Raw genomic sequence first — 109,695 nt, forward strand, 5'->3', positions numbered from 1 at the left:
TGCCGACGGTTCCATCACCGTCGAAGACGACGGCCGTGGTATTCCGGTCGGCTTGCATCCTGAAGAAAACGTGCCGACGGTGGAAATCGTCTTTACCCGCCTGCACGCGGGCGGCAAGTTCGACAAGGGATCGGGCGGCGCTTACGCCTTCTCGGGTGGCTTGCACGGTGTCGGCGTATCCGTCACCAACGCGCTATCCAAGCGCCTGGAAATTGCAGTGTGGCGTAAAGACGACGCCGGCAACGGTTTCCACCAGATCGCCTTCGAACACGGCGACCTGGTCGAGCCATTGAGCTCCCAGCCGGCGCCGAAGGATGGCAAGAAGTCCGGTACCCGCGTGACCGCCTGGCCGGATGCGAAGTATTTCGATTCGCCGCTGATCTCGCAGGTCGAGCTGCAACGCCTGCTGCGCTCCAAGGCCGTGCTGCTGCCCGGCGTATCGGTCACGCTGAAGAATGCCAAGACCGGCGACGAACAGACCTGGATGTACAAGGACGGCCTGCGCGGCTACCTGAACGAGCAACTGGCGCAAACCACCTCCGGCGGCGAAACCCTGATCCCCCTGTTCGAGGGCGAGCAGTTCGCCACCCCTGATGCGGAAGGCTTTGCCGAAGGCGAAGGCGCGTCCTGGGTGGTGGCATGGACCGAGGAAGGCGCCGTGGTGCGCGAATCCTACGTCAACCTGATTCCGACCCCGAACGGCGGCACCCACGAATCGGGCCTGCGCGAAGGCCTGTTCGGCGCAATGAAGAACTTCGTCGAGCTGCACTCGCTGCTGCCGAAGGGCGTGAAGCTGCTGCCGGAAGACGTGTTTGCCCGCGCTTCCTTCGTGCTGTCGGCCAAGGTGCTGGACCCGCAATTCCAGGGCCAGATCAAGGAGCGCCTGAACTCGCGCGATGCGGTACGCCTGGTATCGACCTTCTCCAAGCCCGCGCTGGAACTGTGGCTGAACCAGCACATCGACTACGGCAAGAAGCTGGCGGAGCTGGTGATCAAGCAAGCCCAATCGCGCCTGCGCTCCGCGCAGAAGGTCGAGAAAAAGAAGTCGTCCGGCGTGGCTGTATTGCCGGGCAAGCTGACCGATTGCGAATCGGACGAAATGACCCGCACCGAATTGTTCCTGGTCGAGGGCGACTCGGCGGGCGGTTCGGCCAAGATGGGCCGCGACAAGGAATTCCAGGCCATCCTGCCGCTGCGGGGCAAGGTGTTGAACTCCTGGGAGACTGACCGCGACCGCCTGTACGCCAACAACGAAATCCACGACATCGCGGTGGCGATCGGCGTCGATCCGCACAATCATGGCGATTCGCCTGACCTGTCTGGCCTGCGTTACGGCAAAATCTGCATTCTCTCCGATGCGGACGTCGACGGCTCCCACATCCAGGTGCTGCTGCTTACCCTGTTCTTCCGCCACTTCCCTGCCCTGATCGACAAGGGCCACATCTGCGTGGCGCGTCCGCCGCTGTACCGCGTTGACGCACCGGCGCGCGGCAAGAAGCCGATCCAGAAGCTGTATGCGCTGGACGACGGCGAACTGGTGGCGATCGAAGACAAGCTGCGCAAGGACGGCCTGAAGGAAGGCTCCTGGACCATCTCCCGCTTCAAGGGCCTGGGCGAGATGAACGCCGAGCAGCTGTGGGAAACCACCATGAACCCGGACACCCGCCGCCTGCTGCCGGTGTCGCTGGGCGATTTCGACCACAGCTACTCCTCCTCGCGCTTCAATATGCTGATGGGCAAAGGCGAAGCCGCCGCCCGCCGCGCGTGGATTGAAGAACACGGCAACGAAGTGGAAGCGGATATCTAAAACCGGTAAAGCAGTGTCTGACCCGCGGGGTCAGACACTGGTACGCGACCGGTGCGGGCCTGGTGTCTGACTCCGCGGGTCAGACGGGACGGCCACCCGGCCGAATTACCAGTTAGAAAGTAAAAACTATGACTCAAGCAAATCTCTTTGACGAACCAACCCCGGAACTGCCGCCAAATGGCGGCAGCGGCGGTGATGACGGCGGCGAATCGCTGACCCTTTCGACCTTCGCCGAGCGCGCCTACCTGGATTACGCCATTTCCGTGGTCAAGGGCCGCGCTCTGCCGGACGTGTGCGACGGCCAGAAGCCGGTGCAGCGCCGCATCCTGTACTCGATGAATGAACTGGGCCTGGGCCCGACCGCCAAGCCGCGCAAGTCCGCCACCGTGGTCGGCGACGTGCTGGGTAAATTGCACCCGCACGGCGACCAGTCGGTGTACGACGCGCTGGTGCGCATGGCGCAGGATTTCTCGCTGCGCTATCCGCTGATCGACGGCCAGGGTAACTTCGGCTCGCGCGACGGCGACGGCGCAGCGGCAATGCGATACACCGAAGCCCGCTTGACCCCGATCTCGCGACTGCTGCTGGACGAAATCGACCAGGGCACCGTGGACTTCATCCCGAACTACGACGGCTCGTACGAAGAACCGGCCCTGCTGCCGGCGCGCCTGCCGATGGTGCTGCTGAACGGCGCCTCCGGTATCGCTGTGGGCCTGGCGACCGAAATCCCTTCGCACAACCTGACCGAGGTGGCGAAAGCTGCCGTGGCGATGATCCGCAATCCGAAGATCAGCCACGCGGAACTGATGGAACTGATCCCGGGCCCGGACTTCCCTGGCGGCGGCCAGTTGATCACTCCGCGCGCGCAACTGGACGACATGTACGCGTCCGGCCGCGGCTCGATGAAGGTACGCGCTCGCTGGAAGATCGAAGAACTGGCGCGCGGCCAGTGGCAGGCAGTTGTATACGAACTTCCCCCAGGTACTTCATCGCAGAAGGTGCTGGAAGAAATCGAAGAGCTGACCAATCCAAAGGTCAAACTGGGCAAGAAAGCCCTGTCGCCGGAACAGGTTGCGCTGAAGGGCCTGCTGCTTGGCCAGCTGGACAAGGTGCGCGACGAATCCGGCCGCGAGGCCGCTGTGCGCCTGGTGTTCGAGCCTAAATCGAAGAACCAGAACCAGACCGAGTTCATGCACATGCTGCTGGCGCACACCTCGCTGGAGACTTCAGCGTCGATGAACCTGGTGATGATCGGCGGCGATGGCCGCCCGCGCCAGAAAGGCATCAGCGAAATCCTGGGCGAGTGGATTGAATTCCGCTTCGCCACCGTGACCCGCCGCACCCAGTTCCGCCTGAACAAGGTCGATGAGCGCATCCACATCCTGGAAGGCCGCCAGATCGTCCTGCTGAACATCAATGAGGTCATCGCCATCATCCGCAATTCGGACGAGCCGAAGGCGGCGCTGATCGAACGCTTCAAGCTGTCGGACCGCCAGGCTGAAGACATCCTGGAAATCCGTTTGCGCCAACTGGCACGCCTGGAAGCGATCAAGATCGAACAGGAACTGGCCGAGCTGCGCAAGGAGCGCGAAGGCCTGCAGGACGTGCTGGACAATCCGTCCACTCTGCGCCGCCTGGTTATCAAGGAAATCGACGGCGACGCCAAGACTTACGGCGACGCACGCCGCACCCTGATCGAGGAAGCGCAGAAGGCTGTCGTTGAACAGAAGGTGGCCGACGAACCGGTCACCGTAATCATTTCCGAAAAAGGCTGGGTGCGCGCACGGTCCGGCGTCGGCCACGATCCTGCGCAGTTCACCTTCAAGGCCGGCGATTCGCTGTATGGCGCATTCGAGTGCCGTACGGTCGATACCCTGCTGGGCTTCGGCGACAACGGCAAGGTGTATTCCGTGCCCGTGGCCGCCCTGCCTAATGCGCGCGGCGACGGCGTACCGATTACCACGCTGGTCGACCTGTCGGGCGGCGCCCGCCTGCTGCACTACTTCGCGGGCAATGGCGACAAGCAGCTACTGCTGGCGTCCGATGCGGGCTATGGCTTTATCGCCAAGGCCGGCGATATGGTGTCGCGACTGAAGGGCGGCAAGTCGTTCATTACGCTGGATGAGGGCGCGAAGCCGCTGCCACCGACCGTGGTGGCCGATGGCGCGAGCGCGGTGGCGGTCATTTCCGAGAAATCGAACCTGCTGGTGTTCGGCATGGACGAGATGAAGGTGCTGTCCAACGGCGGCCGCGGCGTGATCCTGATGGATCTGGCCGACAAGGAGAAGCTGGTTGCTGCTTGCGCGATCACCGACAAGGGCGTGACCGTGCAGGGGATTGGCAATGCTGCGAAGGCGAAGGAAGACCGCATGGGGCCGACGGCACTGGCGCCGCACTTCGGCAAGCGCGCGCGCAAGGGCAAGCCGATGCCGGTGCGGATCAAGCCGACTGGGTTGGCGCCGAACACCTGAACCGGCAACCTAGTGTCTGACCCGCAGGGTCAGACACTGTAACGCGGCGGCCGCAGGCCAAGTGTCAGACCCTATGGGTCTGACACTGGTTTACCGGTTTAGCGCGGGGCGTACAAGTCAATTGTCTCCTGCACCGCATCGCTGCACACCGCGCAAAACTCCTCGCTGCGGTCAAACATCAGGCACTGTTGCTGCGAACGATAGTAGCCCGTCGCTTCGTAGTTCGCTCCTTCGAACGCTCCCACGGCCTTGCGGTTCGGCGCTTTCGAGAACAGCGCATTGGTCCAGGCCAGATCCTCCTTGAACAACTTGCTCATCTCCGCTTCCGGACGATTATCCTTGCGCAGTTGCGCTCGAATCTTCTGGTACTCGCGTGAATGCGCCTCGTACTCCGCCTTCGGCCAGGCAGTCGGCAACGCAGTCCCCGGCGTCACAAACTTCTTCCACTTCACATTGGCCGGATCCAGCAAGGCCGTCACGTTCGGCTCCCATGGCTCCATGCGCACTCCGCCCGTGGCATAAGCCACCGGCGAGGTGTAATACTCATCCGCCAAGCCCGCGAAGTGGTGGCCGAATTCGTGCACGAACAGATAGTTCGCCCAATCGTTATCCGCGGCGGCCGTGCTGAATTGCCCGTAGATGCCGCCACCGCCGTAAGTATCGTTGTTGACCAGGATCTCGATGAACTCATACGGCGCGTGCTGCGCAATCTCGCGCAGCGCGCGGTTGTCGATGGTCAGCACATAACGTTCGCTGCCGAAGATGTCGTAGCGCGTGCCCAGCTTCGATGCATGGTGGCTGTTGGTGGAAGGACGCGACACGCCGCTCTCCTGCGTCGGCACCGCCATCGCCCATACGTTGAAGTCCTTGGCCCGCTCCTTGAACGGCGATACCGTGAACAGGTATTCGGACAGCTTGCGTGCCCGGGCTTCGAATTTGGCCATGTCGGCTTTGGTGTAGCCGTCGCCCAGGATCAGCAAGTCGACCTTCTTCTCGCTCGGCCCGTTGACACGGATCGGGATCGGCTTGGCGGGCGCCGCATCCTGCTTGCGCACCACATCCATCGCATCGGTATCGACGTCCACGCTCCACACCACGGAGAATTCATTACGCTCATCACGCTTCAGGATGCGCACCTTGACCGGGCGGTCAGGCTTGGGGAAGCGCACCGACTCATGGAAGCCGCGCGTCAGCTTGGCCGCCTCCTCGGTCGACTTCCACTCAACAAAGATGGTGGAGAAGGTGCGGGTGTACAGCACCTGGCCGGTCTTGGCGTCCGCCACTTCAACCTTGTTCACGCCGCGGTTAGTGGTATCGATTGTCTTGGACATATCGCCGGGCCATGGCAACGGCTCAATCACAACTTGTTCGATCGCATAACTTTCGTTTAGCGCGTTACCGGTGTGCATATAGTCAAGGCGCACGGTCGCAGGTTGCGCCGCCAGCGCAAGGCCGGCCGCGGTGCTCAGCGCCGCTCCCGCCAGCAGTCGGTTCAGGTACGACATGAAGTCTCCAGTGTGGTTTTGGTGGCGGTTATTGTAGCTTTGCTTTGCGGAATACAGTAGACCGCCCCGTAAGCCCGGCATAAGATGGCCCCATGCCCATCGAACCCGAACAGCTAAGAACATGGCTGGCAGCGGCCGGCCGCCAGGATGCCGTGGCGTTTCGCGCGCTGTACGATGCAGCCGCGCCGAAACTGTTTGGCTTTGCCCTGCGTATATTGCAGAAGCGGGAACTGGCCGAGGAAGCGCTGCAGGAAGGCTTCGTGTCGATCTGGCACGCGGCGCCGCACTACCAGGCCGGCCTGGCAGCGCCGCTGACGTGGATGGCTGCCATAGTCCGCAACAAGGCACTGGATATCCTGCGCCGCACGGACGATACGGTGGAATTGGACCATGAAGCATTTCGCGACGAGTACACAAGCTCACCCGCCGAGGCGAGTGAAATGAGCAGCGACGCCCGTGCGCTCATTGCTTGCATGGCGCGGCTGGAAGGCTTGCACCGGCTGGCGATCGGCCTCGCCTTCTTCCATGACCTGTCGCACACCGAAGTGGCGCAGCGCCTGTCGCTGCCGGTCGGCACGATCAAGACATGGATCCGGCGCGGCATGGAAAAGCTCAAGCATTGCCTGTCGCAAGGAGAAGCCCCATGAAGATCCGCGGCAACGATGCCTTGCGCGACAAGCTGGCCGCCGAATACGTGCTTGGCACCTTGCGCGGCGGTGCACGCCGCCGCTTCGAAGGCTGGATGTACACTGATGCCGCCCTGCGCATGCTGGTCAAGGAATGGGAGCGCCGCCTGCTGCCGATGCATGAATTCGTGCACACGGCCGAGCCATCGCCCCAGCTCTGGCGCAATATCGAAATGCGCCTGCACCTGAAGCCGGAACGCAGCAGCTGGCATTTCTGGCGCGGCTTCGGGCTCGGAACGGCATCAGCCGCAGTGGCGGCGGGGCTGGTGGTGGCGATCAGCTTGCAGCAGTTACGCGGGCCTAGCTACGACCTGATCGCGACATTGACCGACCAGCAAGCGCAGCCTGCCCTGCTGGTGAAGGCCGACACCAGCAAGCGCCTGCTGCAGGCCCATATCGTCGGCGGCGCACCGGTGCCGGTCGACCGGTCATTGCAATTGTGGGCGATTCCGAAGAAAGGATCTCCACGTTCGCTGGGCGTACTGGGAAGCGATGGGCGTGCAACGTTCTCGCTCGCGTCGGGCGCTGTCGGCGACGACGTCGTGATGCTGGCGATCTCGCTGGAGCCGCGCGGCGGATCACCCGATCCGAACGGGCCGACCGGGCCTGTGCTGTACAAAGGCCCGTGGGTACGGGCCATGTAATTACACAGTAGCCCGTTCGACGATCCACAACATGGCCAGCACGGCGATGCCGGCCGAGCCGGCCTTCACCATCAACTGTTTGTAGATCCAGCTGCGGCGCATGGCGAATGCGAGCGGCAGGAAGGCCGCCACAATTGCCAGCTGTCCCAGTTCGACGCCCGCGTTGAACGCTGCCAGCGCGAGTACCGTCGCGCCTTTCGGCAGGCCAAGGTCGCCAAGCACTCCCGCAAAACCGAAGCCGTGCAGCAGCCCGAATGCAAAAGCGGCCAGCCAGCGCCTGCCTTGCACCAGAGGCCAGATGTTGTTCAGTGCCGCGACCGCGACCGAGGCCGCGATGGCGGTTTCGATCAGCCGGCTTGGCAGCGCGACCACTTGCAGCGCGGCGAGCGAAAGCGTGATGGAGTGTGCGAGCGTGAAGGCCGTGACGACGCGCAGCACATCCACGCCCGCCGGCCGCCAGCCTTTTGCCAGCATCGCCGGCAGCAACAGGGAAAGCAGGAACAGGATGTGGTCGTAGCCGGTCCAGATGTGCCAGATGCCGTGGTGCAGGTAGCTGCCGGCCTGTTGCCACGCGTTGCCACCGCCATCTCCCCCGCCTGCGGCGAGCCCCGTGCGCTCACCGCCCAGCACGGCCGATTGCGTGCGGCCGTCGACCGTAATGCTGGCCATGCCGCGATGCTGCGCATCCAGGTCGGCGAACAGCTGGTAGTCGATGGCGAAGGCGGCGCCGCTTTCGCAATCGCCTTGCAGCAACAGGACGGAGTAAGCGCCGTCAGTATGGCGGTCGATTTGCTGGCCTGTCACGCGCAGCCGGCAGCCCGGCGCCAGGCCGAGGCGCGGCATGGCATAGGCGGCGATGTCAGCATGGCGGGACCGGACTTCATCCCACGTCAGCTTGCCGTCACCATCAGCATCCAGCCCAAGGGCGAAATCGAGGTCGCGCAAGGCAATGTCCCAACGGCCGTCGAGGCGCAGGTGGCGCGCCGCCGGCACGGCAGTCGCCAGGCGCAGCGCCAGGTAGCTGTCGCTTGGCTTGTGGGCGTGCGCCGTGCCGGCGGCCAGCAGCAGGCACAGGAAGATCAGTGCGGCCAGCCTGTATGCGTGAAATTGTCGGGAGATCATAATGCGCCGCCTTCCAGCTGCCGCGCCAGCGAAGCGACCTGGCTGTCCTCAAGGCCATGCCGGCGACGCCATGCCAGCGCCGGGCGGGCTGCCGCTGGATCGCGCGCCGCGAGTGCCGCTTCCAGCAGTATGCGCAGGTCTGCAGGCTCTTTCTGCACTTGCCAGTTGGCCAGCGCCAGCTCCAGCGCAGCGCGCGCGTCATGGCGCAAATGCAGCTCGAAACGGGCCTGTTCACGCTGGTGGATCGCGTCGCCACGCCGGGTAGCCGCATCGAAGCGCGCCTGCAAATCTGCGACGGCGCTTGTCACGGCCTGCGAGGCCGGCGCGGAACGCGACGCGGCGATCGTGTGCCGCAGCAGCAGGCCATCGATGCGAAGGTGCTTGCGCAGCAGCGCCTGCACTTCCTCACCGCGTCCCTGGTCCAGCAAAAGGTCGGCATAAGCGCCAAGCAAGTAGCTATCGCCCGGCGCCAGGCCGAGCCCCAGGCGAAAACGCTCTTCTGCGCGCACGGCATCGGCGCGCCGATATGCCAGTTCGCCGAAAAGCGTCAATGCCCAGAGCCGCAAGCCGGCGTCCGATGCGGACGATGCGCCCTGGCCCCTGCCCGAGCGTTCGATGGCCAGCGCCAGCAGGTGTTCGCTGGCTGCAAGCTGGCCGCTGGCGGCGCGGGCGTTGGCAAGGCAGGCCATGCCGGCCAGTTGGCTGGCCAGCGACGAGAGCCGTCCGCAGCTGCGAACGGCCGCGTCGTACTCGCCCCGCACCACCTGCACTGTCGCCAGCGTCAGCCAGGCCTGGGGGTTGGCCGGGTCTGCGCGCGTGACGGCGCCCAGGTCGCGGATCGACTCGGCGAAGCGATGGCTGGATTGCAGCAGCGTCGCGCGCAGCAGCAATACCTGGACCGGCGGCGCAGCAGACTTCCACCAGGGAGCCAGCACCGCTTGCGCGTAGCCGAAATAGCGTGGATCGCCCGACGCGCGGCCACGCTCGATGTACTGCCGCGCGGCTTCTGCGGCAAGGACAGGATCGTGCGGCGCAGCGGCTATCTGCGCACGCTGGCGGCGCAATGCCGCATCCGGGGCATCGCCCCAGCGCGGCAGCGTCTCCAGCACCTGGGCGCCGGATTGCGGCACAAACGGCGCGGCCAGGCCGGGCAGCGGGAGCGCCGTGGCTGCAACTGCGGCGAGGGCCGAAGCGGCAGCGCGGATGATGCAGGTATCGGACTTCATGCCGGCCTCACTCCAGCGCGACCGGCTCACCGCCGTCAGGCTGGCCCAGCGCCGTGCCATCGACATCGGCAGGCTCGGTGGTTTCAGGCGCGCTGCGGACCAGCGCAACGAGGGCGGAGGTGAAGGTGTCGCCGGGCGGCGGCGGGGCCGGCACCGGATCGGATATCGACATCGTCGAAGCGGCATCGCCACCACCGCCGCCGCAGCCGGCCAGCAGCACGGCCGCCATGGCAAGACAAAGGCGTTTCATGATCGCGCCCCCTATTGCTGCGGCGAGCCGGGAATCGGCGTCTTCAGGTAGGGGAAGCCAGCGCTGAAGAAGCTGTCGTCAAGGAAAGCGCCATCGGTAAAGCGGATAGCCCCCGCCGGCGCGTCGCCGGGCGCGCAGCCGATGTTCAGCGTGCACAGCTTGCCCATGACCACGCGCAAGGCGATATCGACCACGTCGTCGCCCGGCCGGCGTCCGTTGGGGAAGCCGGCGTTATCGCCATCGATCACGCCCAGCCGTTTCTGCGCGCCCTTTGCAACCGGAGCGATCGAAGTATTCAGGCGCAGCATCTCCGATGCCTTCACGCGCGCAGGCTGGTTAAGCCCGGGCACGCCGGTAAGGAACACCGTTACCAGGTCATTGCGCGGGAAATTGACAGGCGCCTTGGCGCCCGCGCTGCCGAACAGCACTTCAACCAGTGCCGGCAGGGTTGGATTGGTGACGTAGTCCGCAAACTGCCCATCCTGCACGGGCTTGCTGTGGTTGAAGCGGTCCTTGTCCTTCAAGCCGATCACCACTTCGTTCACCAGCGGCATGCCGAGCCGCGACACCTGCGTCCACGCCCCGCCCTCCTTCGAGCCGCCGTTCGGATTGATCAAACGTCCCTGGCGCAGGCTGGCCGTGGTCCAGCCGCCAATCACCGCCTCCGTGCCGGAAGTCAGGCAACGGGCCGCCACTTCCATCTCGATGGATGTCACGTTCTTGTCGTCCAGGTCGTCGCGCGCATTCTTCTCCGCATTGGCCAGGAATTCCACCGCAGGCGCCTTGATGTTGATCAGGTCAAAGGTTTCGCCCAGGTTGACCACGAACGAATCCTTGCGCTGCCCGACAAACAAGCGCGCCGGCACCTCGCAGCCGGGAATACTCACGGTGTAGACATGCTTGCCCGCATACCCCGCATAATCGGGAATCGACTTGTTGCCGATATTATCGATTGGCTTGTCGAACACCGTGGCGCCGTTGCCCGCCATGCGCACCGCCTGGCGCACGCCGCGCCGGTCGCCGCGCACCACGTCCACCGTATAGGTCTCGCGCACGTTCAGCCCGGCCGCATTCACCTCGTTAATCGGCCCGCCATTGATCACCAGCGGAATCGGCACTTTCTTGCCGCCCACCGTGAACGCCGCATTCTTGAAAGTATTGGTGAAGCGGAACTGGAAAGTCAGGTCTTCCCGCGCATCGCCATTGTTATCGATGTGGATCTCGTACAGCGCATCCGGATCCATGGTGAAGAAATTCGGTCCGCCATACGCATCCTGCAAGGGCACGTAATTGGCGATCAGGGTCACGAACTGCTCGCGCCCCGGCTCGTAGCTGCGGAACATGTAGAAGTCTGTCCCGTCGACCTTGGGTTCGCGCGTAATGAATGGCGCTTCGCGGTGGCTCGATGCCTGCGCCGCCGGCGCCAGGGCCGACAGCAGGGCTAACTGAACAGCAGCTTGCTTGATGGGTGCCATGGTTTCCTCCTGTGTGGTTGGTTGCCATGGCATATACGCGGCTGCGCCGCCGCCGGATTCAGGAAATCGTCATTTATATTTGTATAGCGGCCGCGTGATTTCGATGGGCCGGATATCGAGGCGGATATTCAGCACCGAATATGCCTCAGCCACGCTGGAGACATAGCCCACCGTCTCAGGCGTCTTGGTGAAACGGAACTCGAAGCCGACCTCGGTCCCGCTGGCACGCGGGTTACCGCTGGCAATGCCGATCGCCTCTTCCTGGTTGCTGTCGATCAGCCGTTCCATCAGGTCGATCACGGCGCTATTGCCCAGCACGTCATTGCTGAACACGGCTCCGCGGCCCAGGGTGCGCGTCGGGTCGATGCGGCCGCCCGCCTTGTCGTTGGACGGCAAAAACATATGGGTGCCGATATTGAATTTGTCGCCCCGGTCGAGATAGCTGATCACGGCGTTGCGCACGCCGAAGTGCGGCGCTTCCTTGTCCCACTCGGCGCGCGACAGGTCGATCAGCAGCGCCCCCTTGTAGCCGATGATTTCCACCTCGCGCTGGGCATTCACCACCATCGCGCTGTCCTCATCGATGCCAAGGCCGATCTGGTAGCCCTTGGCCAGCATGGCCGGGATCATGCGCGCAAAGCGGCCGCGCACCAGCAAGTGCTGGTCCACGAACACGTCGTCGCCGATGAAGCCAAGGCCCGGGCCCAGCTCGCGCCCATCGGCAATGCCGGTCTGCAGCATCGACAGGACGGCTTTCGGATTGGCGAACATGGTGCTGCTCATGATGGCCGCACCGGCCGAGGAACCGGCAATCACGCCGCCACGGCGGTACACGTCCCACACCGCCTCCAGCACCGCGGTCTGGGTGCCGTCCTCCCGCAACAGCGCCTTGGTGATGCGCCCCTGGTCGCCGCCGGCAAAATAGACGCCGTCCGATTCTCGGATCCTCTTCGCCAATGCTGCGTCGTCGGCGTTCTTCCGGTAATCGCTGCCGGCCAGGCGCACCGCAACCGGCACCAGGAAGGCATCCGCCCCCCACTTGCGCAGGTAGCCGATGATGGTCTGGGCAGAACGTTCCGGATTGCCCGCGGCAGAAGGGAAGACGGCGATGCGCGAGCCCTTGCCGCCCGCCAGTTTCACTACGCGCTGCCACACGTCGGCATTGTCGCCGCGCAGGCCGCCGCCGATGATGACCAGCGAGCCCTGGTGCGCCGCCACGGGAGAAGGTGCGATGGCGGCCGATCCGCCGCTGACGGTAGCGCTGGCGCCGGCCACGATGCGCACCGGGGCGACCGTATCGGGCAATGGGGCGGGAGTCGAAGGCGGCGCCGCCGGAGGCCTGGATGGCGCGTCCGGCGGCGGCGTGGTGCTGGTGCGCCCGGCCGTTGCCGGGACGGGATTCTTGGGCGGCGCTTCGCGGGCGTGGATAGGAAGGCCGCAGGCGGCTAGCAAGGCCAGGCCCAATCGGACCAGGCCGGCGGGGGAGTACAGCTTCACGATGGCCTCCTGTTCTGCTTGCTCACTGGCATCGCTGCTAGACATCTGGGTAATACCTTTCCGACAGTGTAGCCGGACGCAACGGTGGAGTAAAACCCTATCGCACGCCGGCGCACACTTTATTTTTATTGCGGCTTCAGGTAGCGTTCCGGCAGCGGGGTCTTTTCGCCTTCCGGCTGCCACAGGAGTTGCGAAATCCACCAACGCTTGCCGTCATTGACGAGCTGAATCGAATTGATGCCGCGCACAAAAGGCTTTTCCGCCGGCGCGTGGCGCGCCTCATAGGTACTGAAGACCTGGGCAATCTGTCCATATTCCTCGCCCTTGCGCGCGAGTTCGGATTCGTAGAAGCCTTCCTTCGCAAACACCGGCGTGACGCGGGTAATGTAGTCTTCCAGCGACAGTACGCGGGTATTCAGCGCCCCATCCTTGCCGGTGCTGTGCACCACCATGCGGCCATCGTTGCGGAACAGGGAACGCAGGCGGTCCCAGTCGCGCGCCTTGCCGGCGGGGCCGGAAATGGTGTCGTACAGGGCGGCCACGATGCCGTCCACGGATGCCACGTCGGACGGACGCGCACCCTGCGCGAAGGCGCTACCGCTGGCCAGCACCAACAGTAGCAAACTTGCTAACTTCTTCATTGACTCTCCTACTAATTTATAATCGTTTGAATTTCTCGTGCAAATCTCACCGCAAAGCCACTATGACAGATCAATTCTCCAAGAAGGCGGAAGCCTGGTCCGCTCGCTTCTCCGAACCTGTTTCCGACCTCGTGAAACGTTACACCGCCTCGGTGTTTTTTGACAAGCGCATGGCCAAGGCCGACATCCAGGGTTCCCTGGCGCACGCCGACATGCTGGCTGCCCAAGGCATCATCCCGGCCGCCGACCTGGCTGCGATCCAGAAAGGCCTGGCCCAGGTCAGCGCCGAGATCGACGGCGGCCAGTTCGAATGGCAGCTCGACCTGGAAGACGTGCACCTGAATATCGAAAAACGCCTGACCGAGCTGGTTGGCGACGCTGGCAAGCGCCTGCACACCGGCCGCTCCCGCAACGACCAGGTGGCCACCGACATCCGCCTGTACGTGCGCTCTGCGATCGACGACATCACCGGCCTGCTGCAGCAGTTGCGCGGCGCCCTGGTCGACCTGGCCGAGAAGAATGCGGACGTGATTCTGCCCGGCTTCACCCATATGCAGGTGGCGCAGCCGATCACCTTCGGCCACCACATGCTGGCCTACGTTGAAATGTTCGGCCGCGACGTCGAGCGCATGCAGGATTGCCGCAAGCGCGTGAACCGCCTGCCGCTGGGCGCCGCCGCACTGGCCGGCACCACCTTCCCGATCGACCGCCTGCGCGTGGCCAGGACCCTTGGCTTCGACGATGTGTGCCACAACTCGCTGGATGCCGTGTCGGACCGCGACTTCGCGATCGAGTTCACCGCCGCCGCCTCGCTGCTCATGATGCACGTGTCGCGCATGTCGGAAGAACTGATTATCTGGATGAGCCCGCGCGTCGGCTTTATCGACATCGCCGACCGCTTCTGCACCGGCTCCTCGATCATGCCGCAGAAGAAAAACCCGGACGTGCCGGAACTGGCGCGCGGCAAGACCGGCCGCGTGTACGGCCACCTGATGGGCCTCCTGACCCTGATGAAAGGCCAGCCGCTGGCTTACAACAAGGACAACCAGGAAGACAAGGAGCCGCTGTTCGACACCGTCGACACCGTGGTCGACACCCTGCGCATCTTCGCCGACATGGCGGGCGGCATCTCCGTCAAGCCGGAGGCGATGCGTTCGGCCGCGCTGCAGGGCTACGCCACTGCGACCGACCTGGCCGACTACCTGGTGAAGAAGGGCTTGCCGTTCCGCGATGCGCACGAAGCAGTGGCGCATGCGGTGCGCGCCTGCGACGACCTGAAGATCGACCTAGCACAGATGTCGCTGGAGCAGCTGCGTGCCTTCTCGCCGCTGGTGGGCGAGGATGTATTTGCGGTGCTGACGCTGGAAGGCTCGGTGGCGGCGCGCGACCACGTTGGCGGCACGGCGCCGAACCAGGTGCGCGCGGCGATTTCCCGCGTGCGTCAGCAGTTGGCAGGTTGAGCCTTGCGGGCGTGGCGGATGCTGTCCGCCATGTCCCGCATGACGAAGCGGTGCATGGAGCGGATCACGAGGTCCACGAGCAGGCGCCGCAAAGCGCTTTCCGATCCTTTGGGCTCGTAGCTGGTGGCCATGCTCACCAGCGTCTGGCTGCCGGACAGGCGGGTCAAATGGATGCTGCCGCCCTTCAGCGCGAGATGGCGCTGGAACTGTTCGCTGGCTTCGGTCACGCTGAATTCAAGCGCAGCGTTATGCGTCGACTTCGTGATGCGCTTCATGATGTACTGCCCGTCCCCATACTCGCACCGGCACAGGGTGCCTACCGTTTTGTGGTCGCCGACTGTCCTCACGGGCAGGGGCAAGGTCCAGCGCAGGAACCAGTTCGGCCTGGCTTTCACTTCCTCGTAAAAGCAGACTTTATCCCATACTTCCGCGATGTCGGCGTCGATGATGCGTTCCGTTTGAGCGATGTTCATCTTGTAGCATCCTTATGGTTTTTGGCAGTGAAGAAAGCGTTACATCCGACCAGCCAGACTTCGACCTGGCTGAATCGTTGCGATAATTCGGCGTGCAGGGCGTCCAGCGAGTCCTCTCGGTTGTCCACCACTTTCAGCCAGTTCATGAAGCCCATCAGCGCCTTGGCGTACCAGGACATCGGCGCATCCTTGCCCAGCAGCGTGTAGCCGAACAGCGTCGTCCCGGGTGCGCACAGCGGCGCAATGGCGTCGAAAATGCGGCCCTTGTCCCGCATCGTCCCCGGCGCGCAGTGAATCAGGCCGCCGATACAGATTGAATCGACCGTGCCGCCGATGGCAATGGGTTCGAACGCGTTGCGCACATGACAATCGGGGACGTAGCGCTGCAGGCGCTGTACCGTGTGGCGCAGGCAGTTCGGATTCAGGTCGATCAGGGCAATCTGCTGCCTTCGCTCGTCAAGCCCGGCATGGTCCAGGAAGTATCCGGTGCCCACCCCGATGTCGGCATGGCGGCGCCCGGCATGCCGGCGGTAGATGTCGATATAACGCTGCCCCTCGCACTTCCAGAAATACCTGGTAAAGATGCCGATCACCAGCAGGTCGTAGCAGTGAAGGAAGAAAGGCGTGTAGGCCTTGACTCCGTTGCGGTATGCCCCAACGTCCATGCGTTGCCCCTTTAAGTCAAAAAAAGCGTGCAAGAAACCCTGGCCCATGAAAGGCCATCATTGCGGTCTGCGTGTACTGGCGATTTACGCTTCGCCGGCCTTTTTCCTGGCCTTGCTTTCGCGCTTGATTGGCCCGGCGACCGGGCACAGCGCAAAGGCAAACTGCGTCAGCGTATTGACGAGGTTGTCGGACATCAGCTTGTAATAGACATACTGGCCGCGACGCTCGCTGCTGACCAACCCTGCACCTTCGAGGACGGACAAATGACGGGAAACCGCAGGCGCACTCATTTCAAAGCGGGCAGCCACCTCCCCGGCCGTCATCTCCTGCTCAGAGAGATAGGCGAGGATCAGTCGACGTGGCGACGATGCCAATGCTTCAAATACTTTGTCCGACATGCTGGTTTTCTGTTGAGGGGCGCCGCAATGCGCGGCGAGGCCTCTAGTCTATACCCGACGGGCGCTCCAGCCAATGCCGGAGTACTACTTTTATTTAATTAAGCATTTAACGAATATCTTAAATGCTTAATTGTCACCTGTCCAGTTTTTTCGTGGCGAAACGTCAACCGTCCCCGGGGACCGATTCAATTCGGGGTGATTCTCGGCTAATATCCTTGCAATAAATAATCCAATCACCAGGAGACGCAATGCAGGAGTTTCTTCGCCTGTCGCATTGGCTTGACCGCCTTGGCTACCGCTGCGGGCAGCTGGCCAATGTGATGATCCTCGCCTCATGCTTCATCAGCGCCAGCAACGCCATGATCCGTTATGGCTTCGACTGGAGTTCCAACGCCCTGCTCGAAATGCAGTGGTACCTGTTTGGCGCCGCCGTCATGCTTGGCGCCAGCTACACCTTCCAGCGCAATGAGCACGTGCGCGTCGACCTGGTCTACGGCCACGTCCCCGAGCGCAAGCAACTCTGGATCGACGTCTTCGGCATCATCTTCTTCCTGTTCCCGGCCTGCATCCTGTTTGCCTGGCTGTCGTGGGAATCATTGTTCCTGCCTTCCTGGGCCATCATGGAACAATCGAGCAACGCCGGCGGCCTGGCGCGCTGGCCGATCAAATTCGTGGTGCCCGTCGGCTTTGCCCTGCTCACCCTGCAAGGCATTTCTGAACTGATCAAGCGCATCGCCCACCTCGCCGGCCAAGCCAACCTGGACAGCAAATACGAAAGGCCAGTGCAATGATTCCGTTGGAGATGATGCCGCCGCTGATGTTCGGTGGCCTGGTCGTATTCATGCTGGTCGGCTTCCCGGTAGCGTTCTCGCTGCTGGCGGTGGGCCTGTTCTTCGGCTTTATCGCGATTGCGCAGGGTTTCTTCGGCGTGCCCTTCCTGCAGGCAGTGCCGCAAAGGATTTTCGGCAGCGTGCTGGCCAACGACCTGCTGCTGGCGATCCCCTTCTTTACCTTCATGGGCGCGGTGCTGGAAAAGTGCCGCCTGGCGGAGGACATGCTCGACTCCATGGGCCGCCTGTTTGGCGGCGTGCGCGGAGGCCTGGGCTACTCGGTGATCATCGTCGGCTTCATCCTTGGCGCGATCACCGGCACCGTGGCGGCGCAGGTGATCGCCATGGCCATGATCTCGCTGCCGGTGATGATGCGCTACGGTTACCACATGCGCTACGCCACCGGCGTGCTGGCCGCTTCCGGCACCATCACCCAGCTGGTGCCGCCGTCGCTGGTGCTGGTGGTGCTGGCCGACCAGCTCAAGACCCCGACCGCTGCCGCCGACGTCGGCAGCATGTACCTTGGCGCCTGGGGCCCTTCGCTGGTGCAGATCGGCCTGTTCGCGCTGTACACCTTCATCCTGTCGCGCGTGAAGCCGCAATGGCTGCCGCCGGCGCCGCAGAACGAATTGGGCCCGCGCGGCTGGGCGCTGTGGAAGCAATGCCTGCAAGGCATCGTGCCGGCCGCTGTGCTGATCTTCATGGTGCTGGGCACCATGATGCTGGGCGTTGCGACGCCGACCGAATCGGGCGCCATGGGTGCGCTGGGCGCGGTGATCCTGGCAGCCCTGCGCCATCCGGAATTCAACGGCCGCGACAAGATCTTCTTCCGCATCGGCATGGCGGCCCTGGCGGCTGCGGCATTGCTGGGCGCCTTTGTGGAAGGCGCCAAGCCTGTCGTGCAGGGCGCGCTGGCCGTGCTGTACGTGTGCGTGGCCTGGATCGTGATCCGCGCCAGCCAGATCAAGCCGCTGCGCGACCTGATCGTCCTGAGCTACCAGTCCACCATGCGCCTGACGGCAATGGTGGTGTTCATCCTGATCGGCTCCACCTGCTTCTCCGTGGTGTTCCAGGGCGTGGACGGCGGGCTGTGGGTGGAGCACCTGTTCAACGGCATCCCGGGCGGCTGGATCGGCTTCCTGCTGGTGGTGAACCTGTTCGTGTTCTTCCTCGCCTTCTTCCTCGACTTCTTCGAGATCGCCTTCATCGTGGTGCCGATGCTGGCGCCGGTGGCGCAGAAGGTGCTGGCGCCGCAACTGGAGCCGCTGATGGGCAGTCCGGAGGCGGCGGCATCGGCCGCGCTGGTATGGTTCGGCGTGATGCTGTGCGTGAACATGCAGACCTCCTTCATGCACCCGCCTTTCGGCTTCGCGCTGTTCTACCTGCGCGGCGTGGCGCCGAAAGAAGTGAAGTCTTCGGATATCTACTGGGGCGCCCTGCCCTGGGTCGGCCTGCAAATGCTGATGGTGCTGCTGGTGGCTGCGCTGCCGCAAACCGTCACCGCCTTCCTCGACCGGGGCACGGGCGGCAAGGTGGAGTCGGGCGACCTGCATATCGAGCAGCCGGCGGCTCCGGAATCGCTACCTGCGCAAAAGCAGGACGACGAGCAGCAGCCGGAGCTGAACTTCTCGCAGCCTGAGGAAGAAAAGAAAAAGTAATCTGGGCAAACCTGATTATTTTATTGCAAGATTGCCATGAGGTAATTATCCTGTGGTGACCGGTCCGTTTCCGGGGTCAATACCACAGGATAATCATGTACAAGAAACTGCTATTCCCATTGGCCGCCAGCGCAATGCTCGGCGGCTGCGCCAACAACGCCCCGCTGATCGCACCGGACCAGCTGGCAACGCCGGCCAATATCACCTGCATCCAGCTGCCCGAGGCCATGACGGCCGTCGATGAAGCCGGTATCCTGAAGCTGGTGACCGAAACCCGCCTTGAGCGCGGCCCCTACGTTTCGGAAAAAGTGGATGCGGACGGCACCTACTACCGTGCCCCGCAGGGCGGCATCTCAATGTTCCAGCCCGGGAATCCCGGCGCCAAGCGCGGCTACAACGATGGCGGCTTCTACATCCCCAACGATCCGCAGAAGATGCCTTACATTTACATGTACACCTCAATGGATGGCGTGCCGCACGAAGCGCCAGCCGCAGGCGTCGGCTGCGCCGATGTCGGCTATGCCAAGGACCCGGTCACGAAAAAAATCAGCGTCGGCCTGATGGCAGCCGTTGGCGGCGCAGGTGGGGTGGCTGGCCGTGCCGCCGTCAAACATAGCAGCCTCAGCTACGGACAAGCGGCCGCCGGCGGCGCCATCGCTGGGGCACTGGTCGCTTACCTGGTCAATCAGGAGATGGGCAAGATCAGCCCTGTCACGCTGGTCAAGGACAAGGCCGTGCTGGGCAAGCTGCGTGAAATGTCGCTGCAGGCCGTTCCGGTCGCGCCGCAGCAGGGAGCCGCAACGTCCCCTGCCGGCGCCGCACCGCAATAAGACAGCGCGGCGCAGCGGCCCCTCAGTCGAGCGGGCCGCAGGAGGCCTTGGTGTATTGGGCCTCCAGCTTGTCGATGTCGTCCTGGGTCTTGGCCATGGCATCGAGCTGGGAATTGCGGCGGTTCTCATTGCGCCGGCCGTACAATTCTTCGCGGCGGGAACGCAGCGAATCGCAGCTGCTCTTTGCCACTGGCGCACTGGCGGCGGCCTCCTTCGACGCTTCCTCTTCCTCCTTGGCCTGTCTGGCACGCGCTTCGCGGTTGCGCACGACAAGTTCGTCCGCACGCTCGCGGTCTTCCTGCGCGCGCGCCTGGGCCGCCTTTACCTGGGCGGCCGTCGGCGGCGGCGGGTAATCGAGGGGGGCGCCGCCCTTGGCGCATGGCATGGACTGGTAGGTCACCTTGCCGTCTACCGTACACTTGAACAGCCCTTGCGCGCCGGCCTGCGACGCGGCGGCCATGCCAAGTACTGCGAACAACAGCGCTTTCTTCATTGCGCTTACTCCCAATGGGTCTGGGTCAAAAATTTGAGCCGGTTGTTATCTGGATCGAGAACGGACATCACGCGCAGGTCCGCTCCCAGGTCATTGTTCGGCGCTTGCTCGACGTTCACGCCGTACTCCAGGAAGTCGTCGTACAAGGCGTCGACGTCCGGAACATAAAAGTGTACCAGCCCGCCCGGTTGGCAGTCGCCCGAATGTTCTGATAGGAAAATTTCCATGCCATCGAGCATCATCGAGGCAAAGGTCGGCATGCCCGGCTCGAAGTGGTGGGTCCACTCCTCGCGAAAGCCAAGCGACTCATAGAAAGGCTTGCTGGCGGCGTAGCTCGCCACCCGCAATGCCGGCACTACCCGCTGCGTGTCTTTCAAGCCCATGCGAACTCCCCTGTAAGTTCTCCTTACAGGGAAGTGTACATCAGTGCTTGTGCGCGATCATGTTGGAGAGGACGCTGAAGGCGGCGCCCGTGTGTTCCTTCTCCAGCAGCAGGGTGAGCTCGGTGTGGGTCGAGATCAGGTTGATCAGGTTGACCTTGTCCCACGCCAGCTTCTTCAGGATGGCGTGATAGATGCCCGGCGTGCGCCAGGAATCGGCGGTCAGCTGCAGCGTGACGGCGTTCAGGTTCTCCAGCCGCGCCAGCAGGCGCTCGCCGGCGAAGATCTGTTCGACCAGGCCGATGAACGGGCGGCTGCAGATCACCACCACTTCCTCGCTGCCGCGGGTGACGGTCAGGTACAGGCCGTGGCCCGTGCCCGAACGCTCCAGCAGCTGGCGGTGGCATTCATCGATGCGGTCCGATCGGCGGAAAGTGAATTCGACGAGGTCGGTGCGTGCGGTCAGCTGGCCGGACTGCTGGGCCAGCACCAGTTCCTGTGCATCCTTGTCCGGCAGGCGCCCGGCCACGCGGCGCAAGGCCATGACCACGGCCGCCTGGCCGACGGGCTTCCACAGGTCGTTCTGGAGCTGCGGCTGCAGCTGGCGCGCCAGTTCCGACAGGTTGATCAGGCCACGGCGCAGACCTTCGCTCAGGAAGGGCGACTCCGTGACGATCCTTTCGACTTTGGTAGATATAGACAACATGAGTGATGCGCCCTCACTAAGTGGTACGTCAAACAAATGACGGGCTAGTGTAAAACGCAAAATTCAACTAGTGCAACATGAGTGTGACAATTTGATACATATTTGTGTTGCGTCAAACACGAAACTAGAAAAACACCTCTATTTCGTTGTAACTTCCCTACAAATCGCGCCAATCGTGCGCCATTTCGTCGCGAGGCAAGCTAGTTCAACAACCACGCAAATGTAATCAAATGTCTAAAACTGAACAAAAAGTGTAGAAACGACTTATTTCGCAACTTTTTTGACTTGCATAAAGAACAGGCATAACTTCCCGCTCTCCCTAAACCCCAACGCTCACAAGGAGAGCTGATGAAACTTCGCAAAAGCCTGCTGGCTGCAGCTGTAGCCGCCTCTTTCGCCCCCGCATTTGCAGGCGTCCTGCCAGAAACCATGATGGCCGCGCCGGCCCAGCCGATGAGCCTTGCAGCCAAGGCCAACCTGGCTGCGCGCCTGGACGAGCGCCGTTCCGCCGCAGGCCTGGACAGCGAGCACGGCTACAAGATGCGTGAACAGCACCCGGGCGCCAACGGCCAGCGCATCCTGCGCGCCGACCATACCTTCCAGGGCCTGCGCGTGTTCGGTTCCGAGTCCGTTGTCGTCACCGACGAAAACGGCGACATCGTCAGCGAGTCCGCATCCGACCGCCGCAACGGCCTGGACGCGCATCGCTCCGCGCGCGCGACCGGCAAGGGCGCTCCTGACACCACGCCAGCCTTCAGCGCCGACGAAGCGATCCGCGTCGCCGTTTCGCGCACCGCAGGCAAAACCCACCGCGTCAAGCCGGAAGCCGAACTGCTGATCTGGCCGGTGGTCAAGACCCAGCGCACCGCCGCCGCCGCCAACAAGGCAGAAAGCGCGCTGAACGCGATGGACGTGGAAGACGTGGTCGACCATTACGAGCTGGCCTACCTGGTCAAGACCCGCATGAACAAGGACGGCCGTCCTGTGTTCCGCGATACCGTGATCAACGCCGCCACCGGCGCCGTGATCAAGCAGTGGGATGCGCTGCAGACCGTGGTCGGCGTCGGCCACAGCCAGTACAACGGCGACGTGCCGATCAACACCACCCTGTCCGGCTCCACCTACAAGATGCTGGACTCCACCCGCGGCGTAGGCGGCACCTTCGGCGGCATGGCAATCACCAACGCCAACCACTCGCCAGAATCCAACCCGCAGGCCGGCTCGATCTACACCAACAGCACCAACACCTGGGGCGACGGCCAGCAGTACATCAGCGGCGGCAGCACCACCAACGCCAACGGCCAGACCGCCGCAGTGAATGCGCTGTGGGGCCTGATGAACACCTACGACACGCTGAAGAACGTGGTGGGCTGGTCCTCGCTGGACGGCAACAACACCGCCACCTACATCGCCGTCCACGTCGACAACAACTACGACAACGCCTTCTTCGATCCGAACTGCAAGTGCATGTACATCGGCGACGGCTCCAGCTTCTACAGCCTGGGTTCCATCGACGTGATCGGCCACGAAATGGGCCACGGCGTGACCGACGCCACGTCCAACCTGACCTACTCCGGCGAATCCGGCGGCCTGAACGAGTCCAACTCCGACATCACCGGCGAAATGGTGGAAGCGTATGCCCGCAACGGCGGCACCGGCAGCACCATCCCGTCCGGCAACGACTGGATGATGGGCAAGGAAATCGCCAGGAACGGCCAGCCGCTGCGCTGGATGTGGAAGCCTTCCAAGGATGGCTCGTCGAAGGATGCCTGGAGCAGCACCCTGGGCAACCTGAACGTGCACTACTCCTCGGGCCCGAACAACCGCATGTTCTACTTCCTGTCGCAAGGCTCGAACTCCTCGTCCTCGAGCGAGATGTACAGCCCGTACCTGACCAAGCAGCCGCTGGCCATGACCGGTATCGGCAACGACAAGGCGTTCCGCATCTGGTTCAAGGCCAACACCACCAAGTTCACCGCGTCGACCAACTATGCTGACGCGCGCAACAAGGTGATCCAGGCTGCGGAAGAACTGTACGGCGTGGGCAGCAAGGAATCGATCGCTGTAAAACGCGCATACGCTGCGATCAACGTCGGCACCGACGTCGACGAAGCAGGCGGCTCCGGCGTATCGATCTCCACCCAGCCGAACAACGTCACCGTGGCTGCAGGCGGCACCGCCAGCTTCACCGTAGGCGCAACCGGCGGCACTTCGCCGTACAGCTACAAGTGGTACCGCAACGGCACCCAGATCTCGGGCGCTACTTCGGCTACCTACTCGTTCACCGCGCAGGCGGCCGACAACGGCGCCGTGTTCAATGCCGTGGTCACCGACTCCTCGTCGCCGGTGAAGACCGCGACCTCGAACAACGCGACCCTGACCGTGGGCACCACCCAGCAATCCGAGCTGGTCGTGAACGGCGGTTTCGAATCCGGTACCACGCCATGGGCCGGCAGCACCGGCGTGATCGGCAACTACAGCGGCCAGTCGGCGTACGAAGGCACCCGCTTCGCATGGCTGGGCGGTAACGGCGCCACCGCGACCGAAACCCTGTACCAGACCGTGTCCATCCCATCGACCGCGACGTCGGCGAACTTCTCGTTCGCGCTGCATATCGACACCGCGGAATCGGGCAGCACCGCGTACGACAAGCTGGTCGTTACCGTGAAGAACAGCTCCGGCACCACCCTGGGCACCCTGGCGACCTACAGCAACGCCAACGCTGCCAGCGGCTACCAGGTCCGCAGCTTCAACCTGCTGCCGTACAAGGGCCAGTCCGTGCGCCTGCACTTCAACATGACCGAAGACTCGTCGCTGCAGACGTCCTTCGTGGTTGATAAGGTCAGCCTGCAAGTCAAGTAACAGGCGGTAACCGGCAGTCAGGCGGGGGCGGCTCACCAGGCCGCCCCCGTTTCTTTTGGTGACTATAAAACCGTAATCTATTGTCTAAAAATATACAAAATAAGTAAAAATGACTCATTTCGCAAGTTTGTTGACTTGCACAAAAAACAGGCATAACGTCATCTCTCCCCACCAACCCAAGTTCCCAAGGAGAGTCGATGAAACTTCGCAAAAGCCTGTTGGCCGCAGCCGTTGCCGCCTCGTTCGCCCCTGCATTCGCAGGCGTCCTGCCAGATACCCTGATGGCCTCTCCTGCTCAACCGCTGAGCGTTGAAGCCAAGGCGAACCTGGTGACGCGCCTGGATTCACTTCGCTCTGCAGCCGGCCTCGATAGCGAGCATGGCTACAAGCTGCGCGAACAGCACCCGGGTGTCAACGGCCAGCGCATCGTGCGCGCCGACCACACCTTCCAGGGCCTGCGCGTGTTCGGTTCCGAGTCCGTCGTTGTCACCGATGAAAACGGCAATATCGTCAGCGAGTCCGCATCCGACCGCCGCAATGGCCTGGACGCTTCGCGCGCCGCCAGGGCCTCGGGCAGGGGCGCACCGGAAACCACTGCTGCCTTTGGCGCCGACGAGGCGATCCGCATCGCCGTATCGCGTACACCGGGCACCCAGCACCGCATCAAGCCGGAAGCAGAATTGCTGATCTGGCCAGTAGTCAAGACCCAGCGCACCGCCGCCGCCGCCAACAAGGCCGAAAGCGCGCTGAACGCGATGGACGTGGAAGAAGTAGTCGACCACTACGAGCTGGCCTACCTGGTCAAGACTCGCATGAACAAGGACAACCGTCCGGTGTTCCGCGACACCGTGATCAGCGCCAAGACCGGCGCCGTGATCAAGCAGTGGAACGCCCTGCAGACCGTGGTCGGCGTCGGCCATAGCCAGTACAACGGCGACGTGCCGATCAACACGACCCTGTCCGGCTCCACCTACAAGATGCTGGACTCCTCGCGCGGCACCGGGGGCACCTATGGCGGCATGGCCATCACCAATGCCAACCACTCGTCGGCCAACAACCCAAGCCCAGGCTCCATCTACACCAACAGCACCAACACCTGGGGCGACGGCCAGCAATACAACGGCGGCAGCACCACCAACGCCAACGGCCAGACCGCCGCTGTGAATGCGCTGTGGGGCCTGATGAACACCTACGACACGCTGAAGAACGTGGTCGGCTGGTCTTCACTGGACGGCAACAACACCGCGACCTACATCGCCGTCCACGTCGACAACAACTACGACAACGCCTTCTTCGACCCAAGCTGCAAGTGCATGTACATCGGCGACGGCTCCAGCTTCTACAGCCTCGGTTCAATCGACGTGATCGGCCACGAAATGGGCCACGGCGTGACCGATGCCACTTCCAACCTGAACTACTCAGGCGAGTCCGGCGGCCTGAATGAATCGAACTCCGACATCACCGGCGATATGGTCGAGGCCTATGCCCGCGCTGGCGGCACCGGCAGCACCATCCCGTCCGGCAACGACTGGATGATGGGCAAGGAGATCAGCAAGTCCGGCCAGCCGCTGCGCTGGATGTGGAAGCCTTCCAAGGACGGCGCATCGCGCGATGCCTGGAGCAGCACCCTGGGCAATATCGACGTGCACTACTCCTCGGGTCCGAACAACCGCATGTTCTATTTCCTGTCCCAGGGCTCGAATTCCTCGTCCTCGAGCGAGATGTATAGCTCCTACCTGAACAAGCAGCCGCTGGCCATGACCGGTATCGGCAACGACAAGGCGTTCCGCATCTGGTTCAAGGCCAACACCACCAAGTTCACCTCGTCGACCAATTATGCCGACGCGCGCAACAAGACGGTGCAGGCCGCGGAAGAACTGTACGGCGTAGGCAGCCCGGAATCGATCGCGGTCAAGCGCGCATACGCTGCGATCAACGTCGGCAGCGACGTGGACGAAGCCAATCCGAATACGGTAACGATCACCACGCAGCCGAACAACGTGACGGTCGCCCCCGGCGGCACCGCCACCTTCACCGTGGGTGCAAGCGGCGGCACAACGCCTTACAGCTACGCGTGGTACCGCAACGGCACGCAGATCTCGGGCGCCACTTCGGCGACCTACTCGTTCACCGCGCAGGCAGCGGACAATGGCGCCGTGTTCAAGGCCATCGTCAGCGACTCCTCGTCGCCGGCAAAAACCGCCACCTCGAACAACGCCACCCTGACCGTGGGCACCACGCCGCCGCAGAGCGAACTGATCGTCAACGGCGGCTTCGAGTCCGGCACTTCGCCATGGGCTGGCAGCACCGGCGTGATCGGCAACTACAGCGGCCAGACGGCCTACGAAGGCAGCCGCTTCGCATGGCTGGGCGGTAACGGCACGACCGCTACCGAAACCCTGTACCAGACCGTGACCATCCCGGCCACCGCAACGTCGGCCACCCTGTCGTTCGCGCTGCATATCGACACCAACGAGTCGGGCAGCACCGTGTACGACAAGATGGTCGTGTCCGTGAAGAACAGCTCCGGCACCACCCTGGGCACCCTGGCAACCTACAACAACACCATGCCGGCCAGCGGTTACCAGATCCGCACTTTCAACCTGCTGCCGTACAAGGGCCAGACCGTGCGCATCCACTTCAACATGACGGAAGACTACTCGCTGCAGACTTCCTTCGTTGTTGACAAGGTAAGCGTGCAAGTCCAGTAAGATTCGTCATCCCGGCCGGTATGCGGCTATCGTCATCCCCCGATACGATAGCTGCATAGCCGGCTTTTTTCCGTCCTTGCGGTGCTATGATGTTTCCCTTGTTTTTAAGGAGGCAGCATGGGCATTGGTATCGGCGGCAAGACTATCGAAGAGGCATTGGCATCCCTGTCGGACATGACGGCGGGCGCCACGCCGATCGGCAAGGATGAACACCTGGCGCGCATCGACAAGGCGCAAGCCTACATGCGCCAGCAAGGCATTGCCGCCATCTATATCAATGCAGGCTCCAACCTGCTCTACTTCACCGGCACCAAGTGGTACCCGAGCGAACGCATGGTCGGCGCCATCCTGCCAGCCAGCGGCGCCGTCGAATACATCGCCCCCGCCTTCGAAGAAGATACGCTGAACGACTTCATGCTGGTGGAAGGCGCCGTCAACTGCTGGCATGAGCATGAAAGCCCATATGCGCTGTTCATCGCGGTCCTGAAGAAAATGGGCATTGTGCCGAATGCCGCACAGCCGCCGCGCGTCGGCATCGACGAAAGCGCCGCCTTCTTCATCTTCGACGGCATCCGCCCCCTGGCCGAAGGCTATGCGCTGGAAAACGCGCGCCCCGTCACTGCCCATTGCCGCACCCGCAAGTCGAAGGCGGAAATCGCCCTGATGCAGCGCGCCAAGGACATGACCTTGGCCGTGCACATTGCCGCTGCCAGCATCCTGCGCGAAGGCATCACCACCACCGAGGTGGCGGAATTCATCGACAAGGCGCACCGTAAGGTGGGCGCGCCTGCCGGCTCCTACTTCGTGATCGTGCTGTTCGGCGTAGCCAGCTCCTTCCCGCACGGCGTCTCTTACGTGCAGGCGCTGAAGCAAGGCGACACAGTGCTGATCGACACCGGCTGCAAGCTGCACAACTACATTTCCGACATCACCCGCACTTATGTGTACGGCGAAGCGAGTGAGCGCCAGCGCGCCGTATGGAATGCGGAGAAAGCGGCGCAACTGGCCGCGTTTGAAGCAGCCCAGCTGGGCGTGCCGTGCGAAGAGGTGGACATGGCCGCGCGCCGTTCACTGCAGGCGGCCGGCTTCGGCCCGGAATACAAGCTGCCAGGCCTGCCGCACCGCACCGGCCACGGCATCGGCCTGGACATCCACGAATGGCCATACCTGGTCGGCGGCGACAAGACGCCGCTGGACGTCGGCATGACCTTCTCGAACGAGCCGATGATCGTGGTGCCAGGCGCATTTGGCGTGCGCCACGAAGACCACTTCTACATGGCGGAGGACGGCCCGCGCTGGTTCACAAAGCCATCTCACTCCATCGACGATCCATTCGGATTGCAGGCTTGATCAGTTGGACTTTGGCGCGCCGGTGAAGTTCAGGGACGGCAGTTCCCTGCGGGCTTCTTCGGCGCTGACCAGTTCCGGCACCACGCGGCCGACCTTCTCCTCAAACTGCGCCTTGGTGCGCACATACCTGGTCTCCCCGGGTTCAAGAACGAAACTGAGCTTTCTGGTAACCCTGGTAGCGGCGGATACTTCGTGCTTGCCCGGCGCCGCATCGAGATAGAAGTAGCCGCCTGGAAGAGAGTCGCCTACCACGATCCCATCCAGCTTGACCGGGGCCGTCATGCCGCCGCCAGTGAGCGCGTCAACGCGATAGAAATACACACGGCCCTGGCCGGGCGACAGCTTGGGCATGCCAGCCTCCTGCTGCGCAAACCTGGTTCCGGATACCGAAGTGCAGCCCGTCAGCAGGGCCATGGCGGCAATTGCCGCCAGCGATATGAATTTCATGCTTACCTTAAGAAGTTAAGAGCGGCGCAGCCCGCAGTGTAGCGAATCCATGTCCGCTTGTGGCATTTCATAATCGCTTCATTCTGAGCGCATACAGGCCATCTAAAGTACCGCTCATGAACATCTCTATTTCGATGCAGCGCGTCATGTACGCCCACCTCCTTGCGGTTAGCTGCGCCGCGCTCACCTTCGTCTTCGGCAACGAGCTGTGGGACTTCGTCGTGAACGGCGATAAAACCTTCCGCTTTCCCCTCGCTACACTGGTACTGGCATGGATCATGGCTTTCGCCGCCTCGGTCCTGCCTTTTGCAGGTGCGATGACGCTGGCCGTGCGCCGCGGCATCCGCAGCCCATGCTTCTTCATCGGCGGTGCAGTCCTCACCGCCATGGCATTCCTGCCGCTGCTGGCATGCGCCTATTCCGCGCGTCATCTGGTGCGGCTGGCCCCGATGCTTTTCCTCGCCGGACTTGCAGCGGGCAGCGCTTGCTGGCTTATGCTAAAGTCGGCGCACAATGAAGATATTGTTCCTGCTATTTAGTGCGCTGCTGGTGGCGGCGCTAGTGACCGACCGGCTGCGGCAATGGCGCGGCGGAAGGCGTAATGAGCGCGGTACCTGCGCGCTCTGCGCTGCTGAAATCAACTGGAATACCTATGAAGAGCTCCCGCTGGCAAGCGGTGGCGGTGCGAAAATGCGGGTTTGCCAGCGCTGCCATGCACGTCATTACAAGTTGAAGTGGTCGGCCGTGGTGCTGATCATTCTGGCGTTTGCAGGCGTGATCTACATAATGATGATGTAGCTGCGTTTCACAGCGGGTTCATACTGGCCGCACATTCGCCCGCTACAGTGCGGGACATGAAAAACAATCCCCCTTCGCCACGCAAGCGCGGTGGCAAGCGGCGCCGCCGGCGGCACCGCTTGCTGGCATATGCTGGAAAGTCAGGCGCGCTTGGATACGAGAGTCAGGATGTCGTAGCTTGCAACCAGTTCGTCGTTCTGGTTGGTCACCTGCACGTCCCACGCCACCACGCCCTGGCCACGGCCTTTGTCGTCGGTACGGTTGCGGTCGACCTTGCGCTTGCAGGTCAGGCGGGCGCGGATGGTGTCGCCGATCGCTACCGGGGTGATGAAGCGCAGGTTGTCCAGGCCGTAATTGGCCAGCACCGGGCCGGGCGCAGGGGACACGAACAGGCCCGCCGCCGCCGACAGCACGAAGTAGCCGTGGGCGATGCGCTTGCCGAACTGGGTGTCCTTGGCGGCGATCTCGTCGAAGTGCATGTAGAAGTAGTCGCCCGAAATGCCGCCGAAGTTGACGATGTCGGCTTCGCTCACGGTGCGGCGATGGGTTAGCAGCGAATCGCCGATTGCCAGGTCTTCGAAGGTCTTGCGGAACGGATGGATGTCACCTTCCTTGACCGCGCCACCGCGCACGTACTCGCCGGTGATGGCAGTCAGCATCGTCGGCGAGCCTTGCACCGCGGCGCGCTGCAGGAAATGACGCACCGCGCGGATCCCGCCCAGTTCCTCTCCTCCGCCCGCGCGGCCAGGACCGCCGTGCTTCAGTTGCGGCAGCGGCGAGCCGTGACCGGTGGAATCCACCGAAGCTTCCCGATCCAGCACGTGCACGCGGCCATGCGAGGCAGCCGCGATCGGCACGGCGTAGGCAGCGGTTGCCGGGTCCTTGGTCACCAGGGTCGACACCAGCGAACCCTTGCCGCGCGCAGCCAGCTCCAGCGCCTCGTCGATGGAGTCGTAGGTCATCATGGTGCTGACCGGGCCGAAGGCTTCCACGTCGTGCACGGCATCGTTGGTCAGGGCGTTACGGCACAGCAGCAGGGTCGGCGAGAAGAAGGCGCCGTTCTCGACGCCTTCGCCCACCAGCTTCAGCGATCCGGCGCCACCGAACAGGATTTCATTGCCTTGCGCCAGCTGGGCTACTCGCTCGGCCACGTCGCGCTGCTGGTCTTTCGAGGCCAGTGCGCCCATGCGAACGCCTTCCACCGAAGGATCGCCCACCACGACTTTGCCCAGGCGTTCGCGCAGTTTTTCCGCCACCGCGTCCGCATGCAGGCGCGGGACGATGATGCGGCGCACGGCGGTACATTTCTGCCCCGCCTTGGTGGTCATCTCGCGCTGCACTTCTTTCACGAACAGGTCGAACTCGGGATCGTCAGGCGTGACGTCGGGCGCCAGGATCGCACAGTTCAGCGAGTCCGCTTCCGCCGTGAACGGCACGGAATTGGCGATCAGGTTGCGGTTGGAGCGCAGCTTGGCCGCGGTGTCGGCGGAACCGGTGAAGGTCACCACGTCTGCGCCGCCCAGGCGGTCCAGAAGGTCGCCGGTGCTGCCGATCACCAGCTGCAGCGAGCCTTCCGGCAGCAGGCCGGAATCGTTGATCATGCGGATCAGCGCCTCGGTCAAGTAGGAAGTCGCGCTGGCAGGCTTGCCGATGCACGGCATGGCGGCCAAGAAGGATGGCGCGAACTTTTCCAGCAAGCCCCAGATCGGGAAGTTGAAAGCGTTGATGTGCACCGCAATGCCGCCGCGCGGCACCAGGATGTGGGTGCCGGAGAAGCCGCCGCGCTTGCCCAGCGCCATGGCCGGGCCTTCATGCAGCACGTTCGACGATGGCAGTTCGCGGCTGCCCATGCTGGCGTAGGCGAACAGGGTGCCAATGCCGCCTTCCACGTCGACCCAGCTATCCGGGCGGGTGGCGCCGGTCAGGTGAGAGATCGAATACAGTTCTTCCTTGCGCTCCATCAGGTACATCGCCAGGGCTTTCAGGCGCTGGGCGCGGGTCTGGAAGTCCAGCTTCATCAGGGCCGGGATGCCGGTTTTGCGGCCGTAGTGCACGGCTTCGGCGAAGTCCAGCTTCTCGGCGTGGGTGTGGTAGATGACGCGGTTGTCCAGGGCGCTGTGCAGTGCGGTCGCGGCTTCCTTGCCTTGCCAGCGGCCGCCGATGAAGCTTTGCAGGGTGTGTACCATTTGTAGTCTCCGATTACTGTTTATTGTCGAATGCTTGCTTGTGCAGGTGCATAGGCAGCGAAGTGTCCCATTGCATGCGCTGGCGGCCAGGGGCAGCCTCGGTGTCTGGCTGGCACTCCACCATCGTCTGCATCGAGCGCACGGCCAGCTCGTGATACTGGCCGGTGCCCAGCGTCTTCCAGGCGATTTCGCTGTCGCTGACCTGGCGCAGGATCTTGGCCGGCGCGCCGACCACCATGCTGCGCGGCGGGATTTCCATGCCGGCTTTGACGAAGGCTGCTGCGCCGACGATGCTCTCTGCGCCCACCACCGCGTTATCCATCACCACCGCGTTCATGCCCACCAAGGCATTGCGGCCGATGCGGCAGCCGTGCAGCACTGCGCCGTGGCCGATATGGCCATCCTGCTCGACCACCGTGTCGCCGCCGGGGAAACCGTGCATCACGCAGGTGTCCTGCACGTTGGCGCCCTCTTCCAGGATCAGGCGCCCGAAATCGCCGCGCAGCGATGCCAGCGGCGCCACGTAGCAGCGCGGGCCGACAATCACGTCGCCGATTAGCACCGCGGTCGGGTGCACATAGGCCGTAGGATGGACCACAGGCCGCACGCCATTGATCTCGTAGCAAGGCATGGTCAGACTCGCTCGATCACCAGCGCGATGCCCTGGCCTACGCCGATGCACATGGTGCACAGCGCGTAGCGGCCGCCGGTGCGTTCGAGCTGGTTCAGCGCGGTGGTCACCAGGCGCGCACCCGAGGCGCCCAGCGGGTGGCCGATAGCAATCGCACCGCCGTTCGGGTTGACGCGGGCGTCGCCGTCCTTCAGTCCCAGGTCGCGGGTCACTGCCAGGCCCTGCGCGGCAAAGGCTTCGTTCAATTCGATCACGTCCATCTGTTCGATGGTCATGCCCAGTTGCGCCAGCAGCTTCTTGCTGGCCGGCGATGGACCGAAGCCCATGATGCGCGGCGCCAGGCCGGCGGTCGCCATGCCCAGCACCTTGGCGCGCGGCTTCAGACCGAATTTGTCGACTGCAGCGGCGGATGCCAGCAGCAATGCGCAGGCGCCGTCGTTCACGCCGGAGGCATTGCCGGCGGTGACCGTACCATCGGGCTTGACCACGCCTTTCAGCTTGGCCAGCGCCTCAATGGTGGTGTCCGGACGCGGGTGTTCGTCGGTGTCGATCACCTTGGGTTCGCCTTTTTTCTGCGCGATGGTGACAGGCACGATCTCGCCCTTGAAAAAGCCGGCGGCATGGGCGGCTGCCCAGCGCTGCTGGCTGCGGATGGCGAAGGCATCCTGGTCGGCGCGTGCGACGGACCATTGCTCGGCCACGTTCTCCGCGGTCTCCGGCATCGAGTCAATGCCGTACTGCGCCTTCATCAGCGGGTTCACGAAGCGCCAGCCGATGGTGGTGTCTTCGATCTTCGCGCTGCGGGAGAACGCGCTGTCGGCCTTGCCCATGACGAAAGGCGCGCGGGTCATGCTTTCCACGCCGCCCGCAATCACCAGTTGCGCCTCGCCCGACTTGATGGCGCGGGCCGCGATGCCGACTGCGTCCAGCGAAGAACCGCACAGGCGGTTGATGGTGTTGCCCGGCACCTCCACCGGCAGGCCGGCCAGCAAGCCGGCCATGCGGCCCACGTTGCGGTTGTCTTCGCCGGCGCCGTTGGCGCAGCCGTAATAGACATCGTCCACCTGTTTCCAGTCGACGGAAGGATTGCGCGCCATCAGCGCTGCGATCGGGATGGCAGCCAGGTCGTCGGCGCGCACGCCTGCCAGTGCGCCGCCGTAGCGGCCGAACGGTGTGCGAACGGCGTCGCAGATGAATGCTTCGGTCATTATTATTCCTTGGGTCGTTTATCGATTACTCTTTTGGCCTTGCCGGTCGCGGTGCGTTCGATGCCGCCCACGCCGACCAGCGTGACGGTGGTGCTCACGCCGACATTGGTCTTGATACGCTGTTCCAGTTCGCGCGCGACATCGCCTGCGTCGGCGCGCGCCAGTCCGGCGCGCTGCTCCACCAGCACTTCCAGCTTGTCGAGGTGGCCGTCGCGGGTTACCACCAGCTGGTATTGCGGTTCGAGCTTGGGCAGCTTGCAGATCTGCTCCTCGATCTGGGTCGGGAACACGTTCACCCCGCGGATGATCAGCATGTCGTCCGAGCGGCCGGTGATTTTGCCGATGCGGCGCATGGCGCGCGAAGTCGGCGGCAGCAGTCGCGTGAGGTCGCGCGTGCGGTAGCGGATCACCGGCATGGCTTCCTTGCTCAGGGAAGTGAACACCAGTTCGCCCTCTTCGCCATCGGGCAGCACTTCCCCTGTCTCCGGGTCGATGATCTCGGGGTAGAAATGGTCCTCCCAGATCACCGGGCCGTCTTTCGATTCGATGCACTCGCTGGCGACGCCTGGGCCGATCACTTCCGACAGGCCGTAGATGTCTACCGCGTCGATGCCGGCACGCCGTTCGATCTCTCCGCGCATGGCGTTGGTCCAAGGCTCGGCGCCGAAGATGCCCACCTGCAGCGAGGACTTGGCGCAGTCCAGTCCCTGGCGCTGGAATTCCTCGACGATGTTCAACATGTAGGACGGCGTGACCATGATGATCGATGGCTTGAAGTCCTGGATCAGCTGTACCTGCTTTTCGGTCTGTCCGCCGGACATCGGAATCACGGTGCAGCCCAGGCGTTCAGCGCCATAGTGCGCGCCCAGGCCGCCGGTGAACAGGCCGTAGCCGTAGGAGATGTGCACCATGTCGCCGGCGCGGCCGCCCGCTGCGCGGATGGAACGGGCCACCACGTCGGCCCACATGTCGATATCGCGCTGGGTGTAGCCCACCACGGTTGGCTTGCCTGTAGTGCCGCTGGAGGCATGCACGCGCACGACTTTTTCGCGCGGCACGGCAAACAGTCCGAAGGGATAGTTGTCGCGCAGGGTCTTCTTGTCCGTGAACGGGAACCTGGCCAGGTCGGACAGGGACTTCAGGTCGTTCGGATGCACACCCTTCTCGTCAAAGGCCTTGCGGTAGTGCGGCACGTTCTCGTAAGCGTGCATCAGCGACCATTTCAGGCGTTCCAGCTGGAGCGCCTGCAATTCGTCACGGCTGGCGCGCTCGATCGGCTCCAGGTCGGAAGGGGCGGGAATGCGTTGGACCACGGTGCTACCTCCATCAACTAGCTATGGGTTGGAACCACCTCTCCGGCGACGCGGTGCGATTTGCCGCGGAAAGTGGCGATCATCTTGCCCTCCTGGTTGCTGACGGTGACATCGTAGATGCCGGTCTTGCCGATCAGCGTTCGTTCAACCGCCTCCGCCGTCAGCAAGTCATCCATCCGCCCGGGGGCGAGGTAGTCGATCGTGCAGCCCGCGCCAACCGTCGTGTGGTTATGGCTGTTGCACGCGAATGCGAAAGCACTATCCGCCAACGCAAAGATAAAGCCGCCGTGGCAAGTCTGGTGCCCGTTCAGCATATCGCTCCGCACCGGCATGGTCATGCGCGCATAGCCGGGGCGGATTTCTACCAACTTCATGCCGAGGGCCTGGCTGGCGGCATCGCGCGCGAACATCGCCGCGCCTGCCGCTTCGGCCAGGGCCTGCGGGTGCATCTTTGGGTCATGCATGGATCCTGGCTCCGCTCTGTTCGCGGCGGCGCAGCAGCGGCGACACGCGGTAGCGGTCTTCGCCGTAGCTGCTTGCCAGGTTCTCCAGCACTGTCACGATGTGCCTGACGCCCACCATGTCCGCCCAGGCCAGCGGGCCGCGCGGATAGTTGACGCCCTTTTGCATCGCCAGGTCGGCCGCCTGCGCGCTGCATACCCCCTGGTTGACGGCGTCGGCCGCTTCGTTGGCCAGCATGGCGACCGTGCGCATCACGGCCAGGCCCGGCACGTCATCCAGTCGCGTCACGGTGAAGCCGGCAGCCTGGAACATGCCGATGGTCGATGCCATGGCGCGCGGGCTGCACTGGTCGCTGCACGCGATGGCAATGCGCGGCGAAGCATTGAAGTCGAATACCAGGTCGTACACCACCATGTCGTCATGCTTGTCGTCGCGTGCGCGCTGGGTGGCGGTGCGGCCGTCGGTCAGGTAGATGGCGGCGCCGTTGGTATGGAAGGCCGGCGCTTCGGAGGAGCGGTGTCCTTCGGCGGAATTGCGCTTGGTGACGGCAACGCCCCGCGCCTTCAGGCGCTCGATGATCGTGGTTGCGATGGCGGTGTGGTCGCCCGGCTCGAAGCTGTAGCCGATGTACTCCGGCAGCGGCTGCGGCGCTTCTGAGCGCGGCAGCGGTGCTGCCGCGCCTTCACTGTAATCGTAGAAGCCGCGACCGGACTTGCGGCCCAGGAAGCCCGCGTTCACCATTTCCTGCTGCAGCACGGACGGCGTGAAGCGCGGGTCGCTGTAGTAGGCACGGAATACGGATTCGGTGACGGAGTAGTTCACGTCGTGGCCGATCAGGTCCATCAGCTCGAAGGGGCCCATGCGGAAACCGCCTCCTTCGCGCATCACCGCATCGATGGTGGCGGCATCGGCGGCCTGCTCGTTCAGCAGGCGCCAGCCTTCGGCGTAGTACGGGCGCGCAACCCGGTTGACGATGAAGCCCGGCGTAGACTTGGCGTGCACCGGGTTCTTGCCCCAGGCGATCGAGGTGTCGTAAACGGTTTCGGCAACGGCGGCATCGGTGGCCAGGCCGCTGATCACTTCCACCAGCGCCATCAACGGCACCGGGTTAAAGAAGTGCATGCCGACCAGGCGCTGCGGTTTGCGAAGCTTGGCGGCAATGGCGGTCACAGAGATCGAAGAGGTGTTGGTGGCGAGGATGGCGTCATCGCCGACAATGCCTTCCAGGTCGGCGAACAGGCTGCGCTTGACGTCCAGGTTTTCGACAATGGCTTCCACTACCAGCTTTGCATCGGCGACGTCCGCCAGGCCGGCTACGCCGTGCAGGCGGCTACGCGCGGCGTCGGCATCGGCGCCGGACATCTTGCCCTTTTCAACCAGCTTGCCGTACACCTTGCCGATATCGGCAATCGCCTTATCCACCGCTTCCGCGCGGGTGTCGAACAGCTTGACCGTGTAGCCGGAAGCCGCTGCGACCTGCGCGATGCCGGAACCCATTGCCCCGCTGCCGATGACGGCAACGACACTGCCTTTCGCCAGAGCCGCCATGCTTATTCCCCCTTGAAGTTTGGAGTGCGCTTGTTGATGAAGGCGTCCACGCCTTCGCGGTAGTCGTGGCTGTAGCCAAGCTCGCGCATCATTTCGCCTTCCAGCTTTAGCTGGTCGGACAGGGTGTTGCCGTAGCTGGCTTGCAGCGCGTGCTTGGTGAAGGCCAGTCCCTTGGTCGGGGCGGTAGCGAAGTGCTTGGCCATGGCCATGGCTTCGCTCATCAGTTCTTCGTCGGGAACCGCTTTCCAGATCAGGCCCCATTGCTCGGCGCGTTCGGCGGAGAGCTTTTCGCCCAGCATGGCGAGTCCGGTGGCGCGGGCGTGGCCGATCAGGCGTGGCAGGTGCCAGGTGCCACCGGTGTCCGGGATCAGGCCCAGTTTGCAGAAGGCTTCGATGAAGCTGGCGGATTTGGCGGCCAGCACGATGTCGCAGGCCAGGGCCAGGTTGGCGCCGGCACCGGCAGCGACACCGTTCACGGCGCAGATGACGGGCATCGGCAGTTCGCGCAGCGCCAGCACCAGTGGGGCGTAGAATTTTTCGACGGATTCGCCGAGGTCCACGGCTGCGCCGCCTGGTGCGACTGCGCGGTCGCCCAGGTCCTGCCCGGCGCAGAAGCCGCGGCCGGCGCCGGTCAGCACCAGCACGCGCACGGATTTGTCGGCGCGCAGCTGGGACAGGGCTTCGCGTACTTCCAGGTGCATGGCCTGGGTGAAGCTGTTCAGCTTATCAGGGCGGTTCAGGGTCAGGGTGGCGACGCCTTCTGCGATTTCAAACTTGATGTTCTCGTAGCTCAATTCATGTCTCCTTTTTAAACCAGGTAAACCAGTGTCAGACCCGCAGGGTCAGACACTGATACGCGGCGGTCGCGGGCCGGGTGTCGGACCCTGCGGGTCTGACACCGGTTCTCCGGTTTTATTCAGCCTGATCGAAATCAATAATCACTTTATCAGTGACCGGAAACGCCTGGCAGCTCAATACAAAGCCACGTGCAATCTCGTAGTCTTCCAGCGCGTAGTTGACGTCCATGTCGACTTTGCCTTCCACCATCTTGCAGCGGCAGGTAGAGCATACGCCGCCTTTGCAGGAGTAACGCATATCGAGACCCGCACGCAAACCGGCATCCAGGATCGACTCCTTGTCCTTCTCCATGGTGAACGAAGCCGCATTCCCGTCCATGATCACGGTGACTTCCGTCAGGTGCGGTGCTGCATCGGCCTGCACGCGCGGCTTGTGCTGGTGCTTTGGAATGCTTGCAGCGAACAGCTCAATCTTGATGTTCGACTTTGGCATGCCAGCCTCCTGCAGGGCAGCGGAGACACCAAGCATCATGTCTTCCGGTCCGCAGATGAAGGCGGTGTCGTAGTCCTTGATGTCGATCCAGTGCTGCAGGAACTGCTCGGTTTTTTCCTTTGTGATGCGGCCGTTGAACAGCTCAATATCCTGCTGCTCGCGCGACATCACATAGACAATGTTCAGTCGTTCAAGATAGGCATCCTTCAGCTCCATCAGTTCCGTCTTGAAGATCACGGACGAGGAAGCGCGATTGCCGTAGAACAGGGTAAATCGGCTGGTCGGCTCGGTCATCAGGGTAGTTTTGATGATCGACAGGATAGGCGTAATGCCGCTGCCTGCCGCAAAAGCCAGGTAACTCCTGCTCTGCCCCGCATCCAGCGGCACGTTGAAGTGGCCCATGGGCGGCATCACTTCGATGGTCGCACCGGGCTTCAGCGCTTCGTTGGCCCAGGTCGAGAACATGCCGCCCGGCGTGCGCTTGATCGCCACGCGCAGCGCGCCGTCCTGCACGGCGGAGCAGATCGAATACGAGCGGCGCACGTCCTCGTTATTGATGTTCGTGCGCAGGGTCAGGTGCTGGCCTTGCTGGTATTTGAAGCTTTCCTGCAGTTCGGCAGGCACGGCGAAGGTGACGGCGATGCAGTCGCGGGTCTCCTGCTGCACCTTGGCGACGGACAGTGGATAGAATTTGCTCATGGTGTCAGTGGCACTTGAAGTAGTCAAAGGGCTCGCGGCAATCGAGGCACTTGTACAGCGCCTTGCAGGGCGTGGAGCCGAACTGGCTGGTGATTTCGGTGTGGCTGGAGCCGCAGTGCGGGCAAACGACTTTCGGCGCCGGCACAGCGCCGCGGGCAACTCCGGCCTTCAGCGGATCCAACGGCGCGGCGGAGGGGCGCGGGGCGCGCAGGCCGCTGATGTCGACCACGCGCTGTGCCGGCGGCGCGATGCCGTAGCCTTTCAGCTTGGCCTTGCCCGAATCGCTCATCCAGTCGGTCGTCCAGGCGGGCGACAGGCGGGTGATGATGTCGACCTGCCTGATGCCCGCATCGTGCAACGCGCCTTGCACCGCGTCGGCGATCACTTGCATGGCCGGGCAGCCCGAGTAAGTCGGCGTGATCGTGACCGCGCAGGACGATGCCCCGGTGACCTGCACATCACGCACGATGCCGAGGTCCACTACGGAGATCACAGGGATTTCCGGATCGGAGACCTGCTCCAGCAGCGTCCAGACACGCGCTGCGTCCATCACCACTCCGAACCCGGGTAAGCGCGCTGCAGGAACTGCATCTCCGCCAGCAGGTAGCCCAGGTGTTCGGTATGGCGGCCTTGCTTGCCGCCCTTCTGCATCCAGGCGTCGGCCGCTGGCATGGCCAGCGTCGCTTCTCCGAGGATATCCGACACGTGCGACAGCCACTGCTCGCGCAGCATGGCAGCCGGGGGCGCAACGCCTTCCGCAACCATGGCTTCATCCACCGCGTCGTAGTTGAACACCTCGCCGGTGTACATCCACAGTTCGTCAATCGCCGTCTGCGTGAACTGGTGCGACACGTCGGTGCCGTCGCCCAGGCGCACAATCAGGTCGCCGCTGCGGCGCAGGTGATAGGTCACTTCCTTCAGCGACTTCTCGGCGATCTCCGCGATGCGCGGGTCGCTGCTCTTGGTCAGCGCGCCGATCAGGAAGTAATGCCAGGTATCGAAGAAGAACTGGCGCACCAGGGTGTGTGCATAGTTGCCGTTCGGCTGCTCGACCAGCAGCACGTTCTTGTAGTCATGCGCGTCGCGCAGGTAAGCCAGCTTGTCCTCGTCGCGGCCCGCGCCTTCCAGTTCTGCGGCGTAGGTGTACCACATGCGGGTCTGGCCCAGCAGGTCCAGCGACACGTTCGACAGCGCCATGTCCTCTTCCAGCGCCGGGCCCTTGCCGCACAATTCGCACAGGCGCTGGCTCAGCACCATGGCGTTGTCGCCCAGGCGCAGCAGGTAATTGACCTTGTTATCCATAGCAGGAAGCCTTACAGGTTCTTCACTTCTTCCGGCATCGGGAAGAAGGTCGGGTGGCGGTACACCTTGCTGTTGGAAGGCTCGAACAGCGGGCCCTTGTCGGCCGGTGCGCTGGCAACGATATCGGAAGCGCGCACCACCCAGATGCTCACGCCTTCGTTGCGGCGCGTGTAGACGTCGCGCGCGTTGTTGATTGCCATCTCCGCATCGGGAGCATGCAGGCTGCCCACATGCTTGTGCGCCAGGCCGTGCTGGCTGCGAATGAAGACTTCCCACAGTGGCCATTCTTTGCTCATCTTGTCTCCTCTCAGGCCGCAGCCTGCTCCTTATTGTGTTTGTCGGCGTACGCCACCAGCGCGTCGCGGAACCATGCGCCGTCTTCATAAGCCTTGACGCGGGTGCGCAGGCGCTCGCGGTTGCAAGGGCCGTTGCCCTTCAGGACCTGGTGGAATTCTTCCCAATCGATTTCGCCGAAGTCGTAGGAGCCGCGCTCCTCGTTCCATTTCAGGTCAGGGTCGGGGATGGTCAGGCCCAGGAATTCTGCTTGCGGCACGGTCTGGTCGACCATGCGCTGGCGCAGTTCGTCGTTGGAGAACAGCTTGATGCGCCAGGCGCTCGATTGCGCGCTGTTGACTGAGGCCGCGTCGGACGGGCCGAACATCATCAGCGACGGCCACCACCAGCGGTTCAATGCATCCTGCGCCATCGCCTTCTGCTCCGGCGTGCCTTTGGCCAGCGACATCATGATGTCGTAGCCCTGGCGGGCGTGGAAGGACTCTTCCTTGCAGACGCGGATCATGGCGCGCGAATACGGGCCATAAGAGCAGCGGCACAGCGGGATCTGGTTGATGATGGCCGAGCCGTCCACCAGCCAGCCGATGGCGCCCATGTCGGCCCAGCTCAGCGTCGGGTAATTGAAGATGGACGAGTACTTGGCTTTGCCGCTGTGCAGGGCCGCCAGCAATTCGTCGCGCGACACGCCCAGGGTTTCGGCGGCGCTGTACAGGTAAAGGCCATGACCGGCTTCGTCCTGGATCTTGGCCAGCAGGATGGATTTGCGTTTCAGGGTCGGGGCACGGGTCACCCAGTTACCCTCAGGTAACTGTCCAACAATTTCGGAGTGGGCATGCTGGGAAATCTGGCGGATCAGGGTCTTGCGGTAAGCCTCCGGCATCCAGTCCTTTGGCTCGATCTTGATGCCGGCGTCGATGCGCGCCTGGAATTCGCGCTCCTGCGCGTCCATATCTTCTGCGGTCTGGACCTTTTTCAGGCCAGTTTCCACCATTTGTGCGTACATAAGGAGGGCCTCCTTGTTCGGGATAGCTTCATAATACGATACAAAAACTGCTTTGCAAACGAATTTTGTGTGTCATTTAAAAATTCTGTATCTAGATCAATGACAGTGTATAAAATCGGTCTATGCAAAAAAACCAGAAAATCAATGGCTGGATCGAAGAATTCCTGGCCAGCGACCCGCCGCGCTCCAAATCGCTGGTGATGACCATCTTCGGCGACGCCATCGTCCCGCACGGGGGCATGGTGTGGACGGGCAGCTTGATCGAACTGCTGGCTCCCTTCGGCGTCAACGACCGCCTGCTGCGCACCTCCGTATTCCGCCTGGCGCAGGAAGGCTGGCTGGGCGCCCAGCGCGACGGCCGCCGCAGCAGCTATGCCATCACGCCCGACGCCATGCGCCGCTTCAGCCGCGCCTTTCGTCGCATCTACGCGCCGCTGAATGTGCACTGGAACGGCCAGTGGACCCTGGTGCTGGCCGCCGATGGCCTCGACGCCCCGGCGCGCAGCCAGTTGCGCAAGGAGCTGTTATGGGAAGGCTACAGCGTGATCGCGCCCGGCATCGCCGGCCATCCCGCCGGCGATGTGGAGGCGCTGGAAGCCCTGCTGTCGCGCCTTGGACTGCTGCAGAAGGTATATGTGGTACAGGCCAGCGAAGTGCCCGGCCTGCGCGCACGGCCGCTGGGCGAGATGGTGGCCGAAGGCTGGGACCTGAGCGAAGTGGCCGCCGGCTATGAGAAGTTCGTCGCCAACTTCAGCACCGTGCCCGGCCTGCTGGCCGAGGCAGGCGAAATCGATCCCGAGCAAGCCTTCGTGCTGCGCACTTTGCTGATCCACGCCTACCGGCGCGTACAGCTGCACGACCCGCAACTGCCAATCGAACTGCTGCCCGAGCCCTGGCCCGGCGCCCGCGCCTACGAACTGGCCAGCCAGCTCTATCGCCAGCTTTCCGGCCCTGCCGAAAGGCACATTCTCGCCGCCCTGCAACGCGAAGATCCAAGCGCCCCGCAACCCGAAACCAGCTTCCACCAGCGCTTCGGCGGCCTGCTATCATCAGCTTGATCACCGTGGAGGTAGGATGGTCCGGCCTATCGGGATTGCCAGCCTGCTGTTGTCCTTACCCCTGGTTTGCCGGGCAGGGCCCAATACGAGCAGCGCTGGGGAATGAAGCTGCCGGACGACCTGGCGGCTGGGGCCTGGCTGACAGGATGAAAGTCGGGGTCAGGTCTGGCAATCCGCCAAAATGGCGGATTGCCAGACCTGACCCCGACTTTCATTCGGTGTATCATGTCGGGCTTCGCGCGACGGCGCTTCATTTTTCCGACAGGACACACAATGTCTATCAAGATCAGCAGCCAGTTCGACGCTGGCGCCATCGATGTGGTCAGCGTTACCTCCGCTGGCGATATCGATGTCAATATCCGCAAGGACTCGCATGCGGACATCATCCAGTGGTTCTATTTCCGTGTGCAGGGCGCGCAGGCCGTGCCGCTGACCATCCGTTTCCTGAATGCCGGCAAGGCTGCCTATGCCGAGGGCTGGAAGGGCTATAACGCCGTTGCGTCCTACGACCGCGACAACTGGTTCCGCGTCCCGACTTCCTTCGATGGCGAAGTGATGACCATCGAGCACGCGCCGGAACACGATTCCATCTACTACGCTTACTTCGAGCCGTATTCGTGGGAGCGCCACCTGTCCCTGCTGGACTCCGCGCAACTGCACCCGCTGGCCGAACTGGTCGACCTGGGCAGCACCGTGGAAGGCCGCGACATGAACATGCTGGTGATCGGCGACCAGGCAGCCGAAAAGAAGGTGTGGGTCATCGCGCGCCAGCACCCTGGAGAGACCATGGCTGAATGGTTCGTGGAAGGCATGGTCGAAGCCCTGCTCGACGCCGCCAATCCATATGCCCGCCAATGCCTGCAGGATGCCTGCTTCTACATCGTGCCGAACATGAACCCGGACGGCTCCGTGCGCGGCAACCTGCGCACCAACGCCGCCGGCGCGAACCTGAACCGCGAGTGGAACGAGCCGACCATGGAGCGCTCGCCGGAAGTCTTCTTGGTCAAGGAGAAAATGAAGGAAATCGGCTGCGACTTGTTCCTGGACGTGCACGGCGACGAAGGCCTGCCTTACGTCTTCGTGGCCGGCAGCGATGCCCTGCCGAACTTCACCAGGGAGCAGAAGGCCGCCCAGGACAAGTTCATCGCCGACTTCAAGCTGGCGTCGCCGGACTTCCAGTCCGAGCATGGCTATCCTGATTCGCCATACACCCCGGAAGTGTTGACCATGGGTTCGCCGCACATCACCCACCTGTTCGGCTGCCTGTCGCTGACCCTGGAACTGCCGTTCAAGGACAACGCCAACGATCCGGACGAACTGGTTGGCTGGAACGGCGCCCGTTCCGCCAAGCTGGGTGCGGACGTGCTGCAGCCTGTCCTGCGCTCCCTGCGCCGTTTCTAAACTATCGCAGCAGCGCCCGGAATGCCTTCGGTATCCACGGGCGCGCTGCCAGCATGATGGTCACCGCGCGGCGCTGTTCCCACGGCAGCCGCGCATCATCCTGGTGCTGCAGCGAGAACTCGTCCGCCACCTGCTTCAAGCGATCCAGCAAGGCACGTGTCGATTGCTGCGACAACATCACGCTCACCAGCCGCTGCACCTCATGATGGCCGTCGAAGCGGCTATCGAAATAATCGCTGTACGCTTCGTCGCGGAAGAAGCCCTGGATCGGGCCATTCGGCAGCCAGCTGAAAGTGCGCGCCACCAGCAGCTTCACCTTGTTGTTCGGCTTGAGCATCAGGAAGCCGATCTTGTCGAGCCTTAGCAGGCAGGCCGTCGCTTCGGCGGCGCTGATCTTGTAGTTCTTCACCACTTCTTCGATTGGCACCTGGTTCAGCGCCAGCACGGCCACCACCAGCAGCTTGGTGTCGCTGATGATTTCTTTCTCCTGCGCGTAGGTGAGTTGCGAGATCAAATGCGGCGTATCGGCGCTGGCTTGCGCCAGTTCGGCAAAGTCCATCTCCAGCACAGCCAATACCTGCTCCAGCCGGTCGAGCGTGAAATTGCGGGCTGCGAACATGCGCTTGATGCTGGGTTCGGAAAGACCGATCTTCTGCCCCAGGGCGGCGTAAGTGATGCCGCGCGCCTTGAGCTGGCGTTTGAGCGCGTCGACCAGGCGGATGACGTTGGACATGCTTGAATTTCCTGCAATAAAGTATCGCAATATGATACCACCAGCATGGCGCGGCGCTACAGTGCGCAAAGCAATTGCCCTGCCCCTGGCAACGCAGCAAGATGGCCGCTCCTTTAACCTGTGGAGCAAAAAATGAAACGCACCCTGATCGCTGCCTTGCTTGCTGTCGCTTGCGCCAGCAGCCAGGCGGTGAATGGTTCGCAAGCCCTGAGCCTCGGCGGCCTGTCCGCCGTGGTTGTCGTGGCGGGATCCGTGGTGACAATGATGACCGGCAACTCGCCGGTAGTCGATTCCGTCGAGACGGTCGGCGAAAGCGTGTTGGTCGTGGTCAAAGCGGTAGGCGACGGCAGCAAGGCTACCTTGCAGTTCAGCGGCAAGGCGCTGGAAGGCGTCTCGATGGTTGCCGGCACCGCGATCAGCGTTGTGGCCATGTCGGCCGGCCATGCGCTGGTAGTATCGGGCAAGGTGATCGCCTTCATCCCGAACGAGGCGGGCAAGGCACTGCTGCATCACAGCCAGGTGAGCTAAGCCATGCGACGCCTGATCCTTGCAGTGTCGTTGGCCGGTGCAATGGCCGGCGCGGCCCACGCGGGCCAGAGCTGCGAACACAAGCCCATGTCGGTGGAAGAGGTGAAACGCGGCCTGGACCTGGCCCAGCGCAGCATGCAGGCGCTTGACGCCAGCGGCGCACAAGTGGCCGTGATTGCACGCGCCGGGCAGGACCTGTCCAAATATGGCTTGCATTATTCCCACGTCGGCCTGGCATGGCGAGATCATCCGGCAGGCCGCTGGGTGGTGGTGCAGTTGCTGAACGAATGCGGCACGGCCGATTCAGCCCTGTTCAACGATGGCCTGGGGAACTTCTTCCTGTCCGGGGTGCACGAGTACAAGGCGCAGCTGATGCTGCCTGCGCCGGAAGTGCAGCAACGGCTGGCGCAGGTGCTGGCTTCGCGCACGCCGCTACGCCTGCACCAGCCGCACTACAACATGCTGTCCTACGCCTGGTCGACGCGCTACCAGAACTCCAACCAGTGGGCGCTGGAGACGCTGGCGGCAGCCAGTGCGGATGCCGGCCGCGTCGAAACACGCGCTGAAGCGCAGCAGTGGCTCGGCCAGGCCGGCTTCCGCCCGCAGCCGGTGGAAATCGGCGCCCTGACGCGGCTTGGCGGCCGCATGTTCCGCGCCAACGTCGCCTTCGACGACCATCCGATGGGCCAGCGCATGCAAGGCCATATTACGACCGTGACGGTGGACGGCATTGAGCAGTTCATGCACAGCCGCGGCGCGCAGGTGATTGAGCTGTGACTATTTTCGGCTGAGTTTCCGCACGCGCGTCACGTGCTTGCGGCGCAGCCGTTCAAGCTCACGCGCCTGCGGGTAGCCCGGCTGGCCGGGCGCGCGCAGGTGCGGCGGGATGAGGGACGGCGCCTCCGGCTCAAAATACAGCGCGGGAAGGCGCTCGCTTTGTCGTTTGCTGGTCATGCTTCATGTTAGGCCCAGCCCCCGGAAGTTGCCAGTTTTGCGCCGGCGCAAAGGCCGTGCCGCGATCTGCGCCGATCATGGGCCTTTATGGAGGCGAACATGAAGCTATTTATTCCCTTGCTGGCTTGCGCCTTGCTCGCCGGCTGCACCTCGATGCCCTATCGCCCGGCACAGGCGGATGGCGCCTTTCCCGGCCTGGCGGACTTTGCCGCCACGGCGCCGGGGCATAGCGTCGACGTGCTGCTGGTGCATGGCATGTGCACTCATGACGCGCGCTGGGCAGATGAAACGGTGGCGCAATTGGGCAGCGCGCTCAAAGCCAGGGCGCCAGGCCCGTCCAGCGCGGTGCGCGCCATCGCAGGCGCGGATGGCATAGAAATAGTCGAGCGCACCATCACCTTGCGGCAAGGCGAATTGCGCATCAAGGCCCTGGTGTGGTCGTCCCTGACCACGGCCCTCAAGCGCCAGCTTGACTATGACCTCAGCACGCGCCTGCCGGCCACGCGCGCGAAGCTGAATGCACAGGCCAAGGACAAGCTGCTGGACGATTGCATCCCGGACGCCCTGATCTACCAGGGTGTCGCGCGCGACACCATCCAGCAGCGCATGGCGCAAGCAATCCTGCACGCGACCAGGGATGCCGCGCCGGACGCGCCCTTGCTGGTGCTGTCGTCCAGCCTTGGCAGCAAGATCCTGTTCGATACCCTGCTGCGCATGGAGGCCGCAGCCCAGAGCACCATCGACCACATGGCCTACCTGGTGATGGCTGCCAACCAGATTCCCCTGCTTGCGCTGGCCGACCAGCAGCTGCCAGGCGCCACGCCAGGCTTGGCGGCAACCGTGGTGCAGCCGCCCGACAGCCTGCGAGCCGTCCTGCTGAAGCGCCGCGCGGGTCCAGCGCCGCGCAGCAGCAGCACGGGCAGACTGAACCTGGTGGCGTTCAGCGATCCCAACGACCTGCTGTCCTATACGCTGGAGCGCGAACGCTATGCCGGGCTGGGAGTGGACGTGGTGAATGTGCTGGTATCAAATGCGCCGACATGGCTTGGCCTGCTGGAGCGCCCCGACCACGCTCACACCAATTACCTGCTCAACCCAGACGTTGCCCGAATGGTCGCGTGTGGTGAGCCGCGGAGTGCGCGCTGCGAATGATTTCGTAGACCTTGCGCGCTTCGGCGATCGTGTCGAAGCGCGGCAGCTCTTCAACCCCAGGCCAGGAAGCCAGCCCGCTGAACATATTTCCCGCAGCTGATATGCCGAAGGCAATGGTGCCCTCGCCATTTCGGTTTTCGGTCAGCGAGAACTCGCCCATTGCGCGCAAGTTCAGGCTTTTCATCCTGCGCTTGAAAATGCCGGAGCGGATGATGATGCGTTCATCGGTAACCGCGTACTCGGTATACGCGCGTTGCCACGCTTCGACCACAAAGCGGCCGGCAATCATGTAAAGCCCGACCAGCACGAAGGGGATGCCCCACAGGCGAAACAACAGGGGCGCAGCTGAATTGAAGACGGAGTATTCCCAGAACAGGGCAAAGCCGCCCCACATCAGGCTGAATGGAATCATCAGCAAATCGGAAGCGCGCAGCATCAACCCCTGTCGCGGGGCGCCGCTCCATAAGACGCGTTCATTGATCGACAAGTTATCCATGCCGCCATCTTACCCGGCAGGAGTGCCTATAAATCTGGCAGATTGTCACTTCCAGAAAATCAGTAGGCGCTTCCACCAGCTTCGGCCCGTTGGCGCTGCGTCATGCACGTTGGGAAGCACCGCGAAGTCGGTCACCAGGCTGGCCACGCGGCCATCCGCGCCATAACCGAAGTAGGAGGCGTACGGGCCGGCGCCTGCGCCGGCTGGAAAAGAGACGACGCAATCCGGGCCGGCCTGCGGGTCCATGAAACAGGCGCTGCCCGATTCCACGCTGTAGCCGAAGATCTCACCCGGCTTGAGCGTGCGGGCGTCCTGCGTCGCGACCAGCGCTGGGTACCAGTGGGCGACCGGCGTGTCGGCAAGCTGCACACGGGCATAGGCGATGCGCTCCTCGCCGTTGTCGCACCCCGCCATCGCCAGCGTGACGGGATATTCGCCGTTCGGCACGCATTGCGTAAACGGCTGCAGCCCGGCTTCGGCCTGCGGGTCGCCAGCGGCGATCTTGCCGGAGATGACTGCCAGCCGGCCAGCTTCGGCCAGCGTGAACTGAATGGTGGTCTCTTCAAACGTAAAGCGCTCCGCGGCAAAGGCGGAGCGCAGTCCTTCGGGATTGGGCGCATAGCTCATGCGCCCATCATATTACTTTTGAAGGCGTGCCAGCAATTCCTTGCCCACCAGCGGTGCCGACGCAGGATTCTGGCCGGTGATCAGTTCGCGGTCGGTCACCATATTGCCCTGCCAGTTGGCAGCCTTGGAAAACTGCAGGCCAGCCTTCTGCAGCGCGGTTTGCGGGTAGAACTTCATTTCGCCGCCGCCCAGTTGGGACTTGGACGCCTCCTCTTCATCGTTGGTGAAGACAGTGACCTTGTAGCCGGAGTAGATCCATTTCGGCTGGGCGGGCGTGGCGCCTTGCGCCAGCTTCATGGCGAAGCCCTTGGCATCAGGCATGGCCGACAGCAGTGCGATCGGACCGTGGCATACCAGCGCGGTCGGCTTGCCGTCCTGGTGGAAAGCAGCCAGCACCTTGCCCAGCGCGGGACTGGCCAGCAGATCCTGCATCGGTGCGTGGCCGCCAGGAACGTAGACCGCATCGAACTTGCCGTAGCCCTGCTGCTCCACGCGCGCCAGGCTGACCACTGGCGAATTGGCGCTGTCGGTCAGGCGCAGCTGTTCCAGCAGCTTGCGGTGCGCGTCCAGTGCCGCCTGGTCGCCGCCGAAGAACATGGCGTTGACCGAACCCTGGTCCAGCGTCGGCGCCTTGCCGTTCGGGGTGGCGAAGGTCACCGTGTGGCCTGCGTCCAGCAGCATCTTCACCGGCTGCATCAGCTCATTGAGGTAAAAGCCGGTCTGGAAGGTCTTGCCGGCTTTGAGGTCCAGCGTGGCCTCGTCGGACAGGACGACCAGCACGTTGCCGGCATTGGCGTGCATTGCCGCAGCGGCGAGCGCGATCGCAGTCAGTTTCTTCATCATGGTTTGCTCCTTGTGGAAGTTGATGGCGCTACTTTATTCGAACCTCCAACAACGATAAACTACCTTAAAACCAAACCATTTTTCCCTTAAAGGCAATAATGAGCCGAAAATACGACCACCTGGGCGACGTCGAAACCTTCGTCACCGTCGTGGAGCGCGGTTCGCTGACGGCGGCCGCCGTCGCCATGTCCACCACACCCTCGGTCGTCAGCCGCGCACTGGCCCGGCTGGAGGCGCGCCTCGGCACCCAGCTCCTGCGCCGCACCACGCGCAGCCTCGGGCTGACGGACGCCGGCCGCCTGTACCTGGAGCAGACGCGCGCCGCGCTGTCCCTGATCGACGACGCCGAACGCGCGGTGCAGGCCGAAGGGCGCGAAGTCACCGGCCGCATCCGCATCAGCGCCCCGACCACGTTCGGCCATTACCGCCTGCCCGCCCTGCTGCAGCAATTCTCCGAGCGCTATCCATCGGTACGCGTGGAGCTGAACATCACCAACCGCAACGTCGACCTGGCGGCGGAAAATTTCGATTTCGCCATCCGCCAGGGCACGCTGAAGGACAGCAGCATGATCGCCCGCAAGCTGGAGGATGCCCAGCTGGTGCTGGTCTGTTCGCCCGCATATGCGAAGCGGCGAGGCATGCCGCGCGACCTTGATGCGCTGGCAGGGCATGCGTGCCTGACATTCCAGCTGCCAAGCACGGGGCGCTCCTTCCCCTGGCAATTCCTGCGCGATGGCGAAGAGCTGGACTGGCCGCCGGCATCGGCGCTTGAAGTGACGGATGATGCGTTGGGAACGGTATCGCTGGCGGAGGCAGGCCTGGGCATATGCCAGACCTTCCGCTTCATTGCACAGGACCGGCTTGAACGCGGGGTGCTGGTGGAAGTACTGCCGGAACTGAAGGGCCGCAGCCGGCCCTTCTCACTGATCTACACGCCGCAGCGCCGGATGACCGCTGCGGCGCGCGCCTTCAGTACATGCCTCCTTGGACAGGCGTAATGGCTGATAAGCAATTTTGTTTGTTACAAAGAAAGTAACGTATAATTCCCGCCTTTACAAACCTGTCGTTCTGTCAACAATTCCGGATGGCAAGCGACCATCATCATGGAGCTCATATGGCTGCATTCCCTACCCGCACGCTGCTGATCGGCGCATGCCTCACCTCGGCCCTGTTTGGCTGCGCAACCGAAAATTCGCGCAGCCTCGAAGTCGCAACCGTGGCAAGCGCCAGCCGCCCATATGCCGGCCCGCGCAGCCTGATCGCAGTGGGTCGCTTCGACAACCGCTCCAGTTTCCAGCGCGGCATCTTTTCCGATGGCGTTGACCGCCTCGGCAGCCAGGCCAAGACTATCCTGATCTCCCACCTGCAGGAGACCAACCGCTTCAACGTGCTGGACCGCGATAACCTGGAGCAGTTGAAGCAGGAAGCAGACTTCAAACGGGAAGGCCAGTCCATCAAGGGCGCCGACTTCGTCGTGACCGGCGATGTGACGGAGTTCGGCCGCAAGGAAGTGGGCGACAAGCAGTTGTTCGGCCTGGCCGGGCGCGGCAAGACCCAGGTAGCGTACGCCAAGGTGACGCTGAATGTTGTCAACATCAAAACCTCCGAAGTCGTTTATACGGCGCGCGGCGCCGGCGAATTCAGCCTGTCGAACCGCGAAGTGCTCGGCTTTGGCGGCACCGCCAGCTATGACGCCACGCTGAACGGCAAGGTGCTCGACCTGGCCATGCGCGAGGCGGTGGAACGCTTGGTGGCCGGCGTCGAAAGCGGCGCACTGACGCTCGCCAAATAAGGACAGGCTGGGCATGAAACATATCTTCGTCAAAGCATCGATCATGATGCTCGCAGCCGGCGTGCTCGCCGGCTGCCGCACCAGTAATCCTGATCTTTACCAGTGGGGCTCGTACCAGCCGCAGGTGTACCAGCATTTGAAGGGTGAGAGCCCGAACGATCAAATCGCGGCGCTGGAGAAGGACTTGCAGCGCATGAATGCCGCCGGCAGGAAGGCGCCGCCGGGCTTCCACGCCCATCTTGGCATGCTGTATTCGATGGTCGGCCGAAGCGATCTGGTTGCGGCTGAATTCCAGGAGGAAAAAAGGCTGTTCCCGGAATCGACAACCTACATGGATCGCCTGCTTGGAACCATGAGCAAGGGTAGCAATTAAGATGTTGAAAAAAGTTTTCAAACTGGCCGCGGTATTTGCGCCGGCCGTCCTGATGGTCGGTTGTGCGACCCACACCGTGAAGCCTTACGACTACAAGGCATTCGAAGCGAGCAATCCGCGTTCGATCCTGGTGCTGCCGCCACTGAATAATTCGCCGGAAGTCGGGGCTACCGAGAGCGTGTATTCGAGCGTGAGCTACCCGTTGGCCGAAGCTGGCTATTACGTCTTGCCCGTTTCCCTGGTCAGCGAGACCTTCAGGCAAAACGGCTTGACCACCCCGGCTGACATCCACAACGTCGACACGGAAAAATTGCGGGAGATTTTCGGCGCCGATGCTGCCTTGTACATGACGGTGGAAAAATACGGCAGCACCTACAATGTTCTCAGCAGCGTTACCACGGTCTCTGCCAGTGCCAAACTGGTGGACTTGAAAACCAGGGCGCTGCTGTGGGACGGCAAGGCGACCGTCGTCGACGATGGCAACCGTGGCGGCAACAACGGGGGCGGCCTTGCCGGCTTATTGATCAAGGCCGTTGTCACGCAAATCATGAACTCCTCGACCAATCGCAGCCATGAGGTTGCCGCCCAGACCAATGCGCTCTTGCTGGCGGGAGGCAATTCGCAGGGCATTCTCTACGGCCCTCGCTCCCCGAAATACACGGGCCGCAATGGCGTCGCTCCGGGCGTCGAGGCAAATGCCGCGCGCGCCCAGCCGACCGCAGCGGCCCCGGCACCGGTTGCGCGGACGTCCCCCGCCCCAAGCGCCGATGCAGTTCAGCCAGTTGCCGCTGTGAAGCCCGTTGCAGCCATCAAGCCGGCAGCTGCCCCAGTCCAGCCAGTAGCGGCCACGGCGCCAGTTGTCGCGCAGCCTCAGCCGGCGGCGACAACGCCTGCGCCGGTGCCCGCGGTGCAGCGTAGTGCCGCGGAGCAGGGCTATGCGGATGCGCTGTCTCGCGCACAGTCCAGGTATCAGTCCCTCGATCCTGGCTCGCCATGGTATCGACAGGAGCTGTACGATTGGGTCATGGCGCGTAAAGATGAATTCGTCCGCGCTGGCAAGGCGCCTGAAGCCGCACTGAAGCTGGCACTGGCCTCCATGGAAGGCCGCTAATCGCGGCGCACGCAAGAAAAAATGCCGTTCAGCCTGCGCTGACCGGCATTTTTTTTGAACTACTTGCCTCCTCGGCCTGCCTTGATCAGGAAGTTCTGCATGGTCGATTCCGCCACCGAGGCCCACTGGTTCTGGTCGTTGCGGAAGCGCTTCCACGGTTCGTAGATCTTGGCGAACTTGGCGTTCTTCGAAGCTTCCTCCGCCATCAGCTCATTGGAGGCCTTGTAGGCCGCTTCCATGATGTCGTTGGAGTAGTTGCGCAGCTTGACGCCGCTCTTCATCAGGCGGCCCAGCGCGGTCGGGTTCTTGAAGTCGTACTCGGCCTGCATCACCACGTGGGCCTCATAGGCGGAAGCTTCAATCGCGGCCTGATACTCCTTCGGCAGCTTTTCCCATTCCTTGATGTTCACGTATAGGGTGAAGGAAGCGCCCGGCTCCCACCAGCCCGGGTAGTAGTAATACGGCGCCACCTTGTGGAAGCCCAGCTTTTCGTCGTCATATGGACCGACCCATTCCGCCGCATCGATGGTGCCCTTTTCCAGCGCCGGATAAATGTCGCCGCCGGCCAGCTGCTGCGGCACGGCGCCCAGGCGCTCCATCACCTTGCCGGCCAGGCCGGCGATGCGCATCTTGGTGCCCTTCAGGTCGGCCACGGATTTGACTTCCTTGCGGAACCAGCCGCCCATCTGGGTGCCCGAGTTACCGGCGATGAAGTTCATCACCCCGTAGTCCTTATAGAAGGCGCGCAGCAATTCCTTGCCGCCGCCCTGGTCGTACCAGGCGGTCTGCTGGCGCGAGGTCAGGCCGAACGGCACCGCGCAGTCGAAGGAGAACGTCGCGTCCTTGCCGTAGTAGTAGTACGAGGCGCTATGGCCGCATTCCACCGTGCCTGCCTGGACCGCGTCCAGCACCTGCAGGCCTGGCACCACTTCGCCGGCCGCAAACACGCGGATATTGAATTTGCCGCCGGTGAGCTGCGCCACGCGCTTGGTGAAGGTGTCGGCAGCGCCGTAAATGGTGTCGAGGGATTTGGGGAAGCTGGATGCCAGGCGCCAGGTGATGGCGGGCAGTTCGGCGGCGATAGCCGGTGCGGCGATAATTCCTGCGCCCGCACCTGCTGCGGCCTTCTTGATAAAGGAACGACGTTCCATACGTACTGTCTCCTTATGAGGGTTTTATCTCGGGACAGTGTATGGAAATATTTAGTTCCCGGCAACCACCATCTTTTCGATCAGGATCGAGCCTGTTTGCTTGGTGCCACGCACCAGGACATCGGTGCCGATGCCGACGATGTCCTGGAACATGTCCTTCATATTGCCGGCGATGGTGATCTCTTCCACCGGGTACTGGATCACGCCGTTCTCCACCCAGTAACCGGAAGCGCCGCGGCTGTAGTCGCCGGTCACATAGTTGGTGCCCTGCCCCATGAGCTCGGTGACCAGCAGGCCGGTGCCCATCTTGCGCAGCATGCCTTCGAAGTCGTCGTCCTTTTTCGTCTGCGAGGACGTGATGGACAGGTTGTGCGAGCCGCCGGCATTGCCGGTGGTTTTCATGCCCAGCTTGCGGGCCGAATAGGTCGACAGGAAATAGCCCTGCAGCACGCCGTTCTTTACCACGTCGCGCTTGTGGGTGCGCACGCCTTCCTCATCGAACGGCGCGGAACCGATGGCGCCCACCACGTGCGGGTCTTCCTTGACCTGGATGTGGGACGGGAAGATGTCCTTGCCCAGCGAGTCGACCAGGAAGGAGGACTTGCGATACAGGGCGCCGCCCGAAGTGGCCTGGACGAAGGCGCCCAGCAGGCCGGCGGCCAGCGGCGCCTCGAACAGCACCGGGCAGGTGCGGGTAGCCAGCTTGCGCGCATTCAGGCGCGCCAGCGAACGTTCTGCGGCATAGCGGCCGACGGCTTCGGCGCTGGCCATTTTCTTCGGATCGCGCACCGAGGTGTACCAGTCGTCGCGCTGCATCTTGGCGCCCTTGCCGGCGATCGGGGTCACCGACAGCGTGTGGCGCGAGTAAGGATAGCCGCCGATGAAGCCGCGCGAGTTGGCCGACACGAAGTGCGACTGCTGCACGTGCACGCCGGCGCCTTCGCTATTGGTCACGCGCGGATCGACCGCGAAGGCCGCCGCTTCGGCGCGCTGCGCCAGCTCCACTGCTTCTTCCGTGGAGATGGCCCATGGATAGAACAGCTTCAGGTCCTGCGGATTCTTCTCCAGCAGTTCTTCTTCCGCCAGGCCGGCGCAATCGTCTTCCGCCGTGAAGCGGGCGATGTTGTAGGCCGCCTCCACGGTCGCCTTCAGCGAAGCCGGGGAGAAATCGGAGGTGCTGGCATTGCCACGTTTCTGGCCGATGAAGACCGTGACGCCGATGCCCTTGTCACGATTCTGCTCGATGGTTTCGATCTTGCTCTTGCGGACCGAGACCGAAAGACCGCTGCCTTCGCTGATTTCGACGGCAGCATCGGTGCCGCCCTGCTCGCGCGCGTACTTCAACACGTCGCGGGCAAGCTGTTTCAACTGGTCCTGGGAATAGGAGAAGGCGGATTCGCTCATGGGGTCTTTTTGGGGGGCTGGGCGTTAAAACAGTTATCATAGCAGCCGTTTACCGTTTTTACAGGTAGGGTGTGACAGCCCCTGCCCCTCCTATCATGCCTAATCCAAACCGTGGCTCGTGCGGCTTCCAGTCCAGCGAGTTCGAACAAGAATACGAACGCCCATCCAAAACCGAAATGAAACGCCAGTCCGACGCCCTGCAAGACCTGGGCCGGGAACTGGTGGAGGCCCCGCGCGACCGCGTCAAGCGGGTGCCGATGCCGGAAGACGTGCGCGATGTCATTCTGGAATGCCAAAACATCAAGAATCACGAAGGCCGCCGCCGCCAGATGCAATTCATCGGCAAGAAGATGCGCACCCTGTCCGAAGAAGAAGTGGCGATCATCAAGCGCACCATCGAAGGCTGGAAAGGTGCCTCCAAGGCCGATACCGCCGCGCTGCACGCGCTGGAACGCCGCCGCGACAAGCTGCTGGCCGACGACAAGGCCCTGACCGTCCTGCTGGAAGAAGCGCCGCACCTGGACGTGCAGCACCTGCGCACCCTGATCCGCAACGCCCGCAAGGAACAGGCCGAGAACAAGCCTCCCAAGGCCTACCGTGAAATCTTCCAGATCCTGAAGGACCTGGACAAGAAGTCCGCCGCCTCCGAGCCATCGCCTGGTCCGGACGTTGACGTCGATGCGCCCGAAGGCGACGAAGATGAGTGACGAAACCCTGCTCGTTGGCCTGGTGTCGATCTCCGACCGCGCCAGCGGCGGCGTCTACCAGGACCAGGGCATCCCGGCGCTGGAAGATTGGCTGCGCAGCGCCATCGCCACGCCGCTGCGCTTCGAAACCCGCCTGATTCCCGATGAGCGTGCGCAGATCGAAGCCACCCTGGTGGAGCTGGTCGACCAGGTGCGCTGCCACCTGGTGCTGACCACCGGCGGCACCGGCCCCGCGCGCCGCGACGTGACGCCGGAAGCCACGCTGGCGATTGGCACCAAGGAAATGCCGGGCTTCGGTGAACAGATGCGCCAGGTCAGCCTGGCCTTCGTGCCGACCGCCATCCTGTCGCGCCAGGTTGCCGTGATCCGCGAAACCGCCGACCACGCTGCCCTGGTCATCAACCTGCCGGGCCAGCCGAAAGCCATCAAGGAAACGCTGGAAGGCCTGAAGGATGCCGACGGCAAGCAGCTGGTAGGCGGCGTGTTCGCAGCCGTCCCTTACTGCATCGACCTGATCGGCGGCCCTTACGCTGAAACCAACGATGCGGTGTGCAAGGCATTCCGTCCCAAATCCGCCATTCGCAAGAAGGACAACGCATGACCCACCTGCTGGATTCCATCGTCATCGACACCAAGCCCAATCCTGAAGTCTCCGTGATCTGGATGCACGGCCTGGGTGACAGCGGCGAAGGCTGGGCGCCTATCGTCAATGAGCTGAATCTGGCCGGCCTGCCGGGCATCCGCTTCATCTTCCCGCATGCGAACACCATGCCGGTGACGATCAACGGCGGCTACGTCATGCGCTCGTGGTACGACATCGTGCATACCGACCTGGGTCGCCAGGAAGATGAAAAAGGCTTGCGCGAGTCGCAGATCCTGGTCGACGCGCTGATCGAACGCGAAATCGCACGCGGCGTTGCGGCCAACCGCATCGTGCTGGGCGGCTTCTCGCAAGGCTGCGCAATGACCTTGCAGGCAGGCCTGCGCTATCCGAAAAAGCTGGCGGGCCTGATGTGCCTCTCCGGCTACGTGCCGCTGGCCGACAAGGTGGCCGCCGAGCGCCACGCCGCCAACCAGGAGACGCCGGTCTTCATGGTGCACGGCCGCATGGACCCGGTGATCCCGATCGAGCGCGCAGTGGCATCGCGCGAGCTGCTGGTAAAGCTGGGCTACCAGGTCGAATGGCATGACTATCCGATGCAGCACTCGGCCTGCGCCGAAGAACTCGTGCATATCGCGGCATGGCTGAAGAAAGTGCTCGCATAAAGCAAGCCGCATGGCAAGCGCGCCGGGCCGGCCGCTTGCCCTAAGGGGTCATGACCCGGAGCGACGGCCAGCGCGCACGATACGATGCCGCCTTTTGCTCGAACAGGTCGCGATAGGGCGTCAACGGATTAGGGGCCAGCAGGCCAGCGTAGAGTATTTCGAGGCCGTTCGGCGCGTAAATCGCATCCGGGCGAAGGCCGACACAGGTTGCCGGCATCAGGAAGCGGTCGATCCCGTCCCTGGCGCTGTGCAGCGCGGGATACGGATGTCCAAAGTAAGCTTCGTACCAGGTGTGGACCCGGGCCTGGTTTGCCACTTCAATCGGAACGCCCAGGTCGGCGAATAAGCCGTCGACATGCGCCTGCGCGTCCCGCTCGCCCTTCTCGCTCAGATCAGCGGGATCAAAATAGAACAGGTCGTAGGACGCCCAACGTTCGAGGATGACGCGATTGTTGCGGTTGGCCAGTACATCGGCGCGAAAGCGGGCTTGCACTCAGCCAGCGCCCCTGGCGCCCAGGTTGCCGCTCAATTTGTCGAGTCCCGCCGCCAGCCGTTCCACGTCGCCCGCCGTGATGGCGCAGGCTTGTGCAATCTGCTCGCTCGCCTTCAAGCCTTCTGCGCGCAGCTTGCGGCCTTTCGCGGTCAGCGTCAACACGCGATTGCGCTCATCTTCAGGATCGCGGTCGCGCACCAGATAGCCTTCCGCCTCCAGCCGCTTGACCAGCGGCGTGATCGAGCCCGGGTCCTGTTGCAAGCGCTCGGCCAGCCCCTTGATGCCCAAGCCCTCCTGCTCCCACAGCACGACCATCACCAGGTATTGGGGATAGGTCAGGTTGAGCGGCGCGAGGATGGGCTTGTAAAGCTGGGTCATCTTCAGTGAAGTCGAATACAGCTTGAAGCAGAGGTGCTGGTCCAGCGTAGGGGGCATGCGGTTTTCCATGGCGCGTACTGTAGCACAGCCCCCCCTGTCGGGATTAACGTTTGACCGCGGCCAGGATCACCTTGGCCACAGCTTCCGGCTGCGACGCCATCGGCACGTGGCTGCTTGGCAGCGTGGTGGTGGTCGCGTTGATCTTGGCAGCGAAGGACTTCTGCAGGCCCGGATCGATCATGCGGTCCTTGGAAGCGACGATGTAGTAGCTGGGCTTGGTCTTCCACGCAGCCACGTCCACCTTGTCGCCAAAAGCGCTGGCCTTGATCGGGCCCTGGGTCGCGGTCATCAGGCGATGCTCGGCAGGAGTCAGGTCCTGGGCGAAATTAACCGCCATCGATTCGGCCGACAGGTAGATAAAGCCGTTGTTGTCGGGCTTCAGGGATGCGATGCCAGGTGGCAGCGGGAAATCCTTGCCCAGTTCACCCACCACTTCGCCCTCCGACGGCGCGAAAGCAGCTACGTAGACCAGGGATTTCACTTTGTCGCTGGCGCCGGCCTGGGTGATCACCGCGCCGCCCCAGGAATGGCCCACCAGCACCACCTTGCCACTCTGCGCATCGATCACGCGCTGGGCAAAGGCCACGTCGTCCGCCAGCGAGGTCAGAGGGTTCTGCACCGACACCACTTTCACGCCCTGCTTCTGCAGGATCGGGATCACCTTGTTCCAGGCTGAGCCGTCGGCGAAGGCGCCGTGTACCAGCACGACGGTGGTGTCTTCGGCAGCGTGGGCAGGAACCAGGGCAGCGCCGGCAACCAGGGAAGCAGCAAACAGGGCGGATTTGATGGACGATTTCATGGCAAAACTCCTATAAGTAGTGTGTTAATGATTAGTGCGCTCAGCGCATGAGTGGAACTATAGCGCACAAATAATTAGTGCGCAAACTATTTTTTCAGCACGGTCCACGGCCTTGATAGTTCCTGACGGCGCACTACCGTAATGCGCAAGTTTTCTTATTTGGCGCCAAAATATTATTATAATTATCACTATGACAAATATGAGAAAGCCTCGTCATGCCATTGTCGAGCATTACTGCGAGCGATCCCCCAGGAGCTGTCCTCGCTGGACACTATGAGTTGCGCACGCGTCTTGGAGAGGGCGGATATGGCGAAGTATTTGAAGCGTGGGACAGCAAGCTGCAGCGCCATGTAGCGATCAAACGTATCAAGCACACCACTGGCTCCAAGGGGGACCCGGTGCGCGAAGCGCGGATGGGCGCGGCGCTGCGGCATGCGGCTTTCATCAAGATCCACGCGATTGAGGAAGACGGCACCGGCCAGGCAATCGTCATGGAGCTTGTTCCCGGTACGACGATCAAGCATGCCATAGAACTCTCCGGCGTGGGCCTGCACGACGCCATCAATTGGGTGTGCCAGATTGCGGAGGCCATGCACGACGCGCATGCGTCGGGCCTGGCGCATGGTGATCTGAAACCATCCAATCTGATGGTCGAGCCCGACGGACGGGTGCGCATCCTCGATTTCGGCCTTGTGTTACGTTACGATGCGCTGGCCACCCGCTCCTTGCAAACGGACCAGCCGGCCGGCACGATTGCGTATATGGCTCCCGAACGGCTGCAAGGCGGCCGGCCCGACGCCAGTAGCGACATCTATGCGCTCGGCGTTATTCTCTACGAGCTGGTGACCGGCAAGCATCCCTTCGCCGGAATGCATGGGCTGGCCCTGGCCGCGGCCCAAATACACTCGAACTCTGCCAGCTGGAGCTACCCTGACAGTGCCAGCACATCGTTGGTGTCGCTGATAGGCGCAATGACGAAGGGCGTACCGCAGCAGCGAATTGGCAGTATGGCCGAGGTTCGGCGCAGCTTGCTGGAACTGGACAGTCCGGAACGCCATTTTGCCGGCTTCTCTAAGAGCGGGCGCAAAATGCTGGCCGCCGTTGCGGCAGCGGCGGCCTTTGCCATGGGCATTTGGCAGGCTATACCTGCTGTGGCACCCGCCCTGGGGGATTTATCGCCCTATTCGCAAGCGTTGGAAACACAACAAGGGTTGGCGGCGCTGAAGGCTCACGACCATCCAGGCAACCTTCACCAGGCGGAACAGCACTTCTTGCGCATATTGGACCATACGCCCGGGAGCGCCGCCGCCGCCGCCGGCATGTCTTTGCTGTACGTATTTCGCTATGAAGGTGACGACAAGGACGAGGCTTGGTTGAGCAAGGCCAATGCCAGCGCCCAACATGCATTGATGCTGGATGATCAATTGGCCTTGGCCCATGTTGCCAAGGGGTGGGTGCTCAACAGCCAAGGGCGGCCCGAGCAGGCACTGCAGGCATTTGCGCAAGCGTTACAACTCGATCCCGGTGAATTCTTCGCTTGGTATGGCAAGACCTTTGTACTGCGCAATGCGCGGCGTTATGCGGACGCGAAGGCGACGTTGGCGCTGGCATTGACGCGCTTTCCGCGCGAACGTGCATTCCTGGACGAGCTGGGCACAGTTCAATTCGAGCAGGCGGATTACCGCGGCGCGGAGCAGACCTTCCGGCGCAGCATCGCGCTGCAGCCCGATACTGTGGCTGCCTATGCCAATTTGAACGCCGCCTTACTGCGTCAGAACAGGGTAGAGGAAGCGATGCGCGTGCTACAGCAGGGATTGCAGGTTAGGCCGAGTGCCCGGCTGTATGGCAATTTAGGAAATGCGCTGTTTGCCCGTGGCGACTATACAGGTGCCGCCGCCGCGTTCGAAAACGCGTTGTCGCCCACGCATGGCGCGCCGGGGGAATACCTTAACTGGGCGAATCTGGCCGATACGCTGCAGTGGATTCCAGGGCGCCAGGCCGAAGCCATTCGCGCCTATAACACTGCGCGTCGTCTGCTGGCGCCCCGCCTGGCACGCGCACCCAACGATGTACTTCTGGTGTCCCGCATGGGCTTGTACGCCGCGCGTGGCGGGGACGCAAACACGGCATCTGCATTGCTGGCACGCGCCACGGCGCTTGCCCCCGACAACGGCGAGGTACAGCGCCGTGCCGCGATTGCCTATGAACTGCTCGGCCAACGCGACCAAGCACTGGTGGCTATTTCCAACGCCAGGCGCCTCGGCATTCCGGCGATGGCGTTCGAAACAGAGCCAGACCTTATTGCCCTGCGGCGCGACCCGGCCTATCGGCGCGACTGAATTCCATTCCCCATAAAGGCTAACTGATGTCTTCTCCAACCCCGTATACCTTCGAAATCATCTATGGAGTAAATGCGCCGGACGCCACATGGTTGTTTGACGACCAGCTTGGTGTCGAAACGTGCAAAGTCAACCCGGGGGACCAGATCCTCTTTACCTTTTCGGGGCCCGGAATCGTGACGCAGGTGGCTGTGCTGACCGGCCAGCTGCAATTTGAGCCGGCGCTATGGCCATTCAAAGGCGCAGGCGGTGATATCAGCATCATGCCGAAAGCCGTGATGACCGTGGGCCCTTCCTTAGGCCTGTGGGGCATGTGCGTCGCGTTTGCCGTCCTGTTCCCTGATGGCGCGACCAAGTTCTACTTCGTGCCGGATCCCGAACTGCAAGTTGGCTCTATTCCTTAAGCATGGAGGGGCTATGTAGCCCTTCCACTCTTTGGCTCACACATGATCGACCACGATTCCACGTTTTCCTCTTCCTTGGCCGATTCCGGCCATGGTACCCGCGCCTTGCTGGCACTGACGCTGATCTGGCACCCTGACCCTGGACGCATAGGGGAACAGTATGTGGCCGATGCTGGCGGTGCGGGCCTGACGCTGAGCCGCTACGCCCCCGATTTTTGCCGTCCCGACGGCGCTGGGCTGCCCCTCGGTCATGGCGCCATCTCGCGTGATTGCCTGCGCTTCACGCGCGACGATGCTGATGGTATTACCTTGGCCGTGCCGGCCACTCGCATGGTGGTACAACTCGGCGGGCATGTTATCGAAGGCACAGTAAGATTGCATGCGGCGCAAATCGGCGCAGGCCAGATTTTGACGCTAGGCCGTGCAATCGTGCTGTGCCTTCACTGGATGCCGGTTTTACCTCGTCATAATCCCGTGGCAGGGTTTGTCGGCGTGGGGAAAAGTGCGATTACCGTGCGTGAACAGATTCGCATGGTTGCGCCAACCAATATGCCGGTGCTGCTGCTCGGCGAAACCGGGACCGGCAAGGAAGTGGTGGCGCGGGCTATCCATGCGCTTAGCGATCGGCGCCATGCCAAACTCGTTACAGTCAATATGGCGGCGCTCAATGAATCCCTGGCACTTGCCGAGCTGTTCGGCGCTGCCAAGGGGGCATACACCGGGGCGCAGGCCGAGCGTAAGGGATTGTTTGCAGAAGCGGATGATGCCACGCTCTTCCTCGACGAAATAGGCAATGCCCCCGCCACCGTCCAGCCTATGCTGTTGCGTGTATTAGAAGGCGGCGACTTTCGCCCCCTGGGCGCAACACACGACCGCCATTCGAGCGCGCGCTTGATCGCTGCGACGGATCAAAACCTGGATGCCGCAACGTTTAACCAGGCGCTGCTGCGGCGCCTGGACAGCTTTGCGATCCACCTTCCGCCCCTACGCACGCGCCGGGAAGACATCGGTGTCTTAATCGTCCATCTATTGCAGCCGCAAGGCGCGCTGCCCAAGTTTTCCTCCCAGTTCATCACTGAAATGGCCTGCCATGATTGGCCTGGCAATATCCGGCAGCTCGCGCATACGCTCAAGCGTGCAGCCTTACAGCTGGAACACGGTGGCGCTGTACAGCTTAACCTGTTGGTACGCACGCCGCCGCCGGACAGTCCTGTCGGGAATACTGATGCCGGGGCCACGCCGGTTCCCGGCGCATGGCAGCGCAAACGGCCGTCTGAGCTATCCGAACAAGAAGTGCTTGATGCCATGACCCGTTATGGGTGGACGATCAAGGCCGCTGCCAAGGCACTTGGGATCTCCCGCCCATCGTTTTATAAGCTGCTCAAAGAGAACCCCCGAATCCGGCGCCTCGAAGACATTACTGCCGATGAAATCGCGCAGTCGATAGCCAGCTGTGACGGCAATTTGACGCGTTGTGCGGCGTTGCTGGCTACGCCTGTAGAGCCGCTGCGCCGGCTGTTACACCGGCAGCGTTCGTCGCCTGGTCAAAACACCACTGAACCAAACTGCGAATAACGCGAGACAAGCCAGCGCACTGCCGCCGCTACGCCTGGTATCAGGGCCACGCGTCCACCTGGCGTTGGCAGCGCCAGTCATCATTCCCGAAAAATTGACACCGATTTGACACGCCTGTTCGCAGTATTGGCATGAACTTTACCGGGCATGCAGCAATCTTCCCCACAAAAATCGTGGCACGCCGTTTGCAATAGAGGATGTCAGGGAGTTTCTCACTGAAGTTCACGAGCTCCCTGTAACGATTCAGAAACGTCTGAATTAAATCCATCTACCAAGGAGATTGAAATGGCAACCACCCCAGGCGGCGCGTTTTATGCAACCAAATACCAGTTCGACACCCATCAGCACGAACTCAGCCCTACTTACGCAATGAACGGTAATACCGTTACTGACCGGACCTTTTCATGCTGGAGCATTTCCGAGCCGAACGGCAACGACATGTACGACTTTTATTTGATCCAGGACGATACCTCACTGCGCGCCGCCTTTAACCCAACGATCTATCTCGACGGTTACGAGTTTGGCTACTCATTGCAGGATGAGAATGGCAAGCCGCTGTCGTCAGACGCCGCAATGTTGCAAGATACCGCTCCAGTCAACACCGACCCTGGCGAAACGAAATCGTCGTCGTTAAGCAAAACCTTGTCGTCATCGGTGGGCTTTTTCGGCAATACCATGACTGGCTCGGTCGGCACCTCGGTGTCCATGGGTGAATCGACCTCGCGTTTCATCCCTGGCGTGGCGGTAGTTAACGAAAGCCTGGCCAGCACGGGCAACAACGGTTCGTTCCTCTATGCCGTGCAGGAATCGTCTGCCAGTCAGACCGGATTGACGCAGGTGTGCAATCAGATGCTGTTCCGGGTACGCCGTAGCCAGGCGCCCAATGGCGTCCGGCTGGCAACCACGTTGAAAGTGCTGGTAAGCGACCACGATGGTAGCCATGGCACGCATTATTTCGACGATTTCGCACGCGGCTTTGGCGGCGGTATCAGCGTGCAATATACGAACGACCGTATCGGCTACTACATGCTGCCGAATTTCACGACGGCTGTGATTTCTGTACCCACTGCAAAATAAGCCGCTGGCTGGCCGCCCTGCAATACGCGGGAGGCCACACTATCCCCCACGAGCAAACAAGACGGAGAAATTATCATGCCACCCAATATGGAATTCCTGCGCGAAGTCGTCGCCAGCCCTGCGATGAACAACGATCACTTGGGCGTCATCCTGTCGTTCCTGTCCCTGGACGACAAAGAATTCATACTCGAAAACCTCACACCTCAAGAAATTGCATCGCCACTGTGGACGCCTGTTACACAACTGATGCAAGAGGTAGTCGCCAACTGGGGCGCCCAGTTGGAAGCCATGGCTCAACAGCTGGACAATATAATGTTGGATATGCAGCCCAATTTCGCCAACTTTATCGACCAGGCCAATCAGCTCGAGCAGGCAGCGGCGCAGCAAGGTATCGATATCCTGCATCAGGATGCAGGCGGCGGACCGGGTGGTCCCGAGGGGTCCGGCGGGGCTGAAGGCTTTGGCGGGGCTGAGGGAGTTGGTGGAGCCGACCATGTTGCCGATGCTGGCCCCGGAGCGTTGCCTTAACAGGCGAATGTTGAGACGGGCCCCGGGGCTGCAAGGTGCAGCTCGGGCCTGTCAAAACGCGCAAGCCGGCGGCAGCCACGTACCCCAACTTTCATGCGAGAACATCATGTTCAGTTTATCCAAACGCAATGCCTTGCAGCGCTTTGCCTGCGGTCTAGCCGGGCTTGGTTTTCAGGCCGGCAGCGCGGCGTCCGGCCCTAAGCCGACGCAATCCGTAACCCAATGGGTGCACGGACACAGCGCTGTTATCGGGTTGCCCGATTTGATGGAATCGATGACCTCGGCAGGCGGGTCCGCACTATTGCGCGGAAAATCGTACAGCAGCAATTGTTTGCATTACGCCCTGCCTAGGCCGGCTGAAAACGCGGTGCGGCTTTGCGCCATCCTGCTGCGATTTCGCTGCGCTTCCGGCGCCTGTATTCGCTCACTGCGGCTATTTGATGGCGAATACGAGGCGGCCGTCATTGGGTATTTGCATCCCGGACAGGACTGCGCCGAGCAACGCCTGGTCCTGCCTGACAGCGTAATGATCCGCTATGGCCTCGGCGTGACACTCGAATTAGGATTTGAAGCCGTCGAGCGGGAACTCGCCATCAGCGCTGTCGGCGCCGAGTTCAGCTTCTAAGAGGAGGGTCTGATCATGGCGGACTTTCAAAAGTTCCTTCCGACGTTACTCAGCCTGGAAGGTGGTTTCAGCAACGATCCGCATGATCCTGGCGGCGTTACCAATATGGGTATTACCTTTCCGATTTATAAGCAGCATGCGTTGCGTCTGCTGGGAGTACAACCGACGCTGGACGGTCTGAAGTCCTTGACTGCGGAACAGGCGGGAAAAATCTATAAGGTCGAATACTGGGACCGCATGTTTGGAGACGAAATCAGTTTCGAGCCCTTGGCCAACATCATGTTCGACTTCTATGTCAACGCCGGGCATCACGCCTTCCAATTGCTCCAGCAGGTACTTAACGCCGCTGGCGGACAGTTCGACCTGCGTGCGCCTCTACGCAGCCAGACCGTCGAAGCGCTGCGCCATCACGATATTATTGAGGTCTACACGGCCTACAAGGATGGACGAAAAGCATACTATCGGGCCCTTGCGCATGAGCACCCTGTATTGCGCCGTTATCTGAAAGGTTGGTTGCACCGCGTCGACCGGTTTCCCGATTTCCAACCGCAGGGCAAAGGATGCGATCCAATGGGGAATACACAAGCTGGGGCCGGCAAAGCCAATTGAGCTCTGCCGTCAAGGCGGTTGCGGTAGAGGCTTTTGTTCGGGGCGTACAGGCAGCGCTTGCTGTTGAGCCTGGTTGAGCTAACCAGCTTAGAGGCTTCGGCAGTCGTGGTCTAGTCCTTGGGCTTGTTCTCGACTCCATTTAGTCGGAATAGCACTTGTACCGGGATTGCGGGTTGGGCGCACCACTCACGGTTCCCCGGAGCGCCGGTTCTTCCTGACGATCGCCACTAGGATCAAGCCGTACTCGACCAGGCGCAACAAATAGGATGGCGGCGCATCAGGGCCGTCGGCCGGCCAGGCTTGCAAAAGCCGATGCACGCCTTCGAGCACAAATGCGATTGCAAAGTAGATGAAGAGGCTATCGCGCGATTGCCGCCAGTAGCGGACAAAAAACAGGGCGATCACCATCGCCGCCATGAAGATTGCCCCATTCAGCCAGGCGTTGATTTGCATCACTCGCCCTCCCATACCAGGCCATACAGCAGCGGAAGCAAAGCGACCAGGCCGGCCACCAGGCGTACTGTGGATAAATCGGTGTCCGGGAGGATCAGGCGGTCAATGATCAGGAGCACGTTGGAAAGAAACATACCGCCAAAACACAGGCCGCTCCAGAAAAGCAGGCGATGCCGTGTCGTCCGATAGCTCCGCAGCACGAGGATGGCGCATGCCAGGGCGGTCGCCGCACACATCAGGTATATGACACTTGCCATCTACTTACCCTTTCGCCAGACAAACGCATCGGCCAGCATCTGTGCTTTGCCGCCTGGTTTGGTATGAATGAGCGTACTGACTTCGATCAAATGGTGCGCGTACACTACCGCCAGCCTGGTCCACAGTTCGTCCAGGTCCGCGGAGGCCGGGCTATAGCGCAGGCCGCCGGCATCGCCGGCAATGATGCCATCGGCCTGCATCCTGGCCAACAGGCGCTGCGTGTCATCCTCGCTGAGGTAAAGGCGGCGCGCAAGGGCATCCGGCTGCCACGCATGCCTGCCTTCACGCATCAGCAGTACCGCTTCGATATAGGGTACGGACGGCACGCACTGCACCAGGTAACGCCGGATGTCATCCGGAATCGGCGGAGAAACCATGGTCAGGCGACCGTCCTTGATCGGAGAGAACAGGATGTTATGCGCATGGAATTTATATTGCACCATCCATATTTCGCTTGCAAGAATACAGCCCCAACCGTGCGCGACGCGCGGCGCCCGACAGTCAGTGACAACAGGCGAACCCAGAAAATCACACCAGCTTGTCGAGAGTAATCGGCAGGTCGCGCACGCGCTTGCCGGTGGCGTGGTAGACCGCGTTCGCCACTGCGGCGGCCACGCCGACGATCCCGATCTCGCCGATGCCGCGCGCGCCCAGTTCATTGAAGCGGGTGTCATTGCCCGGCAGCGCCACCACGTCGATGTCGCCCACATCGGCGTTCACCGGCACGTGGTAGTCGGCCAGGTTGGCATTGGCAGCACGGCCGTAGCGCCAGTCCATCTCGGTCTTTTCCATCAGGGCCATGCCCAGGCCCCACACGATGCCGCCGATGAACTGGCTGCGCGCGGTCTTCGCATTCAGCACAGTGCCCACGTCGTAGCAGGCCACGATGCGCGGCACGCGCACTGTGCCAAGGTCAGGATCCACCTGTACTTCAACAAACACCGCGCCGAAGGAATGCATGGAATATTGCTTCTTTTCCTCGCCCGGCCCGGCTTCCGCGTCGCCGGTAACGGCCTGCCCGCCGTTGCGCGCGATCACTGCCGCCATCGGTTCGCCGCGCTCCGGCGTGGCGCGCAGCCGCAGCCAGCCGTCTGCAGTCTCCACTTCGGCCGCATTGAAGCCATGCATCGGCGATGCCTTGTCGGCCACCGCCATCGTCACCAGCTTGTCGCGTGCGGCCGTGCAGGCGCGGTGCACGGCCGGACCTATGCTGGCCGCCGTCATCGAGCCGCCCGATACCGGCGCCTCCGGCATCTCGGTGTCGCCCAGCTCGAAGCGCACTTTTTCCAGCGGCAGGCCAAGCGCATCTGCCGCCACCTGGGTCATGATGGTGTAGGTGCCGGTGCCTATATCCTGTGAGCCGCAGCGCACCAGCGCCGTACCGTCGGGCGCGATGCCGGCCCAGGCCTTGGCCGGCATGCGGTTGGCCGGATAGGTGGCCGTGGCCATGCCCCAGCCGACCAGCGTGCGGCCGGCTTTCATCGAACGCGGCGAGGAGGTTCGCCTGGCCCAGCCGAAACGTTCCGCTGCCACCTTGTAGCACTCGCGCAGCTGCTTGGCCGAGAAGGGAATGTTCTTCTCTGGATCTTGCTCGGCGTAGTTCTGCAGCCGCAGCGCGACCGGGTCCATGTTGAGCGCATAGGCCATTTCGTCGATGGCGCATTCAAGGGCAAAGCTGCCCGTCGCCTCGCCTGGCGCGCGCATATAGGTCGGCACGCCAACGTTCAGCGTCGCCAGTTGCTGCGTGGTTTGCAGGCTGTCGCTGGCGTACAGGATGCGGGTTGGCGAGCTGCATGGCTCCGTAAAGTCGTCCTGCACGGACGTGTGCGAGATCGTGTCGTGGACGACCGCGAGCAGGCGGCCATCGGGGCCGGCGCCAATGCGCAAGCGCTGTTCCGTCATCGGCCTCGCCCCGACCGGTGCGAACATCTGTATCCGCTCCAGCGCAAGCTTGACAGGGCGTCCCACCATGCGCGCGGCCATCGCGGCCAGCACCACGTGCGACCACATATTGCCTTTGCAGCCAAAGCCGCCGCCAACGTAGGGCGACACCACCCTCACCTTTTCCGGCGGGATGCCGAGCGCACGGGCGCAATTCTTTTTCACGCCCGAAACGTACTGCGTGGCGTCGTACAGCGTGAGGTGGTCTCCCTCCCAGGCAGCGATGGTGGCATGCGGTTCCATCGGGTTGTGGTTCTCGACCGGCGTCGTGTACAGCACGTCGATGCGCTGGGCGGCTTGCGCCAGGCTGGCCTGCACATTGCCCCGCTGCGTCTGCATCGGCCGGTCCGGCTGCTCCTTGGGCTTGCGCAGCTTGCGCTTGGCGGCCTGGAAGTCCAGCAGCGCCGGCTGAGGCGCATAGCGCACCTTGATCGCGCGTGCCGCATCCTGCGCCTGCTCCAGCGTTTCCGCTACCACCACCGCAATCGGCTGGCCGTTGTACCTGATCTCGTCGTCCTGCAGGAGGTTCAGCTTGGGCGGCGGTGGTTTCTGCTCCTCGCCGCCCGGCTTTTCGCGCGGCAGGCGCGGTGCATTCTTGTGCGACATGACGGCCAGCACGCCGCGCATGCCGCTTGCCCGTGCCGTATCGATCGCATTGACGCGGCCCTTGGCGATGGTGCTGAGCACCAGCACGGCGTGCGCCACGCGCGGCAGGGCATGCTCGGCAGAAAAGGGGGCGGCACCCGTGACTTTCAGGCGCCCGTCGGTGCGCGGGATGGCTTGTCCGACCTGTTTCATACGCCCTCCCCTGCGATGCGTAGCGCGCGCACGATGGCGCGCTGCGCGAGGTCAACCTTGAAGCGGTTGCCTTCCAGCGGTTGCGCCCCTTCGAGCAGGCGCTGGGCGGCGGCGCGGCACTGCGCCTCGTCGAGCGGGCGGTCCCGCAACAGGGCTTCCGCTTCAGGGCGGCGCCATGGCTTGTGTGCCACGCCGCCCAGTGCAATGCGCGCTTCACGCACCGTGCCGCCCTCCATCGCCAGCGCGACCGCCACCGACACCAGCGCAAAGGCATAACTGGCCCGGTCGCGCAGCTTGAGATAGTGGCTGTGGCGCGCCATGCGCGATGGCGGCAGGTCGATGGCGACGATCAACTCGCCGGGCTGCAATACCGTGTCCCGCTGCGGCGCATCGCCCGGCAAGCGGTGGAAGTCGCCCAGCGCGACTTCGCGATCGCCTTGCGGGCCGCGCAACAATACCACGGCATCCAGCGCCGCCAGCGCGACGCTCATGTCGGAAGGATTGACTGCCACGCAGGATGGGCTGGCGCCCAGGATCGCGTGCATGCGCTGGTAGCCTTCGCGGGCATCGCAGCCCGAGCCGGGCTGGCGTTTATTGCAATGGCTAAAGGCCGTATCGGTAAAGTATGGGCAGCGGGTGCGCTGCATCAGGTTGCCGCCCATGGTTGCCATGTTGCGCAACTGCGCCGAGGCGCCGGACAGCATGGCTTGCGCCAGCAAAGGATAGTGCTCGCGCACCACGGCATGGCGTGCCGCATCGGCATTGCGGACACTGGCGCCGATGCGCAGGCCGCCGCCGGGCAATTCTTCGATCCGGTCCAGGCCCGCGCGGCTGATGTCGACCAGCCGCAGCGGGTGCTCGACGTCGCCCTTCATCAGGTCCAGCAGGTTGGTTCCGCCGGCGATGAAGCGCGCACCGTCCTGCTGCGCCAGGCGCAAGGCGTCCGCCGCATCGCGGGCACGTTCATAGTAGATGGATTGCATGGCGCGCTCGCTCAGCTGCGCCGCAGCGCCACCTCGCGGATGGCGGCGACGATATTGGGATAGGCGCCGCAGCGGCAGATATTGCCGCTCATGCGCTCGCGGATTTCATCATCGGTGAAACCTGCCCCGTCGGCGCGCACCTCCTCCAGCAAGGCCGTGGCGGAGCAAATCTGGCCCGGCGTGCAGTAGCCGCACTGGAAGGCGTCGTGCTCGAGGAACGCTTGCTGCAGCGGCGACAGCGCGTCGCCCTGCGCCAGCCCTTCGATCGTGGTGATGCGCTGGCCTTCATGCATGACGGCCAGCGTCAGGCAGGCGTTGATGCGGCGGCCGTCGACCAGGACCGTGCAGGCGCCGCATTGGCCGCGGTCGCAGCCCTTCTTGGTGCCGCCCAGGCCGATATGCTCGCGCAACGCATCGAGCAGCGTCACGCGCGGCTCAAGCGAAAGGCTGTAATCTCGGCCATTGATGTTCAGGTGGACCGGCCGCGGTGGCGCAGCGGGTGCCGCCGCGGCGGTGGGCGGCGCTGCGCTCGTCGCGGCCGGCACTTGTGTGGCGCCGACGACGGCCAGCGCGGATTGCAGGAAACTTCGGCGGTCAGGCATCGTTCGCTCCCCGGAAAAAGCAGCGCTATCGATGGTGCCGCGCCAGGCGCCGGGTTTCCGTTAGCCCGCGCACACAAAGGCTATATTGCGAGGGGAGTTGCGGTCGACGGCGGCGCTGCCGAGCGCGCGCCATTCATCACCATGGCCAGCAAGGTATAGTAGCCGTTGATACCCATCAGGTCCGTCACGCCCTTTTCGCCGAATTGCAGCATGGCCGCCGCCCAGGTGGCGTCGCTGACTTGCCTGGTGCTGTGAAGTTCGTTGCAGAAATCATAGACCGCCTGCTCGTCCGGCTGCAAGCCGGCCGGCGCCTGGCGTGCTGCGATGGCGTCGATCACGGCTTGCGGAATCCCGGCCTGCGCCGCAATCGGCGCGTGGATCGCCCATTCCACCTGCTGGTCCCACTGGCGCGAAGTGACCAGGATGGCCAGTTCGGTCAGGCGGGTGCCGATCGCGCTGCGGTAGCGCAGGTACTCGCCGAGCCGCTGGGTGCAAGCCATCAGTTCGGGACTGTGCAGCAGCGGCACGAAGGGGCCATACAACGCGCCGCGCGGGCCATCGATGACTGCCTGCGCGGCGGCGCGCTGCTCGGCTGTCATCTCCGATGGGGGAATAGGTCCTAGTCGTTCACTCATAGCCACAAATGGTCGCACAGGACAGGAGAAAAATCAAAACACGGCCGCGGCACGCGCGCTAATGTCCTTGGACGACCAATCCTGCGAGGAGCCGCCATGACCCACCTGATCCACCGCGACCTGCGCCGCACGCCGCCCGTAGCCGTCTGCGCTTTCGGCATGCAAGTGCGCGACAGCGAGGGCAAGACCTATCTCGATGCCAGCGGCGGCGCCGCTGTCTCCTCGCTGGGGCATAGCCATCCGGACGTGCTGGCGGCCATGCAGTCGCAGCTCAAGGTGGCAGCCTATGCGCATACCTCTTTCTTCACTACCGAGGTGGCGGAAGAGCTGGGCGAACGGCTGGCGCAGGATGCGCCCGGCGACTTGAATTATGCCTATCTGGTATCGGGCGGATCGGAAGCCATCGAGGCAGCGCTGAAACTGGCGCGCCAGTATTTCGTCGAGCACGGCCAAACGGAGCGGCGCGTGTTCATCGCCCGCCGCCAGAGCTATCACGGCAACACGCTGGGCGCGCTGGCCCTGGGCGGCAACGAGTATCGCCGGCGCCATTTCGAACCGATGCTGATGGACGTGGCGCGCGTGTCGCCCTGCTTTGAATACCGCGAGCGCCGCGCCGGGCAGGATGTGCACGAGTACACGGCCAACCTGCTGCAGGAGCTGGAGGCCAAGATTCTCGACCTGGGGCCGCAACACGTAATCGGCTTCTGCGCGGAGACGGTGGTGGGCGCCACCAGCGGCGCAGTGCCGCCGACGCCGGGCTATTTCAAGGGCGTGCGCGCGCTGTGCGACAAGTACGGCATCCTGATGATCGCCGATGAGGTCATGTGCGGCATGGGGCGCACCGGGACCTTGTATGCCATCGAGCAGGAAGGCGTGGTGCCCGATATCGTGGCGCTGGGCAAGGGCCTGGGCGCGGGCTACCAGCCGATCGGTGCGGTGGTTGCGCGTGACCATATCGTGCAGCGGCTTCGCTCAGGCAGCGGCGTGTTCCAGCACGGGCATACTTATGTGGGGCATCCGGTGGCGGCAGCGGCGGCGCTGGCGGTGCAGAAGGTGATCCGGCGCGATTCGCTGCTGGGGGCGGTGACTGTGCGCGGAGCGTCGTTCAAGCGCATGTTGCGCGATGCGTTTTCGTTGCATCCGAACGTGGGGGACATCAGGGGGCGCGGCATGCTGCTGGCCCTGGAGCTGGTGCAGGACCGGGAGGGCAAGCGGCCGTTCGATCCGGACTTGCGGCTGCATGCCGCGGTGAAGGATGCCTGCATGGAGTGCGGGTTGATGGTGTATCCGATGGGGGGCACCATTGACGGCCGGCGGGGGGATCATGTGCTGCTGGCGCCGCCGTTCATTGCGACGGAAGCGGATTTGCAGCAGATTGTGGCGCGCTTGAGCGATGGGCTGGAGCGGGCCTTGCTTCGCGTGCGGCCGGCTTAAAACCGGCAAGACGGTGTCTGACCCGCAGGGTCAGGCACCGATTCGCGGCAGTCGCAGGCCAAGTCTTTAGAATTCCTGGTAACCGATGACGTCCTGCTGCTGCTCGCCAAGGCCTGCAATCCCAAGGCGCACGAAGTCGCCCTTCTTCAGGAAGCGCTTGCGCGCCAGGCCAACGCCGGGCGGGGTGCCGGTCGCGATGATGTCGCCCGGCTCCAGCGTCATGAAGCGCGAGATATAGGCCACCAGCTGCGGCACCTTGAAAATCATGGTCTCCGTGCAGCCGGTCTGCATGCGCTTGTCGTTCACCTCGAGATAGAGGTCCAGCTTGTCCAGGTCCCACACCTCATCGCGCGTCACCAGCCACGGGCCGACCGGGCCGAAAGTATCGCAGCCTTTGCCCTTGTCCCAGGTGCCGCCGCTCTCCAGCTGAAACTCGCGCTCGGACACGTCGTTCACCACGCAATAGCCGGCGATATGCTTCTCGGCGTCTTCCTCGCTGACATTGCGCGCACGGGTGCCGATCACCACGCCCAGTTCCACTTCCCAGTCGGCCTTCTTCGAACCTTTCGGCAGCATGATCGGATCGTCCGGGCCGGACAGGCAGGTAATCGCCTTCATGAAAATAATCGGTTCGCTCGGAATCGGCAGGCCGGCCTCCTTCGCGTGGTCGGCGTAGTTCAAACCAACGCCGATGAACTTGCCCACTTTGGCAACGGGCACGCCAAAGCGCGGATTGCCGCGCACAACCGGCAGCGTTTCGGGATCGATTCTGGCCAGCTTGCGCAGTACCTTGTCGGACAGGTTGGCGCCGGCGAAGTCACTGATCTCGCCGGACAGGTCTCGCAGTTTGCCGAATTCATCGATCAGGCCAGGTTTTTCTTTGCCTATACGGCCGTAACGAACCAGTTTCATAAATCTTCCTTCGTGTTGAAGGCGACATTCTACCGGAAGCGTCGGAGCAGGTAGCGGCACAGGCCCGGCAACTGGATCAGCACCAGCAAAGCGAAAGCGCATTGATACGCCACGGCCGGGTAATTCCCCAGCGGCGATGGCCGCCAGAAGCCGATCACCTGGCCGAAGCCGGCCTGCACGATGAAGGCGCCGATGAAGATCAACAGGTTGAGGCAGGTCGAGGCGCGCCCCGTCAATGCTGGCGGCATGGCTTGCGCCACGATGGAATATTCCATTCCGGTGACGCAGCCGACCAGCATGAACAACACTGGCAGCACCTGCTGCGCCGGGCGCCAGCCTGATGCGAAAGCACATTGCAGCAGCACGAAGACCAGTATTCCCGCAGCCGCAATATCGAGCGTGCGCCAGCCTCGCTTTACCGCCCATTCGGTCAGCATGCCGACCGCGATCGAGCCGAAGATCACCGCCGCCATCCCAAGGTAGAGCAGCCAGGCGATAGCTTGCTCGCCGTAGCGGGGCACATCGGCCAGCCAGCGCGCTATCCACAATCCCTGCACTCCAAAGAAGACCGTATGTGGCAGCAGGACCAGCATCGCGGTCTCGCGGAATACCGGGTGGGTGAAGGTTTCCACCAGTGCGCTGCGGGTGAGCGGACGCGGTGGCGCGGCCGGCGGGGTCGGAGCGAGAAACAGGATCAACAAAGCGACCGCGATGCAGGCGCCGGCCAGCGCGATCATCAGCCATTGCCAGCTCATATGGTGCAAGGCCAGGCGCACAGGCAGAGTGGCCGTTGCCGCGCCCAGTCCGCCGGCAGCAATCAGGTAGCCTTGCACAGAAGGCAGCTTGTTCGCCGGCAGCCAGGTGTTAAGCGCCTTGATGGCCGACATGAAGCAGGCCGCAAGTCCAAACCCCATCAGCGCGCGTGCAATCGCAAGGCCCGCGAAATCCCTGCCGCCCGCAAAAGCCAGCGTGCCGATGGCTGCGATCAGCATTAGCACGAACTGCACGCGGCGCGGTCCGTAGCGGTCCAGCGCTATGCCGATCGGAAGCTGTGCGAACGCGAACGCGAGGAAGTAGGTACTGGTCAACATGCCAAGCTGCGACGGCGTCAGGTTTGCCTGCGCCACGAGCTGCGGCGCCAGCATGGCGTTCACGCTGCGCAGCAGCCAAGAGATATAGTGGCCCAGCGCGAAGGGAATGAACACCAGGAACAGCGTGGCGGGACCGGACAAGGTGCCCGGCACCCGCTCGCGCCCGCACCACCAGCGCGCAGGCGCCCTCGCCCATCGCCTGCGCCAATCACCGGGAAGCGGCGCTGCCGCTTGCGCATCGCGAGTGGCGGCGGGCGCGCGCATCGCATGCTCCTATGCGACCAGTGGAATCACCCGGCGCGGCAGCACCGGCACCGTTGCCGCACCCGGTACATGCCCGGTCCCCTGCTCGCCCTCCTCGAAGAAGAACTTGTCGCGTCCGAACGCCGGCCGGAGCTGGTCGAACCAGGTCGCGGTCGGGTCGTACTTTGCGTAGAACGGCTTGCGCACCCAGTCCGCATTGCGCGCCTGCAGGAACTGCAGGGCAAACACCTTCTCGCCGCCGACCTGGGCCACGCCGTCGATCACCACCTTGCCCGGAAATGCACTCATGGAGGGACCGCGCACCGTGCGCGCCAGGCCGGACACCATCTGGTAAGCCTGCTGGAACACCTCGTGCGCACGCGCCAGCGGCAGCTGGAAATACTCGCGCGGCCCCGTATCGCGCTCGACGAACATGTAGTACGGGATCGCTCCCAGCCTCACGCCGGTGCGCCACAGCTCCGCCCAACTGGCCGGGTCTTCGTTGATATGCCTGATCAAGGGCCCTTGCATGCGCAAGGTGGCGCCGGTGCCGACAATCCTCTTGGCCGCCTGCTGCGCCACTTCCTGCCGCAACTCCACCGCGTGGTTGTAGTGCCCCATGATCGCCATGTTCTTGCCCGCTGCGACGACGCGCTCGAACAGGCGCAGCAGGTCGTCGGCATCGCGGTCGCTGACATAGCGCTGAGGCCAGTACGACACCGACTTGGTGCCGACGCGGATGTTCTGGATATGCTCCAGGCCGGGCGCGAGCAGGGGGGCGATGATCTCCTCCATCGAGCGCGTGTTCATGATCATCGGATCGCCGCCCGTGATCAGCACATCCGTCACGTCCTTGTGCATCTTCAGGTACTCCACCAGCTGCGTGGTTTCGCGCGCGTCGAACTTCATGTCGTCCATGCCGACGAACTGCGGCCAGCGGAAGCAGAAAGTGCAGTAGGCGTGGCAGGTCTGGCCCGCGCTGGGGAAGAACAGCACCGTCTCCTTGTACTTGTGCTGCAGGCCGCGCAAGGGGGCATCGTTCACGCGCGGCACGTTGTGCGTCATCTGCCCTGCCGGGTGCGGGTTCATGCGCAGGCGGATCTGCCGCACCAGCTGTTGCGCGGCTGCGTCATCCTGCTTCACCAGGACCAGGTCGCGCAGCTGCCAGTATTCGTGCGCGGGCAGCATGTCGCGGTGCGGGAACACCAGGCGGTAAATCGGATCGTCCGGGATATTGTCCCAGTCGATCAACTGGTCCAGCACGTACTGGTTGGTGCGAAACGGCAGCACATGCGAGATGACCTGCACCGCTTCCTGCTGCTCGGGCGTCAGCAGTTCCCACTGCGGCGCCTGGCGGATGGTTTGGCGGGTGTATGGCTTGAACTTGGGCAGGGCATCGGCGGTCATGGCGTACTCCTGGGTGGGTGGGCTAGGACTTCATGATGGTCCGATTAAGAAACGGCCTATTGCCGTAGCTCAATGCCTAGCCGGAAAAATCCTACGAGCTTGCGTTTGCGCAATTGCCGACCAGGTGTGCAGACGTACAGTTGGGCTTCCATCCCATCCAAGGAGACCGGCATGAAACACATCCTGCTCGCACCACTGCTCTTCCTCGTCATGGCGGCGCCCCAAGCCAGCGAGCCGACCGAAAAGGACGCCATCGCCATGGTTGAAAAAGGTGCGGCCTTCATCAAGCAGCATGGCAAGGACAAATTCATCGAAAAGATCTCCGCCAAGGATCCTGAATTCATCCAGGGCGCGCTGTACGTCGATATCCGCGACCTGCAGTCGGGCATCGTGCTGGCGCACCCGGTCAATCCCACCATCGTCGGCAAGGATCTGACCGACGTGCCCGATGCCAGCGGCAAGAAGTACCGGCGCGAGATCATCGAACTGGCTGCCCGCAAGGGCAAGGGCTGGGTCGACTACATGTACAAGAACCCCACCACCGGCAAGATCGAGCCGAAGACCACCTACATCCAGCGCGTCGGCGATGCGGTGCTGGAAGCAGGCATTTACAAAAAGTAGGAGGCGGCCATGCTGAACCGACTGCGGATTGGACCCAAGCTGTTGTTGGCGCCGGGCGTGGTACTGGCGCTGCTGCTGGCGACAGCGGCATGCACCTGGTTCGGCATGGTAAGGCAGAACGCATCGATGGAAAACCTGGTGCAGCTGCGCGCGGCGCGGCTGCAGGCGGTGGCCGACGTGGCGGGCGAGGCGCGCATGGCGCATGCCAATATCTACCAGCTCCTGGCCTGGATCAACGGCAGCTTTGCGCAGGCGCGGCTGGACGCACTGACGGCGCAGCTGCGCAACCGGCATGCTGCAGTCGGCACGCGGCTGGAGCAGCTGGGGCGCGAGGCGGCGCCCGATGAGCGCGGCTTGCTGGCAGGCTCGCAGCAGGCACTGGCGAGCTATCGCAAGGCGGTGCAGGAGACCATCGAACTGGCGCAGGTGGACCAGTCGATCGCGACCAATGCCATGGCCAAGGCGGAACGCCAGTTTGCGGCGCTGGACCTGCAGCTGTCGCAACTGGCTGCGCTGGAAAAAGCCCTCAGCGAGGCTGCCTATGTCGGCGCGCGCCAGGAGTTCCGCCTGCTGGGCATGGCGATGGCCGGCTTGCTGCTGCTGTCGGTGGCGCTATCGCTGGCGGTGTCGATGCTGGTGCGGCGCGCGCTGTTGCGGGACATCCATTCCATCGGCGATGGCGTGCGCAGCCTGGCGTCGGGCCGGCTGGCAGCGCGCCCGCCGGCGCGCGGTCGCGATGAAATTGCCGATACGGCGCGGGCGCTGGACGGAAGCATGGCGCAACTGAACGGCACCATCCGCGCCATCCGCGGCGCGGTGCAGCAGATCGACCTGGCGTCGCGCGAGATCGCGACCGGGAATATGGACCTGTCGGCACGCACCGAGCTGCAGGCCAGCTCATTGGAGGAAACGGCCAGCGCCGTCGACAGCCTGGCGGCGGCGGTGCGCAGCAATGCCGACCATGCGCGCGAGGCTTGCCAGGTGGCCGCCAATGCCAACGAACTGGCGGCGCGCGGCGGCGCGGCAGTGTCGGATGCGGTGCAGACCATGGAGGCGATTCGCTCTTCTTCCCGCAAGATTGTCGAGATCATCGGCGTGATCGACGGGATTGCGTTCCAGACCAACATCCTGGCGCTGAACGCTGCAGTGGAGGCGGCGCGGGCGGGCGAGCAGGGTCGCGGGTTTGCGGTCGTTGCGGCGGAGGTGCGCACGCTGGCGCAGCGCAGCGCCACGGCGGCGCACGAGATCAAGGCGCTGATCAACGCTTCGGTGGCGACCATCGACCGCGGCGCGGAATCGGTGGGCGTTGCCGGGGGCAGCATGGGGGATATCGTGGCCTCGGTACGGCAGGTTGGCAGCATTATCCAGCGCATCAGCGATGCCAGCGCGGAGCAGGCGCGCGGGATCACCGAGGTCAACCAGGCGGTGGGGCAGATTGATGACGTCACCCAGCAGAATGCGGCCCTGGTCGAACAGGCGGCTGCCGCCGCCGCCAGCCTGCAGGAACAGGCGGCCGGGCTGGCGCAGGCGGTCGCCGTGTTTGAACTGGGCGACGAGATGGCGCCCGGCTGGGGCGAAGCGCACGGCAGCGAAGGCGCCGCAGCGGGCAGTGGCGGCGGTGCGGAAGCGATCGGCTTGGACGACTGGCGCGACGTGGCGCATGGCGGCGAGCGCCGCGCGGCGGGCAGCCCGATGCGCGCGCGGCAGGGCTTAGCGGAATGGGCGGCTGACAAACGGCGAACCAGCCAGGCCGAAACGCCAGGGAACATCCACCGCCTTTGAAATGCCGATGCGCGGCCCGACCACGACCTGCACCCGCCCCTTGCGCGGCAGCAGTTCGAACGGCGCCGCGCCAAGCGACATGGCATTCAGTTCGCGCGTCACGCCCATCGCCTGCGCCAGCCGGCCCGGCCCGGAGCACAGCAGCCGCACGTCGTCCATGCCGCGCCGCGCCTGCATCTGCCGGATGCCCTGCAGCGGCTCGATGGCGCGGATCAGCACCCCGGCGCCGTGCCCCTCTTCCCGGCACACAAAATTCATGCACCAGTGGATGCCATGCGAGAGGTAGACATAAGCATGGGCAGGGGGACCGAACATGGCGAAATTGCGCGCCGTTTCGCCGACAAAGGCGTGTGACGCCGGATCTTCCCGGTCATACGCCTCCACCTCGACAATACGTCCCCCAACGCCATTGACGAGCACCGTCACGCCGATCAGGCGGCGCGCCACTTGCTGTGCGGGAGCGCTGAAATCAATACCAGCCAAAATGTGAGAAGACATGCTATCGATTGTAGCAATCCTGTTATTTATGCATGAAAAAAAACTCATTCGTGCCCCGGGTTGCAGGCAAAAAACAGGCGATAATGACGGGGCCCGCCAGCAGAACAACATTCGAAGCAAAATGACAACAGCAGCAGCCCGGCTCCCGGCCCACAATACGACCGCAGAAGACGCGCTGTTGCGCTCCATCCGCATCCCGCCGCGTCCCAGCCTGCTGGTCGACCTGCAGCGCGAACTGGCGCAGGACGACCCGTCGCCGCGCGCCATCGCCCGCATCATCGGCAACGACGTCGGCATGTCGGGCGCCCTGCTGAAACTGGCCAACTCGCCGTTCTATGGCGCCACGCGCAAGGCCAAGTCGGTCGAGCAAGCCATCAACTTCCTCGGCATCAACCAGTGCGCTGCCATGTTGACCGGCATCCTGGCGCGCGAAGCGGTCGGCGCCAACAACCCGGCCCTGAACCAGTTCTGGGAAGTGTCGTCCTGCCGCGCCCAGGCCCTGGTCTTCATTTCCCGCAAGCTGCGCCTGGCGCCGCCCGATATCGCCCATACCTTCGGCCTGTTCTGCGACATCGGCATCCCGATCCTGATGGCGCGCTTTGAAGACTACGGGCAGACGCTGGACATCTGCAACGGCGCCGCCAGCCGCAAGTTCACCGAGATCGAAGATGCCCGCCACACGACCAACCACGCCGCCATCGGCTGCCTGCTGGCGCGCAACTGGGGCCTGTCGCCGGACGTGTCCTGGGCCATCCTGCACCACCACGACTACGAAGTGCTGTGCGACGACGCCACCGACGACGCGATCCGCTCCCTGGTCGCCGGCGCGGTGCTGGCCGAACGCGCCATCCAGCGCTATCACGGCAACAGCGCGTCGCTGGAATGGGAAAAAGGCGGCGAGGCCGCCTGCCGCCACCTCGGCATGAACGAGGACGAAACAGCCGACCTGCTGGACGAATTGCACGAAACCTTCCACATTGAACACTGAGCCGCATGCAAAAGACAAAGAACAAGCGCCCAGCACCACGCAAGCCCAATACACCTCCAGCCGACAAAGATGAAACCCTGAGCCAGGAACTGTTCAGCCTCGCGCTGGCACAGGAAGATGACCTGCGCCACGCCGTGCGGCGCTACCTGCGCCAGGGCAAGGACGCCATCCTGTATGGTGCCATCGAACTGGCGCGTGGCGAGGATGTCGCTGCCTATCGCACGCTGAAGGAGGCGATCGAAGAAGACGCCGGCACCGTCCTGCTGCGCAAGGGCGATGGTCCGGAAATGGAAATCAACGCCTTTGCCATCCCCGTCTTCGTGCACAGCCAGGGTGGCTTGCGCGAAGCGGAAGGCTTCCTGGACGAAGCGGCGTATGCTGCCCTGCTGGACAGCTTTACCGGCGCCGGCCTGGAAAGCCCGAAAGCCAGGGTGGTGCTGGTGCAGCACGCCTACGACCTGGCCGAAATGGAACGCATCAGCGCCAGCCAGCTGAACGCCATGGTGCACGAAGCGGCAGCGGCCATGATGGACAAGAAAGTCGCCGAAGCCCCGGCCCTGCTGCGCAGCATCGCCGGCTGGCAGCCGGCCGCGTTCGGCGCCGACGACGAAGCTGTCGAGCTGCGCTTCCTGCTCGGCTTCGCCCTGAAGCGTGCCGACGACCCGTTCTACGCCATGCCGGCAGCCGGCAAAAAGCAGGACGCCTGGTTCGAAGCGCGCATGCAGCGCTACCAGGACTGGACCGTTTCCGCCGCGCCGCTGGTGCAGCGCTGCCTGGCCGGCGCCGGACGCGCCGGCGAACTGCGCCTGAACTTCCTCTACCAGGACCTGTTCCATGGCGCCCTGCAGCAAGGCAAATCCGAACACTGGATGCTGGCCATGATGGCCGAATTCGGCGCCGCGCTGGACGGCCAGGGCCCGGCCCGCGCCATCATCACGCTGGTGGAGACCGAGGACGATGCGGCCCTCGGCGTGCAACTGATCGGCGCGGCCGGCGAGCTGGCGCACGCAGACCGCCGCCTGGACGTGGGCGACGAGGTGGAAGCGGAGATCGACGACCTGCGCGACGCCCTGGCGACCCTCGGGATCGACGACATTACCGTCGAATTGACAGCCCCCTGAGACGCGCACATACTTGTTTCATAGAGGTGAGGAGACGCCACCATGAAACTACTGTCAACATTGATTTTCGCTGCATTGCTGGCCGGCTGCGCAAGCGGTCCGCCGGCAGTTTCAACGCCTGAACGCGCGCTCTTCACCGACGCAGCCTTCCGCAAGCCGGCCGACATGATCACGCCGGAGCAAGTCTTTGAACTGTCGCCGGAAATGAAGGCCTATGCGAACAGGCTGCGTTCATCGCTAAGCGGCAAGTCGAAGCACCAGGCTCTGTATGAAGCGCTGTACCAGCGCGACCAGCTTCGCCTCGAATACGACTCCGAAACAACGCGCACGGCCGCCGAGGCCTTTGCAGCGCGCGCCGGCAATTGCATGTCGCTGGTGATCATGACGGCCGCCTTCGCCCAGGAACTGGGGCTGGAGGTGCAATTCCAGCGCATCACCAGTGAAGACACCTGGAGCCGTTCCGGTTCGCTGTACTTCAGCAGCGGCCACGTCAACCTGGTATTGAGCAAGCCAAATCCTGTATCGGAGCGTACCTACGATACCATGCGCTCGATTGTCATCGACTTCCTGCCGCCGCCGGATGCCGAGCTGATGCCGACCGAAATCATTTCGCAGCGCACCGTGGTGGCCATGTACATGAACAACCGCGCCGCCGAGACGCTGGTACAGGGCAAGCTGGACGAGGCTTACTGGTGGGCCCGCGCCGCCATCGAATACGAGCCCAACTTCCTGATGGGGTACAACACCCTGTCCACCGTCTACCAGCGCCACGGCGACATGCAGATGGCCGAAACGACGCTGCGCTTCGCCCACCAGCATGATCCTCTGAATACGGTGATCCTGTTCAACCTGTCCGAAGTCGCCAAGGCGCTGGGCAAGAAGGACGAAGCGGCCAAATACAAGGCCGAGCTGGCACGGCTGGAACCCTACCCGCCCTTCTACTTCTTCCACATCGGACAGAAAGCAATGGCCGAAGGGGACTACCAGAAAGCGCGCTCGATGTTCGTGCGCGAAGTACAGCGTGCTCCGTATTACCACGAGTTCCACTTCTGGCTGGCCAAGGCATCTTTCGCACTGGGCAACCTGAAGGAAGCCGACAAGCATATGTCGCTGGCAGTAATGAACAGCACCACGCGCGGCGACACCGCCATCTACGCCGGCAAACTGGCCGCCCTGCGCCTGTACGAATCGCGAGCCCGTCTTCGACCGGGAGAAATCTAAGTAACCCCGGTGCCAGCGCCCGATACGCGTAGCGTGTTGGGCCCTGGCACTGGCATCTCAAGTCCCGGTGCCAGCTCCTGACACGTGCAGCGTGTTGGGCCCTGGCACCGGCATAATAAAGGAATCATGCTTTCCAAACTCAGCCCCCTCACCCTTTCCCTTGCACTGGCCTTCGCAGGCGCCGCCCACGCGGCGCCTGATGAAAAGCCGGACCTGCGTTCCTCCTACACCAAGTACGAATTCCGCATCCCCATGCGCGACGGGGTGCGCCTGTTCACAGCCGTCTACGTGCCGAAGGATGCCGGCAAGTCCTATCCCTTCCTGATCGAACGCACGCCCTACAGCGCGGGCGTGAATGTCGACGGCCAGCTCCAGTACGGACCTGACTTTTTCCCGCGCCGCCTCGGCCCTTCGGCCGATTTCAGCGACGCCGGCTACATCTTCGTCAAGCAGGACGTGCGCGGCCGCTACATGTCCGAAGGCAGGTGGCAGGAAATGACGCCGCATGCCAAGACCGCACTGGAGCCGGGCGAAGGCAATGAAAGCCGCGACATGCACGACACGGTCGACTGGCTGCTCAAGCATGTGGCCAACAACAACGGCAAGGTCGGCATCTACGGCATCAGCTATCCCGGCTTCTACACAGCAGCCAGCATCATCGATTCGCACCCGGCGATCCGGGCCGCCTCGCCGCAGGCGCCGGTCACCGACCTGTTCATGGGCGACGATTCCTACCATGGAGGCGCCTTCATGCTGGCGGCTAACTTCGACTTTTACGCCGCCTTCACGGAAGAAAAGAATCCGTCACCCCTGCCCAAGAGCTGGAGCGATTTCGATTACGGCACCACCAGCGGCTACGACTACTTCCTGCAGCGCCTGACCATGTCGAACATCCTGGCCGGCATGCAGCCCAAGCAGCTGGCCTACCTGAAGCCGACCATCGACCACGACACTTACGACGAATTCTGGAAGTCGCGCAACCTGGCGCCGCACATGAAGAACGTCAAGGCCGCCGTGATGACCGTCGGCGGCTGGTTCGATGCGGAAGACCCGGCAGGCCCGTTCTCGATCTACCGCGCCGTCGGCAAGAACAACCCGGGTATCTACAACGGCCTGGTAATCGGCCCGTGGTCGCACGGCGGCTGGGCCAGCGGCGAAGGCAAGCGCCTGGGCCACGTGAAATTCGACAGCAAGACCAGCGAGTATTTCAACAAGAAGCTCTTGTTCCCCTTCTTCGAAGAGCAGTTGAAGGGCGTCAAGCCGGCGCAGCCGATTGCCGCCGTCAACACCTTCGAAACCGGCACCAACGTCTGGCGCCAGTACAGCGCATGGCCGCCGGTGCAGGCCAAGGCGAAGATGTTGTACCTGGGCCCGAACGGTACCCTCGGCTGGACCCAGCCTGCTGCCGGCGGCGGCTTCGACGAATACGTCAGCGACCCGCGCAGGCCGGTGCCTTATATCGGCTATCCGGCGACCGGCGTGCCACGCGAGTACATGGTTTCCGACCAGCGCTTTGCTTCGACGCGCCCGGACGTGCTGGTGTACCAGAGCGAAGTGCTGGAAGAAGACGTGACCATCGCCGGCCCGGTGACGCCCCGGCTGTTCGTCTCCACCACCGGCACCGACAGCGATTTCGTGGTCAAGCTGATCGACGTCTACCCGAACGACTACCCGCAGGACAAGGAAGAAGAAAAGCACAAGGACGTGGCGCCGCCCTCAGTGAAGATGGGCGGCTACCAGCAACTGGTGCGTGGCAATCCGCTGCGCGGCAAGTTCCGCAACAGCTTCGAAAAGCCCGAGCCTTTCGTGCCTGGCAAGGTGGAGCCGCTCAGCTACCAGCTGGGCGACGTGCAGCACACTTTCCGCCGCGGCCACCGCATCATGGTGCATGTGCAGAGCAGCTGGTTCCCGCTGGTCGACCTGAACCCGCAGACCTTCACCAACATCTCGAACGCGAAGCCGGAAGACTTCGTGAAGGCCACCCAGCGCGTCTACCATGCGCCGGGCACGGCGTCGGGCCTGCAGCTGATGGTGATGCCTTGAGCGGTGCCTAGCAGTTCTCGTACTTCCAATGCCGCTTCTTGCCCTCGGCAATCCACTCGACCGCCTGGGCCATGCGCTTGTCGCGCGTGGCCTCGGTCTTTGCTTCGGTCAGCCAGTCGCAGTAATCGCGCTTGGCGCTGGTTGAAAACTCGTTAAAGACCTCATATGCAGCCGGGTTGGCTTCCAGCGCAGCGATGAAGTAATCCGGCACCACCAGTTCGCGCGGCGCTGCCTTCGGACGCGCGACCTTGGTCCCCTGTTCGTTGAGCTTCATGGCCTTCTTGATGTAGGCAGTGAGCTCTTTCTTCGGCGGCAAGTCCTTGATCGAGGTAATGCGGCCGAACTGGCCCATGGCTTCCTTGCCCTTGTCATTCTCGGCCGCAATCAGCAATTCAGCCTTCCAGAAGTTCAGGGCGCAATGCTGCTTGAAGGCGGCAAAGCTGCAGATGATTCCGTGGTAGTCGAAGTTCGGCATGCTCCACTTGATGGTTTCCTTCACCTCAGGACAAGCCGCGTGGATCACTTTCCGCAGGTGGGTCAGGATGGGCTGAGCGAATTCGGCCGACTTGGCGATGTACACGTCGACGCGCGGATCAATGGTGGGCATGGTCATCCTATCAAGTGTGTTGCCACAATCTGACATCGGTGCGTTGCTTAACGCAGTTTGCTCAGCATTAGGAGCATACTAAGACACATGAACAATTCACGCAAAGTGGCCGCCGCCGCTGGCGCCGTGGGTTTCGTCTGGGCTGGATTGACGGCCCTCCTCATGGCCGGCCAGCGCAAGCTGCTGTTCAATCCCACCGTCAAGCGCGAGGTACAAAGCCCGCGCAGCAGCGGCCACCGCACACGTGCAATCGTGTTGCGCGGCGACGACGGAACGCGTCTGGCGGGCTGGCTGATGACGCCGCGCGAACCGGGCGTGCGGCCTGCCGTGGTGTATTTCGGCGGGCGCTCGGAAGAAGTGTCCTGGCTGGTGCGCGATGCCGGGAACCTGTTCCCCGGCATGACGGTATTGACCCTGAATTACCGCGGCTATGGCGATTCGCACGGCGAGCCCGGCGAAGAAATGCTGGTTGCCGACGCCTGCATGCAGCTCGACTGGCTGTGCAAGCACCACAAGGTCGACCCGACCCGCATTGCGGTGGTGGGGCGCAGCCTCGGTTCCGGCGTGGCGGTGCAGCTGGCGATGCAGCGACGGGTGCAGGCCACGGTGCTGATCACGCCTTACGACTCCATCCTGGCGCTGGCGCAGCGTAAATTCCCTGCGCTGCCGGTGTCGATGCTGCTGCAGCATCGCTTCGAATCGGTCAAGCACGCGACGCAACTGGCGGCGCCGACCTACGTGCTGCGCGCGGCAAGCGACGATATCGTGCCGCATTCGCACACCAATGAGCTGGTCAGCAAGCTGGCCTGCCTGCACCACGACGAAATCATTCCCGATTCCGATCACCTGAACATCCCTTACCTGCCGACTACCCAGCAGAAGATCGCCTGCTTCCTGCAGGCGCAGTTCACGCAGCCGGCTTGAATACCGAGCGGAAGGCGCGCATCGCGCCCGGGTGGCCGATCGTCATATGCGTTTCTTCCAGCATTGGCGCCATTTGCCAGTGCAGGCCGTCGAGCTGCACGCTGCCCAGCGCCTGCTCCAGCTGTTTCGCCAATTCCGGCTGGCCTTTCTCGCCACTGGTGGCGATGAACAGGGTCTTGTCCAGGCGCTTGCGGGCGCGCAGCGCGCCGGCGGCGGTTTTCAGGATCTGGCGGTTGTTCCACCATAGCGTCGGGTCAATGGCGATAAAGGTGTCGAACATCTCCGGCGCCTGCAGGAAGGTTTCCAGCACGAACATGCCAGCCAGCGATTCGCCTATCAGCGCGGTCTCTCCAGTGGTGTTGTAGCGTGCTGTCACCTGCGGCATCAGTTCTTCGCGGATGAAGCGGCGGAACGCGGCAGAGCCGCCGACCACGGGGGCAATCTTCCTGTCTTCCGGGTTTTCGGTAGGAGCGGTCATGTCGCGGCGCCGCTGCGTATTCTCGATCCCCACCAGCATGAAGGAGCGCATCACCAGGCTGGCCACCGATACTTGCAGCAGGCCTGCCGTGTGCACGAAGTCTTCCGCCACGCCGCCGTCCAGCATGAACAGCACCGGCAGCGGCGCATCCGGCTTCACGTTCCAGGCCCGCGCCGAGTAGACGTTGATGCGGCGCATTTCGCCGAGGATTCTGGACTCCATCGTGAACGTTTCGCCAATCGCCAGCGGTGCAGCAGGCGCGGCGCCAGCCGCCCCAGCTTCCGCCGCCCCCGCCCGCGCCACCGCGGACGCCAGCACGCCCGCTGCCACGCCCAACACCTGCCTCCTGCTTGCCATGCTTTCTCCTCTCAAAACACCAGACAGCCCCGGTACGCGCGCGGCGCGACCACGGACAGATAACCATGCACCGCCTGCCGCACCAGGGCCCGCAGCGCAGCCGCATCGGGCCGCTCGCTGCGCGCCATCAAGGTCTGCGACACCAGGCTGTAAGCGATGGCATGCGCGGCAAAGGCGGCATCCTCCAACGTTGCGCCGGCCGGCCAGTCGGCGCCCGCGCCCAGGCCGCGCTCCCACGTGGCCACGAACTCCCGGTAAAGCTCGCGGAACGCCTGCGGCTTTGAAATCTGGCGCTCCAGATGAAACAAGGCCGCCCACTGTTCGGGTTCCGCCAGCGGCGCCTGCAATTGCGCTTCCAGCAGCGCATCGACCCGTTCCGGCAGCGGCAGGCCGGCCGTTGCCTGCGCCGCCTGCTGCAACGCATCGGCAATGGCCCGCACCCGCTGGCGGATGCTGACCGCGGCCAGCGCTTCCTTGCTGGCGAAGTATTCGTAAAAGCTGCCGGCGCCAACGCCAGCCAGCGCCAGCACCTGGCGGATGCTGACCTGCGCATAGCCTTTCTCGGCGAGCAGCTGCACGAAAGCCTGCTCGATGGCCTGCGCCGTGGCGCGGGCGCGCGACTGTGTCGGTTTTCGCCGCTTCGGCGCGACGGGAAGTGGTGCATGCATGGTCGGAATCCGAACACCCGGGAAAGCGCCGAGCATTACACTTTCTTGCACATTAATCAAGGAGCTGCGCCGCAATGGACAACCTGACCCACGAATTGCAAGGCTATAACCTGTACACCAGCGACCTCGCGCTGCAGGAAGGCATCCGCCGCGCCGGCGCCGGCGCCCATGAAGCCGAACTGGAAGCCTATGGCGCGCTGCTGGGCAGCGCGGCCACGATCCGCATGGCCGAAGACGCCAACCATTTCAAACCCGAACTGCATACCTTCGACCGGCAGGGCCGCCGCATCGACCGTATCGAATTCCATCCGGCCTGGCACGGCATGATGCGCATGGCGCGCGAGCAAGGCATGATCACCCAGCCCTTCTCGGACCCGCGGCCCGGCGCCTGGGCGGCTTACGCGGCCGCTTTCTCGATGCACCACCAGATCGAGTCCGGCAGCCAATGTCCGCACTCGATGACGCTGGCCTGCGTGCCCGTATTGCGCCAGGAGCCGGAGCTGTTCGAAGCGCTGGCGCCGAAACTGTTCTCGCGCACTTACGACCCGCGCGACATCCCGCTCGAGGAAAAGGATTCGATCCTGGTCGGCATGGGCATGACGGAGAAACAGGGCGGCTCGGACCTGCGCACCAATACCACGCGCGCCGAAGCCGTTGCCGGCGGCTACGAGCTGACCGGACACAAATGGTTCTTCTCCGCGCCCATGTGCGATGCGCACCTGGTGCTGGCCCGCACCGAAGGCGGACTGTCCTGCTTCTTCGTGCCGCGCTACCGGCCGGATGGCAGCAAGAATGCGGTGCAGGTGCAGCGCCTGAAGGAAAAGGTCGGCAACCGCTCGAATGCCAGCAGCGAAGTGGAATTCCATGGCGCCTGGGGCCGCATGGTGGGCAAGGAAGGACGCGGCATCCCGACCATCATCGAGATGGCCAATATCACGCGGCTGAACTGCGTGATGGGGGCAGCGAGCCTGATGCGCCAATGCGTGGTGCAGGCCATCCACCATTCGCGCCAGCGGTACGCCTTCGGCAAACGGCTGGTCGAACAGCCACTGATGCAGAACGTGCTGGCAGACATGGCGCTGGAAAGCGAGGCTGCCACGCAGCTGATGATGCGCATGGCCGAAGCCTTCGACCGCGACGACAGCCCGCTGGAGCGCGCTTACCAGCGCATCGTCACCCCGGCAGGCAAGCTGTGGACCACCAAGCGCTCGATCGAACTGTCGGCGGAAGCGATGGAAGTCTTCGGCGGCAACGGCTATATGGACGAAGGGCCGATGGGACGCCTGTACCGCGAAACACCGGTACTGTCGATCTGGGAAGGTTCCGGCAACGTGATGGCGCTCGACCTGCTGCGCGCCATCGGCCGCGAGCCGGAAGCCATAGCCGCACTGCTGGCCGACCTGCAGGATGGCTGCCACGCCGACGCCGTGCTGCGCCCCCACTTCGCCATGCTGGCCGGCCTGCTCGACGGCCGTACCTCGCAGGAGGCGTCGGCCCGCCGCAACGCGCAAGCGCTGGTCCTGCTGATCCAGGCCCGGCTGCTGCGCGAACGCGCCCCAGCCGCAATCGCCGACGCCTTCATCGTCAGCCGCTTCGACAGCGCGCACGGCCGCATCTACGGCACCCTGCCGGACGCCCGCGCCCTGCCCGCCATCATCGACCGCGCCTGGCCGGTGTAACGCGAATCGCGGTCCGGCTTCCGGTATAATCCTGCCCCATGAACGATACTACCCGCCCAGAACTCCCGGACCACCTGTCGATCGACCCGCGCAGCCCGCACCACGTAGCTGCCGTGTTCGAGCACGACATTGGCATCAAATTCAACGACAAAGAGCGCTTTGACGTTGAGGAATACTGCATCAGCGAAGGCTGGATCAAAGTCCAGCACGCCACGGCCAAGGACCGCCGCGGCCAGCCGATGCTGATCAAGCTGAAAGGCAAGGTAGACGCCTTCTACCGCTGATATTCCTCCCCGGGCCAGCTTTCGCTGGCCTTTTTTCCGGCCAGCGCAGTCGAATCAAGGCGTCGGCTGCGAAGTTCGATTTGCCGCACCGCTTCCGCGACGCCATTCTCCTGCCGCATTGCTTCGCCAATCCGGCGTGCCCGCTCGCCCATCTCAGGATTTTCGCGCACATGGCGAATCTGCGCGGCGATGCCGGCTGCTGTCGCATTGCGGCGTTTGACGGTCTTGCCTGCGACGCCGATGCGTTTCAGCTCACGGCCCCAATGCTCCTGCTCACTGAGATTGGCGACCACGATCGAAGGCTTGCCCGCCAGCGTAGCCGACTGCGTCGTCCCGGCGCCTCCGTGGTGAACAATCGCCATGCAATGGGGGAAAATCCGGTGGTGCGGCGCCGCCGCGACGTACAAGATACGGTCGTCAGAGCTGAAGCCGCATGCGTTCCAGTCGCTGCACTGGATGATCGCACGGCAGTTTGCCTCGCGCGCAGCATCGGTCAGCAAACGCAGGGCCGCCGTTTGCCCCTTGAGATCCTTGGGCATCCAGCTGCCAAAGGTCATGTACACCGGCGCCTCCCCAGCCGCAAGAAAGCCAGACAAGGAAGGCGGTAGTACTCCTTCCAGTTCACAGTTCGGCCGGTCAAGGAAACCGCAGACCTGGATCGAGTCGGGCCAGTCGGGTTGACGCGGACAGATTTGCGGGCTGACTGCCACCAGCGCCAGGTAGCGCGATACCCAGACGTCCGACACGATGTCGCGCATCGGCGCCATGCCCAATTGCTTGCGCAGCCGGTCCGGGTAGTGGCGCACAGTGCGATTCAGGAGAGTGCGGGTCAGCCGCCATAACAGGCGATTTCCGTGCCTGCCGACCATCGACAAGCCAAGAGGATTGACATGATCGCTTGGCACGCCGCCATGCGACAACAGGACGCTAACGTAGGGCAGCCCCGCATGTTCCGCCGCAACCTGCAACGGGTGCATGAAGTAATGCCCAACCAGCAGGTCCGACTCCGCGCACAGGCGCCGGGCCGCCTCGAACATGGCGTCCTCCGCCGGCGCAAACGCCAGGCGCAAGATCTCGGCCATCTGCTTCAGCGGATCACGGATGCGATAGGCAGCCTGGCCGACGGCTTCGGCCTGCTCGGCGTTGAAGGTGAGCGGTGTCAAGACGGTGATTTTCGCCCCGGCAGCGGAACGCACCTTGTCGTACGTTTCGGCTTCGAGGCTGGTAATCACCAGGTGGACTTCATGGCCGGCGGACTGCAAGCCATCGGCAAGCGCAAGAAAGGGACGGATATCACCGTGGCTGCCCCAAGTCAGCATTCCAATTTTCATCGTGCCTCCGGAATCTCCGTCAGGTCGTGGTACACCAGCTTGCCGAGTTTGCGCGCCGCAGCCACCATGGCATCCGCGCCGGCGGAGGCGCCGCCAATGCGCAAGATGGCGTTGCAGTGGGAAAGTAAGCGCTCACAATGTGGATGGAAAATCTCTTTATAGACAGTATCGCCGACGGATGTCGAGCCAGCGGCATGCAGCACAGGCAGCGCCAGCCACTCGCCCAATACCGGCGTGTGGCCCTTGCGACACAGCGGCAGAACATAGGCCTCCATGGCGGCCATGTTCGCTGCCATGCGCTCCGGATCGTCGCCCGTACCCGAACGGTATGGACCTGCGACCAGGATCATCATGCTACGCGGCGGCAGCAAGTGCAGGTGTAGGTACTGCAGCAGCATGACGGTCTTGGCGTCCTTGATCTCGCCGCTGGCCGTCATTGCCAGCGCCTGGTCGGCATCGAGTTCGAGGACCTCAATCTCTTCGCCCTCGTCCTCCAGCCCGCCGCCGCTGCCGATCTTCGACTGTGCGTCATATTCGCCGACGAAGAAGTGCAGGCGCTCGGTGACGGAGCCGGGGCTCATGAAGACATCGAACACCGGCCGCAGCTTGTCCACCTTGTAGCCGGTTTCCTCTTCCAGCTCGGCATGCATGCGCTGTTCCGGATGCGCTTCATCCAGCAGGCCGGCCGGGGCTTCGATCAGGTAGCCGTCATGCTGGTTGACGTAGGCGGGAAAGCGGAACTGGCGCGTCAACAGCACCGTGCGGCGCTCCAGGTTATACAGCAGGGCAACGGCGCCATTGCCGCGGTCGTAAGTTTCCCTGCTCATGGTCTGCCAGCGGCCGTCGCGGCGTTTCAGATCGAAGGTGGTGGTCTTGAGGACGTACCAGTTATCCGACAACAGCTGGACCGACTTGATGCGGACATACTCGTGCATGATTTTCTCCACCCGGTTTTCAATTCATGCATAATCATGCAAGATCAATTAAAAACATGCAAGCATGCTGACCTCCCAACGCAAACTCGTCCTGCTGGAGATGCTGAACCGCGAGGGCAAGATCGTCGCCACCGACGCCGCCCAAGCCCTTGCCGTTTCGGAAGACACCATCCGCCGCGACTTGCGCGAACTGGCGCGCGAAGGCCGCCTGCAGCGCGTGCACGGCGGCGCCTTGCCGGCGTCGCCTGCGATGGGTGACTTCGCCGCCCGCCAACAGATAGCACCCGACGACAAGAGCGCGATCGGCCGCGCCGCCGCCGCCATGGTGCAGCCGGGGCAAGTCGTGTTCATCGACGGCGGAACGACCTCGGCCCAACTGGTGCGCCAGCTTCCGCCTGGGCTGCAAGCTACCGTGGTCACGCACAGCCCATCCATCGCGCTGGAACTGGTGTCGCATCCGACGATCGAGGTGATCATGCTGGGCGGGCGCCTGTTCAGGCATTCGGTGGTGAACGTAGGCGCCACGACTGTCGACGCGATCCGGCAATTCCGGGCCGACCTGTATTTCATGGGCGTCTGCAGCGTGCACCCCGAGGCCGGCTTATCGACCGGGGATTTCGAGGAGGCTGGCGTCAAGCGAGCCCTGAGCGCAGCGGCCGCCGAAACCATCGTCCTCGCTTCGCCAGAGAAGCTGATGACAGCCTCACCATACCAGGTGATTCCGCTAAGCGAGCTATCTGCCCTGGTAACGGTTGCCAGCGTGCCGGAAGAAACGCTGTCGCCCTACCGCCAGCGCGGCATCACGGTCCACCTGGCGTAGCGCATCCCCAGTCACAGAACGCCTGCAACTGATGAATATCATCAGATGATATAGTGGTCTAATGAAGGCGGCGTCCTGCCATGGACACGCTGCTGGACCCGATGGACTGACGGTAAAAAATGATGAAACCAATTTTTATTGGCATCATGCTTCAAGAGCGAATTCGCGAACGCGTGCTGGCGATCGCTCGTGGCGACTACGCCTCCAAGTCAACTGAACCGAATATTTGGTTTGCGTCGATGAAATCGCTCGCATAGGTCCTGAGTGATGACAACCGCGCCCTTCTACATGTCATCATGGACATGAAGCCGGAATCTATTTCAGCGTTGGCAGAGGCTACCGGCCGCAAACCTAGCAAGCTATTCCGGACCTTAAAGACCATGTCCAACTATGGCATCGTGGAATTGAAGCGAGAGCGAAATTATGTGCGTCCGATTGCAAACGCTACAGAGTTCCATATTGTCGCGGGATAGCTTTGCGTCAAGGCGCTGACGCCTAATCCAAGCCAACAGCTTCATTGGCAACAGCCCGAGATTACAATTCTGCCAAGGGGCCATAAGGCCAGCCACTGCCTCACTTTATCTGCATACGACAAAATATAAGCGGGGTCTCGATGGCAGGGTCAAGACCTGGTACAAGTCCCCTCGCATGCCCAGCACTTTGTCGCCCAACTTACCCGTGCCACAGTTGAACACAATCGCCTTGATGTTTGGGAAGCGTTCAAGCAAGCCAAGCAGATCGTTGCCGTTACGGTTGCGGATGACTGTCGAGGCTTCCCTTGCGATGTGCCTCCGAAACGACGTCCCACAAGCCGATGCCAGGCTCGAGCAAGTTAGCCAGGTGGGCGTCGTAAGACATGGAGCGCAAGTCGGCCTCGATCACTGCGCCGAGCAACTCCGAGAATTTGTTGATGTTTTGGTCAATTTGACACCACATGAATCGCTTCAGACTCCGACATAGGTCAATTCCATGTTCAGGTACTCGTGCAATGCTTGTTTGCTCAGTTCCCTTGCGACGTTTCGCTTATAAGCTAAAATGTACACTATCCTTCATTATCTGGATGCTCGTGGCAAGGACTACTTCCAAGAATCGCTGGATGCCCTGGGTGATCGGAATGCAAAGTTAGCAATCATTCGGCGAGTGGCACGATTGGCCGCTGGCTTAGCAGGTGACCACCAGTCGCTCCGCGAGGGAGTTCAAGAGCTTCGAATCGATATCGGTCCCGGATACAGCGTGTACTTTGCATTTGTTGGCAAGGCGGTCGTCCTTTTGACGTGCGGCGGCAGCAAACGAACACAAGACCGAGATATTGCATCCGCAATAGAAATGCTACGAGATTGGAAGAACAGAAATGACAAAATCCCACCGCTCTCATGATGATACCACTGTCGAGATGTTTCGGAAGGATCCAACTCTGGCCGCGGACTATCTTAACGACGTTCTCGCAACCGGTGATGAAGTGGATCTGATGATGGCGCTTAGGTATTTGAGCACGGCCTTCGGCGGCGTGCAGGAAATTGCTCGCCGGGCGGACGCCAATCCAAACACGATGTACCGCACGCTGTCTGAACATGGCAACCCGTCGTTAAGGACTTTGCGAGCCATTCTGAGCTCCATGGGATTGCGCCTAGCAGTTCGGCCTATCTCTGCGGGAGAAGCATAGTCTTTCGCTAGGCTTTGCCTGCCGACTGCTTCCGCCCCGAAGCGGACCATCAGTTAGCAATCTCTACTTCAGCTTCAAGCCAGACAGTCGGCTTGGCATTCAACATCGAAACGGGGTTCGGATTCACATTGAACGTCAATGACTTTGGGATACCACTTACCTTAAATTCTGCAGTGGAGTCCGCTGAGGGTTGTGGCCCACAAATAGAGCAAAGTGGCATGGCATCAGGAGGCACTGCGCTCACGCTCGCGATCGCAAAGGTAATGGGGCCTTTGGAAATTGCAAGTGCGCCGCGCACAGAAACGCTTTGATTCTTTCCTTTCCAAGTCATATTGCAGCCGGATATCTCCCGAGTATTTGAGCGGGTGGCACCACCGGTATCAGAATAGACTGGAATTTTGCCGCTAACCTTGCAGAGTTTGGTTATCTTGGTCACTTGTCCATTATGAGCTTCGACCAGCTGGACCGTAGCGGTCATTTTGGCGTTGCGCAGTACGGGAGGTGCAAGCGATGGCGGCGGAATTGCATATACTGGCTGAGCACTCAATATCAGCAACATAGCGAGCAACTGCCTTCGGGATAATTTCACCAATTTCATAAGACTTTTTTTTGAGGCTGCTCATGGCCGTTTTCGTTCACATGGACGGCGAAGTTAACGAGGCTCATCAGTGGGCAAAATTCCCGCAATGGCGAGCGCCAGCTCATCGTCAAGAATTTCAGTTTCGTCCGTGAAGCTCGACGCAATCCGGCGTTGGGCCTCGGGCACTACTAACCCCAATGCGATTTGCTGACGAATGAAGGTAGCCAACACGTAATTCGAAATTTCACCAACTGGTACCAACCAATTGTCGCGGCAACGCTCTGTGAGACTTGAGTTGAAGTCCGGATCAACCCAAGGGCCAACGATATCTGCGACTGCTCTTTTTTCCATTTAATCTCATGTCATGTCAGCGGCAAGACGCCTCAGATGCCCGCTATTGGCCGGATTCTGCCTGCGGCATCAACGTTGGACGTAACCGGCCGCAGCAGCGCGAAGCGATGCGTAGGTCCGGTTGACGGAATTGTTGGGCCAGTTGCGCATTACCTGGAGTGCCATGAGGTATGACAGTTCAAACATTGCTGAGCGGCCCGAGTTGCGAGCTTCCCACCACAGTGAGGGCAGATACCAAAAACTTCTTCGCATTTCGGAAACATTCGATGATCCATGTACTCACGAACGACTTCAACAGCAACATCTTCAAAAGTAGCGATCTTCTTCTCGAGCGCGTCCCGGTTACCCACAAGATCATTTCCGATAGAAGAGAATGTTTCAACCGACGGACAAAATGTCGTCATTTCGGTTCCACACCGGGGACATTCGCGTTTTCCAAAAGTTCGCATTTAGGCCCAACGTGTTATAGATCGCAAAATACCGAGTTAACATGGGCATCTACGATATAACATCCCTTGTTTTTGACCAAAGAAGCCCTTCAACGGCGGGGCTTCTTTAATATTTACTGCATTTCCATACAGGTTTAACAAAATCGACAAAAGTCGCAGCGACCTGGTACGCACCGATCTTGACATATTTGCAACCAACTGGGGAGGGAAGCCGAGGGCGCAACGGCAGCTGTTGGCCGATTTCAGCTTAGCCCTGCCAAATTAGGTCTAAGTCGCCATCGATGAACCCGACAGCGACGGCCTTTCCTTCCTTTAGTTTTGCTGCAGCACCCGACGACTTGCGTAGCAGCTTGACCAGCAACTGCTTCGTATCGTGTAGGCACTCTTCCCAGCTCCCGTCGGCGAATTCTCGAGGAATTGAAATAGAACGAGGACTGGCCACCCACGCCTCATCACATGCCCAGTCCCAGTCATCTTCATCGAACTCTTCGGCGCCGATTAGTTCAATTCCGTATTTTGACTCTGCAGATGCTAGTTCGAAGAGGTTAAATGAGTACGCCACTACTGTTTGAGGGACTTCTACAGCGAGCGCGGACGCAAGCCAGTGCTCAACATTTTCAGAAAATTCCATATTCCATTTATTCATTCAATTTGCTGCGGTAGTCCGGTTCTGGCCGAGGACGGCCTTCTTGAGACGGCCTAATTTCGATAAGTGTCGATATCAATTTCCGCGCCGACGGCATGGATAAAGTTGATGACCGGCGATTCGAAACCTATCGCAGGCATCGAAGCCTCTTCATTTTGGTCAATCCAGAGTACAACCTGAAAGACGCATCGCAAATTGAACGTAGTTTTCGCATCAATGATCTTGGCTGAAAAAGGTGCCAGCTGAGCCACAAGCGCGCCCGACATCTCATACACGTCAATCACGTCACTTTCAACTCGGCCTGCGGAAACTTCCCAGGATGAGTTTCTGGGAAGCGGCACTTCAGGTCGACGTTCCCCTTTTCGCCGAATTGACGTCGCCGAGAGACCGACATGGACCGAGATCTCATCTGGATCGAAATCACCACCATACATCGCGAAGTAGACTTCGCCCCTACTTGTCATGTTTCTTCCTAAGCTCGCACTGTCTGGTAATGGCCGATTGCGGCCTGCGTCTAATAATCATCGAACCGTCTCATTATCGGCTGTAATGCTATCCACAGTTTAGCTTTATCTGCGTAAGGCAAAGTGTAGGCCGGGCTACTCGAGGGCAAAGTCAAGATTTGATACGCAACAGCTCGGGAACCAAGCGCTTTGATGCCTAATTTCGCTGCCGTGCCGCCGTTGAACGCGATCGTTTTGATCGTCGGGAAGCGTCCGAGCAATCCGAGAAGGTCATTCTCGTTGCGGTTGCGAATTGCGCTATCCAGGCTTCCTCGGCGATGTGCTTCGGCGACGACGTCCCACAAGCCGATACCGTGTTCGCGCAGCGTTGCGAGTCGTGCGTGGTAGGTCATAGCGCGCAGGTCGACGTTGATCACCTGCCCCACCAGCTCCCAGAACTTGTTCTGAGGATTGCCGTAATACTCCTGCACCGCCAGCGATTTATCGCCCGGCAGGCTGCCCAGCACCAGCAAGCGGGTGCGATGGTCAACCACCGGGTCAAAGCAGCGCTTGCGCGCATCCTGGCATGTGTCGAGGTTCGTCATGCCAGCCATTCTATCAAGCGGGCCGGGCCCGCTTCCAGGCTTCAGGCCTTGCGGCGGCGTACCAGGCCGAAAGCACCCAGGCCCAGGCCGAACAGTGCCAGCGAAGCCGGCTCAGGGACGTCGGCAGCGGCGTTACGGCCTTCCACGGTGAAGGACACGAAGTCGGCGCCGCCGACCGCGTACGAGTCCACCATCGAAGTGTTTTGCCAGCGCACATTCAGCACATTGTCGGCTGCAAACTGCGCCCACTGTGCTGCGGTCAGGGCGATGGTGCCGGTGATGGTGTAGTCGTAGTCAGCCACGTTGGTCACGACATTGGAAGGGCCGCCGTTGGTGCTGCTCCAGTGGGTCAGTTGCACATTATCGAGGAAGAAGTTCAGGTATTCGTCGAAACCGGCATAGTTGGTGCCGTAGTCGCCCTTGGCGGTGATCGACAGGATGACGTCGCTTTGTGCAGGGCCGCTCAGGTTGAATGCACTGGTATAGCTTTGGCCAGTCGTCGTAATTGCAGTGGTGTTGCTAGCGATTACACCGGCGAAAGCGCTGGTGCTGGATGCGGCGGCGATCAGGGCTGCAGCGATCAGTTTCTTCGACATCAGTCTTACTCCATAGTGGTAAATAATAAACAGAACTGCTCATTAAGCAATATTGATGCCAGAGTGCATGTTTTGTTTCCAATCAATAAGTTAGGTTGAAAGCGAAACAAGAGGTGTAAAAAAATCCGACACCAAATGCCGATTCCTCAGGTGTAGAATCGAACGGTAGTGCTAAACAAACAACCACACTGGAGACCGCAACCATGAGCGAGCAGCGCGCCATCGTCACCCTGCTGTTGAAGTACAGCGAGAGTCACCTGAACCCCACGAATGAAGCGATCCACTGCGTGTGCGTGCCGCTGATCGTCTTCAGCCTGCTGGGACTGATCTGGTCCATTCACCCCTTGCTGGCGGTGGCGCTGGCGGCGGCATCGATGGTGTATTACTTCAAGTTGTCGCGCAATTTCGCGCTCGGCATGCTGCTGATGGCGGGCTTCATGCTGGCGGTGCTGAGCGCGCTGCCGCCGGCTGCGGTCCTGCCACTGAGCGGCTTGATCTTCGTCCTGGCATGGATCGGCCAGTTCATCGGCCACAAGATCGAGGGCAAGAAACCGTCGTTCTTCGACGACTTGCGCTTCCTGCTGATCGGGCCCCTGTTCGTCCTGGGCGTGCTGTATCGCCGCCTGAATCTCGCCTACTAAACCAGGGCGGCGCTGCCATGGCCGGGACTTGCGCGTCGCCGGCCGGCGCACTGCGCCGCTTCGAAGAAACACTTATACTGGCGGGATGCCTTCATCGATACTCTTCATTCTCGCCTGCCTTATCTGGGGTTCCACCTTCTTCGCGATTACCCTGCAACTGGGCGACATCGCTCCCGCCGTTTCCATCGTCTACCGCTTTGCACTGGCCTCGAGCGTTCTGTTCGCCTGGTGCCTGCTGCGCGGCGACAAGCTGAAGCTGTCGTGGAAGGCGCAGCGCTGGACCATCCTGCAGGGTTGCTGCAGCTTTGGCTTGAGCTATATCGGCACCTATAACGCGGAACAGTACGTCGTTTCGGCGCTGGTGGCGGTGCTGTTTGCGCTGATGGTGTTCTGGAATCCGATCCTGAACCGCATTGCCTTTGGCACGCCGCTGACCTGGCGCACCTGGGCTGCCGGCAGCGCGGCAGTCGGGGGCGTGGTGCTGCTGTTCTATCATGCGATTTCCGAGTCGCTGCGCGACGTGATGGCGGGCGGCCAGGGGCATTTCATCCTGGGCCTGGCCCTGGCGCTGGGCGCGACCATTGCGAGCTCGGTCGGCAATACGCTGGTGGTCAAGGTGCGCCAGCATGAATCGAATGTGCTGCTGACCATGGCCTGGGGCATGTTGTGGGGCACCCTGCTGGTGGCCCTGTGGGCGCTGGTGCGCGGCGATGCCTTTGTCATGCCGGCCACGGCTTCATACTGGGGCGGCTTGCTGTACCTGTCGCTGCTGGGTTCCGTGATCGCGTTCGCCTGCTACTTCACGCTGATCGACCGCATCGGCACGCAGAAGGCGGTGTATATCGGCGTAGTGACGCCGGTGATTTCCGTCTTGCTGAGCATTCGCCTTGAACATTACCGGCCGGGTTGGATGGAAGTCCTGGGCATGGTGGTGTGTATCGCCAGCGTGGCCTGGGCGCTCAAGGCGCCGTCGATGCCGGCCAGCCGCATTCCTGTTGACCTTAAACCTTTGAAGAAAGCTTCATGAGCAATTTGACTATCCGCCCTGCCCGTCCGGAAGACGTGGCGTCCATCATGGCCATGATCCGCGAACTGGCTGTTTTCGAAAAACTGGAACACCTGGTGGTGGCTGACGAGGCCATGCTGCATGAGGAAATGTTCGGCGCCAAGCCAGGCGTGGAGGGCATCGTGGGCGAGGAGTCGGGTGAAGTGGTGACTTATGCCCTGTTCTTCCACAATTTCTCGACCTTCCTGTGCAAGAAGGGGCTGTACCTGGAAGACCTGTACGTGAAGCAGAACCGCCGCGGCGCGGGCTATGGCAAGCAGATGCTGGCGGCGCTGGCACGGATCGCGGTCGAGCGCCAGTGCGGACGCTTTGAATGGTCGGTACTGGACTGGAATGTCAATGCAATCAAGTTCTACGAACAGATGGGCGCCGACGTGCTGCCAGACTGGCGCGTTTGCCGCGTTACCGGGCCGGCGCTGCAATCGCTGGCCAAGGCCTGAGACAAAAAAAATCCCTCGCGGCTCGTGTGTGGTCGGGCGAGGGATACTAAACCCAGGTGTCAGTTGGGAGGGGAGATGAATCGACGGTTTCAATATAGTCGCCCTGCCCCGACCGTGCCTCGTCACTTACAAATTCTTACCTGGCTTACATTTGATCTAGCTCAATACATTCTTCGGAGAAACTCCCAGAATGGATAGTCCCGCCTCGGTGGAGACTGACGATGTTCAAAGCTGTTTATCGGGTTTATCTGCGCCTTTTGCTGGACCGCTACACGCGGGAATTGCAGGTGCTGGCGGCGCAGCGGGCCAATGATGCATTAGCAGAGCAAGTACTCACGCACGAAGCCGAGCAGGTGCGCGCGCGGCTGCTGATGCTTTGAATCCCCTTTCCATCCATTCGAACAGCCCCTGCGTGAGCAGGGCCAGGAGGGCTGCCGGCAGCGCGCCGGCCAGCATCAGGGTGTTGTCGTTCAGGGCCAGGCCGGTGGTGATGCGTTCGCCGTAGCCGCCCGCGCCGATGAAGGCGGCAATGGTGGCGGTGCCCACGCTCATCACGGCTGCGGTTTTCACGCCGGCCAGGATGACTGGCGCAGCCAGCGGGAGTTCAATTTCTTTCAGGCGCTGTGTGCTGCGCAGGCCTAGCGCTGCGGCGGCTTGCTTCAGGCCTTGCGGTACGCCGCTGATGCCGGTGCAGGTGTTGCGGATGATCGGCAGCAGCGCGTAGACGAACAGCGCACACAGGGCTGGCATGGTGCCGATGGTGCCCAGCAGCGGAATCAGCATGGCCAGCAGGGCCAGCGAAGGGATGGTTTGCAGGGTTCCTGCGACGGCCATCACTGGTTCGCGCAGCCTTGGGCGGTAGGCGGCGAGGATGCCAAGCGGGATGCCGATGGCGCTGGCCATTGCGACCGACAGTGCGACCAGGAGGATGTGCTGGCGGGTCAGGGGCCAGAAATCGTCAGCAAAAAGGCGTCGCCAGAGTGTCGGGACGCTGGCTGGCGCGCCCGGGGCCGGGGCCGCGGCGGCGTGCGATGCGCCGGCCGCGCTAATGGAGGCCGGGTGGCGCCCGAGCCAGTCGCTGGCGATGGCGGCGAACGGCTGGCCGTGCAGTTCGGCGGCGGCGTTCATGGCGATCATGTCGGTGGCGCTGATGCGGCCTTCGAGCGCGCGCAATGCCTTCCAGGCGGCCGGGAAGCGCTGGGCAGCGTCGAGGCGGTACAGCAGGACGGCGTCGTAGCGCGGGAAGTAGCCGCGGTCGTCCTCCAGCACGCGCAGGCCGTATTGGCTGATCTTGGCGTCGGTGGAGTAGATGTCGATGACGTCGACTTGCTTCTGCGCCAGCGCTTCATAGGCGATGCCGTGGTCAAGCCCGCGCGGCGCGGCGCCAATGCCGTACTGCCTGGCGAGACCCGGCCAGCCGTCTGCGCGGCCGATGAATTCATGCGACAGGCCGTAACGCAGGCCGCGCCGTGCCGCCAGTTCGCTCAATTTGCGCGGGCTGCCCGCGTCGCCGCGCACCGCCAGTGCGTATGTGTTGTTGAAGCCAAGCGGGATGGCCACGCCCAGGCCTTGCGCGGCCAGTTCGCGCTGCATCTGCTCCAGCGTGGCGGGCTGAGTGTGTTTCAGGATTTCCAGGCTGATCGTGCCGGTGTACTCGGGATAGACGTCGATGCTGCCGGACTTCAGCGCGGCCAGCACGATCGCTGTGTTGCCAAGGCCTTGCCTGTGCTCGACCCGCGCCTGCGCCGCGGCGGTTTGCGCCAGCAACTCGCCAAGGATGTAGGACTCGGTGAAGCGCTTGGAGCCGATGCGCAGCGTGGCGCCGGTGGCATCGGCGGCGCCGGTGTTCGCGGCGCCGGCTGCGCTGCAGGCAAGAAGGGCGGCGGTCGCCAGGGCCGGCAGGACTGTGGCGGCGCGGCGCAGCAAGGTCAGGCGCCTGCGGCGGCAGCGATGGCTGGAATGCCGACCACGGGGTCGCGCCAGACGCCTCGGTTGACCACGGCGACGCAGGGGTTGAAACCGAAGGCGTAGCACAAGTCGGCCGGGCGGGCGATCTGCCACAGCGCGAAGTCGGCGCGCTTGCCCACTTCCAGCGTGCCGACCTCGCCATCCAGGCCCAGCGCGCGGGCGGCATGGATGGTGCAGCCGGCCAGTGCTTCGAGCGGCGTCAGGCGCCACAGCGTGCACGCCATATTCATTGCCAGCAGCAGGGACGTCATCGGCGAGGTGCCTGGATTGTTGTCGGTCGCGACTGCCATCGGTACGCCGGCAGCACGCAAGGCGGCGACCGGCGGCGGCGTCGTGTCACGCAGGAAGTAGTAGGCGCCCGGCAGCAGCACGGCCACGGTGCCGGCGGCTTCCATGGCGGCGATGCCGGCGGCTGACAGGTGCTCCAGGTGGTCCGCCGACAGGCCGCCAAAGCGCGCCACCAGGGCCGCGCCGCCCTGGTCGGACAACTGTTCGGCATGCAGCTTGACCGGCAAGCCATGCTCGCGCGCGGCGGCGAAAATGCGCCCGGTCTGGGCGGCAGTGAAGCCGATGCGCTCGCAGAAGGCGTCCACCGCATCGGCCAGGCCTTCGTCCGCCAGCACCGGGATCATGCCGATCACTGCATCGACGTAGTCGTCGGGGCGGTCCTTGAATTCGGGCGGCAGCGCGTGCGCGCCGAGGAAGGTGGTGCGCACCGACACCGGCATGACCTGCTCCACGCGGCGCGCCACGCGCAGCATCTTGCTTTCGGAGGCGAGGTCCAGGCCGTAGCCGGACTTGATTTCCAGCGTGGTCACGCCTTCGGCCAGCAGCGCGGCGATGCGCGGCAGGGACTGGCGCAGCAATTCTTCATCGGCAGCGGCGCGGGTGGCGCGCACGGTGGACATGATGCCGCCGCCGGCACGGGCGATATCCTCGTAGCTGGCGCCGTTCAGGCGCGCCTCGAATTCGTCGCTGCGGGTGCCGGCGTGGACGATGTGGGTGTGGCAGTCGATCAGGCCCGGCGTCAGCCAGCAGCCGCCGGCATCGTGCTCCAGCTCCGCGCTGCCCGCCGCGGCCGCATCCTGGCGGCGGCCGATCCAGGCGATGCGGCCGTTATCGACCGCAATGGCGGCATCGCGGATTTCGCCATAGCCCTCGCCCGCCATGGTGGCCAGGTGCACGTTGGTGATCAACAGGTCCCACTCTACTGCCATGTGTTTTTACTCTTCGTTCGGGAAAATATCGACAATGAACACGGTGGCGTGGCCCGCCTCCAGCGTCCACACGTCATCCTTGTCCAGCACCACCGCATCATAGCGCACCAGCGAGATGCGCTCGCTGGTGCTGGCCAGGTTCAGGCTCTCTCCTTCGGCCAGGAACACCACGGTGGTCGGGCTGCGCCGCTCCAGCGTGGAGAAGTCGCGGATGGTGCGCCGTTCCAGCTGGTGGTTGCAGATCGAGCGCCGCGTCATGACGTTGAAATCGGTGGTCGGCGCGCCTTCCACGGTGGCAGTGACGGCGTTCTCGCCCGGGAAGGCGATCACCGGCTCGCGCTCGGACAGCGCCACGCGCCGCTCGTTGCCCACGTCCAGCACCACGCCGCCGCCCTCGACCAGGGTCAGGGTGCGGTCGATGCCGGGAAACATGGAGAACGGTCCGCTCTGCGCGATGGTGGCCAGCGACAGGCGCCATTCGAACTCGTCGAAGCCGGCGCCCGGCGGCATCACGCACAGTTCCGTGGTGCTGCCGCCGCCGTTTTTCCAGGGCGTGGCGTGCAGGCTTGCATACTGGATGATTTGAGTCATGCTCGTAGCTCGCGCAATTCGGCCAGCGTCTTTTTGAAGCGCGTGGTGATGGCCGGTTGCGCCACGTGCTCCCGGTTGCGCACCACCCAGTGGCCGCCAACCATCACATCCCTGACAAGATTATCATTTCCGCTGAAAACCAAGCATCCCAGAATGTCGGCGGCGTCGATTCCGTCAAGATTCGGGTGGTCGTCGTCCAACACTATCAGGTCGGCACGCTTGCCGGCCGAGAGCGCGCCCACCGGGCGGCCCGCCGCCTGGGCCCCGCCGCGCAAGGCAGCTTGCCACAGGAAGTCGCCGACGCGGCGCTCGCTTCCGGACACCGCGATATTGCGGCGCTGCTGCGCCAGGCGCTGGCCGTATTCGAGCCAGCGCAGTTCTTCCACCGCGCTTTGCGAGACGTGGCTGTCGCTGCCGACGCCGAAACGGCCACCCTGCGCCAGGAAGCTTTCAAGCGGGAACAGGCCGTCGCCCAGGTTGGCTTCCGTGGTCGGGCACAGGCCCGCCACGGCGCCGCTTTGCGCGATGGCCGTCACTTCGTCGTCGCTCAGGTGGGTGGCGTGCACCAGGCACCAGCGCGCGTCGACCGCCAGGTTGTCGACCAGGTACTGCACCGGGCGCTTGCCCGTGTAGTCCAGCGACTGCTGCACCTCGCCCTGCTGCTCGGCGATGTGGATGTGCACCGGGCGCGCCTTCGGCAGGTGGTCCAGCACTTCGCGGATCTGCGCCACCGAGGCGGCGCGCAGCGAATGCGGCGCCACGCCCACTTCCACCTGCGCGTCGCGCAGCGGCTCCAGCTCGCCGATGATCTTCAGCACGTCGCGCGCATCGGTGCGGAAGCGCGCCTGCTCCGGCTTCAGGGGCTGTTCGCCGAAGCCGGCATACGAATACAGCACCGGCAGCATGGTGATGCCGATGCCGGCCTGGCGCGCGGCGGCAATCACGCGCTGCGCCGTTTCCGACGCCTGCGGGTACAGGCTGCCGTCCGGCGCGCGCTGCACGTAGTGGAATTCGCACATCGAGGTATAGCCGTGGCGCAGGCATTCGGAGTACAGCTGGGCGGCGATGGCCTCCATCTGCTCCGGCGTGATGTTGCGCGCGAAGCGGTACATCAGGTCGCGCCAGGTCCAGAAGCTGTCCTGCGCATCGCCCGCGACTTCGGTCAGGCCGCCCAGCGCTCGCTGGAAGGCGTGCGAGTGCAGGTTGACCATGCCCGGCATGACCAGGCGCGCGCCCGGGATGCCGGGCGCCGCCACGGCGTCGGGCTGCACGGCGGTGAAATTGCCGCGCTCGTCCCACTGCAGCAGGACGTTCTTGCGCCAGCCGTCGGCCAGCAGCGCGTGGTGCGCGAACAGGGCTTTCATGGGCGCACCCCGCGCACCCAGTCCGCGGCGGTTTGCACCAGCCGGCGCAGCAGCGGCTCGATCTCGGCAGCACGGTCGGCGCGGTAGCCGAACGGCGCTGCTTCGTCCATATAGGTGGACTGGCACATCTCGAGCTGGATCGCGTGCACGCCCTGCTCCGGCTTGCCGTAAAAGCGCGTGATGTGGCCGCCCTTGAAGCGGCCGTTGACAGCCACGGTGTAGCGCTCGTCGCGGCGCGCCACGCCGGCGATGGCCTCGGTCAGGGCGGCATCGCAGCTGGCGCCGTCGGCGCTGCCGAAATTCAGGTCCGGCAGCTTGCCTTCGAAGAAGCGCGGCACCACGGAAGCGATCGAGTGGGCGTCCCACAGCACCACCTTGCCGTGCATCGCCAGCAGGCGCTCCAGCTCCGCGCGCAACTGGGTGTGGTAGGGCTGCCAGTAGGCGGCCAGGCGGCGCTCGACCTCGGCCTGCGAGGGCTGCTGGCCTTCCAGGTAGAGCGGCTCGCGGTGGAAGGTGTCGACCGGGCACAGGCCGGTGGTGTCCTGGCCGGGATACAGGTTGGTGTTTTCCGGCGGGCGGTTCAGGTCGATCACATAGCGCGACCAGCGCGCCGACAGGGTGGACGCGCCCAGCGCGCCCAGGAAGTCGTACAGCTGCACCAGGTGCCAGTCGGTGTCGGCCTTGCCGCTCGCCGCTGGCGTCATCGCCGCGGCGATATCGTCAGGGATGTCGGTGCCCACGTGGGGCATCGACACCAGCAAGGGAATACTGCCTGCTTGGAAGCGGTAATCCATGGAACCTCCTTACGGATGCAGGGCGCTGAACAGACTCTTGCAAGTTGCGCTCAGGTCGCCGTTCACCACCATCTGCTTGGCTGCCTCGATGTCCGGCGCGAAGAAGCGGTCGGCGTCGAAGAATGGTACCTTGGAACGCAGCTGGGCATGTACATGTTCCAGTTGCGCCGAGGTTTTCAGCGGACGGTGGAAGTCGATGCCCTGCGCCGCCGCCAGCAGCTCGATGCCGAGGATGGTCGCGGTATTGTGCGCCATATCGTGCAGGCGGCGCGCGCCGTAGGTGGCCATCGACACGTGGTCTTCCTGGTTGGCGGAAGTCGGGATGGTGTCGACCGAGGCCGGATGCGCGATCGACTTGTTTTCCGACGCCAGCGCGGCGGCGGTCACGTGGGCGATCATGAAGCCCGAGTTCACGCCCGGGTCGCGCACCAGGAACGGCGGCAGGCCGGACAGGGTGGCGTCGATCAGCAGCGAGACGCGGCGCTCGGAAATCGAGCCGATTTCGGCGATGGCCAGCGCCAGCGTGTCGGCGGCGAAGGCCACCGGTTCGGCGTGGAAGTTGCCGCCCGAGACCACTACCGGGCCGTCGTCGTTCTGGAAAATCAGCGGGTTGTCGGTGACGGCATTGGCTTCGATCAGGAGGGTGCGGCCGGCGTTGGCGATCAGGTCCCAGCAGGCGCCCATCACTTGCGGCTGGCAGCGCAGGCAGTACGGGTCCTGCACGCGCTCGTCGCCCACCAGGTGCGAGGCGCGGATGGCGCTGCCGGAGACCAGTTCGCGGTAGATGCCGGCGGCGGCGATCTGGCCCGGCTGGCCGCGCACTTCGTGGATGCGGGCGTCGAACGGGGAGTCGGAACCCTTGGCGGCGTCCAGCGACATGGAGCCGGTCACCATGCCCGCTTCGAGCAGGCGTTCGGCCATGAACAGGCCGTGCAGGCACAGGGCGGTGGAGGCCTGGGTGCCGTTGATCAGGGCCAGGCCTTCTTTCGCGGCCAAGACCACGGGGGCGATGCCGGCGGCTTTCAAGGCGTCGGCCGCCTGCACCAGCTCGCCCTTCACGCGCACTTCGCCCACGCCGAGGATGGCCAGGGTCATGTGCGACAGCGGGGCCAGGTCGCCGGAGGCGCCGACCGAACCCTTGGCCGGGATGGCGGGCATGATGCCCTTGTTGTACAGGGCGATCAGGGTGTCGATCACGATCGGGCGGATGCCGGAGAAGCCGCGCGACAGGCTGCTGATCTTGGTCAGCATCAAGAGGCGCACCACTTCGTCGGACATCAGCTCGCCGGTGCCGACCGAGTGCGACAGGATCAGGTTGCGCTGCAGCTGTTCCAGCTTGTCATCGGGAATGCGGGTTTTCGCCAGCAGGCCGAAGCCGGTGTTGATGCCGTAGGCGGCGTCGCCTTTCGCGACGATGTCCTGCACGGCTTTGCAGGAGGCGTCGATGGCGCTGTAGGCTTCTTTTGCCAGGGTGATCGGGGTGGGGGCGCTCCAGACGGTGCGCAGGTCGGACAGGGTCAGTTTGCCGGGATTCAGGGTCAGGTGGGTCATGGTTTTGTGTCTCGTGTTCGTTTGCTCTTCAACCGGTAAACCGGTGTCTGACCCGCAGGGTCAGACACCCGATACGCGGCGGTCGCGTGGCAAGGTGCCTTACCGGTCTTACTTGATCATCGGCAGGTTCAGTTTATTACGCTTGGCGCATGCGATGGCGGACTCGTAGCCGGCGTCGGCGTGGCGCATCACGCCCGAGCCGCAGTCGTTGACCAGCACGCGGCCCAGGCGCTTGGCGGCGGCTTCCGTGCCGTCGGCCACGATCACCACGCCGGAGTGCTGCGAGTAGCCCATGCCGACGCCGCCGCCGTGGTGCAGCGAGACCCAGGTGGCGCCGCCGGCGGTGTTGAGCATGGCGTTCAAGAGCGGCCAGTCGGACACGGCATCGGTGCCGTCGCGCATGCCTTCGGTTTCGCGGTTGGGCGAGGCGACCGAGCCGGTGTCGAGGTGGTCGCGGCCGATCACGATCGGCGCCTTCAGTTCGCCGTTCTTCACCATTTCATTGAAAGCCAGGCCGGCGATGTGGCGCTCGCCCAGGCCCAGCCAGCAGATGCGCGCCGGCAGGCCCTGGAAGGCGATGCGTTCGCGCGCCATGTCCAGCCAGCGGTGCACGTTGGCGTGGTGCGGGAACAGTTCCTTGATCTTGGCGTCGGTCTTGTAGATGTCTTCCGGATCGCCGGACAGGGCCACCCAGCGGAACGGGCCGCGCCCTTCGCAGAACTGCGGGCGGATGTAGGCCGGCACGAAGCCGGGGAAGTCGAAGGCGTTCCTGACGCCCTTGTCCAGCGCCACCTGGCGGATGTTGTTGCCGTAGTCGACCACCTTGGCGCCCAGCGCCTGGAAGTCCAGCATGGCCTGCACGTGCACGGCGCAGGAAGCGGCTGCCGCGTCGACCAGGCGCGCATGCTGCGCCGCGTCGGCCTGAGCCGCCTTCCACTGCGCGACGCTCCAGCCTTGCGGCAGGTAGCCGTTGACCAGGTCGTGGGCCGAAGTCTGGTCGGTCACCAGGTCCGGCACCAGGCCGCCGGCCTTGGCGCGGCGCACCAGTTCCGGCAGCACGTCGGCCGCGTTGCCCAAGAGGCCGATGGAAATGGCGTCGCCGTTGGCCTGGTGCTGCTTGATCATCTCGATCGCTGCATCGATGCTGGCGGCCTGCTTGTCCAGGTAGCGGGTGCGCAGGCGGAAATCGATGGAGGACTGCTGGCATTCGATGTTGAGCGAGACGGCGCCGGCAAAGGTGGCGGCCAGCGGCTGCGCGCCGCCCATGCCGCCCAGGCCGGCGGTCAGCACCCAGCGCCCTTTCAGGTCGCCGCCGAAGTGCTGGCGGCCCGCTTCGGCGAAGGTTTCGTAGGTGCCCTGCACGATGCCCTGGGTGCCGATATAGATCCAGGAACCGGCCGTCATCTGGCCGTACATGAACAGGCCCTGGCGGTCGAGCTCGTTGAAATGCTCCCAGTTGGCCCATTTCGGCACCAGGTTGGAATTGGCCAGCAGCACGCGCGGCGCGTCTTCGTGGGTCTGGAACACGCCGACCGGCTTGCCGGACTGGATCAAGAGGGTTTCATTGGCTTCCAGCTTTTTCAGGGAAGCGAGGATCTGGTCGAAGCACGCCCAGTTGCGGGCCGCGCGGCCGATGCCGCCGTACACCACCAGGTGTTGCGGGTTCTCCGCCACTTCCTTGTCCAGGTTGTTCTGCAGCATGCGGTAGGCCGCTTCCGCGCCCCAGGTTTTGCAAGTCATTTCCGGGCCGCGCGGGGCGCGGATGTCGCGGGTGGCGTCGTAGCGGGGATCGTTGGCAAGGCTGGTAGGCA

At 63.0% G+C, this 109,695-nt stretch carries 116 protein-coding genes and 1 pseudogene (2 of these 117 running past the window's edge); 51 read left to right on the top strand and 66 right to left on the bottom strand.

The genetic code is table 11. From position 1 onward, the window contains the following. A protein-coding gene (locus ACN9MW_RS27795; protein WP_426164986.1) for a DNA topoisomerase IV subunit B crosses the window boundary here: on the top strand, positions 1–1,807 show its 3' portion. 194 nt of this gene lie to the left of the window's left edge; the window shows 1,807 of its 2,001 coding nt (coding positions 195–2,001); the start codon falls outside the window, past its left edge; the stop codon is at positions 1,805–1,807. A gap of 128 nt (positions 1,808–1,935) precedes the next feature. Then, complete coding sequence (gene parC, locus ACN9MW_RS27800; RefSeq protein ID WP_426164988.1) at positions 1,936–4,278, top strand: DNA topoisomerase IV subunit A; 2,343 nt, start codon at positions 1,936–1,938, stop codon at positions 4,276–4,278. Positions 4,279–4,376: 98 nt separating this feature from the next. On the opposite strand, the gene ACN9MW_RS27805 is transcribed toward parC, so the two are convergent. Continuing rightward, positions 4,377–5,783, bottom strand: coding sequence for a M64 family metallopeptidase (locus tag ACN9MW_RS27805; RefSeq protein WP_426164990.1), 1,407 nt, complete (start codon positions 5,781–5,783; stop codon positions 4,377–4,379). Between the two features lie 92 nt (positions 5,784–5,875). Between ACN9MW_RS27805 and ACN9MW_RS27810 the strand changes: the two genes are divergently transcribed. Together ACN9MW_RS27810 and ACN9MW_RS27815 are read left to right on the top strand one after the other, a co-directional pair. Continuing rightward, complete coding sequence (locus tag ACN9MW_RS27810; protein ID WP_426164992.1) at positions 5,876–6,430, top strand: sigma-70 family RNA polymerase sigma factor; 555 nt, start codon at positions 5,876–5,878, stop codon at positions 6,428–6,430. Beyond that, positions 6,427–7,113 carry an anti-sigma factor gene (locus ACN9MW_RS27815; protein WP_426164994.1) on the top strand — a complete coding sequence of 229 codons (687 nt, stop codon included), beginning with the start codon at positions 6,427–6,429 and terminating at the stop codon, positions 7,111–7,113. Before ACN9MW_RS27810 ends, ACN9MW_RS27815 begins: the two co-directional genes overlap by 4 nt. Here the strand turns inward: ACN9MW_RS27815 and ACN9MW_RS27820 are convergent, their stop codons facing one another. The 6 genes from ACN9MW_RS27820 to ACN9MW_RS27845 all read right to left on the bottom strand — a co-directional run bounded on the left by ACN9MW_RS27820 (position 7,114) and on the right by ACN9MW_RS27845 (position 13,324). Beyond that, positions 7,114–8,235 (bottom strand): HupE/UreJ family protein, encoded by a 1,122-nt coding sequence (locus ACN9MW_RS27820; protein ID WP_426164996.1) that lies wholly within the window; start codon positions 8,233–8,235, stop codon positions 7,114–7,116. It lies immediately after the preceding gene. Next, on the bottom strand, positions 8,232–9,521 hold the full coding sequence (locus tag ACN9MW_RS27825) for a hypothetical protein (protein WP_426164998.1): 1,290 nt from the start codon (positions 9,519–9,521) through the stop codon (positions 8,232–8,234). Before ACN9MW_RS27825 ends, ACN9MW_RS27820 begins: the two co-directional genes overlap by 4 nt. Next, entirely contained in the window at positions 9,469–9,711 is a 243-nt protein-coding gene (locus ACN9MW_RS27830) for a hypothetical protein (protein WP_426165000.1), read from the bottom strand. The genes ACN9MW_RS27825 and ACN9MW_RS27830 overlap by 53 nt, the downstream gene beginning before the upstream one ends. Before the next feature lie 11 nt (positions 9,712–9,722). After that, the gene (locus tag ACN9MW_RS27835; protein ID WP_426165002.1) at positions 9,723–11,186 is read right to left on the bottom strand and encodes a DUF4331 domain-containing protein; all 1,464 of its coding nucleotides are present in this window, start codon (positions 11,184–11,186) and stop codon (positions 9,723–9,725) included. Between the two features lie 69 nt (positions 11,187–11,255). Then, the gene (locus ACN9MW_RS27840) at positions 11,256–12,683 is read right to left on the bottom strand and encodes a cyanophycinase (protein WP_426165004.1); all 1,428 of its coding nucleotides are present in this window, start codon (positions 12,681–12,683) and stop codon (positions 11,256–11,258) included. A 125-nt stretch (positions 12,684–12,808) separates the two neighbouring features. Beyond that, positions 12,809–13,324, bottom strand: a complete 516-nt coding sequence (locus ACN9MW_RS27845) for a hypothetical protein (RefSeq protein WP_426165006.1) — start codon at positions 13,322–13,324, stop codon at positions 12,809–12,811. 62 nt (positions 13,325–13,386) lie between these two features. Between ACN9MW_RS27845 and argH the strand changes: the two genes are divergently transcribed. Continuing rightward, complete coding sequence (gene argH, locus ACN9MW_RS27850) at positions 13,387–14,784, top strand: argininosuccinate lyase (RefSeq protein ID WP_426165008.1); 1,398 nt, start codon at positions 13,387–13,389, stop codon at positions 14,782–14,784. Here the strand turns inward: argH and ACN9MW_RS27855 are convergent. The 3 genes from ACN9MW_RS27855 to ACN9MW_RS27865 all read right to left on the bottom strand — a co-directional run bounded on the left by ACN9MW_RS27855 (position 14,766) and on the right by ACN9MW_RS27865 (position 16,321). Continuing rightward, on the bottom strand, positions 14,766–15,257 hold the full coding sequence (locus tag ACN9MW_RS27855; RefSeq protein WP_426165009.1) for a hypothetical protein: 492 nt from the start codon (positions 15,255–15,257) through the stop codon (positions 14,766–14,768). The genes argH and ACN9MW_RS27855 overlap by 19 nt on opposite strands. Then, positions 15,254–15,922, bottom strand: a complete 669-nt coding sequence (locus tag ACN9MW_RS27860; RefSeq protein WP_426165011.1) for a class I SAM-dependent methyltransferase — start codon at positions 15,920–15,922, stop codon at positions 15,254–15,256. The genes ACN9MW_RS27855 and ACN9MW_RS27860 overlap by 4 nt, the downstream gene beginning before the upstream one ends. An 84-nt stretch (positions 15,923–16,006) precedes the next feature. Then, on the bottom strand, positions 16,007–16,321 hold the full coding sequence (locus ACN9MW_RS27865) for a metalloregulator ArsR/SmtB family transcription factor (protein WP_426165013.1): 315 nt from the start codon (positions 16,319–16,321) through the stop codon (positions 16,007–16,009). A gap of 248 nt (positions 16,322–16,569) precedes the next feature. Here ACN9MW_RS27865 and ACN9MW_RS27870 point away from each other — a divergent pair, with 248 nt between their 5' ends. The 3 genes from ACN9MW_RS27870 to ACN9MW_RS27880 all read left to right on the top strand — a co-directional run bounded on the left by ACN9MW_RS27870 (position 16,570) and on the right by ACN9MW_RS27880 (position 19,639). Continuing rightward, positions 16,570–17,112 carry a TRAP transporter small permease subunit gene (locus ACN9MW_RS27870; protein ID WP_426165015.1) on the top strand — a complete coding sequence of 181 codons (543 nt, stop codon included), beginning with the start codon at positions 16,570–16,572 and terminating at the stop codon, positions 17,110–17,112. Continuing rightward, complete coding sequence (locus ACN9MW_RS27875; protein ID WP_426165017.1) at positions 17,109–18,809, top strand: TRAP transporter large permease; 1,701 nt, start codon at positions 17,109–17,111, stop codon at positions 18,807–18,809. Before ACN9MW_RS27870 ends, ACN9MW_RS27875 begins: the two co-directional genes overlap by 4 nt. A gap of 95 nt (positions 18,810–18,904) precedes the next feature. Next, complete coding sequence (locus ACN9MW_RS27880) at positions 18,905–19,639, top strand: hypothetical protein (protein ID WP_426165019.1); 735 nt, start codon at positions 18,905–18,907, stop codon at positions 19,637–19,639. Between the two features lie 22 nt (positions 19,640–19,661). On the opposite strand, the gene ACN9MW_RS27885 is transcribed toward ACN9MW_RS27880, so the two are convergent. Genes ACN9MW_RS27885 through ACN9MW_RS27895 form a run of 3 tightly spaced genes read right to left on the bottom strand, consistent with a single transcriptional unit; the run spans position 19,662 to position 21,218 of the window. Beyond that, positions 19,662–20,132, bottom strand: coding sequence for a hypothetical protein (locus ACN9MW_RS27885; RefSeq protein WP_426165021.1), 471 nt, complete (start codon positions 20,130–20,132; stop codon positions 19,662–19,664). Between the two features lie 5 nt (positions 20,133–20,137). Then, on the bottom strand, positions 20,138–20,515 hold the full coding sequence (locus tag ACN9MW_RS27890; protein WP_426165023.1) for a glyoxalase superfamily protein: 378 nt from the start codon (positions 20,513–20,515) through the stop codon (positions 20,138–20,140). 40 nt (positions 20,516–20,555) lie between these two features. Then, the gene (locus ACN9MW_RS27895; protein WP_057260906.1) at positions 20,556–21,218 is read right to left on the bottom strand and encodes a hypothetical protein; all 663 of its coding nucleotides are present in this window, start codon (positions 21,216–21,218) and stop codon (positions 20,556–20,558) included. A 348-nt stretch (positions 21,219–21,566) separates the two neighbouring features. Between ACN9MW_RS27895 and ACN9MW_RS27900 the strand changes: the two genes are divergently transcribed. The 3 genes from ACN9MW_RS27900 (at position 21,567) to ACN9MW_RS27910 (ending at position 28,141) form a co-directional block, all read left to right on the top strand. Beyond that, entirely contained in the window at positions 21,567–24,080 is a 2,514-nt protein-coding gene (locus ACN9MW_RS27900; RefSeq protein ID WP_426165025.1) for a M4 family metallopeptidase, read from the top strand. Positions 24,081–24,277: 197 nt separating this feature from the next. Then, positions 24,278–26,791 carry a M4 family metallopeptidase gene (locus ACN9MW_RS27905; RefSeq protein ID WP_426165027.1) on the top strand — a complete coding sequence of 838 codons (2,514 nt, stop codon included), beginning with the start codon at positions 24,278–24,280 and terminating at the stop codon, positions 26,789–26,791. 117 nt (positions 26,792–26,908) lie between these two features. After that, a complete protein-coding gene (locus ACN9MW_RS27910) occupies positions 26,909–28,141 on the top strand; it encodes a M24 family metallopeptidase (RefSeq protein ID WP_426165029.1) in 1,233 nt (410 codons plus the stop codon). Here the strand turns inward: ACN9MW_RS27910 and ACN9MW_RS27915 are convergent, their stop codons facing one another. Further along, positions 28,142–28,588 (bottom strand): DUF2846 domain-containing protein, encoded by a 447-nt coding sequence (locus ACN9MW_RS27915; RefSeq protein WP_426165031.1) that lies wholly within the window; start codon positions 28,586–28,588, stop codon positions 28,142–28,144. Between the two features lie 116 nt (positions 28,589–28,704). On the opposite strand from ACN9MW_RS27915, the gene ACN9MW_RS27920 reads away from it, so the two are divergent. Further along, complete coding sequence (locus tag ACN9MW_RS27920) at positions 28,705–29,127, top strand: hypothetical protein (protein WP_426165033.1); 423 nt, start codon at positions 28,705–28,707, stop codon at positions 29,125–29,127. Then, positions 29,102–29,386, top strand: a complete 285-nt coding sequence (locus ACN9MW_RS27925) for a hypothetical protein (RefSeq protein ID WP_426165035.1) — start codon at positions 29,102–29,104, stop codon at positions 29,384–29,386. Before ACN9MW_RS27920 ends, ACN9MW_RS27925 begins: the two co-directional genes overlap by 26 nt. A gap of 140 nt (positions 29,387–29,526) precedes the next feature. Here the strand turns inward: ACN9MW_RS27925 and paaZ are convergent, their stop codons facing one another. The 12 genes from paaZ to paaA all read right to left on the bottom strand — a co-directional run bounded on the left by paaZ (position 29,527) and on the right by paaA (position 41,322). After that, complete coding sequence (gene paaZ, locus ACN9MW_RS27930; RefSeq protein ID WP_426165037.1) at positions 29,527–31,572, bottom strand: phenylacetic acid degradation bifunctional protein PaaZ; 2,046 nt, start codon at positions 31,570–31,572, stop codon at positions 29,527–29,529. 13 nt (positions 31,573–31,585) lie between these two features. Next, positions 31,586–32,203: a phenylacetic acid degradation protein PaaY gene (gene paaY, locus ACN9MW_RS27935; protein WP_426165039.1), complete on the bottom strand. Its 618-nt coding sequence runs from the start codon at positions 32,201–32,203 to the stop codon at positions 31,586–31,588. 2 nt (positions 32,204–32,205) lie between these two features. Further along, complete coding sequence (pcaF, locus tag ACN9MW_RS27940; protein WP_426165041.1) at positions 32,206–33,411, bottom strand: 3-oxoadipyl-CoA thiolase; 1,206 nt, start codon at positions 33,409–33,411, stop codon at positions 32,206–32,208. Positions 33,412–33,413: 2 nt separating this feature from the next. After that, positions 33,414–34,724, bottom strand: a complete 1,311-nt coding sequence (gene paaK, locus ACN9MW_RS27945; protein ID WP_426165043.1) for a phenylacetate--CoA ligase PaaK — start codon at positions 34,722–34,724, stop codon at positions 33,414–33,416. A gap of 17 nt (positions 34,725–34,741) precedes the next feature. Next, a complete protein-coding gene (gene paaI, locus ACN9MW_RS27950; RefSeq protein WP_426165045.1) occupies positions 34,742–35,188 on the bottom strand; it encodes a hydroxyphenylacetyl-CoA thioesterase PaaI in 447 nt (148 codons plus the stop codon). Then, positions 35,181–36,734 carry a 3-hydroxyacyl-CoA dehydrogenase PaaH gene (gene paaH, locus ACN9MW_RS27955; RefSeq protein ID WP_426165047.1) on the bottom strand — a complete coding sequence of 518 codons (1,554 nt, stop codon included), beginning with the start codon at positions 36,732–36,734 and terminating at the stop codon, positions 35,181–35,183. Before paaH ends, paaI begins: the two co-directional genes overlap by 8 nt. A gap of 2 nt (positions 36,735–36,736) precedes the next feature. Continuing rightward, the gene (gene paaG / locus ACN9MW_RS27960) at positions 36,737–37,528 is read right to left on the bottom strand and encodes a 2-(1,2-epoxy-1,2-dihydrophenyl)acetyl-CoA isomerase PaaG (protein WP_426165049.1); all 792 of its coding nucleotides are present in this window, start codon (positions 37,526–37,528) and stop codon (positions 36,737–36,739) included. Between the two features lie 118 nt (positions 37,529–37,646). Continuing rightward, positions 37,647–38,723: a 1,2-phenylacetyl-CoA epoxidase subunit PaaE gene (paaE, locus tag ACN9MW_RS27965; RefSeq protein ID WP_426165051.1), complete on the bottom strand. Its 1,077-nt coding sequence runs from the start codon at positions 38,721–38,723 to the stop codon at positions 37,647–37,649. A gap of 4 nt (positions 38,724–38,727) precedes the next feature. Beyond that, entirely contained in the window at positions 38,728–39,273 is a 546-nt protein-coding gene (gene paaD / locus ACN9MW_RS27970; protein ID WP_426165053.1) for a 1,2-phenylacetyl-CoA epoxidase subunit PaaD, read from the bottom strand. Next, complete coding sequence (paaC, locus tag ACN9MW_RS27975) at positions 39,273–40,025, bottom strand: 1,2-phenylacetyl-CoA epoxidase subunit PaaC (RefSeq protein ID WP_426165055.1); 753 nt, start codon at positions 40,023–40,025, stop codon at positions 39,273–39,275. Before paaC ends, paaD begins: the two co-directional genes overlap by 1 nt. Positions 40,026–40,036: 11 nt before the next feature. Continuing rightward, the gene (paaB, locus tag ACN9MW_RS27980; protein ID WP_057260923.1) at positions 40,037–40,321 is read right to left on the bottom strand and encodes a 1,2-phenylacetyl-CoA epoxidase subunit PaaB; all 285 of its coding nucleotides are present in this window, start codon (positions 40,319–40,321) and stop codon (positions 40,037–40,039) included. Positions 40,322–40,332: 11 nt separating this feature from the next. Beyond that, positions 40,333–41,322 carry a 1,2-phenylacetyl-CoA epoxidase subunit PaaA gene (gene paaA, locus ACN9MW_RS27985; RefSeq protein WP_426165058.1) on the bottom strand — a complete coding sequence of 330 codons (990 nt, stop codon included), beginning with the start codon at positions 41,320–41,322 and terminating at the stop codon, positions 40,333–40,335. A 122-nt stretch (positions 41,323–41,444) separates the two neighbouring features. Here paaA and paaX point away from each other — a divergent pair, with 122 nt between their 5' ends. Together paaX and ACN9MW_RS27995 are read left to right on the top strand one after the other, a co-directional pair. Next, positions 41,445–42,380 (top strand): phenylacetic acid degradation operon negative regulatory protein PaaX, encoded by a 936-nt coding sequence (gene paaX, locus ACN9MW_RS27990; RefSeq protein ID WP_426165060.1) that lies wholly within the window; start codon positions 41,445–41,447, stop codon positions 42,378–42,380. Positions 42,381–42,653: 273 nt separating this feature from the next. Continuing rightward, positions 42,654–43,781, top strand: coding sequence for a M14 family metallopeptidase (locus ACN9MW_RS27995; protein ID WP_426165062.1), 1,128 nt, complete (start codon positions 42,654–42,656; stop codon positions 43,779–43,781). Between the two features lies 1 nt (position 43,782). Here the strand turns inward: ACN9MW_RS27995 and ACN9MW_RS28000 are convergent, their stop codons facing one another. Next, on the bottom strand, positions 43,783–44,514 hold the full coding sequence (locus ACN9MW_RS28000) for a helix-turn-helix domain-containing protein (RefSeq protein WP_426165064.1): 732 nt from the start codon (positions 44,512–44,514) through the stop codon (positions 43,783–43,785). 132 nt (positions 44,515–44,646) lie between these two features. Between ACN9MW_RS28000 and ACN9MW_RS28005 the strand changes: the two genes are divergently transcribed. Beyond that, complete coding sequence (locus ACN9MW_RS28005) at positions 44,647–45,042, top strand: hypothetical protein (RefSeq protein ID WP_426165066.1); 396 nt, start codon at positions 44,647–44,649, stop codon at positions 45,040–45,042. A gap of 3 nt (positions 45,043–45,045) precedes the next feature. Further along, positions 45,046–45,819, top strand: coding sequence for a DUF2145 domain-containing protein (locus ACN9MW_RS28010; RefSeq protein ID WP_426165068.1), 774 nt, complete (start codon positions 45,046–45,048; stop codon positions 45,817–45,819). On the opposite strand, the gene ACN9MW_RS28015 is transcribed toward ACN9MW_RS28010, so the two are convergent. Beyond that, positions 45,820–45,996, bottom strand: coding sequence for a hypothetical protein (locus tag ACN9MW_RS28015; protein WP_426165070.1), 177 nt, complete (start codon positions 45,994–45,996; stop codon positions 45,820–45,822). It lies immediately after the preceding gene. A 99-nt stretch (positions 45,997–46,095) separates the two neighbouring features. On the opposite strand from ACN9MW_RS28015, the gene ACN9MW_RS28020 reads away from it, so the two are divergent. Then, complete coding sequence (locus ACN9MW_RS28020; RefSeq protein WP_426165072.1) at positions 46,096–47,148, top strand: hypothetical protein; 1,053 nt, start codon at positions 46,096–46,098, stop codon at positions 47,146–47,148. Here ACN9MW_RS28020 and ACN9MW_RS28025 read toward each other — a convergent pair. The 3 genes from ACN9MW_RS28025 to ACN9MW_RS28035 are packed head-to-tail and all read right to left on the bottom strand — an operon-like array spanning position 47,087 to position 49,114. After that, a complete protein-coding gene (locus tag ACN9MW_RS28025) occupies positions 47,087–47,644 on the bottom strand; it encodes a PH domain-containing protein (RefSeq protein ID WP_426165074.1) in 558 nt (185 codons plus the stop codon). The genes ACN9MW_RS28020 and ACN9MW_RS28025 overlap by 62 nt on opposite strands. Before the next feature lie 45 nt (positions 47,645–47,689). Continuing rightward, entirely contained in the window at positions 47,690–48,271 is a 582-nt protein-coding gene (locus ACN9MW_RS28030) for a DUF4241 domain-containing protein (protein ID WP_426165076.1), read from the bottom strand. A gap of 12 nt (positions 48,272–48,283) precedes the next feature. Beyond that, positions 48,284–49,114, bottom strand: a complete 831-nt coding sequence (locus tag ACN9MW_RS28035; RefSeq protein WP_426165078.1) for a type 1 glutamine amidotransferase domain-containing protein — start codon at positions 49,112–49,114, stop codon at positions 48,284–48,286. A gap of 98 nt (positions 49,115–49,212) precedes the next feature. Between ACN9MW_RS28035 and ACN9MW_RS28040 the strand changes: the two genes are divergently transcribed. The 4 genes and pseudogenes from ACN9MW_RS28040 to ACN9MW_RS28055 all read left to right on the top strand — a co-directional run. Continuing rightward, positions 49,213–50,112, top strand: coding sequence for a LysR family transcriptional regulator (locus ACN9MW_RS28040; protein ID WP_426165080.1), 900 nt, complete (start codon positions 49,213–49,215; stop codon positions 50,110–50,112). 116 nt (positions 50,113–50,228) lie between these two features. Next, positions 50,229–50,906 carry a CsgG/HfaB family protein gene (locus ACN9MW_RS28045; RefSeq protein WP_426165082.1) on the top strand — a complete coding sequence of 226 codons (678 nt, stop codon included), beginning with the start codon at positions 50,229–50,231 and terminating at the stop codon, positions 50,904–50,906. Between the two features lie 13 nt (positions 50,907–50,919). Further along, entirely contained in the window at positions 50,920–51,279 is a 360-nt protein-coding gene (locus tag ACN9MW_RS28050; protein WP_426165084.1) for a DUF4810 domain-containing protein, read from the top strand. Position 51,280: 1 nt separating this feature from the next. Continuing rightward, positions 51,281–51,937: pseudogene (locus ACN9MW_RS28055) on the top strand (DUF799 domain-containing protein); the annotation flags it as partial. Positions 51,938–52,449: 512 nt separating this feature from the next. On the opposite strand, the gene ACN9MW_RS28060 reads toward ACN9MW_RS28055, so the two are convergent. Both ACN9MW_RS28060 and pmbA read right to left on the bottom strand, forming a co-directional pair. Next, on the bottom strand, positions 52,450–53,541 hold the full coding sequence (locus ACN9MW_RS28060) for a TRAP transporter substrate-binding protein (protein WP_426165086.1): 1,092 nt from the start codon (positions 53,539–53,541) through the stop codon (positions 52,450–52,452). Between the two features lie 51 nt (positions 53,542–53,592). After that, positions 53,593–54,945, bottom strand: a complete 1,353-nt coding sequence (gene pmbA / locus ACN9MW_RS28065) for a metalloprotease PmbA (protein ID WP_426165088.1) — start codon at positions 54,943–54,945, stop codon at positions 53,593–53,595. A 95-nt stretch (positions 54,946–55,040) separates the two neighbouring features. Between pmbA and yjgA the strand changes: the two genes are divergently transcribed. Genes yjgA through ACN9MW_RS28080 form a run of 3 tightly spaced genes read left to right on the top strand, consistent with a single transcriptional unit; the run spans position 55,041 to position 56,918 of the window. Next, positions 55,041–55,652, top strand: a complete 612-nt coding sequence (yjgA, locus tag ACN9MW_RS28070) for a ribosome biogenesis factor YjgA (protein ID WP_426165090.1) — start codon at positions 55,041–55,043, stop codon at positions 55,650–55,652. Further along, on the top strand, positions 55,645–56,253 hold the full coding sequence (gene mog / locus ACN9MW_RS28075) for a molybdopterin adenylyltransferase (protein WP_426165092.1): 609 nt from the start codon (positions 55,645–55,647) through the stop codon (positions 56,251–56,253). The genes yjgA and mog overlap by 8 nt, the downstream gene beginning before the upstream one ends. After that, positions 56,250–56,918 carry an alpha/beta hydrolase gene (locus ACN9MW_RS28080; protein ID WP_426165094.1) on the top strand — a complete coding sequence of 223 codons (669 nt, stop codon included), beginning with the start codon at positions 56,250–56,252 and terminating at the stop codon, positions 56,916–56,918. Before mog ends, ACN9MW_RS28080 begins: the two co-directional genes overlap by 4 nt. Positions 56,919–56,958: 40 nt before the next feature. Here the strand turns inward: ACN9MW_RS28080 and ACN9MW_RS28085 are convergent, their stop codons facing one another. From ACN9MW_RS28085 to ACN9MW_RS28095, 3 genes are read right to left on the bottom strand one after another with little or no spacing between them, the layout of a single operon-like run. Next, a complete protein-coding gene (locus ACN9MW_RS28085) occupies positions 56,959–57,411 on the bottom strand; it encodes a nucleotidyltransferase family protein (protein ID WP_426165096.1) in 453 nt (150 codons plus the stop codon). Then, positions 57,412–57,846 carry a MarR family winged helix-turn-helix transcriptional regulator gene (locus ACN9MW_RS28090; RefSeq protein ID WP_426165098.1) on the bottom strand — a complete coding sequence of 145 codons (435 nt, stop codon included), beginning with the start codon at positions 57,844–57,846 and terminating at the stop codon, positions 57,412–57,414. A 46-nt stretch (positions 57,847–57,892) separates the two neighbouring features. After that, positions 57,893–58,648 (bottom strand): alpha/beta fold hydrolase, encoded by a 756-nt coding sequence (locus tag ACN9MW_RS28095; protein ID WP_426165100.1) that lies wholly within the window; start codon positions 58,646–58,648, stop codon positions 57,893–57,895. A gap of 278 nt (positions 58,649–58,926) precedes the next feature. Between ACN9MW_RS28095 and ACN9MW_RS28100 the strand changes: the two genes are divergently transcribed. The 7 genes from ACN9MW_RS28100 (at position 58,927) to ACN9MW_RS28130 (ending at position 65,805) form a co-directional block, all read left to right on the top strand. Then, on the top strand, positions 58,927–60,987 hold the full coding sequence (locus ACN9MW_RS28100; protein ID WP_426165102.1) for a protein kinase domain-containing protein: 2,061 nt from the start codon (positions 58,927–58,929) through the stop codon (positions 60,985–60,987). Between the two features lie 26 nt (positions 60,988–61,013). Further along, positions 61,014–61,391, top strand: a complete 378-nt coding sequence (locus ACN9MW_RS28105; protein ID WP_426165104.1) for a hypothetical protein — start codon at positions 61,014–61,016, stop codon at positions 61,389–61,391. 42 nt (positions 61,392–61,433) lie between these two features. Beyond that, positions 61,434–62,966: a sigma 54-interacting transcriptional regulator gene (locus ACN9MW_RS28110; protein ID WP_426165106.1), complete on the top strand. Its 1,533-nt coding sequence runs from the start codon at positions 61,434–61,436 to the stop codon at positions 62,964–62,966. Positions 62,967–63,251: 285 nt separating this feature from the next. Further along, the gene (locus ACN9MW_RS28115) at positions 63,252–64,043 is read left to right on the top strand and encodes a hypothetical protein (protein ID WP_426165108.1); all 792 of its coding nucleotides are present in this window, start codon (positions 63,252–63,254) and stop codon (positions 64,041–64,043) included. A gap of 75 nt (positions 64,044–64,118) precedes the next feature. Beyond that, on the top strand, positions 64,119–64,571 hold the full coding sequence (locus tag ACN9MW_RS28120; protein ID WP_426165110.1) for a hypothetical protein: 453 nt from the start codon (positions 64,119–64,121) through the stop codon (positions 64,569–64,571). Between the two features lie 106 nt (positions 64,572–64,677). Next, positions 64,678–65,196, top strand: coding sequence for a DUF6623 family protein (locus ACN9MW_RS28125; protein WP_426165112.1), 519 nt, complete (start codon positions 64,678–64,680; stop codon positions 65,194–65,196). A gap of 15 nt (positions 65,197–65,211) precedes the next feature. Further along, complete coding sequence (locus tag ACN9MW_RS28130) at positions 65,212–65,805, top strand: glycoside hydrolase family 108 protein (RefSeq protein ID WP_426165114.1); 594 nt, start codon at positions 65,212–65,214, stop codon at positions 65,803–65,805. Between the two features lie 186 nt (positions 65,806–65,991). Here ACN9MW_RS28130 and ACN9MW_RS28135 read toward each other — a convergent pair whose 3' ends face one another. The 7 genes from ACN9MW_RS28135 to ACN9MW_RS28165 form a co-directional block, all read right to left on the bottom strand. Beyond that, positions 65,992–66,258 carry a DUF5985 family protein gene (locus ACN9MW_RS28135; protein WP_426165116.1) on the bottom strand — a complete coding sequence of 89 codons (267 nt, stop codon included), beginning with the start codon at positions 66,256–66,258 and terminating at the stop codon, positions 65,992–65,994. Further along, the gene (locus ACN9MW_RS28140) at positions 66,258–66,515 is read right to left on the bottom strand and encodes a DUF5985 family protein (protein WP_426165118.1); all 258 of its coding nucleotides are present in this window, start codon (positions 66,513–66,515) and stop codon (positions 66,258–66,260) included. Before ACN9MW_RS28140 ends, ACN9MW_RS28135 begins: the two co-directional genes overlap by 1 nt. Then, positions 66,516–66,959, bottom strand: a complete 444-nt coding sequence (locus ACN9MW_RS28145) for a hypothetical protein (RefSeq protein ID WP_426165120.1) — start codon at positions 66,957–66,959, stop codon at positions 66,516–66,518. Positions 66,960–67,044: 85 nt separating this feature from the next. Beyond that, positions 67,045–69,255 carry a xanthine dehydrogenase family protein molybdopterin-binding subunit gene (locus ACN9MW_RS28150; protein WP_426165122.1) on the bottom strand — a complete coding sequence of 737 codons (2,211 nt, stop codon included), beginning with the start codon at positions 69,253–69,255 and terminating at the stop codon, positions 67,045–67,047. After that, positions 69,252–70,238, bottom strand: coding sequence for an FAD binding domain-containing protein (locus ACN9MW_RS28155; RefSeq protein WP_426165124.1), 987 nt, complete (start codon positions 70,236–70,238; stop codon positions 69,252–69,254). Before ACN9MW_RS28155 ends, ACN9MW_RS28150 begins: the two co-directional genes overlap by 4 nt. An 11-nt stretch (positions 70,239–70,249) precedes the next feature. After that, on the bottom strand, positions 70,250–70,840 hold the full coding sequence (locus ACN9MW_RS28160; protein WP_426165126.1) for a (2Fe-2S)-binding protein: 591 nt from the start codon (positions 70,838–70,840) through the stop codon (positions 70,250–70,252). Positions 70,841–70,920: 80 nt separating this feature from the next. Next, positions 70,921–71,475 carry a carboxymuconolactone decarboxylase family protein gene (locus ACN9MW_RS28165; RefSeq protein ID WP_426165128.1) on the bottom strand — a complete coding sequence of 185 codons (555 nt, stop codon included), beginning with the start codon at positions 71,473–71,475 and terminating at the stop codon, positions 70,921–70,923. 96 nt (positions 71,476–71,571) lie between these two features. Between ACN9MW_RS28165 and ACN9MW_RS28170 the strand changes: the two genes are divergently transcribed. Continuing rightward, on the top strand, positions 71,572–72,909 hold the full coding sequence (locus tag ACN9MW_RS28170; RefSeq protein ID WP_426165130.1) for an aspartate aminotransferase family protein: 1,338 nt from the start codon (positions 71,572–71,574) through the stop codon (positions 72,907–72,909). A 66-nt stretch (positions 72,910–72,975) separates the two neighbouring features. Here the strand turns inward: ACN9MW_RS28170 and ACN9MW_RS28175 are convergent, their stop codons facing one another. From ACN9MW_RS28175 to ACN9MW_RS28185, 3 genes are read right to left on the bottom strand one after another with little or no spacing between them, the layout of a single operon-like run. Next, positions 72,976–73,821, bottom strand: a complete 846-nt coding sequence (locus ACN9MW_RS28175; protein ID WP_426165132.1) for a fumarylacetoacetate hydrolase family protein — start codon at positions 73,819–73,821, stop codon at positions 72,976–72,978. 29 nt (positions 73,822–73,850) lie between these two features. Further along, positions 73,851–75,176 carry an MFS transporter gene (locus ACN9MW_RS28180; protein WP_426165134.1) on the bottom strand — a complete coding sequence of 442 codons (1,326 nt, stop codon included), beginning with the start codon at positions 75,174–75,176 and terminating at the stop codon, positions 73,851–73,853. 9 nt (positions 75,177–75,185) lie between these two features. Further along, complete coding sequence (locus ACN9MW_RS28185) at positions 75,186–76,562, bottom strand: KamA family radical SAM protein (RefSeq protein WP_426165136.1); 1,377 nt, start codon at positions 76,560–76,562, stop codon at positions 75,186–75,188. Between the two features lie 171 nt (positions 76,563–76,733). Between ACN9MW_RS28185 and ACN9MW_RS28190 the strand changes: the two genes are divergently transcribed. Further along, positions 76,734–77,183: a cache domain-containing protein gene (locus ACN9MW_RS28190; RefSeq protein ID WP_426165138.1), complete on the top strand. Its 450-nt coding sequence runs from the start codon at positions 76,734–76,736 to the stop codon at positions 77,181–77,183. Positions 77,184–77,192: 9 nt separating this feature from the next. After that, the gene (locus ACN9MW_RS28195) at positions 77,193–78,965 is read left to right on the top strand and encodes a methyl-accepting chemotaxis protein (protein ID WP_426165140.1); all 1,773 of its coding nucleotides are present in this window, start codon (positions 77,193–77,195) and stop codon (positions 78,963–78,965) included. Here ACN9MW_RS28195 and ACN9MW_RS28200 read toward each other — a convergent pair. Further along, a complete protein-coding gene (locus tag ACN9MW_RS28200) occupies positions 78,894–79,463 on the bottom strand; it encodes a DNA-3-methyladenine glycosylase (RefSeq protein WP_426165142.1) in 570 nt (189 codons plus the stop codon). The genes ACN9MW_RS28195 and ACN9MW_RS28200 overlap by 72 nt on opposite strands. Positions 79,464–79,584: 121 nt before the next feature. Here ACN9MW_RS28200 and ACN9MW_RS28205 point away from each other — a divergent pair, with 121 nt between their 5' ends. The 4 genes from ACN9MW_RS28205 (at position 79,585) to ACN9MW_RS28220 (ending at position 84,836) form a co-directional block, all read left to right on the top strand. Next, complete coding sequence (locus tag ACN9MW_RS28205; RefSeq protein ID WP_426165144.1) at positions 79,585–80,451, top strand: HDOD domain-containing protein; 867 nt, start codon at positions 79,585–79,587, stop codon at positions 80,449–80,451. A gap of 5 nt (positions 80,452–80,456) precedes the next feature. After that, positions 80,457–81,572, top strand: a complete 1,116-nt coding sequence (locus ACN9MW_RS28210) for a hypothetical protein (RefSeq protein WP_426165146.1) — start codon at positions 80,457–80,459, stop codon at positions 81,570–81,572. 42 nt (positions 81,573–81,614) lie between these two features. Next, positions 81,615–82,793 carry a tetratricopeptide repeat protein gene (locus ACN9MW_RS28215; RefSeq protein WP_426165148.1) on the top strand — a complete coding sequence of 393 codons (1,179 nt, stop codon included), beginning with the start codon at positions 81,615–81,617 and terminating at the stop codon, positions 82,791–82,793. Between the two features lie 126 nt (positions 82,794–82,919). Continuing rightward, positions 82,920–84,836 carry a CocE/NonD family hydrolase gene (locus ACN9MW_RS28220; RefSeq protein WP_426165150.1) on the top strand — a complete coding sequence of 639 codons (1,917 nt, stop codon included), beginning with the start codon at positions 82,920–82,922 and terminating at the stop codon, positions 84,834–84,836. 7 nt (positions 84,837–84,843) lie between these two features. On the opposite strand, the gene ACN9MW_RS28225 is transcribed toward ACN9MW_RS28220, so the two are convergent. After that, positions 84,844–85,443 (bottom strand): YdeI/OmpD-associated family protein, encoded by a 600-nt coding sequence (locus ACN9MW_RS28225; RefSeq protein ID WP_426165152.1) that lies wholly within the window; start codon positions 85,441–85,443, stop codon positions 84,844–84,846. A gap of 87 nt (positions 85,444–85,530) precedes the next feature. Here ACN9MW_RS28225 and ACN9MW_RS28230 point away from each other — a divergent pair, with 87 nt between their 5' ends. Next, complete coding sequence (locus ACN9MW_RS28230) at positions 85,531–86,367, top strand: alpha/beta hydrolase (RefSeq protein WP_426165154.1); 837 nt, start codon at positions 85,531–85,533, stop codon at positions 86,365–86,367. On the opposite strand, the gene ACN9MW_RS28235 is transcribed toward ACN9MW_RS28230, so the two are convergent. After that, a complete protein-coding gene (locus tag ACN9MW_RS28235; RefSeq protein ID WP_426165156.1) occupies positions 86,351–87,202 on the bottom strand; it encodes an alpha/beta hydrolase in 852 nt (283 codons plus the stop codon). The two genes, ACN9MW_RS28230 and ACN9MW_RS28235, sit on opposite strands and share 17 nt — an antisense overlap. Positions 87,203–87,213: 11 nt before the next feature. After that, positions 87,214–87,870: a TetR/AcrR family transcriptional regulator gene (locus tag ACN9MW_RS28240; RefSeq protein WP_426165158.1), complete on the bottom strand. Its 657-nt coding sequence runs from the start codon at positions 87,868–87,870 to the stop codon at positions 87,214–87,216. 74 nt (positions 87,871–87,944) lie between these two features. Between ACN9MW_RS28240 and ACN9MW_RS28245 the strand changes: the two genes are divergently transcribed. Continuing rightward, positions 87,945–89,549 carry an acyl-CoA dehydrogenase family protein gene (locus tag ACN9MW_RS28245; RefSeq protein ID WP_426165160.1) on the top strand — a complete coding sequence of 535 codons (1,605 nt, stop codon included), beginning with the start codon at positions 87,945–87,947 and terminating at the stop codon, positions 89,547–89,549. Between the two features lie 38 nt (positions 89,550–89,587). Then, a complete protein-coding gene (locus tag ACN9MW_RS28250) occupies positions 89,588–89,833 on the top strand; it encodes a DUF3297 family protein (protein WP_130310317.1) in 246 nt (81 codons plus the stop codon). On the opposite strand, the gene ACN9MW_RS28255 is transcribed toward ACN9MW_RS28250, so the two are convergent. Next, positions 89,824–91,164, bottom strand: coding sequence for a glycosyltransferase (locus ACN9MW_RS28255; protein ID WP_426165162.1), 1,341 nt, complete (start codon positions 91,162–91,164; stop codon positions 89,824–89,826). The genes ACN9MW_RS28250 and ACN9MW_RS28255 overlap by 10 nt on opposite strands. Continuing rightward, complete coding sequence (locus tag ACN9MW_RS28260) at positions 91,161–92,099, bottom strand: NUDIX domain-containing protein (RefSeq protein WP_426165164.1); 939 nt, start codon at positions 92,097–92,099, stop codon at positions 91,161–91,163. Before ACN9MW_RS28260 ends, ACN9MW_RS28255 begins: the two co-directional genes overlap by 4 nt. Before the next feature lie 64 nt (positions 92,100–92,163). On the opposite strand from ACN9MW_RS28260, the gene ACN9MW_RS28265 reads away from it, so the two are divergent. The 3 genes from ACN9MW_RS28265 (at position 92,164) to ACN9MW_RS28275 (ending at position 93,392) form a co-directional block, all read left to right on the top strand. Next, complete coding sequence (locus ACN9MW_RS28265; RefSeq protein WP_426165166.1) at positions 92,164–92,919, top strand: DeoR/GlpR family DNA-binding transcription regulator; 756 nt, start codon at positions 92,164–92,166, stop codon at positions 92,917–92,919. Positions 92,920–93,038: 119 nt separating this feature from the next. After that, positions 93,039–93,176, top strand: coding sequence for a hypothetical protein (locus ACN9MW_RS28270; protein ID WP_426165168.1), 138 nt, complete (start codon positions 93,039–93,041; stop codon positions 93,174–93,176). Positions 93,177–93,221: 45 nt separating this feature from the next. Next, the gene (locus ACN9MW_RS28275) at positions 93,222–93,392 is read left to right on the top strand and encodes a hypothetical protein (RefSeq protein WP_426172324.1); all 171 of its coding nucleotides are present in this window, start codon (positions 93,222–93,224) and stop codon (positions 93,390–93,392) included. A gap of 274 nt (positions 93,393–93,666) precedes the next feature. On the opposite strand, the gene ACN9MW_RS28280 is transcribed toward ACN9MW_RS28275, so the two are convergent. Then, on the bottom strand, positions 93,667–93,855 hold the full coding sequence (locus tag ACN9MW_RS28280; RefSeq protein ID WP_426165170.1) for a hypothetical protein: 189 nt from the start codon (positions 93,853–93,855) through the stop codon (positions 93,667–93,669). A gap of 99 nt (positions 93,856–93,954) precedes the next feature. Between ACN9MW_RS28280 and ACN9MW_RS28285 the strand changes: the two genes are divergently transcribed. After that, positions 93,955–94,296 carry a type II toxin-antitoxin system RelE/ParE family toxin gene (locus tag ACN9MW_RS28285; protein WP_426165172.1) on the top strand — a complete coding sequence of 114 codons (342 nt, stop codon included), beginning with the start codon at positions 93,955–93,957 and terminating at the stop codon, positions 94,294–94,296. Then, the gene (locus ACN9MW_RS28290; RefSeq protein ID WP_426165174.1) at positions 94,271–94,582 is read left to right on the top strand and encodes a DNA-binding protein; all 312 of its coding nucleotides are present in this window, start codon (positions 94,271–94,273) and stop codon (positions 94,580–94,582) included. The genes ACN9MW_RS28285 and ACN9MW_RS28290 overlap by 26 nt, the downstream gene beginning before the upstream one ends. Before the next feature lie 49 nt (positions 94,583–94,631). Here the strand turns inward: ACN9MW_RS28290 and ACN9MW_RS28295 are convergent, their stop codons facing one another. The 6 genes from ACN9MW_RS28295 to ACN9MW_RS28320 form a co-directional block, all read right to left on the bottom strand. Continuing rightward, positions 94,632–95,180, bottom strand: a complete 549-nt coding sequence (locus ACN9MW_RS28295) for a hypothetical protein (protein ID WP_426165176.1) — start codon at positions 95,178–95,180, stop codon at positions 94,632–94,634. Between the two features lie 54 nt (positions 95,181–95,234). Continuing rightward, positions 95,235–95,513 carry a hypothetical protein gene (locus tag ACN9MW_RS28300; protein ID WP_426165178.1) on the bottom strand — a complete coding sequence of 93 codons (279 nt, stop codon included), beginning with the start codon at positions 95,511–95,513 and terminating at the stop codon, positions 95,235–95,237. Positions 95,514–96,209: 696 nt separating this feature from the next. Then, on the bottom strand, positions 96,210–96,608 hold the full coding sequence (locus ACN9MW_RS28305; protein ID WP_426165180.1) for a hypothetical protein: 399 nt from the start codon (positions 96,606–96,608) through the stop codon (positions 96,210–96,212). A gap of 53 nt (positions 96,609–96,661) precedes the next feature. Beyond that, positions 96,662–97,072 carry a DUF4279 domain-containing protein gene (locus tag ACN9MW_RS28310; protein WP_426165182.1) on the bottom strand — a complete coding sequence of 137 codons (411 nt, stop codon included), beginning with the start codon at positions 97,070–97,072 and terminating at the stop codon, positions 96,662–96,664. 50 nt (positions 97,073–97,122) lie between these two features. Then, positions 97,123–97,656, bottom strand: a complete 534-nt coding sequence (locus tag ACN9MW_RS28315) for a DNA-deoxyinosine glycosylase (protein ID WP_426165184.1) — start codon at positions 97,654–97,656, stop codon at positions 97,123–97,125. Positions 97,657–97,697: 41 nt separating this feature from the next. Then, the gene (locus ACN9MW_RS28320; RefSeq protein ID WP_426165186.1) at positions 97,698–98,252 is read right to left on the bottom strand and encodes a PEP-CTERM sorting domain-containing protein; all 555 of its coding nucleotides are present in this window, start codon (positions 98,250–98,252) and stop codon (positions 97,698–97,700) included. Positions 98,253–98,455: 203 nt separating this feature from the next. Between ACN9MW_RS28320 and ACN9MW_RS28325 the strand changes: the two genes are divergently transcribed. The 4 genes from ACN9MW_RS28325 to ACN9MW_RS28340 all read left to right on the top strand — a co-directional run bounded on the left by ACN9MW_RS28325 (position 98,456) and on the right by ACN9MW_RS28340 (position 100,779). After that, the gene (locus ACN9MW_RS28325) at positions 98,456–98,893 is read left to right on the top strand and encodes a DUF962 domain-containing protein (RefSeq protein WP_426165188.1); all 438 of its coding nucleotides are present in this window, start codon (positions 98,456–98,458) and stop codon (positions 98,891–98,893) included. A gap of 85 nt (positions 98,894–98,978) precedes the next feature. Next, the gene (locus ACN9MW_RS28330; RefSeq protein ID WP_426165190.1) at positions 98,979–99,920 is read left to right on the top strand and encodes a DMT family transporter; all 942 of its coding nucleotides are present in this window, start codon (positions 98,979–98,981) and stop codon (positions 99,918–99,920) included. Beyond that, positions 99,917–100,399: a GNAT family N-acetyltransferase gene (locus ACN9MW_RS28335; RefSeq protein ID WP_426165192.1), complete on the top strand. Its 483-nt coding sequence runs from the start codon at positions 99,917–99,919 to the stop codon at positions 100,397–100,399. The genes ACN9MW_RS28330 and ACN9MW_RS28335 overlap by 4 nt, the downstream gene beginning before the upstream one ends. Before the next feature lie 221 nt (positions 100,400–100,620). Beyond that, on the top strand, positions 100,621–100,779 hold the full coding sequence (locus tag ACN9MW_RS28340; RefSeq protein WP_426165194.1) for a hypothetical protein: 159 nt from the start codon (positions 100,621–100,623) through the stop codon (positions 100,777–100,779). Here ACN9MW_RS28340 and ACN9MW_RS28345 read toward each other — a convergent pair. From ACN9MW_RS28345 to hutU, 7 genes are all read right to left on the bottom strand, one after another. Beyond that, the gene (locus tag ACN9MW_RS28345; RefSeq protein WP_426165196.1) at positions 100,733–102,325 is read right to left on the bottom strand and encodes a glycine betaine ABC transporter substrate-binding protein; all 1,593 of its coding nucleotides are present in this window, start codon (positions 102,323–102,325) and stop codon (positions 100,733–100,735) included. The two genes, ACN9MW_RS28340 and ACN9MW_RS28345, sit on opposite strands and share 47 nt — an antisense overlap. A gap of 2 nt (positions 102,326–102,327) precedes the next feature. Continuing rightward, positions 102,328–103,584 (bottom strand): imidazolonepropionase, encoded by a 1,257-nt coding sequence (gene hutI, locus ACN9MW_RS28350; protein ID WP_426165198.1) that lies wholly within the window; start codon positions 103,582–103,584, stop codon positions 102,328–102,330. Positions 103,585–103,590: 6 nt separating this feature from the next. Then, positions 103,591–104,175, bottom strand: coding sequence for a HutD/Ves family protein (locus ACN9MW_RS28355; protein ID WP_426165200.1), 585 nt, complete (start codon positions 104,173–104,175; stop codon positions 103,591–103,593). Further along, the gene (locus tag ACN9MW_RS28360) at positions 104,172–105,539 is read right to left on the bottom strand and encodes a formimidoylglutamate deiminase (RefSeq protein ID WP_426165202.1); all 1,368 of its coding nucleotides are present in this window, start codon (positions 105,537–105,539) and stop codon (positions 104,172–104,174) included. Before ACN9MW_RS28360 ends, ACN9MW_RS28355 begins: the two co-directional genes overlap by 4 nt. Next, a complete protein-coding gene (hutG, locus tag ACN9MW_RS28365; protein ID WP_426165204.1) occupies positions 105,536–106,333 on the bottom strand; it encodes an N-formylglutamate deformylase in 798 nt (265 codons plus the stop codon). The genes ACN9MW_RS28360 and hutG overlap by 4 nt, the downstream gene beginning before the upstream one ends. A 9-nt stretch (positions 106,334–106,342) precedes the next feature. Beyond that, positions 106,343–107,884: a histidine ammonia-lyase gene (hutH, locus tag ACN9MW_RS28370; protein WP_426165206.1), complete on the bottom strand. Its 1,542-nt coding sequence runs from the start codon at positions 107,882–107,884 to the stop codon at positions 106,343–106,345. A 108-nt stretch (positions 107,885–107,992) separates the two neighbouring features. Further along, positions 107,993–109,695, bottom strand: the 3' portion of a protein-coding gene (gene hutU, locus ACN9MW_RS28375; protein ID WP_426165208.1) for a urocanate hydratase. Its footprint extends 1 nt past the window's final position; 1,703 of the gene's 1,704 nt are visible here — the last part of the coding sequence; only part of the start codon is in view: it crosses the right edge, with 2 bases visible at positions 109,694–109,695; the stop codon is at positions 107,993–107,995.

The organism is Pseudoduganella sp. R-34 (genome assembly GCF_049904655.1).
GTDB lineage: Bacteria > Pseudomonadota > Gammaproteobacteria > Burkholderiales > Burkholderiaceae_D > Rugamonas.

Bases quoted from the DNA above. Each gene is read 5' to 3' on its own strand.
- parC (WP_426164988.1), top strand. From the start codon at position 1,936: ATGACTCAAGCAAATCTCTTTGACGAACCAACCCCGGAACTGCCGCCA.
- ACN9MW_RS27805 (WP_426164990.1), bottom strand. From the start codon at position 5,783: ATGTCGTACCTGAACCGACTGCTGGCGGGAGCGGCGCTGAGCACCGCG.
- ACN9MW_RS27810 (WP_426164992.1), top strand. From the start codon at position 5,876: ATGCCCATCGAACCCGAACAGCTAAGAACATGGCTGGCAGCGGCCGGC.
- ACN9MW_RS27815 (WP_426164994.1), top strand. From the start codon at position 6,427: ATGAAGATCCGCGGCAACGATGCCTTGCGCGACAAGCTGGCCGCCGAA.
- ACN9MW_RS27820 (WP_426164996.1), bottom strand. From the start codon at position 8,235: ATGATCTCCCGACAATTTCACGCATACAGGCTGGCCGCACTGATCTTC.
- ACN9MW_RS27825 (WP_426164998.1), bottom strand. From the start codon at position 9,521: ATGGCACGGCGCTGGGCCAGCCTGACGGCGGTGAGCCGGTCGCGCTGG.
- ACN9MW_RS27830 (WP_426165000.1), bottom strand. From the start codon at position 9,711: ATGAAACGCCTTTGTCTTGCCATGGCGGCCGTGCTGCTGGCCGGCTGC.
- ACN9MW_RS27835 (WP_426165002.1), bottom strand. From the start codon at position 11,186: ATGGCACCCATCAAGCAAGCTGCTGTTCAGTTAGCCCTGCTGTCGGCC.
- ACN9MW_RS27845 (WP_426165006.1), bottom strand. From the start codon at position 13,324: ATGAAGAAGTTAGCAAGTTTGCTACTGTTGGTGCTGGCCAGCGGTAGC.
- argH (WP_426165008.1), top strand. From the start codon at position 13,387: ATGACAGATCAATTCTCCAAGAAGGCGGAAGCCTGGTCCGCTCGCTTC.
- ACN9MW_RS27855 (WP_426165009.1), bottom strand. From the start codon at position 15,257: ATGAACATCGCTCAAACGGAACGCATCATCGACGCCGACATCGCGGAA.
- ACN9MW_RS27860 (WP_426165011.1), bottom strand. From the start codon at position 15,922: ATGGACGTTGGGGCATACCGCAACGGAGTCAAGGCCTACACGCCTTTC.
- ACN9MW_RS27865 (WP_426165013.1), bottom strand. From the start codon at position 16,321: ATGTCGGACAAAGTATTTGAAGCATTGGCATCGTCGCCACGTCGACTG.
- ACN9MW_RS27870 (WP_426165015.1), top strand. From the start codon at position 16,570: ATGCAGGAGTTTCTTCGCCTGTCGCATTGGCTTGACCGCCTTGGCTAC.
- ACN9MW_RS27875 (WP_426165017.1), top strand. From the start codon at position 17,109: ATGATTCCGTTGGAGATGATGCCGCCGCTGATGTTCGGTGGCCTGGTC.
- ACN9MW_RS27880 (WP_426165019.1), top strand. From the start codon at position 18,905: ATGTACAAGAAACTGCTATTCCCATTGGCCGCCAGCGCAATGCTCGGC.
- ACN9MW_RS27885 (WP_426165021.1), bottom strand. From the start codon at position 20,132: ATGAAGAAAGCGCTGTTGTTCGCAGTACTTGGCATGGCCGCCGCGTCG.
- ACN9MW_RS27890 (WP_426165023.1), bottom strand. From the start codon at position 20,515: ATGGGCTTGAAAGACACGCAGCGGGTAGTGCCGGCATTGCGGGTGGCG.
- ACN9MW_RS27895 (WP_057260906.1), bottom strand. From the start codon at position 21,218: ATGTTGTCTATATCTACCAAAGTCGAAAGGATCGTCACGGAGTCGCCC.
- ACN9MW_RS27900 (WP_426165025.1), top strand. From the start codon at position 21,567: ATGAAACTTCGCAAAAGCCTGCTGGCTGCAGCTGTAGCCGCCTCTTTC.
- ACN9MW_RS27905 (WP_426165027.1), top strand. From the start codon at position 24,278: ATGAAACTTCGCAAAAGCCTGTTGGCCGCAGCCGTTGCCGCCTCGTTC.
- ACN9MW_RS27910 (WP_426165029.1), top strand. From the start codon at position 26,909: ATGGGCATTGGTATCGGCGGCAAGACTATCGAAGAGGCATTGGCATCC.
- ACN9MW_RS27915 (WP_426165031.1), bottom strand. From the start codon at position 28,588: ATGAAATTCATATCGCTGGCGGCAATTGCCGCCATGGCCCTGCTGACG.
- ACN9MW_RS27920 (WP_426165033.1), top strand. From the start codon at position 28,705: ATGAACATCTCTATTTCGATGCAGCGCGTCATGTACGCCCACCTCCTT.
- ACN9MW_RS27925 (WP_426165035.1), top strand. From the start codon at position 29,102: ATGAAGATATTGTTCCTGCTATTTAGTGCGCTGCTGGTGGCGGCGCTA.
- paaZ (WP_426165037.1), bottom strand. From the start codon at position 31,572: ATGGTACACACCCTGCAAAGCTTCATCGGCGGCCGCTGGCAAGGCAAG.
- paaY (WP_426165039.1), bottom strand. From the start codon at position 32,203: ATGCCTTGCTACGAGATCAATGGCGTGCGGCCTGTGGTCCATCCTACG.
- pcaF (WP_426165041.1), bottom strand. From the start codon at position 33,411: ATGACCGAAGCATTCATCTGCGACGCCGTTCGCACACCGTTCGGCCGC.
- paaI (WP_426165045.1), bottom strand. From the start codon at position 35,188: ATGCATGACCCAAAGATGCACCCGCAGGCCCTGGCCGAAGCGGCAGGC.
- paaH (WP_426165047.1), bottom strand. From the start codon at position 36,734: ATGGCGGCTCTGGCGAAAGGCAGTGTCGTTGCCGTCATCGGCAGCGGG.
- paaE (WP_426165051.1), bottom strand. From the start codon at position 38,723: ATGAGCAAATTCTATCCACTGTCCGTCGCCAAGGTGCAGCAGGAGACC.
- paaD (WP_426165053.1), bottom strand. From the start codon at position 39,273: ATGGACGCAGCGCGTGTCTGGACGCTGCTGGAGCAGGTCTCCGATCCG.
- paaC (WP_426165055.1), bottom strand. From the start codon at position 40,025: ATGGATAACAAGGTCAATTACCTGCTGCGCCTGGGCGACAACGCCATG.
- paaB (WP_057260923.1), bottom strand. From the start codon at position 40,321: ATGAGCAAAGAATGGCCACTGTGGGAAGTCTTCATTCGCAGCCAGCAC.
- paaA (WP_426165058.1), bottom strand. From the start codon at position 41,322: ATGTACGCACAAATGGTGGAAACTGGCCTGAAAAAGGTCCAGACCGCA.
- paaX (WP_426165060.1), top strand. From the start codon at position 41,445: ATGCAAAAAAACCAGAAAATCAATGGCTGGATCGAAGAATTCCTGGCC.
- ACN9MW_RS27995 (WP_426165062.1), top strand. From the start codon at position 42,654: ATGTCTATCAAGATCAGCAGCCAGTTCGACGCTGGCGCCATCGATGTG.
- ACN9MW_RS28000 (WP_426165064.1), bottom strand. From the start codon at position 44,514: ATGTCCAACGTCATCCGCCTGGTCGACGCGCTCAAACGCCAGCTCAAG.
- ACN9MW_RS28005 (WP_426165066.1), top strand. From the start codon at position 44,647: ATGAAACGCACCCTGATCGCTGCCTTGCTTGCTGTCGCTTGCGCCAGC.
- ACN9MW_RS28010 (WP_426165068.1), top strand. From the start codon at position 45,046: ATGCGACGCCTGATCCTTGCAGTGTCGTTGGCCGGTGCAATGGCCGGC.
- ACN9MW_RS28015 (WP_426165070.1), bottom strand. From the start codon at position 45,996: ATGACCAGCAAACGACAAAGCGAGCGCCTTCCCGCGCTGTATTTTGAG.
- ACN9MW_RS28020 (WP_426165072.1), top strand. From the start codon at position 46,096: ATGAAGCTATTTATTCCCTTGCTGGCTTGCGCCTTGCTCGCCGGCTGC.
- ACN9MW_RS28025 (WP_426165074.1), bottom strand. From the start codon at position 47,644: ATGGATAACTTGTCGATCAATGAACGCGTCTTATGGAGCGGCGCCCCG.
- ACN9MW_RS28030 (WP_426165076.1), bottom strand. From the start codon at position 48,271: ATGAGCTATGCGCCCAATCCCGAAGGACTGCGCTCCGCCTTTGCCGCG.
- ACN9MW_RS28035 (WP_426165078.1), bottom strand. From the start codon at position 49,114: ATGATGAAGAAACTGACTGCGATCGCGCTCGCCGCTGCGGCAATGCAC.
- ACN9MW_RS28040 (WP_426165080.1), top strand. From the start codon at position 49,213: ATGAGCCGAAAATACGACCACCTGGGCGACGTCGAAACCTTCGTCACC.
- ACN9MW_RS28045 (WP_426165082.1), top strand. From the start codon at position 50,229: ATGGCTGCATTCCCTACCCGCACGCTGCTGATCGGCGCATGCCTCACC.
- ACN9MW_RS28050 (WP_426165084.1), top strand. From the start codon at position 50,920: ATGAAACATATCTTCGTCAAAGCATCGATCATGATGCTCGCAGCCGGC.
- ACN9MW_RS28060 (WP_426165086.1), bottom strand. From the start codon at position 53,541: ATGGAACGTCGTTCCTTTATCAAGAAGGCCGCAGCAGGTGCGGGCGCA.
- pmbA (WP_426165088.1), bottom strand. From the start codon at position 54,945: ATGAGCGAATCCGCCTTCTCCTATTCCCAGGACCAGTTGAAACAGCTT.
- yjgA (WP_426165090.1), top strand. From the start codon at position 55,041: ATGCCTAATCCAAACCGTGGCTCGTGCGGCTTCCAGTCCAGCGAGTTC.
- mog (WP_426165092.1), top strand. From the start codon at position 55,645: ATGAGTGACGAAACCCTGCTCGTTGGCCTGGTGTCGATCTCCGACCGC.
- ACN9MW_RS28080 (WP_426165094.1), top strand. From the start codon at position 56,250: ATGACCCACCTGCTGGATTCCATCGTCATCGACACCAAGCCCAATCCT.
- ACN9MW_RS28090 (WP_426165098.1), bottom strand. From the start codon at position 57,846: ATGCCCCCTACGCTGGACCAGCACCTCTGCTTCAAGCTGTATTCGACT.
- ACN9MW_RS28095 (WP_426165100.1), bottom strand. From the start codon at position 58,648: ATGAAATCGTCCATCAAATCCGCCCTGTTTGCTGCTTCCCTGGTTGCC.
- ACN9MW_RS28105 (WP_426165104.1), top strand. From the start codon at position 61,014: ATGTCTTCTCCAACCCCGTATACCTTCGAAATCATCTATGGAGTAAAT.
- ACN9MW_RS28110 (WP_426165106.1), top strand. From the start codon at position 61,434: ATGATCGACCACGATTCCACGTTTTCCTCTTCCTTGGCCGATTCCGGC.
- ACN9MW_RS28115 (WP_426165108.1), top strand. From the start codon at position 63,252: ATGGCAACCACCCCAGGCGGCGCGTTTTATGCAACCAAATACCAGTTC.
- ACN9MW_RS28120 (WP_426165110.1), top strand. From the start codon at position 64,119: ATGCCACCCAATATGGAATTCCTGCGCGAAGTCGTCGCCAGCCCTGCG.
- ACN9MW_RS28125 (WP_426165112.1), top strand. From the start codon at position 64,678: ATGTTCAGTTTATCCAAACGCAATGCCTTGCAGCGCTTTGCCTGCGGT.
- ACN9MW_RS28130 (WP_426165114.1), top strand. From the start codon at position 65,212: ATGGCGGACTTTCAAAAGTTCCTTCCGACGTTACTCAGCCTGGAAGGT.
- ACN9MW_RS28135 (WP_426165116.1), bottom strand. From the start codon at position 66,258: ATGCAAATCAACGCCTGGCTGAATGGGGCAATCTTCATGGCGGCGATG.
- ACN9MW_RS28140 (WP_426165118.1), bottom strand. From the start codon at position 66,515: ATGGCAAGTGTCATATACCTGATGTGTGCGGCGACCGCCCTGGCATGC.
- ACN9MW_RS28145 (WP_426165120.1), bottom strand. From the start codon at position 66,959: ATGGTGCAATATAAATTCCATGCGCATAACATCCTGTTCTCTCCGATC.
- ACN9MW_RS28150 (WP_426165122.1), bottom strand. From the start codon at position 69,255: ATGAAACAGGTCGGACAAGCCATCCCGCGCACCGACGGGCGCCTGAAA.
- ACN9MW_RS28155 (WP_426165124.1), bottom strand. From the start codon at position 70,238: ATGCAATCCATCTACTATGAACGTGCCCGCGATGCGGCGGACGCCTTG.
- ACN9MW_RS28160 (WP_426165126.1), bottom strand. From the start codon at position 70,840: ATGCCTGACCGCCGAAGTTTCCTGCAATCCGCGCTGGCCGTCGTCGGC.
- ACN9MW_RS28165 (WP_426165128.1), bottom strand. From the start codon at position 71,475: ATGAGTGAACGACTAGGACCTATTCCCCCATCGGAGATGACAGCCGAG.
- ACN9MW_RS28170 (WP_426165130.1), top strand. From the start codon at position 71,572: ATGACCCACCTGATCCACCGCGACCTGCGCCGCACGCCGCCCGTAGCC.
- ACN9MW_RS28175 (WP_426165132.1), bottom strand. From the start codon at position 73,821: ATGAAACTGGTTCGTTACGGCCGTATAGGCAAAGAAAAACCTGGCCTG.
- ACN9MW_RS28180 (WP_426165134.1), bottom strand. From the start codon at position 75,176: ATGCGCGCGCCCGCCGCCACTCGCGATGCGCAAGCGGCAGCGCCGCTT.
- ACN9MW_RS28185 (WP_426165136.1), bottom strand. From the start codon at position 76,562: ATGACCGCCGATGCCCTGCCCAAGTTCAAGCCATACACCCGCCAAACC.
- ACN9MW_RS28190 (WP_426165138.1), top strand. From the start codon at position 76,734: ATGAAACACATCCTGCTCGCACCACTGCTCTTCCTCGTCATGGCGGCG.
- ACN9MW_RS28195 (WP_426165140.1), top strand. From the start codon at position 77,193: ATGCTGAACCGACTGCGGATTGGACCCAAGCTGTTGTTGGCGCCGGGC.
- ACN9MW_RS28200 (WP_426165142.1), bottom strand. From the start codon at position 79,463: ATGTCTTCTCACATTTTGGCTGGTATTGATTTCAGCGCTCCCGCACAG.
- ACN9MW_RS28205 (WP_426165144.1), top strand. From the start codon at position 79,585: ATGACAACAGCAGCAGCCCGGCTCCCGGCCCACAATACGACCGCAGAA.
- ACN9MW_RS28210 (WP_426165146.1), top strand. From the start codon at position 80,457: ATGCAAAAGACAAAGAACAAGCGCCCAGCACCACGCAAGCCCAATACA.
- ACN9MW_RS28215 (WP_426165148.1), top strand. From the start codon at position 81,615: ATGAAACTACTGTCAACATTGATTTTCGCTGCATTGCTGGCCGGCTGC.
- ACN9MW_RS28220 (WP_426165150.1), top strand. From the start codon at position 82,920: ATGCTTTCCAAACTCAGCCCCCTCACCCTTTCCCTTGCACTGGCCTTC.
- ACN9MW_RS28225 (WP_426165152.1), bottom strand. From the start codon at position 85,443: ATGCCCACCATTGATCCGCGCGTCGACGTGTACATCGCCAAGTCGGCC.
- ACN9MW_RS28230 (WP_426165154.1), top strand. From the start codon at position 85,531: ATGAACAATTCACGCAAAGTGGCCGCCGCCGCTGGCGCCGTGGGTTTC.
- ACN9MW_RS28235 (WP_426165156.1), bottom strand. From the start codon at position 87,202: ATGGCAAGCAGGAGGCAGGTGTTGGGCGTGGCAGCGGGCGTGCTGGCG.
- ACN9MW_RS28240 (WP_426165158.1), bottom strand. From the start codon at position 87,870: ATGCATGCACCACTTCCCGTCGCGCCGAAGCGGCGAAAACCGACACAG.
- ACN9MW_RS28245 (WP_426165160.1), top strand. From the start codon at position 87,945: ATGGACAACCTGACCCACGAATTGCAAGGCTATAACCTGTACACCAGC.
- ACN9MW_RS28250 (WP_130310317.1), top strand. From the start codon at position 89,588: ATGAACGATACTACCCGCCCAGAACTCCCGGACCACCTGTCGATCGAC.
- ACN9MW_RS28255 (WP_426165162.1), bottom strand. From the start codon at position 91,164: ATGAAAATTGGAATGCTGACTTGGGGCAGCCACGGTGATATCCGTCCC.
- ACN9MW_RS28260 (WP_426165164.1), bottom strand. From the start codon at position 92,099: ATGCACGAGTATGTCCGCATCAAGTCGGTCCAGCTGTTGTCGGATAAC.
- ACN9MW_RS28265 (WP_426165166.1), top strand. From the start codon at position 92,164: ATGCTGACCTCCCAACGCAAACTCGTCCTGCTGGAGATGCTGAACCGC.
- ACN9MW_RS28270 (WP_426165168.1), top strand. From the start codon at position 93,039: ATGATGAAACCAATTTTTATTGGCATCATGCTTCAAGAGCGAATTCGC.
- ACN9MW_RS28275 (WP_426172324.1), top strand. From the start codon at position 93,222: ATGAAGCCGGAATCTATTTCAGCGTTGGCAGAGGCTACCGGCCGCAAA.
- ACN9MW_RS28280 (WP_426165170.1), bottom strand. From the start codon at position 93,855: ATGTGGTGTCAAATTGACCAAAACATCAACAAATTCTCGGAGTTGCTC.
- ACN9MW_RS28285 (WP_426165172.1), top strand. From the start codon at position 93,955: ATGTACACTATCCTTCATTATCTGGATGCTCGTGGCAAGGACTACTTC.
- ACN9MW_RS28290 (WP_426165174.1), top strand. From the start codon at position 94,271: ATGACAAAATCCCACCGCTCTCATGATGATACCACTGTCGAGATGTTT.
- ACN9MW_RS28295 (WP_426165176.1), bottom strand. From the start codon at position 95,180: ATGAAATTGGTGAAATTATCCCGAAGGCAGTTGCTCGCTATGTTGCTG.
- ACN9MW_RS28300 (WP_426165178.1), bottom strand. From the start codon at position 95,513: ATGGAAAAAAGAGCAGTCGCAGATATCGTTGGCCCTTGGGTTGATCCG.
- ACN9MW_RS28305 (WP_426165180.1), bottom strand. From the start codon at position 96,608: ATGAATAAATGGAATATGGAATTTTCTGAAAATGTTGAGCACTGGCTT.
- ACN9MW_RS28310 (WP_426165182.1), bottom strand. From the start codon at position 97,072: ATGACAAGTAGGGGCGAAGTCTACTTCGCGATGTATGGTGGTGATTTC.
- ACN9MW_RS28315 (WP_426165184.1), bottom strand. From the start codon at position 97,656: ATGACGAACCTCGACACATGCCAGGATGCGCGCAAGCGCTGCTTTGAC.
- ACN9MW_RS28320 (WP_426165186.1), bottom strand. From the start codon at position 98,252: ATGTCGAAGAAACTGATCGCTGCAGCCCTGATCGCCGCCGCATCCAGC.
- ACN9MW_RS28325 (WP_426165188.1), top strand. From the start codon at position 98,456: ATGAGCGAGCAGCGCGCCATCGTCACCCTGCTGTTGAAGTACAGCGAG.
- ACN9MW_RS28330 (WP_426165190.1), top strand. From the start codon at position 98,979: ATGCCTTCATCGATACTCTTCATTCTCGCCTGCCTTATCTGGGGTTCC.
- ACN9MW_RS28335 (WP_426165192.1), top strand. From the start codon at position 99,917: ATGAGCAATTTGACTATCCGCCCTGCCCGTCCGGAAGACGTGGCGTCC.
- ACN9MW_RS28340 (WP_426165194.1), top strand. From the start codon at position 100,621: ATGTTCAAAGCTGTTTATCGGGTTTATCTGCGCCTTTTGCTGGACCGC.
- hutI (WP_426165198.1), bottom strand. From the start codon at position 103,584: ATGGCAGTAGAGTGGGACCTGTTGATCACCAACGTGCACCTGGCCACC.
- ACN9MW_RS28355 (WP_426165200.1), bottom strand. From the start codon at position 104,175: ATGACTCAAATCATCCAGTATGCAAGCCTGCACGCCACGCCCTGGAAA.
- ACN9MW_RS28360 (WP_426165202.1), bottom strand. From the start codon at position 105,539: ATGAAAGCCCTGTTCGCGCACCACGCGCTGCTGGCCGACGGCTGGCGC.
- hutG (WP_426165204.1), bottom strand. From the start codon at position 106,333: ATGGATTACCGCTTCCAAGCAGGCAGTATTCCCTTGCTGGTGTCGATG.
- hutH (WP_426165206.1), bottom strand. From the start codon at position 107,884: ATGACCCACCTGACCCTGAATCCCGGCAAACTGACCCTGTCCGACCTG.